The 111656-nt window shown below is 70.3% G+C and carries 101 protein-coding genes, 9 tRNA genes and 3 pseudogenes (2 of these 113 cut by a window edge); 43 read left to right on the forward strand and 70 right to left on the reverse strand.

Features of this window, described 5'->3' with window-relative positions:
• Positions 1–554, forward strand: the 3' end of a protein-coding gene (locus tag KIK09_RS01755) for an acyl-CoA synthetase (protein ID WP_214316824.1). The gene continues 955 nt to the left of window position 1, outside the view; only the last 554 of its 1509 coding nucleotides appear in the window; the start codon falls outside the window, past its left edge; it ends in the stop codon at positions 552–554.
• Here the strand turns inward: KIK09_RS01755 and KIK09_RS01760 are convergent.
• The gene (locus tag KIK09_RS01760) at positions 551–2065 is read right to left on the reverse strand and encodes a benzoate-CoA ligase family protein (RefSeq protein ID WP_214316825.1); all 1515 of its coding nucleotides are present in this window, start codon (positions 2063–2065) and stop codon (positions 551–553) included. The genes KIK09_RS01755 and KIK09_RS01760 overlap by 4 nt on opposite strands.
• 79 nt (positions 2066–2144) lie before the next feature.
• Between KIK09_RS01760 and KIK09_RS01765 the strand changes: the two genes are divergently transcribed.
• Positions 2145–2921: a PaaX family transcriptional regulator gene (locus tag KIK09_RS01765; protein WP_214316826.1), complete on the forward strand. Its 777-nt coding sequence runs from the start codon at positions 2145–2147 to the stop codon at positions 2919–2921.
• 10 nt (positions 2922–2931) lie between these two features.
• On the opposite strand, the gene KIK09_RS01770 is transcribed toward KIK09_RS01765, so the two are convergent.
• Positions 2932–3498 carry a mycothiol transferase gene (locus KIK09_RS01770; RefSeq protein WP_214316827.1) on the reverse strand — a complete coding sequence of 189 codons (567 nt, stop codon included), beginning with the start codon at positions 3496–3498 and terminating at the stop codon, positions 2932–2934.
• 139 nt (positions 3499–3637) lie between these two features.
• Here KIK09_RS01770 and KIK09_RS01775 point away from each other — a divergent pair, with 139 nt between their 5' ends.
• The gene (locus tag KIK09_RS01775) at positions 3638–4888 is read left to right on the forward strand and encodes a serine hydrolase domain-containing protein (RefSeq protein WP_214316828.1); all 1251 of its coding nucleotides are present in this window, start codon (positions 3638–3640) and stop codon (positions 4886–4888) included.
• On the opposite strand, the gene KIK09_RS01780 is transcribed toward KIK09_RS01775, so the two are convergent.
• The 14 genes from KIK09_RS01780 to KIK09_RS01845 form a co-directional block, all read right to left on the reverse strand.
• Positions 4881–8024, reverse strand: coding sequence for an ATP-binding protein (locus KIK09_RS01780; protein WP_214316829.1), 3144 nt, complete (start codon positions 8022–8024; stop codon positions 4881–4883). The two genes, KIK09_RS01775 and KIK09_RS01780, sit on opposite strands and share 8 nt — an antisense overlap.
• 72 nt (positions 8025–8096) lie before the next feature.
• Positions 8097–8165: transfer RNA gene (locus KIK09_RS01785), tRNA-OTHER, on the reverse strand.
• Between the two features lie 16 nt (positions 8166–8181).
• Positions 8182–8262 (reverse strand) — tRNA-Tyr (locus KIK09_RS01790).
• A gap of 56 nt (positions 8263–8318) precedes the next feature.
• Positions 8319–8390 (reverse strand) — tRNA-Asp (locus tag KIK09_RS01795).
• Positions 8391–8436: 46 nt separating this feature from the next.
• Positions 8437–8509 (reverse strand) — tRNA-Asn (locus tag KIK09_RS01800).
• Between the two features lie 34 nt (positions 8510–8543).
• Positions 8544–8617: transfer RNA gene (locus KIK09_RS01805), tRNA-Glu, on the reverse strand.
• Positions 8609–8698 (reverse strand) — tRNA-Gly (locus tag KIK09_RS01810). The genes KIK09_RS01805 and KIK09_RS01810 overlap by 9 nt, the downstream gene beginning before the upstream one ends.
• 10 nt (positions 8699–8708) lie before the next feature.
• A tRNA-Leu gene (locus KIK09_RS01815) sits at positions 8709–8782 on the reverse strand.
• 46 nt (positions 8783–8828) lie between these two features.
• Positions 8829–8900 (reverse strand) — tRNA-Gly (locus KIK09_RS01820).
• A 10-nt stretch (positions 8901–8910) separates the two neighbouring features.
• Positions 8911–8984: transfer RNA gene (locus KIK09_RS01825), tRNA-Leu, on the reverse strand.
• Positions 8985–9387: 403 nt separating this feature from the next.
• On the reverse strand, positions 9388–10788 hold the full coding sequence (boxB, locus tag KIK09_RS01830; protein ID WP_214316830.1) for a benzoyl-CoA 2,3-epoxidase subunit BoxB: 1401 nt from the start codon (positions 10786–10788) through the stop codon (positions 9388–9390).
• A gap of 4 nt (positions 10789–10792) precedes the next feature.
• Complete coding sequence (boxC, locus tag KIK09_RS01835) at positions 10793–12352, reverse strand: 2,3-epoxybenzoyl-CoA dihydrolase (protein ID WP_214316831.1); 1560 nt, start codon at positions 12350–12352, stop codon at positions 10793–10795.
• Between the two features lie 514 nt (positions 12353–12866).
• A complete protein-coding gene (locus KIK09_RS01840; RefSeq protein ID WP_214316832.1) occupies positions 12867–13610 on the reverse strand; it encodes an NUDIX hydrolase in 744 nt (247 codons plus the stop codon).
• Positions 13611–13987: 377 nt separating this feature from the next.
• Positions 13988–14914: a LysR family transcriptional regulator gene (locus KIK09_RS01845; protein ID WP_308163884.1), complete on the reverse strand. Its 927-nt coding sequence runs from the start codon at positions 14912–14914 to the stop codon at positions 13988–13990.
• Between the two features lie 99 nt (positions 14915–15013).
• Here KIK09_RS01845 and KIK09_RS59860 point away from each other — a divergent pair, with 99 nt between their 5' ends.
• Both KIK09_RS59860 and KIK09_RS01855 read left to right on the forward strand, forming a co-directional pair.
• The gene (locus tag KIK09_RS59860; protein WP_308163885.1) at positions 15014–16153 is read left to right on the forward strand and encodes an MFS transporter; all 1140 of its coding nucleotides are present in this window, start codon (positions 15014–15016) and stop codon (positions 16151–16153) included.
• A 137-nt stretch (positions 16154–16290) separates the two neighbouring features.
• A complete protein-coding gene (locus KIK09_RS01855; RefSeq protein WP_214316834.1) occupies positions 16291–17856 on the forward strand; it encodes a DUF6345 domain-containing protein in 1566 nt (521 codons plus the stop codon).
• 81 nt (positions 17857–17937) lie between these two features.
• On the opposite strand, the gene KIK09_RS01860 is transcribed toward KIK09_RS01855, so the two are convergent.
• The 8 genes and pseudogenes from KIK09_RS01860 to KIK09_RS01895 all read right to left on the reverse strand — a co-directional run bounded on the left by KIK09_RS01860 (position 17938) and on the right by KIK09_RS01895 (position 25935).
• On the reverse strand, positions 17938–18606 hold the full coding sequence (locus tag KIK09_RS01860) for a GntR family transcriptional regulator (RefSeq protein WP_214316835.1): 669 nt from the start codon (positions 18604–18606) through the stop codon (positions 17938–17940).
• Between the two features lie 159 nt (positions 18607–18765).
• Positions 18766–19638: a 3,4-dihydroxyphenylacetate 2,3-dioxygenase gene (gene hpaD, locus KIK09_RS01865; protein ID WP_214316836.1), complete on the reverse strand. Its 873-nt coding sequence runs from the start codon at positions 19636–19638 to the stop codon at positions 18766–18768.
• Positions 19638–19934, reverse strand: a pseudogene (locus tag KIK09_RS01870) (aldehyde dehydrogenase family protein); the annotation flags it as partial. The gene hpaD and the pseudogene KIK09_RS01870, both read right to left, overlap by 1 nt.
• Positions 19935–19973: 39 nt before the next feature.
• Positions 19974–21443 carry a GMC family oxidoreductase gene (locus KIK09_RS01875; RefSeq protein ID WP_214316837.1) on the reverse strand — a complete coding sequence of 490 codons (1470 nt, stop codon included), beginning with the start codon at positions 21441–21443 and terminating at the stop codon, positions 19974–19976.
• Entirely contained in the window at positions 21430–22119 is a 690-nt protein-coding gene (locus tag KIK09_RS01880) for an ABC transporter ATP-binding protein (RefSeq protein WP_214316838.1), read from the reverse strand. The genes KIK09_RS01875 and KIK09_RS01880 overlap by 14 nt, the downstream gene beginning before the upstream one ends.
• Positions 22116–22805, reverse strand: a complete 690-nt coding sequence (locus KIK09_RS01885) for an ABC transporter ATP-binding protein (RefSeq protein ID WP_214316839.1) — start codon at positions 22803–22805, stop codon at positions 22116–22118. The genes KIK09_RS01880 and KIK09_RS01885 overlap by 4 nt, the downstream gene beginning before the upstream one ends.
• Positions 22802–24694, reverse strand: a complete 1893-nt coding sequence (locus tag KIK09_RS01890) for an ABC transporter permease (protein ID WP_214316840.1) — start codon at positions 24692–24694, stop codon at positions 22802–22804. The genes KIK09_RS01885 and KIK09_RS01890 overlap by 4 nt, the downstream gene beginning before the upstream one ends.
• A complete protein-coding gene (locus KIK09_RS01895; protein WP_214316841.1) occupies positions 24694–25935 on the reverse strand; it encodes an ABC transporter substrate-binding protein in 1242 nt (413 codons plus the stop codon). The genes KIK09_RS01890 and KIK09_RS01895 overlap by 1 nt, the downstream gene beginning before the upstream one ends.
• A gap of 59 nt (positions 25936–25994) precedes the next feature.
• On the opposite strand from KIK09_RS01895, the gene KIK09_RS01900 reads away from it, so the two are divergent.
• The 3 genes from KIK09_RS01900 to hpaE are packed head-to-tail and all read left to right on the forward strand — an operon-like array spanning position 25995 to position 29716.
• Complete coding sequence (locus tag KIK09_RS01900; protein ID WP_214316842.1) at positions 25995–27341, forward strand: fumarylacetoacetate hydrolase family protein; 1347 nt, start codon at positions 25995–25997, stop codon at positions 27339–27341.
• Positions 27342–28256, forward strand: coding sequence for a 4-hydroxy-tetrahydrodipicolinate synthase (gene dapA, locus KIK09_RS01905; RefSeq protein ID WP_214316843.1), 915 nt, complete (start codon positions 27342–27344; stop codon positions 28254–28256). It begins immediately after the preceding gene.
• Entirely contained in the window at positions 28253–29716 is a 1464-nt protein-coding gene (gene hpaE, locus KIK09_RS01910) for a 5-carboxymethyl-2-hydroxymuconate semialdehyde dehydrogenase (protein WP_214316844.1), read from the forward strand. The genes dapA and hpaE overlap by 4 nt, the downstream gene beginning before the upstream one ends.
• A gap of 608 nt (positions 29717–30324) precedes the next feature.
• On the opposite strand, the gene KIK09_RS59865 is transcribed toward hpaE, so the two are convergent.
• Entirely contained in the window at positions 30325–30978 is a 654-nt protein-coding gene (locus tag KIK09_RS59865) for an SDR family NAD(P)-dependent oxidoreductase (protein ID WP_308163970.1), read from the reverse strand.
• Between the two features lie 333 nt (positions 30979–31311).
• Positions 31312–31452: pseudogene (locus KIK09_RS59870) on the reverse strand (SDR family NAD(P)-dependent oxidoreductase); the annotation flags it as partial.
• 67 nt (positions 31453–31519) lie between these two features.
• Between KIK09_RS59870 and KIK09_RS01920 the strand changes: the two are divergent.
• Together KIK09_RS01920 and KIK09_RS01925 are read left to right on the forward strand one after the other, a co-directional pair.
• The gene (locus KIK09_RS01920; protein WP_214316846.1) at positions 31520–32275 is read left to right on the forward strand and encodes a MoaF C-terminal domain-containing protein; all 756 of its coding nucleotides are present in this window, start codon (positions 31520–31522) and stop codon (positions 32273–32275) included.
• Positions 32272–32658 carry a nuclear transport factor 2 family protein gene (locus KIK09_RS01925; RefSeq protein ID WP_214316847.1) on the forward strand — a complete coding sequence of 129 codons (387 nt, stop codon included), beginning with the start codon at positions 32272–32274 and terminating at the stop codon, positions 32656–32658. Before KIK09_RS01920 ends, KIK09_RS01925 begins: the two co-directional genes overlap by 4 nt.
• Here the strand turns inward: KIK09_RS01925 and KIK09_RS01930 are convergent.
• Positions 32655–33560 carry a TIGR03619 family F420-dependent LLM class oxidoreductase gene (locus tag KIK09_RS01930; protein ID WP_214316848.1) on the reverse strand — a complete coding sequence of 302 codons (906 nt, stop codon included), beginning with the start codon at positions 33558–33560 and terminating at the stop codon, positions 32655–32657. The two genes, KIK09_RS01925 and KIK09_RS01930, sit on opposite strands and share 4 nt — an antisense overlap.
• 388 nt (positions 33561–33948) lie before the next feature.
• Between KIK09_RS01930 and KIK09_RS60480 the strand changes: the two are divergent.
• From KIK09_RS60480 to KIK09_RS57310, 3 genes and pseudogenes are all read left to right on the forward strand, one after another.
• Positions 33949–34146 (forward strand): annotated as a pseudogene (locus tag KIK09_RS60480) (metal-dependent hydrolase); the annotation flags it as partial.
• 145 nt (positions 34147–34291) lie between these two features.
• Complete coding sequence (locus KIK09_RS57305; RefSeq protein ID WP_308163886.1) at positions 34292–34576, forward strand: amidohydrolase family protein; 285 nt, start codon at positions 34292–34294, stop codon at positions 34574–34576.
• Between the two features lie 107 nt (positions 34577–34683).
• Positions 34684–35106, forward strand: a complete 423-nt coding sequence (locus KIK09_RS57310) for a MarR family winged helix-turn-helix transcriptional regulator (RefSeq protein WP_504740297.1) — start codon at positions 34684–34686, stop codon at positions 35104–35106.
• A 1-nt stretch (position 35107) separates the two neighbouring features.
• On the opposite strand, the gene KIK09_RS01940 is transcribed toward KIK09_RS57310, so the two are convergent.
• Complete coding sequence (locus KIK09_RS01940) at positions 35108–36334, reverse strand: cytochrome P450 (protein WP_308163888.1); 1227 nt, start codon at positions 36332–36334, stop codon at positions 35108–35110.
• A complete protein-coding gene (locus KIK09_RS01945; RefSeq protein WP_214316851.1) occupies positions 36312–37619 on the reverse strand; it encodes a glutamine synthetase family protein in 1308 nt (435 codons plus the stop codon). Before KIK09_RS01945 ends, KIK09_RS01940 begins: the two co-directional genes overlap by 23 nt.
• Positions 37620–37717: 98 nt before the next feature.
• On the opposite strand from KIK09_RS01945, the gene KIK09_RS01950 reads away from it, so the two are divergent.
• The 5 genes from KIK09_RS01950 to KIK09_RS01970 all read left to right on the forward strand — a co-directional run bounded on the left by KIK09_RS01950 (position 37718) and on the right by KIK09_RS01970 (position 43339).
• Entirely contained in the window at positions 37718–38524 is an 807-nt protein-coding gene (locus KIK09_RS01950) for an acetoacetate decarboxylase family protein (protein ID WP_214316852.1), read from the forward strand.
• Positions 38521–39945 (forward strand): aldehyde dehydrogenase, encoded by a 1425-nt coding sequence (locus KIK09_RS01955; RefSeq protein WP_214316853.1) that lies wholly within the window; start codon positions 38521–38523, stop codon positions 39943–39945. The genes KIK09_RS01950 and KIK09_RS01955 overlap by 4 nt, the downstream gene beginning before the upstream one ends.
• Complete coding sequence (locus KIK09_RS01960; protein WP_214316854.1) at positions 39933–40829, forward strand: 3,4-dihydroxyphenylacetate 2,3-dioxygenase; 897 nt, start codon at positions 39933–39935, stop codon at positions 40827–40829. Before KIK09_RS01955 ends, KIK09_RS01960 begins: the two co-directional genes overlap by 13 nt.
• Entirely contained in the window at positions 40822–41667 is an 846-nt protein-coding gene (locus KIK09_RS01965) for a fumarylacetoacetate hydrolase family protein (protein WP_214316855.1), read from the forward strand. Before KIK09_RS01960 ends, KIK09_RS01965 begins: the two co-directional genes overlap by 8 nt.
• A gap of 103 nt (positions 41668–41770) precedes the next feature.
• Positions 41771–43339 (forward strand): phage tail tip lysozyme, encoded by a 1569-nt coding sequence (locus KIK09_RS01970; RefSeq protein ID WP_214316856.1) that lies wholly within the window; start codon positions 41771–41773, stop codon positions 43337–43339.
• A 170-nt stretch (positions 43340–43509) separates the two neighbouring features.
• Here KIK09_RS01970 and KIK09_RS01975 read toward each other — a convergent pair whose 3' ends face one another.
• Positions 43510–44451 (reverse strand): alpha/beta hydrolase family protein, encoded by a 942-nt coding sequence (locus tag KIK09_RS01975; protein ID WP_214316857.1) that lies wholly within the window; start codon positions 44449–44451, stop codon positions 43510–43512.
• A 145-nt stretch (positions 44452–44596) separates the two neighbouring features.
• Here KIK09_RS01975 and KIK09_RS01980 point away from each other — a divergent pair, with 145 nt between their 5' ends.
• Positions 44597–45208: a TetR/AcrR family transcriptional regulator gene (locus tag KIK09_RS01980; protein WP_214316858.1), complete on the forward strand. Its 612-nt coding sequence runs from the start codon at positions 44597–44599 to the stop codon at positions 45206–45208.
• 396 nt (positions 45209–45604) lie between these two features.
• Here KIK09_RS01980 and KIK09_RS01985 read toward each other — a convergent pair whose 3' ends face one another.
• Together KIK09_RS01985 and KIK09_RS01990 are read right to left on the reverse strand one after the other, a co-directional pair.
• On the reverse strand, positions 45605–46378 hold the full coding sequence (locus tag KIK09_RS01985) for a TIGR03084 family metal-binding protein (RefSeq protein WP_308163889.1): 774 nt from the start codon (positions 46376–46378) through the stop codon (positions 45605–45607).
• A 397-nt stretch (positions 46379–46775) separates the two neighbouring features.
• Positions 46776–47375 carry a TetR/AcrR family transcriptional regulator gene (locus KIK09_RS01990; RefSeq protein ID WP_214316859.1) on the reverse strand — a complete coding sequence of 200 codons (600 nt, stop codon included), beginning with the start codon at positions 47373–47375 and terminating at the stop codon, positions 46776–46778.
• 126 nt (positions 47376–47501) lie between these two features.
• On the opposite strand from KIK09_RS01990, the gene KIK09_RS01995 reads away from it, so the two are divergent.
• Complete coding sequence (locus KIK09_RS01995; RefSeq protein WP_214316860.1) at positions 47502–48137, forward strand: biliverdin-producing heme oxygenase; 636 nt, start codon at positions 47502–47504, stop codon at positions 48135–48137.
• Positions 48138–48174: 37 nt separating this feature from the next.
• On the opposite strand, the gene KIK09_RS02000 is transcribed toward KIK09_RS01995, so the two are convergent.
• The 3 genes from KIK09_RS02000 to KIK09_RS02010 are packed head-to-tail and all read right to left on the reverse strand — an operon-like array spanning position 48175 to position 50188.
• Positions 48175–48363: a ferredoxin gene (locus KIK09_RS02000; RefSeq protein WP_214316861.1), complete on the reverse strand. Its 189-nt coding sequence runs from the start codon at positions 48361–48363 to the stop codon at positions 48175–48177.
• Entirely contained in the window at positions 48360–49541 is a 1182-nt protein-coding gene (locus KIK09_RS02005) for an NADH-ubiquinone oxidoreductase-F iron-sulfur binding region domain-containing protein (RefSeq protein ID WP_214316862.1), read from the reverse strand. The genes KIK09_RS02000 and KIK09_RS02005 overlap by 4 nt, the downstream gene beginning before the upstream one ends.
• Positions 49538–50188, reverse strand: a complete 651-nt coding sequence (locus KIK09_RS02010) for a biliverdin-producing heme oxygenase (RefSeq protein ID WP_214316863.1) — start codon at positions 50186–50188, stop codon at positions 49538–49540. The genes KIK09_RS02005 and KIK09_RS02010 overlap by 4 nt, the downstream gene beginning before the upstream one ends.
• A 111-nt stretch (positions 50189–50299) precedes the next feature.
• On the opposite strand from KIK09_RS02010, the gene KIK09_RS02015 reads away from it, so the two are divergent.
• From KIK09_RS02015 to KIK09_RS02040, 6 genes are read left to right on the forward strand one after another with little or no spacing between them, the layout of a single operon-like run.
• Positions 50300–50749, forward strand: coding sequence for a DUF1838 family protein (locus tag KIK09_RS02015; protein WP_214316864.1), 450 nt, complete (start codon positions 50300–50302; stop codon positions 50747–50749).
• Positions 50750–50807: 58 nt separating this feature from the next.
• Complete coding sequence (locus KIK09_RS02020; protein ID WP_214316865.1) at positions 50808–51764, forward strand: ABC transporter permease; 957 nt, start codon at positions 50808–50810, stop codon at positions 51762–51764.
• Positions 51761–52603, forward strand: a complete 843-nt coding sequence (locus KIK09_RS02025; protein WP_214316866.1) for an ABC transporter permease — start codon at positions 51761–51763, stop codon at positions 52601–52603. The genes KIK09_RS02020 and KIK09_RS02025 overlap by 4 nt, the downstream gene beginning before the upstream one ends.
• Positions 52600–54126 carry an ABC transporter substrate-binding protein gene (locus KIK09_RS02030; protein WP_214316867.1) on the forward strand — a complete coding sequence of 509 codons (1527 nt, stop codon included), beginning with the start codon at positions 52600–52602 and terminating at the stop codon, positions 54124–54126. The genes KIK09_RS02025 and KIK09_RS02030 overlap by 4 nt, the downstream gene beginning before the upstream one ends.
• Entirely contained in the window at positions 54123–55028 is a 906-nt protein-coding gene (locus tag KIK09_RS02035; protein WP_214316868.1) for an ABC transporter ATP-binding protein, read from the forward strand. The genes KIK09_RS02030 and KIK09_RS02035 overlap by 4 nt, the downstream gene beginning before the upstream one ends.
• Positions 55025–55993 (forward strand): oligopeptide/dipeptide ABC transporter ATP-binding protein, encoded by a 969-nt coding sequence (locus KIK09_RS02040; RefSeq protein WP_214316869.1) that lies wholly within the window; start codon positions 55025–55027, stop codon positions 55991–55993. The genes KIK09_RS02035 and KIK09_RS02040 overlap by 4 nt, the downstream gene beginning before the upstream one ends.
• Positions 55994–56034: 41 nt before the next feature.
• Here KIK09_RS02040 and KIK09_RS02045 read toward each other — a convergent pair whose 3' ends face one another.
• The 3 genes from KIK09_RS02045 to KIK09_RS02055 form a co-directional block, all read right to left on the reverse strand.
• On the reverse strand, positions 56035–56616 hold the full coding sequence (locus tag KIK09_RS02045; RefSeq protein ID WP_214316870.1) for a neocarzinostatin apoprotein domain-containing protein: 582 nt from the start codon (positions 56614–56616) through the stop codon (positions 56035–56037).
• 160 nt (positions 56617–56776) lie between these two features.
• On the reverse strand, positions 56777–57589 hold the full coding sequence (locus tag KIK09_RS02050) for an IclR family transcriptional regulator (RefSeq protein ID WP_214316871.1): 813 nt from the start codon (positions 57587–57589) through the stop codon (positions 56777–56779).
• Positions 57590–57770: 181 nt separating this feature from the next.
• Positions 57771–58460: a FadR/GntR family transcriptional regulator gene (locus KIK09_RS02055; RefSeq protein WP_214316872.1), complete on the reverse strand. Its 690-nt coding sequence runs from the start codon at positions 58458–58460 to the stop codon at positions 57771–57773.
• Between the two features lie 101 nt (positions 58461–58561).
• On the opposite strand from KIK09_RS02055, the gene KIK09_RS02060 reads away from it, so the two are divergent.
• A complete protein-coding gene (locus KIK09_RS02060) occupies positions 58562–60028 on the forward strand; it encodes a class I adenylate-forming enzyme family protein (RefSeq protein WP_214316873.1) in 1467 nt (488 codons plus the stop codon).
• Positions 60012–61205, forward strand: coding sequence for a DUF4437 domain-containing protein (locus KIK09_RS02065; protein ID WP_214316874.1), 1194 nt, complete (start codon positions 60012–60014; stop codon positions 61203–61205). Before KIK09_RS02060 ends, KIK09_RS02065 begins: the two co-directional genes overlap by 17 nt.
• 116 nt (positions 61206–61321) lie before the next feature.
• Here KIK09_RS02065 and KIK09_RS02070 read toward each other — a convergent pair whose 3' ends face one another.
• Both KIK09_RS02070 and KIK09_RS02075 read right to left on the reverse strand, forming a co-directional pair.
• Positions 61322–62728, reverse strand: coding sequence for a dihydroorotase (locus KIK09_RS02070; RefSeq protein WP_214316875.1), 1407 nt, complete (start codon positions 62726–62728; stop codon positions 61322–61324).
• 23 nt (positions 62729–62751) lie between these two features.
• Positions 62752–63096 carry a hypothetical protein gene (locus tag KIK09_RS02075; RefSeq protein WP_214316876.1) on the reverse strand — a complete coding sequence of 115 codons (345 nt, stop codon included), beginning with the start codon at positions 63094–63096 and terminating at the stop codon, positions 62752–62754.
• 82 nt (positions 63097–63178) lie between these two features.
• Between KIK09_RS02075 and KIK09_RS02080 the strand changes: the two genes are divergently transcribed.
• From KIK09_RS02080 to KIK09_RS02090, 3 genes are all read left to right on the forward strand, one after another.
• Positions 63179–63973 (forward strand): cyclase family protein, encoded by a 795-nt coding sequence (locus tag KIK09_RS02080; protein ID WP_214316877.1) that lies wholly within the window; start codon positions 63179–63181, stop codon positions 63971–63973.
• Positions 63970–65370, forward strand: coding sequence for an MmgE/PrpD family protein (locus KIK09_RS02085; RefSeq protein WP_214316878.1), 1401 nt, complete (start codon positions 63970–63972; stop codon positions 65368–65370). Before KIK09_RS02080 ends, KIK09_RS02085 begins: the two co-directional genes overlap by 4 nt.
• A 68-nt stretch (positions 65371–65438) precedes the next feature.
• On the forward strand, positions 65439–66416 hold the full coding sequence (locus tag KIK09_RS02090; RefSeq protein ID WP_214316879.1) for a DUF1838 family protein: 978 nt from the start codon (positions 65439–65441) through the stop codon (positions 66414–66416).
• 15 nt (positions 66417–66431) lie between these two features.
• Here KIK09_RS02090 and KIK09_RS02095 read toward each other — a convergent pair whose 3' ends face one another.
• The 12 genes from KIK09_RS02095 to KIK09_RS02150 are packed head-to-tail and all read right to left on the reverse strand — an operon-like array spanning position 66432 to position 76262.
• Entirely contained in the window at positions 66432–66998 is a 567-nt protein-coding gene (locus KIK09_RS02095) for a cupin domain-containing protein (protein WP_214316880.1), read from the reverse strand.
• Entirely contained in the window at positions 66995–67804 is an 810-nt protein-coding gene (locus KIK09_RS02100; RefSeq protein WP_308163890.1) for an HpcH/HpaI aldolase/citrate lyase family protein, read from the reverse strand. The genes KIK09_RS02095 and KIK09_RS02100 overlap by 4 nt, the downstream gene beginning before the upstream one ends.
• Complete coding sequence (locus tag KIK09_RS02105) at positions 67801–68967, reverse strand: acyl-CoA dehydrogenase family protein (protein ID WP_214316881.1); 1167 nt, start codon at positions 68965–68967, stop codon at positions 67801–67803. The genes KIK09_RS02100 and KIK09_RS02105 overlap by 4 nt, the downstream gene beginning before the upstream one ends.
• Complete coding sequence (locus KIK09_RS02110) at positions 68957–69313, reverse strand: Zn-ribbon domain-containing OB-fold protein (protein WP_214316882.1); 357 nt, start codon at positions 69311–69313, stop codon at positions 68957–68959. Before KIK09_RS02110 ends, KIK09_RS02105 begins: the two co-directional genes overlap by 11 nt.
• Complete coding sequence (locus KIK09_RS02115) at positions 69310–70428, reverse strand: acetyl-CoA acetyltransferase (RefSeq protein ID WP_214316883.1); 1119 nt, start codon at positions 70426–70428, stop codon at positions 69310–69312. Before KIK09_RS02115 ends, KIK09_RS02110 begins: the two co-directional genes overlap by 4 nt.
• A complete protein-coding gene (locus KIK09_RS02120; RefSeq protein WP_214316884.1) occupies positions 70425–70796 on the reverse strand; it encodes a MaoC/PaaZ C-terminal domain-containing protein in 372 nt (123 codons plus the stop codon). The genes KIK09_RS02115 and KIK09_RS02120 overlap by 4 nt, the downstream gene beginning before the upstream one ends.
• Positions 70784–71251 carry an FAS1-like dehydratase domain-containing protein gene (locus KIK09_RS02125; protein WP_214316885.1) on the reverse strand — a complete coding sequence of 156 codons (468 nt, stop codon included), beginning with the start codon at positions 71249–71251 and terminating at the stop codon, positions 70784–70786. Before KIK09_RS02125 ends, KIK09_RS02120 begins: the two co-directional genes overlap by 13 nt.
• Positions 71248–72252 carry a Rid family hydrolase gene (locus KIK09_RS02130; protein WP_308163891.1) on the reverse strand — a complete coding sequence of 335 codons (1005 nt, stop codon included), beginning with the start codon at positions 72250–72252 and terminating at the stop codon, positions 71248–71250. Before KIK09_RS02130 ends, KIK09_RS02125 begins: the two co-directional genes overlap by 4 nt.
• On the reverse strand, positions 72249–73568 hold the full coding sequence (locus KIK09_RS02135; RefSeq protein ID WP_214316886.1) for an MmgE/PrpD family protein: 1320 nt from the start codon (positions 73566–73568) through the stop codon (positions 72249–72251). Before KIK09_RS02135 ends, KIK09_RS02130 begins: the two co-directional genes overlap by 4 nt.
• Positions 73565–74791 carry a CaiB/BaiF CoA transferase family protein gene (locus KIK09_RS02140; protein ID WP_214316887.1) on the reverse strand — a complete coding sequence of 409 codons (1227 nt, stop codon included), beginning with the start codon at positions 74789–74791 and terminating at the stop codon, positions 73565–73567. The genes KIK09_RS02135 and KIK09_RS02140 overlap by 4 nt, the downstream gene beginning before the upstream one ends.
• Positions 74788–75771, reverse strand: coding sequence for an LLM class flavin-dependent oxidoreductase (locus KIK09_RS02145; protein ID WP_214316888.1), 984 nt, complete (start codon positions 75769–75771; stop codon positions 74788–74790). The genes KIK09_RS02140 and KIK09_RS02145 overlap by 4 nt, the downstream gene beginning before the upstream one ends.
• Positions 75768–76262, reverse strand: a complete 495-nt coding sequence (locus KIK09_RS02150; protein WP_214316889.1) for a MaoC family dehydratase — start codon at positions 76260–76262, stop codon at positions 75768–75770. Before KIK09_RS02150 ends, KIK09_RS02145 begins: the two co-directional genes overlap by 4 nt.
• A 115-nt stretch (positions 76263–76377) precedes the next feature.
• Between KIK09_RS02150 and KIK09_RS02155 the strand changes: the two genes are divergently transcribed.
• From KIK09_RS02155 to KIK09_RS02175, 5 genes are all read left to right on the forward strand, one after another.
• On the forward strand, positions 76378–77442 hold the full coding sequence (locus KIK09_RS02155; RefSeq protein ID WP_214316890.1) for a nitrilase-related carbon-nitrogen hydrolase: 1065 nt from the start codon (positions 76378–76380) through the stop codon (positions 77440–77442).
• Complete coding sequence (locus tag KIK09_RS02160; RefSeq protein ID WP_214316891.1) at positions 77414–78778, forward strand: aldehyde dehydrogenase family protein; 1365 nt, start codon at positions 77414–77416, stop codon at positions 78776–78778. The genes KIK09_RS02155 and KIK09_RS02160 overlap by 29 nt, the downstream gene beginning before the upstream one ends.
• Before the next feature lie 3 nt (positions 78779–78781).
• The gene (locus KIK09_RS02165) at positions 78782–79234 is read left to right on the forward strand and encodes a DUF3598 family protein (RefSeq protein ID WP_214316892.1); all 453 of its coding nucleotides are present in this window, start codon (positions 78782–78784) and stop codon (positions 79232–79234) included.
• 90 nt (positions 79235–79324) lie between these two features.
• Entirely contained in the window at positions 79325–80587 is a 1263-nt protein-coding gene (locus tag KIK09_RS02170; RefSeq protein WP_214316893.1) for an ArgE/DapE family deacylase, read from the forward strand.
• Positions 80584–81852: a M20/M25/M40 family metallo-hydrolase gene (locus KIK09_RS02175; protein WP_308163892.1), complete on the forward strand. Its 1269-nt coding sequence runs from the start codon at positions 80584–80586 to the stop codon at positions 81850–81852. Before KIK09_RS02170 ends, KIK09_RS02175 begins: the two co-directional genes overlap by 4 nt.
• Before the next feature lie 6 nt (positions 81853–81858).
• On the opposite strand, the gene KIK09_RS02180 is transcribed toward KIK09_RS02175, so the two are convergent.
• Positions 81859–82683 carry a dimethylarginine dimethylaminohydrolase family protein gene (locus tag KIK09_RS02180; protein WP_250572637.1) on the reverse strand — a complete coding sequence of 275 codons (825 nt, stop codon included), beginning with the start codon at positions 82681–82683 and terminating at the stop codon, positions 81859–81861.
• Positions 82684–82742: 59 nt separating this feature from the next.
• Positions 82743–83378: a TetR/AcrR family transcriptional regulator gene (locus KIK09_RS02185; protein ID WP_214316895.1), complete on the reverse strand. Its 636-nt coding sequence runs from the start codon at positions 83376–83378 to the stop codon at positions 82743–82745.
• Between the two features lie 111 nt (positions 83379–83489).
• On the opposite strand from KIK09_RS02185, the gene KIK09_RS02190 reads away from it, so the two are divergent.
• The 4 genes from KIK09_RS02190 to KIK09_RS02205 all read left to right on the forward strand — a co-directional run bounded on the left by KIK09_RS02190 (position 83490) and on the right by KIK09_RS02205 (position 86896).
• Positions 83490–84401: an ABC transporter substrate-binding protein gene (locus tag KIK09_RS02190; protein ID WP_214316896.1), complete on the forward strand. Its 912-nt coding sequence runs from the start codon at positions 83490–83492 to the stop codon at positions 84399–84401.
• Positions 84402–84403: 2 nt separating this feature from the next.
• Positions 84404–85273: an amino acid ABC transporter permease gene (locus tag KIK09_RS02195; RefSeq protein WP_214316897.1), complete on the forward strand. Its 870-nt coding sequence runs from the start codon at positions 84404–84406 to the stop codon at positions 85271–85273.
• Positions 85273–86037: an amino acid ABC transporter ATP-binding protein gene (locus tag KIK09_RS02200; RefSeq protein ID WP_214316898.1), complete on the forward strand. Its 765-nt coding sequence runs from the start codon at positions 85273–85275 to the stop codon at positions 86035–86037. The genes KIK09_RS02195 and KIK09_RS02200 overlap by 1 nt, the downstream gene beginning before the upstream one ends.
• A gap of 385 nt (positions 86038–86422) precedes the next feature.
• Positions 86423–86896 (forward strand): nuclear transport factor 2 family protein, encoded by a 474-nt coding sequence (locus KIK09_RS02205; protein ID WP_214316899.1) that lies wholly within the window; start codon positions 86423–86425, stop codon positions 86894–86896.
• Between the two features lie 406 nt (positions 86897–87302).
• Here the strand turns inward: KIK09_RS02205 and KIK09_RS02210 are convergent, their stop codons facing one another.
• The gene (locus tag KIK09_RS02210; RefSeq protein WP_214316900.1) at positions 87303–88070 is read right to left on the reverse strand and encodes a sensor histidine kinase; all 768 of its coding nucleotides are present in this window, start codon (positions 88068–88070) and stop codon (positions 87303–87305) included.
• 154 nt (positions 88071–88224) lie between these two features.
• On the opposite strand from KIK09_RS02210, the gene KIK09_RS02215 reads away from it, so the two are divergent.
• From KIK09_RS02215 to KIK09_RS02225, 3 genes are all read left to right on the forward strand, one after another.
• Positions 88225–88785, forward strand: a complete 561-nt coding sequence (locus KIK09_RS02215; protein WP_214316901.1) for a TetR/AcrR family transcriptional regulator — start codon at positions 88225–88227, stop codon at positions 88783–88785.
• Between the two features lie 108 nt (positions 88786–88893).
• Positions 88894–89133, forward strand: coding sequence for a phosphotransferase family protein (locus tag KIK09_RS02220; RefSeq protein WP_214316902.1), 240 nt, complete (start codon positions 88894–88896; stop codon positions 89131–89133).
• A gap of 199 nt (positions 89134–89332) precedes the next feature.
• Positions 89333–91648 (forward strand): immune inhibitor A domain-containing protein, encoded by a 2316-nt coding sequence (locus tag KIK09_RS02225; protein WP_308163893.1) that lies wholly within the window; start codon positions 89333–89335, stop codon positions 91646–91648.
• A gap of 49 nt (positions 91649–91697) precedes the next feature.
• Here the strand turns inward: KIK09_RS02225 and KIK09_RS02230 are convergent, their stop codons facing one another.
• From KIK09_RS02230 to KIK09_RS02300, 15 genes are all read right to left on the reverse strand, one after another.
• Positions 91698–92615 carry an ABC transporter ATP-binding protein gene (locus tag KIK09_RS02230; protein ID WP_214316903.1) on the reverse strand — a complete coding sequence of 306 codons (918 nt, stop codon included), beginning with the start codon at positions 92613–92615 and terminating at the stop codon, positions 91698–91700.
• Complete coding sequence (locus KIK09_RS02235) at positions 92615–93559, reverse strand: ABC transporter ATP-binding protein (RefSeq protein ID WP_214316904.1); 945 nt, start codon at positions 93557–93559, stop codon at positions 92615–92617. The genes KIK09_RS02230 and KIK09_RS02235 overlap by 1 nt, the downstream gene beginning before the upstream one ends.
• Positions 93549–94541: an ABC transporter permease gene (locus tag KIK09_RS02240; protein WP_214316905.1), complete on the reverse strand. Its 993-nt coding sequence runs from the start codon at positions 94539–94541 to the stop codon at positions 93549–93551. The genes KIK09_RS02235 and KIK09_RS02240 overlap by 11 nt, the downstream gene beginning before the upstream one ends.
• Positions 94538–95437, reverse strand: coding sequence for an ABC transporter permease (locus KIK09_RS02245; RefSeq protein WP_308163894.1), 900 nt, complete (start codon positions 95435–95437; stop codon positions 94538–94540). The genes KIK09_RS02240 and KIK09_RS02245 overlap by 4 nt, the downstream gene beginning before the upstream one ends.
• Complete coding sequence (locus tag KIK09_RS02250) at positions 95434–97116, reverse strand: ABC transporter substrate-binding protein (RefSeq protein WP_214316906.1); 1683 nt, start codon at positions 97114–97116, stop codon at positions 95434–95436. Before KIK09_RS02250 ends, KIK09_RS02245 begins: the two co-directional genes overlap by 4 nt.
• A gap of 105 nt (positions 97117–97221) precedes the next feature.
• Positions 97222–97698 (reverse strand): hypothetical protein, encoded by a 477-nt coding sequence (locus tag KIK09_RS02255; protein WP_214316907.1) that lies wholly within the window; start codon positions 97696–97698, stop codon positions 97222–97224.
• Positions 97699–98100: 402 nt separating this feature from the next.
• A complete protein-coding gene (locus tag KIK09_RS58945) occupies positions 98101–98283 on the reverse strand; it encodes an antitoxin (RefSeq protein WP_214316908.1) in 183 nt (60 codons plus the stop codon).
• A gap of 155 nt (positions 98284–98438) precedes the next feature.
• Complete coding sequence (gene xylB, locus KIK09_RS02265) at positions 98439–99839, reverse strand: xylulokinase (protein WP_214316909.1); 1401 nt, start codon at positions 99837–99839, stop codon at positions 98439–98441.
• A gap of 66 nt (positions 99840–99905) precedes the next feature.
• Positions 99906–100484, reverse strand: a complete 579-nt coding sequence (locus KIK09_RS02270) for a hypothetical protein (RefSeq protein WP_214316910.1) — start codon at positions 100482–100484, stop codon at positions 99906–99908.
• Positions 100481–101086, reverse strand: coding sequence for a hypothetical protein (locus KIK09_RS02275; protein ID WP_214316911.1), 606 nt, complete (start codon positions 101084–101086; stop codon positions 100481–100483). Before KIK09_RS02275 ends, KIK09_RS02270 begins: the two co-directional genes overlap by 4 nt.
• A 170-nt stretch (positions 101087–101256) precedes the next feature.
• A complete protein-coding gene (locus KIK09_RS02280; protein WP_214316912.1) occupies positions 101257–106983 on the reverse strand; it encodes a ThuA domain-containing protein in 5727 nt (1908 codons plus the stop codon).
• A gap of 199 nt (positions 106984–107182) precedes the next feature.
• Complete coding sequence (xylA, locus tag KIK09_RS02285) at positions 107183–108328, reverse strand: xylose isomerase (protein WP_214316913.1); 1146 nt, start codon at positions 108326–108328, stop codon at positions 107183–107185.
• A complete protein-coding gene (locus tag KIK09_RS02290) occupies positions 108309–109721 on the reverse strand; it encodes an alkaline phosphatase family protein (RefSeq protein ID WP_214316914.1) in 1413 nt (470 codons plus the stop codon). The genes xylA and KIK09_RS02290 overlap by 20 nt, the downstream gene beginning before the upstream one ends.
• A complete protein-coding gene (eboE, locus tag KIK09_RS02295) occupies positions 109718–110845 on the reverse strand; it encodes a metabolite traffic protein EboE (RefSeq protein ID WP_214318001.1) in 1128 nt (375 codons plus the stop codon). Before eboE ends, KIK09_RS02290 begins: the two co-directional genes overlap by 4 nt.
• On the reverse strand, positions 110845–111656 hold the 3' portion of the coding sequence (locus KIK09_RS02300; protein ID WP_214316915.1) for a TatD family hydrolase. 40 nt of this gene lie beyond the right edge of the window; only the last 812 of its 852 coding nucleotides appear in the window; its start codon lies beyond the right edge, outside the window; its stop codon occupies positions 110845–110847. The genes eboE and KIK09_RS02300 overlap by 1 nt, the downstream gene beginning before the upstream one ends.

Genomic DNA, 111656 nt, shown 5'->3' on the forward strand with positions numbered 1-111656 from the left:
CGGACGAGCAGCTGACCAGGCTCGGCTCGGCGGGCCGCCCGGCGCTCAACGTCGAGACGCGCATCGTCGACGACGAGGACAGGCCGGTCGGCCCGGGCGTCGTGGGCGAGATCGTGCACCGCAGCCCGCACGCCATGCTCGGCTACTGGAACGACCCGGACAAGACGGCCGAGGCCTTCCGCGGCGGCTGGTTCCACAGCGGCGACCTGGGCGTCATGGACGCCGACGGCTACCTGTCGGTCGTCGACAGGAAGAAGGACATGATCAAGACCGGCGGCGAGAACGTGGCGAGCCGCGAGGTCGAGGAGGCCATCTACCAGCACCCGGCGGTCGCCGAGGCGGCCGTCTTCGGCGTGCAGGATCCCCGGTGGATCGAGGCGGTCACGGCCGTGGTGGTCCTGCGCGACGGCGCTGCGCTGACCGCCGAGGAGCTGATCTCCTTCCTGCGCGTACGGCTGGCGCCGTTCAAGGTGCCCAAGTCCGTCCGCTTCGTCGGCGCGCTGCCCAAGAACGCCAGCGGCAAGGTGCTCAAGCGGGAGCTGCGCGGCGGTTAGTCCGGCTTGCCGAGCAGGTCGGCGGCCACCTCCCTGATCGCCACCCGGCGGATCTTGCCGGTGGCGGTCTTGGGCAGTTCCTCGACCACCAGCACCTCGCGAGGCCGCTTGAAGGCGGCCAGGCCCTCGCGGCAGAACGCGACCAGCTCGGCGGCGTCCACGGCGTGCCCGGCGGCCGGGACGACGCAGGCGACCGGCTTCTCCAGCCCGTCGGCGTCGGTGTAGGCCACGACCGCGCACTCGGCGACCGACGGATGCTCCAGGAGCCTGGCCTCGACCTCCATCGGCGACACCCAGATGCCGCCCGCCTTGATCATGTCGTTGGAGCGGCCGAGGCAGGTGTAGTAGCCGTCCTCCGAGCGCACGTAGGTGTCGCCGGTGCGCAGCCACTCGCCCTGGAACACCTGGCGGGTGGTGGCCGTGCGGCACCAGTAGCCGGTGGCGATCGACTCGCCGCGCACGTACAGGTGCCCGGGGTCGCCGTCCTTGACTGGCGCGCCGAGGTCGTCGAGGAGTTTGGCCTCGTATCCGGGCACGACGGTTCCCGTGCTGCCCGGCCGTACCTGGCCGGGGCGGTTGGAGATGAAGATGTGCAGCGCCTCGGTCGAGCCGAGGCCGTCGATGACGTCCACGCCGAAGCGGGTGGTGAAGCGGCGGTAGATCTCGGCAGGGAGCGCCTCGCCAGCCGACACGGCCAGCCGTACGGAAGAGAAGGCGTCGGCGGGGGCGGCGGTGGCCAGCAGCGCGGCGAAGAACGTCGGGCCCGCGTAGAACAGCGTGGGCGCTTCGGCGCGGACGCGGGCGAGCACGCCGTCGGGTGTGGGGCGGGCCGGGTCGAGGATCGCGGTGGCGCCGGCCGACAGCGGGAAGAACAGCGAGTTGCCCAGGCCGTAGGCGAAGAACAGGCGCGCGACGGAGAAGCAGCGGTCGTCCTGCCCGATGCCGAGCACCTGGCCGGCGTAGGTCTCGCAGACGTCGCGGATCGAGCCGTGCCGGTGCATGGCCGCCTTCGGCGCACCGGTCGTGCCGGAGGTGTAGAGCCACAGCGCCGGCGAGTCGGGCCAGGTGTCGTACGGCCCGGCCGTGCCGTGGGCCATCAGGTCCGGCCAGGAGGCGGCGGTGATCAGGGTCTCGGCCTCGGGGGCGTACGGCAGGGCGTCGCGGACGACCGGCTCGTACTCCTCCGTGGCGATCACCACCCTGGCCCTGGCGTCCCGGATGAGCGCGCCGAGCTCGGCGGCGTTGTACATGGTCGACACGGGCACCGCGACCGCGCCGATCCGCATCGCGGCCAGGATCGCGATCAGCGTCTCCGGGCGGTCGGACATGACCATGAGGACGCGTTCCTCGGGGCGCACGCCGATCGCCCGCAGCCCCGCGGCGTACGCGGAGACCCGCTCGGCGAGCTCGGCGTAGGTGAGGGATCCCGCGGGCCCTGTGACCGCGAGATGGTCGCCGCGGCCGGCGTCGAGCTGGCGATCGACGAGATAGACGCTGGCGTTGAACGACATCGCCGTCACCCCAATCCTCGGGTAGACAAATCTTCTACACAGAATTGATGGGCCGTCAATGACTTGTAGCATTGATTGCGTGAGTGCGAGATCGCTGCTGCTGACGGTCCTGGGTGAGTACGTGCTCCCGCAGGACGAGCCCGCGTGGACCTCGACGCTCCTGCGGGTGCTCGGCGGGCTGGGCGTGGAGGAGAAGGCGGCCCGCCAGGCCCTCTCACGCACGGCGGCGGACGACTGGCTGGCGGCCGAGCGGTCGGGGCGGCGGGTGCGCTGGGCGCTCACGCCGCGCGGGCGGGAGCTGCTGAGCGAGGGCGCGCAGCGCATCTACGCCTTCGGCCGTGACAGGGAGCCGTGGGACGGCCGCTGGGTCGTGCTGATCACCAGCGTGCCGGAGTCCCGCCGCGAGCTGCGCCACCAGCTGCGCACCCGGCTCACCTGGGCGGGCTTCGGCAGCCCCGCGCCCGGGGTGTGGGTGAGCCCGCACGCCTCCCGCGAGGCGGAGGCCAAGCAGGTCGTGGAGTCACTCGGCCTGGAGGCCTACTCCTTCAACGGCCCCTACGCGGGCATCGGCGCGGAGCGCACCCTGGTCGAGCAGGCCTGGCACCTCGGGGAGCTGGCGGGGCACTACCAGGACTTCATCCAGCGCTTCGCCGGCATGCGCCCGCCCCCGGGTGAGGGGATACTGCTCGCGCAGATCAGGCTCGTCCACGCCTGGCGCCACTTCCCCATGCTCGATCCCCGCCTGCCGCTCGAGCTGCTCCCGCCCGACTGGATCGGCGTCCGCGCCGCCAACGTCTTCCACGACCTCCACGAGTCCTGGCTCACCCCTGCCCGGACCCACTGGATGACCCTCTAGCGCGGCCCGGTCAGCCGGACTTCGGGTGCCAGCCCGCGGGTGGGTCTTCGCCGACCACGCCGTCGACGGCCTCGCGGAGCAGGTCGGCGTGTCCGGTGTGCCGGCCGTACTCCTCGATCAGGTCGCAGACCAGGCGGCGCAGGCTGACGTGCCGCCCGTCGGGGAAGGAGAGGTGGACGAGCTGGTCGAGCCCGCCGGTGGCCAGGGACGCGTCGAGCGTCGCGCGGGAACGTTCGATGGTGGTGTCCCAGAGGGCGTAGAGGTATTCGGGGGTGTCGTCGGCGGCCGAGTTGAAGTCCCAGTCGGGGTCGGCGGCCCAGTCCGCGCCGTCCCACGGCGGGCCGAGCGGCGTCCCGCTGAGTTTGGTGCTGAACATCTGGTCCTCGGCGCATGCGAGGTGCTTGAGCAGGGCGCCCAGCGTCAGCGAGGAGGCGCCGATGCGGGTCCGCAGCCCTGCCTCGTCGAGGTCGTCGGCCTTCCAGCGGAAGGTCGTGCGCAGGCGGTCGAGCGCGCCGACGAGGTGTTCGGCCTCGGTGCCCGCGGCGGGCGGTTCCCACCAGTAGTCGCTGTTGGTCATGGCCGCCACCGTAGACCCCATTCCGGACGTTCCACGTCCGGTATCGGTAGTGCGCTGCCAGCGTGCTGAGAGTGGTTTGTGAGCGGCCGGTTGGAGGGTGAGGGGCGTTCTCATCACCTATCAGCCGGAGGAACGGTCAATGTCCCAACGTGTTTCGTCGACTCCCGCGGTGCGGCTGCGTGTGGTCACGGCTTCGGTGCTGCTCGCGAGTGTGGCCGGGGTGTCCCCGGCTGTCGCGGCCGCGCCGTACGAGGGCGGCGCCGAGGCGCGGCGCGCTCAGATCCAGCAGTTGGCGCGGAAGCTGGTGGAGGCCGGGGCGCCCGGCGTGATCGTGCGGGTCGACGACGGCCGCGGACGGCCGGTCGAGGTCGCCGAGCAGGCCCCATGGACCAGACGGGATCACCTGCTCACGGCGGGGGACGAGTTCCGGATGGGGTCCAACACCAAGACCATGATGGCCACGCTCGTGTTGCAACTGGTCGCCGAGGGCAAGCTCGCCCTGACCGACCCGGTGGCGAAGTGGCTGCCCGGCAAGGTGCCCAACGGCGGGGCGATCACGGTGCGCATGCTGCTGAACCACACCAGCGGCCTGTTCGACTACACCAAGGATCCCGCGATCCGGCCGTCGATCCTCGGCAAGGATCGGCGGCGGTGGACCTCGGCGAAGCTGCTCGCCGTGGGGGTCAGGCACGATCCGCTGTTCGCGCCGGGCACGAAGTGGTCCTACAGCAACACCAACTACGCGGCGATCGGCGCCGTCCTGGAGCGGGTCACCGGGGCGAGCCTGGCCGACCTGGTCCGGGATCGGATCGCCCGGCCGCTCAACCTCGAACACACCTACTTCGCCACGGACCCGACCTGGCGCGGCTCCCATGCCCACGGCTACGAACGGGATGCCGCCCACATGCCTCCGGCTGTGCCGGTCGCGTTCAGGAGCTTCGCCGGGACGCGCCACCACGGACACGTGGACGTCTCCGGCAACGACCCCGGATGGGGCGGGGCGGCCGGGGCGATGGTGTCCACCGCGCGGGACTGGTCCCGGTTCACCACCGCGTTGATGTCCGGCAAGCTGCTGCCCGCCGCCCAGCTGGCACAGCTGCGCACGACCGTGCCGGTGGACCCGAAGCAGCCGGACGGACCCGGCTACGGGCTCGGCATCCAGACCGGTGCTCATCCGTGCGGCACGTTCTGGGGCCACGACGGCGGCATCCCCGGCTACCTCACCACCGGCATCACCGACCGCGCCGGCACCCGCTCGGCGACCGTCCTCATCTCGACCGAGGCCTGGTCCGAGTTCGAGGCCGACCCGAAGATCGCCAAAGCCGCCCAGGCGCTCCAAATGGCCGTGACCTGCACGATGTTCGGCAAGCCCGTGCCGCCCGCTAGCTGACCGGCGCGGCGATGGTCGCGGTGACCAGGGCTTCGGCCTCGGCCCTCGACATCGCCGCACCCGCGGAGTGCGCGGCGGCGAACCCGGCGGCCCCCAGGGCGCCCGTGGCCCGCTGGGTGATCGTTCGCACGTCGTGGTCGCCGCGGTCTTCCCTGCCCCGCAGCACTGAGGCGGCCCCGAGCAGCCGTCCCGCCCGCTCCGGCCGGTCGTGGCACAGCTCGATCGCGGCGGCCGCGAGCGCGATCGCGGCCGCGACCGGCGTGTGCCAGGTCAGCGTCAGGTGCACCGCCGGATGGTCGAGCCGGCGCACCGCCTCGTCGGGGAAACCCTCGGCGACGTCCACCTGGGCGAGCACGCCCAGCAGCAACGCGGTCAGGTGCGGAGTCGACCGGCCGGGTGACGCCTCGGCCAGCCCGGCCAGGGCGTGGTCGCGGGCCGGGCCCGGCCGCCCGGTTCGCCACTCCAGCCGCGCCAGACCGAGACACACCTGGGCTCGCGACTCCGCCGACCCTGCCTGGTCGAGCAGGGCCGTCAACTGCCGCCGCCCGCCGTTCACATCGCCTGCCTCCGCCCGGTTGAGTGCGGCCGCCACCTCGTTCTCCGTCGTGTGCTCGGGCATGCCAAGTTCCTGGAAGTACCGGGTCGCCCGCTCTGCCAACTCGGGCGCGCCGCTCGGTTCGCCAGAGCGCTGCAACGCCGCGTTCAGGGTGCTCAGCGTGATCGCCAGGCCCCACCGGTCGCCGAGTTCCTCGAAACCGGTCAGCGCGAGCGACAGCGGGTGCCTCGCCTCGGCGGCGTGCCCGGCGTTCATGGTCAGCACACCGTGAACCATCAGAGCCAGCGATCGGCTCCACGGATCCGTCCACTCCACGGGTGCGGTTCCTTCATGGCCTGAGCTCACGGCGAGCGCCAGCCGGGCCATCTCCAGAACGGGGTGGGCGCCGGGTTCGACGCACTCCAGCGCCTTCCTGATCTGGTCGAAGGCCGCTTCCGCCTCGTCCGGCCGGCCGATGGTCTCGGTGGTGGCGAGCGCGTGCGCGACGACCACCAGCGCGCGTGCCTGCGGCTGGGTCGAGCCGGGGACCTGGAGCACCCGGCCGAGCAGGTCCAGCGACTCCGGCGGGTGGTCCCGCAGCAGCCAGTACCAGCACAGCGCGGCGCCGAACCGGACCGCGAGGTCGGCGTCGCCGTACTCGACCGCCCAGCGGATCGCGGCCGACAGGTTGTCCCGTTCCGCGGACAGCCGCGCCAGCCAGCGCAGCTGGTCGGACGTGCGCAGGTACGGGTCCGCGGTCTCGGCCAGCTGAAGGAAGAACCTCGCGTGCCGCTCGCGTACGACGTCGACCTCGTCACGCCGGGCCAGCCGCGCGAGGCCGTACTCCCGGATGGTCTCGAGCAGGCGGTAGCGCGGCTCGACCGGGTCGGCAGGCTCCACCGGGTGCAGCAGAGACTTGTCGACCAGTGCCGTCAGCAGCTCCCGGACGTCACCCGACCGGCCGATCGCCTCGGCCGCGTCCTCGGTGAAGCTGCCGGGCACGACCGCCAGCCGTTCCAGCAGCGCTCGCTCGCCGGCGTCGAGCAGGTCCCAGCTCCAGGCCACCGCGGCGCTCAAGGTCCGGTGTCGCGGCAATGCCGTACGGCTGCCGCCGGTGAGCAGCCGGAAGCGGTCGTCGAGCCGTGCCGCGACCGCCTCGACCGGCAGGGCGCGCAACTGCGCCGCGGCCAGCTCGATCGCCAGCGGCAAGCCGTCCAGGCGGCGGCAGATCTCGACCGCCGCGGCCAGCGCGCCCCCTTCCGGAGCGAAGCCCGGACGGACGGCGGCGGCCCGGTCGTGGAAGAGCCGGACCGCCGCGCAGGCGCGGGCCCGATCGGCCGTCGCCCCCGGTTCTGGCAGTTCCAGCGGGAGCACCGGGTGCAGGGTCTCGCCGTCGATCCGCAGGGATTCCCGGCTGGTGGCCAGGACCCGCAGCCTCGGGCAGCGGCCGAGAAGGGTCTCGGCGAGCGTCGCGGCGGCCTCGATCACGTGCTCGCAGTTGTCCAGCACCAGCACCAGGTCGTCGTCGGCGAGGATCTCGACCAGGTGGTCCAGCACCCGGCCCTGGGTGACCGGCCGATCTTCGCGCGCCCGCACCAGGTCGAGCACCGCGCGGGGCACCTCGTCCGCGCTGACCGGGGCCAGCGGGACGAACCACACCCCGCCTGACGGCGTGAGCTGCCGGCCGACGGTGCCGGCCAGCCGGGTCTTGCCCGATCCTCCGGGACCGATCAGGGTGACCAGCCGAGCTCGGCCGAGCAGATCCACCACGCGGCGTACGTCGTCGTCGCGGCCCACGAAGCTGGTGAGCGGGACGTCCAGGTTGCCGTGCGATCGGCGGGACCTGGGGAGTTCACCGCGCAGCACCGCCAGGTGGGCCTCCTGCAGCTGCGGTCCTGGATCGCTGCCGAAACTGTCCGCCAGCAGGCCGCGGATCCGCTGGTAGGCGGCCAGCGCCTCGGCGCCTCGGCCGTTCAGCGCCAGGGCTCGGATCAGCTGGGCGTGCAGCCGCTCGCGCAACGGGTGCGCGGCGGTCAGCGACTCGAGCTCGGCGACCAGGTCGAGGTCGGCGCCCAGCGCGAGATCGGCTTCGACCCGGTCCTCCAGAGCGGCCAACCGGGCCCGCTCCAGCCGTTCGGCCTCGGCCGCGGCGAACGGCGCCTCGCGCACGTCCGCCAAGGCGGGGCCGCGCCACAGGCTCAGGGCCTCGCGCAGGGTGGCGGCGGCCTCGGCGGGCCGCGACTGCGCGTACGCGTGCCGGCCCGCGCGGACCAGCCGCTCGAACCGGACGGCGTCGACCGCGTCCGGCTCGACGGCCAGCCGGTATCCGGCCGGGCCCGAGGCGAGCAGGTCGGCGTCGCCCAGGACGCGCCGCAACCGGGACACCAGCGATTGCAGCGCGTGCACGTGGTCGTCCGGTGCCACCTCGCCCCACAGCGCCTCGACGAGGGTCGCCGGCCGTACGGCATGCCCGGCCTCCAGCACCAGCCGGGCCAGCAACGCCCGCAGCCGCGCGCCCCCGACCCGCGCCGGGCCGGCGGGGGTCTCCAGCGTCAGGGGACCGAGGACGCCGACGCGCACCTGTCCACTCGCATGTGCCATGGCCAGTACTTTGGCAGATATCGCCTCCTGGTCCGGCATCGCTCCACAGGGAAGACACCGTGAGCCGTCAAGAGACGCAGGCGAGAATCGAACTCGCTCCGGCGGCTTTGCAGGCCGCCTTCCGCACCAGCGAACTGCGCCAGGTTCCCTGGCGGTGTGCGCGAGGACGGGGTCGAACCGCCACAGCCGAGGCGTTCGGTTTACAGCCGGGTGGGCTCTCCACGTGCCCAGCTCGCGCATGAGGGTGACCTCCTGGGTTCCAGGGGCCCCGGCCTTCAAGGCTTGCTTCGCAGGCGCCCGCGACCGGATTCGAACCGGCATCCGCCGCCTTGACAAGGCGGAGCTCTCCCGTTGAGCTACACGAGCAGGCAGGGGACCGGCTCGAGGGCCGCTATCGTGGCCTGTCCCCTTGCTCCGGCGGCAGGATTCGAACCTGCGCCTGGCGGATTAACAATCCGCTGCCCTGCCGACTGGGCGACGCCGGAATGATCACTCCCGGGCGCCTGGGCGCGGGAGCCGTACCCCGTACCGGATTCGAACCGGTGATCTCCTGATTGAAAATCAGGCGTCCTTACCATCTAGACCAACGGGGCTGGGATTCGAACCCATGAGGACCGCACGCGGCCCCGCGACCCTTGGCAGGGGTGCCCGATCAGCCGCTCCGGCACCTCTCCGAGACATGCGTGCCGCCCCTGGGATTCGAACCCAGACTGTCCGCGTCCTGAGCACGGCGCCTCCTGCCGTTGGGCTAGAGCGGCAATGTCCTCCTCCGGCGGGCGAGTGCTCGCGTGCCGGTGAGGCAGGAGTGGGTGACGGGACTCGAACCCGTCCTACGAGCGTGGCATGCTCGCGTGCGACCGCTGACACTTCACCCACGAAACTCGCGTACGTCCGGCGGGAGTCGAACCCGCACCCTCCGGCTCCTCGGGCCGGCGCCTCTGCCAGTTGGGCCACGGACGCATCCGTTCTGGTGTCTTCCGCTGTGGAGTTGTCAATGGTGAGCAGACCCGTCCACTCGAAAGTGCGGGTTTCGCATCGAATCTGCATTTCCTCGGTTTTGGAAATGAAAGAAGCCGCCCCGGATATCGTGGACGGCTTCGCGGTGACCCTGGGTTGGGTTATCCGGAGGCCGGCCAGCATGTGAGGTCGCTACCGAGCAGCGCGAGATGCCTACACAGGCACCGCCGCAGCAACGGATTGGCTTCGCGCTTCACGGATATCCTTCCTCACTGACTCGGGCTTGCGTGTCCAATGCCATTGGACCAGACAGGCAGGGTCCGGCGCCAACACATTTTCTGTCTCTTATGACGCCCCACAGTAGCTGCGCTCCGGTGGAATTGCCACCGCATTAATGCGACGTTTCCTAGAAGTGGACGTACTCGTAGTCCAAGGGTCGGCCGTTGATACCGTTGCGCGGAGGCGCGAGCCAGGCGGCGATCTTGCCGGGTTCGTAGACGGGGCGCATCAGGGACCGGACGAAGGTCTTGTCGTCGGGGGTGGGGAGCCAGTCGCCGCGATGGGTTTCCCAGGTGGGCTGGTCGATGACGCGGCCCGATGGGGTGACGTGGTGGCCGGCGAAAGCGCCGACCTGGCGGTTGAAGGCGACGTGCGGCAGGTAGAGCGTGCCGAGGCCGCCGAGGATGCGGTTCCAGCGGTTCACGCCCGTGACGCAGTCGGTGACGTACTCCGCGCGGAGGTCGGCGTTGAGCGCCGTCAGGGCGGGGATCTCGACGTCCACGAGCCGGCCGTGCTCGATCTGCTGGATGGTGGCCGACGACGAGGTCAGGACGTGGTCGTCGGCGCGGCGGGACTCCTGCCAGCGGCCCTTGAGCCCGGCGGTGTAGTAGTTGGCCACGTTCGTGGAGGTCTCGCCGCCGAAGAGGTCCAGGCTCACGCTGTAGTGGAAGTTGATGTACTTCTGGATGACATTCAGCGGGATGGCGCCATATTTCTGGATGTCGTCGGTGTCGTGTTCGCGCATCACCTGCGCCGCCCGCTCCACCACCCGGTCGACCCCGGTGGTGCCCACGAACATGTGGTGGGCCTCCTCCTTCAGCATGAACTCGCAGGTACGGCTGAGCGGATCGAAGGCCGACTCCTTCAGCGTGCCGAGCTGGTACTTGCCGTCCCGGTCGGTGAAGTAGGTGAACATGAAGAACGACAGCCAGTCGGGCGTCTCCTCGTTGAAGGCGCCCAGGATGCGCGGCGAATCCTCGCTGCCCGAGTTGCGCAGCAGCAGCGCCTCCGCCTCGTCCCGGCCGCTGCGCCCGAAGTAGGCGTGCAGCAGGTAGACCATCGCCCACAGGTGCCGCCCCTCCTCGACGTTGACCTGGAAGAGGTTGCGCAGGTCGTACAGGCTGGGCGCGGTCAGGCCGAGCCTGCGCTGCTGCTCGACGCTGGCGGGCTCGGTGTCGCCCTGCACGACGATGAGCCGCTGCAGCTCGGCCCGGAACTCGCCGGGCACCTGCTGCCAGACGGGCTGCCCCTTGTTCTGGCCGAACCCGATGCGCCGGTCGGGGTCGCGCTCGGCCAGGAAGATGCCCCACCGGTATTCGGGCAGCGCCACGTGGTCGAAGTGCGCCCACCCCTCGCGGCCGACGGCCACGGCGGTGCGCAGGTAGACGTCCTGGGTGGGCAGCGCGGGCCCCATCTCGCCCCACCACTGCAGGAAGCGCGGCTGCCACGACTCGAGCGCCCGCTGCAGCCGGCGGTCGTCGGCGAGGTCGACGTTGTTCGGAATGCGCTCGCTGTAGTCGATCGACATGCCGTCACACCCTCGTTCGGTCGTAGTCGGGGCGCCGGCCGGTGCCGTAGCGGCGCAGGGCGCCGTCGGGGCCGGAGGCGTTGGGGCGGTTGAAGATCCAGTTCTGCCAGGCGGCGAGGCGGGCGAAGATCTTGGTCTCCATGGTCTCCGGCCCGGCGAAGCGCAGGTTGGCCTCCAGGCCGGTGAGCGCGTCGGGGCTGAGCGCGGCGCGCTCCTCCAGGGCGATGCGGATCTCGTCGTCCCAGTCGAGGTCGTCGGGGGCGAAGGTGACCAGCCCGAGCTCGAGCGCTTCCTGCGCACCGATGGGCCGCCCGGCCTCCGGTTCGAGCTTGTCCAGGTTGCGCGAGGCGAGCCTGGACAGGCCATTGCCCATCGGGTATTTGCCGAAATTGGCGTCGGTGAGGGTGATCGTGACGTCCGGGTCGTCGAGCATGTACTGCCGGTCGCAGGCCAGCGCCAGCTCCAGCAGCGGCCCGGCGAAGCAGCTGCCCGGCTCGACGAGCGCGATGAGGCTGCGGCTGGTCACGTCCAGCCGTTTGAGCGTCCGCTTGAAGAAGTGCCGCATCTCGCTGTACGGCAGGCGTCCGGAATCCGGGTCGTGCCGCGCGACCAGAGCGGGATCGCCCTGGGTCCTGATCACCCAGGTGCCCAGGGACGGCTCGTTGGTGCGCAGCCGGAGGATCAGGTCGTCCAGCTCACGCGTCATCCGCAGGAACCACGAGTCGGTGTCCACCGCAGGCGCCGGGTGGGGTTCGTCGCGCGGACCGTGCACGGTGATCGTGACGATCCCGTCGCCCGTGGACGCCTCGACGGTGGAGTAGGCGGTGATCGGCGTCAGCCGGATCGCCTCGCCTTCGGGGCGGGTGGAGCGGGAGGCGGCCTGCGTGGCGGCCTGCCGTACGGTCTCGGCGAAGCGGCTGCGCGGGACGGCCTCGTCGGCCAGCCCCCAGGCGACGGCGCGCTGCCCGCGCACGCCCTCGGGGCTGGTGGCGAATGCGTCGGCAAGGTCGCGGCGGACGCGGCGCTTGTCGGTGACGCGGGTGAGCCCGCCGGTGCCGGGCAGCACGCCGAGCAGCGGCACCTCGGGCAGCGACACCGCGGTGGAGCCGTCGTCGACCAGGATGATGCGGTCGCAGGCCAGCGCCAGCTCGTAGCCGCCGCCGGCCGCGGTGCCGTTGACGGCCGCCAGGTAGGTCTGGCCGGAGTGCAGGGTGGCGTCCTCGATGGCGCAGCGCGTCTCGTTGGTGAACTTGCAGAAGTTGACCTTCCAGGCGTGCGAGGACTGGGCCAGCATGCGGATGTTGGCGCCCGCGCAGAACACCCTGTCCAGCCCGCCGGTGAGGACGACCGCGCGCACCTCGGGGTGCTCGAAGCGCAGCCGCTGCACGGCGTCGTGCAGCTCGATGTCGACGCCCAGATCGTAGGAGTTGAGCTTGAGGTCGTAGCCGGGCGCGATCCCGCCGGACTCGTCGACCGCGAGCACGATCGTGGCGACCTCACCGTCGACCTCCAGCCGCAGGTGCCGGTAGCGACCGGGATCGGTATCAAAGGAAACCTCGGCCATGCCTCCAAGTTCAACAGCCCCGTTTCGCGCCGTCAAGCTTTAGTAGACAACCATCTCCCCGTACAGCAGCAGACAACCATCTCTCTGTACAGCAGCAGACAACCCCTTGCTCGTACGGCAAGGCCGCCGCCACCGGCCGCCCTCCGCACTCCGCCTGATGACCCGCGCCCGGCGCTGACGGCGAGTCGATGCCACTCACCCGCCGTCACGCCGCCAGCTAACCGGGCACCCCGGACCACCAGGCGCACCTTCAACCCGGGCCGAGCCCACCACCCAACTCGAGCACACAGCCCCGAACCAAGCACAGCCCCGACTCGAGCCCACAGCCCCAGGTCGAGCACAGCCCGGGCCGAGCACACAGCCTCGGGCCGAGCCCACTGCCCAGGCACGCCGCACTACCCAGGCACGCCGCACTACCCGGGCACGCCGCACCGCCCGGCTCAGCGCGCTCAGACGGGTTGAACGTGGACGGCCGGAGGGGCGTCCTGACTGTATACGAAGCCCTAGCGGGCCATCAGTGATCTGTAGACCATTCGTGCAGGGCGAACGGCTCGCTCATGGCGACCTTCCTGAGGGCCGCCGCGGGGTAGTCGATGGTGTCGGCGGGCAGTTGGTCGAGCGGCCACCAGCCCAGCTCCGCGCACTTGTCCGGCTCGGCGTTGTACGGCTCGCCGGTCCACTTCTCCGCGACGAAGAACAGGCCGACCCGCTCGGGCGCCCGGTGCATCACATGGGCGAAGGTCAGGTCGCCCGACTCGATGATGACGCCCACCTCCTCACGGGCCTCCCTGCAGGCCGCCTCGACCACGGACTCGCCCTCCTCCAGGTGCCCTGAGGGCAGGTGCCACATGCCGTCGCCGTAGCCGGTGCCGGCCCGCCTGCCGAGCAGGACCCGGCCGTCGCGGATGAACAGCACGTGAACGTCCACGATCACGCGGAAGCGCTGCTTGGCGGGGCGGCGGTCGAGCGCCTGGACCCACTTGACGGCCACCGCCGCCACCTGGATCAACTCGGCCCGCAGCCGCTCGGGATCGGCCTCGGCGAAGGCCTCGAGCACCTCCTCGTGCAGGACGTCGCGCCAGGTCAGGTGGCCGGCGTCGTACGCCGCGCCTACGAGTCGCTTGGCCGCGTCGGCGGCGGCCGCCGCGCCGTCGCCTCCCGTGCCGTCGGGGAACTCCTGCACACCCCAGCGCGCATCCTGCGCCGCCCGCTCGGCAGCCACGTCGCCGAGCACCCTCGCCAGTCCATGGTCGGTCATGACCCCCAAGTCTGCCCGCCCCCACCGACAGTCGATCACGCCACCGAAGCCCGCCACCGACAGTCGATCCCCTCACCCGAGCCGCCACTCACCCGCCAACAAAGCGGCTACATCACCCGACCCGCCACCCGCCGCAGGCCGCAGGCCGCCGCGGGGTGCCCGCCACAGGTCGCCCGTCTCTCGCCGCAGGCCGCAGGCCGCCCGCCGCCCGTCTCCCGTTGCCCGCCGCAAGCCGCCCGCCGCCAGCCGCAGGCCGCCCGCTACCCGCCGCGGGTCGCCTGTCTCTCGCCGTAGGCCGCAGGCCGCCCGTCGCCCGTTGCCCGTTGCCGAGAACCTGTCGCATCCCTGAGTCCGGGGCTCACCCGCCGACGCGTCGGTCACGTCACCCGAGGGTGACGGTCGCCGCCGACGGTGCGCAGGACGTGGTCGCGGAACGAGCGGACCACCGGGGTGAGCCGGTCCGCGGTGGGCCAGGTCAGGCCGATCGTGCGGTAGATCGGGGGTGCGAGCGGCACCTCGACCACCCCGGGCGATCGGACGGGGCCGACGTGGGGCAGCAGCGCCACCCCGAACCCGGCGGCCACCAGCCCGCGCACGGTCTCCGACTCCTGGCTCTCGAAGGCGATCCTGGGTTCGAACCCGGCCTCCGCGCACAGGTCGTCGATGATCTGCCGCAGGCCGTAGCCGTGTTCCAGCGTGACCAGGTCCTCGCCCTCCAGCTCGGCCAGCCGTACCCGATCGCGGCCGGCAAGCCGGTGGCCGCGCGGGACGGACAGGCGCAGCTCCTGCTCGGCCAGCGGCGCGGCGGCCAGCGCCGGGTCGCCGTCGGGCGGCGGCGCGACGAGCACCAGGTCGAGCTCGCCGTCGCGCAGCCGTTCGAGCATGTCCTGCCGCGAGCCCTGCACGAGCGTGAAGCGGACGCCGGGGTTGCGCTCGCGGAAGCCGCGGATCAGCGAGGGCACCAGCGCCCGCCCGAGCAGGTGCAGGAACCCCAGCACGACCCGCCCGCTGCCGGGGTCGATCTCCTCGCGCACCTCCCGCACGCCGCCCTCGACCACGGCGAGCGCTCGCGACGCGGACTCGGCCAGTACCTTGCCCGCCCTGGTCAGCCGGACGCCGCGCCCGTCGGGCAGCACCAGCGGCGCGCCGACGACCTCGGCCAGCGCCGCCAGCCTGCGGCTCGCGGTGGGCTGCGGGATGCCGAGCAGCTCGGCCGCGCGGGTGACGTGGCCGGTCTCGCCCACCGCGGCCAGCAGCGCCAGCGCGGGTGCCAGCTTGGCCGTGACCTCGTACTCATACGTCACAGCATGAATTATCGCATATGACCGTATTAGACGTATTTATTAGCTGAGCTTAGCTTTTGGAGAGTGGTTGCCCTAGAAGTCGGTACACGGCGAGTGAGTGTGGCGGTCGCCGCCGCCGGTGTGTCCACCTTTGCCCTGCTGTATGCGCCCCAGCCGGTCCTGCCCCAGCTCGCCGCCTCCTACGGCCTCGATCCCGGTCGTGCGTCACTGGCGGTGGGCGTGGCCACGACGGCGCTGGCGGCGGCCGTGCTGCCGTTGGCGGCGCTGTCGGAGCGGGTGGACCGGCGGCTGGTGATCGTCTGCTCGGTGCTCGGCTCGGCGTTGCTAGGGCTGCTGCTGCCGTTCGCGCCGTCGTATCCGGCGCTGCTGGTGCTGCGGGCGCTGCAGGGCGTGGCGATCGCCGGCTTCCCCGGCGTCGCGGCCGCCTACCTCGCCGACCAGCTCGGCCCGGTACGGCTGGCCTCCGCGGTAGGCGCGATGATCGCCGGGAACTCGGTGGGCGGCATGCTGGGCCGCCTCGGCGTCGGCTTCGCGGCCGGCCCGCTTGGCTGGCGCGGCGCGCTGGTCCTGGTCGCGGCCGTGGCGCTCGCCTTCGCCTCGTTCACCGCCGTCACGCTCCCCGCCACCCATCCCGTACGGCACGCCCAACCGGAACCCGAGCGGCGGGAGGCCGGCGCGCGTGCCTGGGCACGGCTGGCGGCGCCGTACACCGTGGGGGTGCTCTGCATGGGCGCGTTCGTGGCGATCTACAACGCGGCCGGGTTCCGGCTCACCGCCGCCCCGTTCGACCTGACGCCCGCCGCGGCGTCGCTGGTGTTCCTCGCCTACGCCACCGGCACCGCGTCCTCGGCGGCGGCCGGCCGCCTGGTGAGCCGTCTCGGCCGGGCCAGGGCGCTGGTCGCGGCGCTGCTGGTGACCGCGGCGGGCACCGCGCTGACGCTGTCGACCGCGTTGCCCGCGGTGGTGGCGGGCCTGGCCGTGCTGACCGCCGGGTTCTTCGCCGCGCACGCGGTGGCGAACGCGTGGGTCGCGGCCGAGGCTCCGCCGGGAGCACGCGGGCGCGCGGCGGGGCTGTACACGCTGCTGTACTACCTGGGCAGTGGCGCGGGCGGCACGATCGGCACCGCCGTCTACGGCGGTTTCGGCTGGTCCTGGCTGATCGCCCTGACCGCCTCCTGGCTGCTCGCGGGCGTGGTCGCGGTCCTGGCCACCGCCCGGCCATCCCGTCCAGCCAGATGAACGGTCGGTATGTGTACCTCCATACAGCGGCGTGGGGCATTGCCGGGGCCGTGGGGCGGGCATAGGGGTGACTCAGCGGCCGCGCACGTTCGCGGTCCCCTTTCCAGATCGAGTCGCCCCACAGAGAGGTGGATCCCATGGCGACACTTCCCATCTACCGGCTGCGTCAGCAGCCCGTCGACGAGCAGGCGGTCATCGAACTCGCCAAGCGCCTGTTCGGCATCAAGGAGTTCCAGCTGGCCAAGCGCGAACGCACGCTCGCGCTGCGCTCCGGCACGCACCTGGTGGAGGCCGACACGCGCGGCTTCGGGTACTTCGCCGCCGACGAGAGCCGGCTGTGGAACCCGCAGGCCCGCCCATCCCTGCCCAGCGACGAGCAGGCCGTCGAGCAGGCCTGGAAGATCGCGCGCGAGCATCGGCTGCTGCCGGAGTTCGACCAGGACCAGCCGTTCCGTCTGGGGCAGCCGACGGTGGGCGGCACCAGGCTGGCGCTGCAGACCTCGGGGCGCCGCGAGGATCACGCGCTGGACGTGCAGGTCAACTTCCCGATCGAGGTCGGGCTGCGGGGCGACACGCTGCCTCTCGTGGGCGGCGGTGGATCGTTCCATCTGACCTTCGGCGACGGCGGAGAGCTGATCGGCTACCGCGGCGTGTGGCGGCCGGTGGAGAAGCTGGTCGCCGAGTCGGAGATGATCCCGAGGGAGCGGGCGGACGCCGCCTTCCGTGAGCAGACCAAGGGCCTGCGGGTGGTCGACGTCGAGGCGTCGCTGGCCTACGCCAGCGCGGCCGCATTCACCGACCAGGAGTTCCTCTACCCGGTCTACGTCTACCGGGCGATGGCCGAGTTCGGCGACCGGCGGGTCCCGCTCCGCCAGATCACGATCGCGGCCACGGAGTTCGGACCCGCCCCGGCCAAGTTCGAGCCGCAACCGCCGCGCGCCGTACAGCGCATGACGCGCCCCTACGACCAGGTGACCAAGCGGCGCGGCTACGCCACGATGGCGGTCAACCCGTTCGAGTGCGGCACCTCGTGGATCGGCGGGTCGCTGGCCCAGCAGGACGCGCAGGGCTTCGTCGACGGGCTGGCGGCCGACGGCTGGCTGGTCAACTTCAACTGGGGCGAGGCCAACGCCTGGGAGTCCGACTGGCGGCGCAACGACGACATCTGGGTCGACGCGGCCGACTTCGTCTTCTACACCGGGCACGCCAACCAGGACGGCTGGGTGCTGAGCAAGCCGGACGACACGTTCCTCAGCTTCTCCGAGGTCGGCGGCGCGCCCGACCTGTGGGGGCAGCAGGACCTGGAGTGGGCGGTGATCGCCGCCTGCGGGCCGCTGCAGGACGACCTGCTCAGCGCGGGCGGCGGCGACGTGCTGACCCGGTGGCAGGGCGCCTTCGACGGGCTGCACATGCTGCTCGGCTACGGCGCCATCACCTTCTTCACCGCCGACGAGGGCACGAAGCTCACCACGTACGCCAAGCAGGGCACGTCGCTGCTGAGCGCGTGGCTGCGTACCGGGCAGGAGACGCAGCCGAGCACGAACGGAGCCGGGGCGCCCGACGGGCCGACCGTCTGGGTGGGCGCCATGTGGGTGGCGCGCAACGGCGCCGACCCGTCCGGCGACCACCTGTGGGGCCACGGCTCCGTGTCCGCCGACCCGACCTCGCCGACGACGCTCGCGGCGATGTGGACGACCTGTTAGGGCCCTTCGGGGTCGATGGGTCAGGCGATGCACAACCTGGCCGGCGTCGTGTCCAGCGAGGCAGCGACGTCGGCCAGCTGCTCACCTAGGACGGGCGTTGTGCAGGGCGGCGGCCGTGGCGATCTTGTGGGCGCGGGCCGCCTCCTCGATCACGCCGGCGTCGGCCTGCTCCTCGATCAGCTTGAGCAGGTGCTCGTGCTCCTCGACCGACTTGCGCGCCCGCCCGGGCACGTAGGTGAAGGTGGAGCGGCGCATGTGGTCAAGCCTGGCCCACTCCGACTCGAGCAGCGCATTGAGGTGCTCGTCGGGGCAGTGGCGGTAGAGCGAGAAGTGGAACTCCTTGTTCAGCGCGGTGAAGGCGGCCGGGTCGAACTCCTCCAGCGCCTCCTTCATCCGCTCGTTGATCTCGCGCGTCTCCTGGATCTGGGCCGCGTTCATGCGCGGGGCGCAGATCGCCGTGGCGTAGCCCTCCAGCCTGGCCAGCACGTTCAGTGTGTGCTCGACCTGCACCGCGTCGAAGACCGCGACGCGGGCGCCGATGTTGCGCACCACCTCGACCAGCCCGTCGGACTGCAGGCGGCGCACCGCCTCGCGCAGCGGGATCGTGCTCACGCCCGTCTCGCGGGCCAGCTGGTCCATCACGAGCCGGTAGCCGGGGCCGTAGGTGCCGTCGAGGATGCGCGAGCGCAGGAGGTCGTAGCTGATCTCCGCCTTCGAGCCCCCCTTGGCCCGCTTCTCCGTGGTGCTCACATCACCCTCACGATCACGTCGCGGAAACCCGCTCCCGCCGGCCCGACCAGCTCCGCCCCCTCGGCGGAATCGACGATACGCTCGATTCCCCGCGCCATCCCATCATCTTGCCGACCACGAACACGGGCGACACCTTCCCCGGCCACGCAACCCCCGATTTCAGATATGATTTTCTATCGTATCGGATGCCGGGATCGTGAAGTCCACGACCACCTGCCCGGTGCCCGTCGAGCCGAAGTACGGGCAGAGCTGCTCCCCCCGCCCGGTGTAGGAGCGCCAGCCGAGCAGGCCGAAGAGCATGGCCGTGTCGGCCATCGCGCCCTCGCCGGTGCACCGCCGGTTGTAGTCGGGCAGCAGGTCGAGGAACTCGGCGGTGCGGCCCTCGGTCCACATGTCCAGCACGGTCAGGTCGACCTTGCGGTTGAAGTCGCTGCTCACGTCGTTGAGCAGGGTCTCGGCGATCTCGTTGTCGGGGAAGGCGTGCGAGAGGGACCCGCTGGCCAGGAACGCCACCTTCCGCTCGCTGCGCGCGACGGCCCGCATCAGCGCCTCGCCGATGAGCCGGTTCTCCTCGATGGAGGAGTAGATGTTGCACCCGATCGGCAGGATCCGGATGTCGGACTCGGCGTTCATGAAGTACATCGGCACCAGGGTCGCGTACTCCAGGCCGAGGTCGCGGTAGTCGTGCACCATGGCCTTCTGCCCGCCGGCCACGATCTCCTGCCTGACCAGCTCGGCCAGGTCGGGGTCGCCCGGGTAGTCGTACTCCAGGTCGTGGATGAAGTGCGGCAGCTCGTGGCTGGCGAAGGAGCCGTAGTGGCGGCGCCTGCCGTTCAGGTGGAAGCCGATGCTGTTCATCCAGTGGGTGTCGGCGATGAGGAACGTGTCGGCTCCGCGCTCCCGCGCCCTGCTGCCGACCTCGGTGAGCGCCAGCTCGGCCGGCCTGCGGATGCCGAAGTGCCTGCCCGGCTGGATCGACAGCCAGATCGACGGCACGTGTGTGATCTTGGCGGCGAGGACGAGCTCACCCATCAGGCGCCTCCCAGGTGCGTCCAGACGCCCTTGACCTCGGTGTAGGCGTCTATGGCGTACGGTCCCATCTCGCGCCCCCAGCCGCTGGCCCGGTAGCCGCCCCAGGTGGTGGCCGCGTCGGGGACGTGGATCATGTTGATGAAGACGGCTCCGGCCCGGATGCGGGCGGCCAGCCGGTGCGCGGTGGACAGGTCGTCGGTCCAGATCGAGGCGGCCAGGCCGTACTCCAGCCCGTTGGCCCGTCCGGCGAGCTCCTCGGGGTCGTCGTAGGCGAGCACCGGAATGACCGGGCCGAAGACCTCCGGGCGACCAGGCGCCGCCGATGAACAGGTTCGTCATAGGTCCTCCAGGACGAGGTCGGCACACCGCTCGCCGATCATGATCGTGGGGGCGTTGGTGTTGCCCGAGGTGACGGCGGGCATCACGGAGGCGTCGGCCACGCGCAGCCCGTCGATCCCGAGCACCCGGAGCCGGTGGTCGACGACCGTGCCCATGGCGCAGGTCCCCGCCTGGTGGTGGTAGGTCACCAGGGTCCTTTCCACGTACGCGGGGAGGTCCTCGGCGGCCGGGTAGAGCTCCTTGTCCGCCCAGTCGCGCAGCGCGCCCGCCCTGGCGATCTGCCTGCACAGCTCGACCGCGGCCCGCATGCACGCCACGTCGACGGGCTCGCGCAGGTAGGCGGGGTCGATGCGGAGCGGCGCGTCCGGGTCGGCCGAGGTCAGCTCCAGCGCGCCGCGGCTCTCGGGTCTGACGATCCCGGCCATCAGCGTGAAGGCGTCCTGCGGTCCGCTCATCGTCTCGTCGTAGAGCGGGACGTGGAAGAACAGCGGCTGCACATCGGGCGCGGGCAGCCCCGCCCTGCTGCGCCAGAACAGCTGGCTGTGCATCTGCGGCAGTCCAGGTACGGCGGGCGGCACGGGCCGCCGGGCGGCCACGATCACCGGGACGAGCGCGTGGTCGTGCAGGTTGCGCCCCACCTCGGGCAGGTCCTCGGCCACGCCGATGCCGTGCCCGCGCAACCGCTGCGCGGGTCCGAGCCCGCTCAGCATCAGCAGCCGCGGCGACTCCAGCGTCCCCGCCGACACGACCACCTGCCCGGCCCCGACCTGGTACAACGCCCCGTCCCAGACGAACTCCACGCCGACGCACCGGCTGCCGCGCAGCAGCAGCCGCCGCGCCCGCGCTCCCGCCCTGATCTCGACCGGCGTGCCGGGCCCGAGGTAGGCGGCGGCGGTGCTGTGGCGCCTGCCCCGGTGGACGGTGAGCTGGCAGAAACCGGCGCCGTCCTGCCGCTCGCCGTTGCAGTCCTCGTTGTACGGCACGCCGCACTCCACCGCGGCCTCCACGATCGCCGCGTTGACCGGGTGCGGCTCGTAGTCGGCGACCACCCGGACCGGCCCGCCCGTGCCGTGGTAGGCCGACGCGCCGCGGCTGAAGTTCTCCAGCCGTCTGAAATACGGCAGGCACTCCGCGTACGACCATCCGGGCCCCCACCCGTCGAAGTCCGCCGGGGCACCCCTGACGAAGATCATCCCGTTGAGCGAGGACGAGCCGCCCAGCACCCGCCCGCGCGGCCAGCGCAGCCGCCGCCCGCCCAGGTGGGACTGGGGCGCGGTGAGGTAGTCGTAGTCCTCGGCCCCGCCCCACAGCCGGAACACCCCGCCGGGATCGTGGATGTCCGGGTTGGTGTCGGGACCGCCCGCCTCCAGCAGCAGCACCCGCAGGTCCGCGCGTTCGGCCAGCCGCCCGGCCGCCGCGGCGCCGGCCGAGCCCGCGCCGACCACGACGATGTCATAGCTCTCCATGGACGTCTCCCAGGTAGGCCGTGTGCAGCCGGTCGCGCACCTCGTCGGGTGTGCCGCGCAGCGCGACTCGGCCGCGGTCCAGGACGTGGACGTGCTCGGCCAGGTCCAGGGCGAGGCTGGTGAACTGCTCGATCAGCAGCACGCCCACGCCGTCGCGGGCCAGCCCGGCGAGCACCGGCACGAGCCTGGCCACCACGCCGGGCGCCAGCCCGAACGACAGCTCGTCCACCAGCAGGTAGCGGGGCCTGGCCAGCAGCGCCTGGGCCAGGGCCAGCATCTGCTGCTGCCCGCCCGACAGCGTCCCCGCAGGCCGCCCGGCCAGCTCCCGCAGCTCGGGGAACGCCGCGTAAGCGGCCTGGGAGTCCCGGCCGGCGGCGACCCTGAGGTTGTCGGCCACGGTCAGTGAGGCGAGCACCCGGTGGCCTTCCAGCACCGCGGCCACGCCGGACGCCCTGACGCGTTCGGGGCGGAGTCCCGTCAGGTCGTCGTCACCGGCCATGACGCTGCCCGCCGTACACCGGAGCAGGCCCGCGACGGCCAGGACCAGCGTGCTCTTGCCCGCGCCGTTGGCGCCGAGCAGCGCCGTGACCTGACCGGCGGGCACGTCCAGCGAGACGTCGTGCAGGACCTCGCGGCCGCCCCTGGCCACCCGGAGCCCGCGCACCGCCAGCGTCATGGCGCCTCCCCCAGGTAGGCGGCGCGCACGGCCGGGTCGGCGAGCACCTGGGCGGTGGGGCCGAGGGCGACCAGGCGGCCGAAGTCGAGGACGGCGGTCGACGCGCACACCTCGGCGACCAGGCCGACGTCGTGCTCGATGAGCACCACCAGCGCGTCGAACTTCTCGGGCACGGCCTGCAGCAGCGTGGCCAGTTCCCTGGACTCCGCCTCGGACAGGCCGGCGGCGGGCTCGTCGAGCAGGACGATGCGCGGGGTCCCGACCAGGGCGCGGGCGAGTTCGAGCCGCCGCCGTTCGAGCAGGGTGAGCTCCCCCGCTGGCCGTCCCGGATCCTCCAGCCCGCAGAAGCCGAGCAGCCCCTCCTCGCCGCCGCCCAGGTGGTCGGCGGCCAGGCGCAGGTTCGCCGCCGCGCTGAGCTCGGCGACGACCTGCTCCTGCTGGAAGGTACGGCGCAGCCCCCAGCGGGCCCGCCGGTGCGGGGCCAGGCGGAGCAGGTCGGTCCCGCCGGCGGTCACGGTGCCCGAGGCGGGCCGTACGAAGCCGGACAGCACGTTGAACAGCGTGGTCTTGCCCGCGCCGTTGGGCCCGATCAGCCCGCACAGGCCCGCGGAGAAGGTGAGGGTGACCCCGTCGAGCGGCCGGACGCCGCCGAAGCGCACCCGCAGGTCCTCGATCTCCAGCGTCATGGCGCCACCTTGGCGGCCAGGTCCTCCAGCTGTCCGCCGATGCCGCGCGGCGCGGTCACCAGGGCGTGCACGGTGCCCGCGCCGAACACGACCAGCATCAGGTTGCCGTTGACGCCCGCCGCGTCCAGCAGGGCGGGCACGACCTGCCCGACCACGCCCGAGAGCACGACGCCGGTCAGTCCGTAGGCGCCGCCGATGAGCACGACGGCGAACAGCAGCACCGAGTCGGAGGCCTTGAACGAGATCGGGTCGAGCCGCCCGGCGTTGGCGGCGAGCAGCGCTCCCGCGGTGCCGGTGATGAACGCCGCCAGCGCGAACGCCCACACCTTGTACCTGGTCAGCGCCACGCCGACGGCCAGCGCCCCGGCCTCGCCGCCGCGGATGGCGGCCCAGGCGCGTCCCGGCCGCCCCCGCTGGTGCAGCACGACCAGGATGAGCGCGAGCGCCGCGCACACCAGCACGACCCGGAAGAACCCGGCGTCGGAGGAGGCGAGCGAGGGCCGGGGCATGGCCTGCTGCATCCCGCTGCCGGCGATCCGGCCGAGGAAGCCGGGGCCGCCGTCGGGGAAGCCGGTCGCGGAGAACGCCACCTGGAACGCGCCGCCCGCCATCAGCGTGACCAGCGCCAGATCGACGCCGGACAGCCGCAGCGCGGGCAGCCCGTACACGATCCCCACCAGGCAGGTGGCCAGCCCGGCCACCAGCACCACGACGGGGAAGGGCCACCCGGTGGCGAACGCCAGCCGCAGCGCCACCCACCCGCCCACGCCCAGCAGGGCCACCTGGCCGAGGGAGACGAGCCCGAGCCTGCCGTACAGCAGGGCGATGCCCGCGGCGGGGATCACGAAGATCGCGGCGGTGGTGAGCACCCGCACCCAGTAGCCGTCGAGCACCAGCGGCACGACGACCGCCAGCAGGGCGGCGCCGAGCGCGAGCCCGAGCACGACCTTCAGCACCGAGCGCGGGTCGCCCGGCGGCAGCGGCCGCGCGGCGGCGGTCACCGGTCTGGCGGCCGTGCGCACCTCGACCGTGCCGCCGCGCCGCGCCCTGGCGCCCTTGCGCTGCAGCCAGAGGATGGCCGCGACGGCCACTGCGAACGGCGCGACCGAGCGGTAGGGCGCGGTGGCGGCCGACGCACCGCCCAGCGCCTCGACCAGGCCGATGGCCAGCCCGGCGGCGAGCGTGACGGGCAGCGAGCGGAAGCGGCCGACGACGCCCGCCGCCAGCGAGGCGATGACCAGGAACGTCAGCGTGCCCGCCTCCAGCCGGGTGAGCGAGCCGAGCACCAGCCCGGTCAGTCCGGCCGCCGCGCCGCCCGCCACCCAGGTGACGACCTCCACGCGGCGGATCGGCACGCCGAGCAGCGCGCTGATCTCCCTGTCGTCGGCCAGCGCCCGCATCGCCCGGCCGAACGCGGTCCAGCGCAGCAGCGCGCCCGTGCCGGCGGTGAGGGCCACCGCGAGCGCGAGCGCCAGCACCTGGGTGAGGGTGACGCGGGCCGTGCCGAGGTCGAACCCGGCCGTGTCGGTGGGCAGCGTGAGCGTGCGCGGGTCGTCGCTCCACGTCCAGAAGCAGACGCCGAGCAGCATCAGCGCGAACCCGAGCGTGCACACGGCCTTCACCAGGGGGTCGCGGTCGGCCACCAGGGGGCTGATCAGCCCGCCGTACAGGCCCGACAGGACGGCCGACAGCAGGGGCGCGGCGGCCAGGGCGAGCGCGGCGGGCAGGCCGTCCTGCAGCAGTTGCCACGACAGCAGCGCCCCGATCGCGCCGATCGCGCCGTAGGCCAGGTTGAGCACGCCGGTCGCGCGGTAGAGCACGACGAGCCCGACGCCCGACAGCGCGTAGACGGCGCCGAGGGCGAGCCCGCTGATCACGAACGGCAGCATCAGCCCGCCTCGGCCGCCAGGATCGGCTTCAGGTCGGGGTCCTGGGTGGGCGTGCAGTCCTTGGCGGCCTGCCAGCCGTCCCCGGTAATCTTGACGTAGCGGGTGACGTGGTTGGCGTTGTGCCGCTGGGCCTGGCCGAAGTACCAGGGCGCGCAGAGCAGGTCGCTCTTGAAATCCTTGATCCCGGCGATCGCCCTGCCGACGGAGGCCCGGTCGAGCGGGCCCTGCGCCTTGGACAGCGTGTCGACGAAGATCTTGGCGGCCAGGAAGCCGCCCTGCGCGAAGGAGTCCCTGGGCGCCCTGGCGTCGGCGTAGCCGTCCATGACCTGGCGCCACAGCTTGTTGTCCGCGGTGGTCGCGTCGAGCATGGTGAACTCCGAGTTCGACACGAACCCCTCCCAGTAGCCGCCGACCTGGCCGGGGAAGGTGGTGTCGTAGCAGGGCGTCAGGCAGGCGAACCTGACCTTGTCCTTCAGCCCCTGCGCCTGCGCCGCCTTGAGTATCGCGGCGTCGTCGGGCGCGGGGTCCTCCAGGATGATCGCGTCAGGGTTGCCGCGCATGGCCTCGAGCAGTACGGCTGTCGCGTCCTTGATCCCGGGGTCGTGCAGCACGTCGCCCGCCGAGGTCAGGCCCTTGGTGCCGAGGTAGGCGCGCACGCCTTCCTGGGTCCAGTCGCCCACGTTGGGCGTGCGGTTGCTGATCTGGGCCACCCGCTTGGCGCCGAGCACCTCGACCGCGTACTGGGTGGCGGCGATGGCGCTGATCCTGGGGCCCGCGTTGACCGGTGCGATGCGGGGCGACTCGAAGCAGGCGCGGGGCACGCCGACGGCCAGCACGTCGTACAGGCCGTTGTTCTCCCAGATCGGGCCCGACACGCCGCAGGCCACGAAGCTGGACCCGCCGACCAGCGCGACCACGTCCTGGTTCCCGGCCAGCTTGGTGGCCAGTTGCGAGGCCTTCTGCGGGTTGAGCCCGTCGTCCTCGACCAGGTACTTGATCGGCCTGCCGCCGATGCCGCCGCCGGCGTTCACGCAGTCGAAGTAGGCCTGCGCCGCCTTGGTGGCGGAGCTGAAGTCGATGCCGCCGCTGGCGGTCACGATGGCGCCCACCGTGATGGGCGTGCCGGTGGCGGGTTTGCCGGATCCGCAGATCGGTTTCGCCGCGCCCGTCCCTTGCTGTGTCTGGGAGCAGGCCGCGGTGAGCAGCAGGATCGCCACCGCGGGGATGACCAGGCGTCGCATAAGTCAAATCATGTATGATTTAAGATATGCTTGTCTATAGTTCTTAGCCGGAGTTGGTCATGGGTCATCCGCTAGGCCTCTCACCTGGGAAAATCATCGCCACCCACCTGAACTTCCGCGGTCGCGCGGCGGAGCGGGGGCGCGTTCCCGAGGTGCCGTCCTACTTCATGAAGCCCTCCTCGTCGCTGTCGTGGTCGGGGCGGCCCGTAGTACGCCCGGCGGGGTGCACCGCGCTGGGGTTCGAAGGGGAGATCGCGATCGTCATCGGGTCACGGGCCCGGCGCGTCTCCCGCGACGAGGCGCTGTCGTGCGTCGCCGGGTACGCGGCGGCCGACGACTTCGGGCTCGCCGACTTCCGCCACGCCGACCAGGGGTCCAACCTGCGGGCCAAGGGGCAGGACGGGTTCACCCCGATCGGTCCCACGCTGCTTTCCTGCGTGGATCCCTCCCGGATGCGGCTGCGCGCGTGGGTCAACGGCCGGCTGGTCCAGGAGGCGTGCACGGACGAGCTGCTGTTCCCCTTCGACCTGCTGATCGCCGACCTGTCGCGCCACCTGACCCTCGAACCCGGGGACGTCATCCTGTCCGGCACGCCCGCCGGGGCCGCGGTCGTCCAGCCGGGGGACGTGGTGGAGGTCGAGCTGGAGGACTCGGGGCGGCTGCGCAATGCGATCGTGGCCGGCACGGATCCGCCTCTCGAGTACGGCGTGCAGCCCGTGACGCCTGCCGTACCCGATCGTGAAGTGATCGCGAAGCTGATGGAGGCGTCGACGGCGACGCTGTCGTCCCAGCTGCGCAGGCGGGGCATCGACCACCACGTCATCGAGGGCGTGCGGCCCGCCGACCCGTGCCGGCGGATGGCCGGGATCGCGCGGACGCTGCGGTACCTGCCGCTGCGCGAGGACGTGTTCGCCAGGATCGGCGGCGGCATGAACGCGCAGAAGCGCACCGTGGAGGCGCTGCGCCCGGGCGAGGTGCTGGTGATCGAGGCGCGCGGCGACCTCGGCGCGGGCACGCTCGGCGACATCCTGGCGCTGCGCGCGCTGCGCCGCGGCGCGGCGGGCGTGGTGACCGACGGCGGGCTGCGCGACAGCACCCGGATGCCGCTGCCCGTCTACTACGGCGTGCCGCACCCGGCCGTGCTGGGGCGGCGGCACGTGCCGATGGACTCGCAGGTGCCCATCACCTGCGGCGGGGCCCTCGTGATGCCCGGCGACGTGATCGTGGGCGACGCGGAGGGCGTCGTGGTCGTGCCGCCGCACCTGGCCCCCGAGATCGCCGAGGCGGCGATCGAGCAGGAGCGCGAGGAGCGCTTCATCCACGACCGGGTGAGCGAGGGCGCGTCGATCGACGGCCTCTACCCGATGGGGCCGCACTGGCGGCGCCGCTACGAGCAGGAGGGCTGAATGAGGTTCCGTTCCGACCCGGCCACGATCAGGGGGTCCATCGCGCCGGTGGTGACCCCGTTCACCGAGGACGGCGACCTGGATCTGGCGTCGCTGCGCAACCTGGTGCGCTGGCAGCTGGAGCAGGGCTCGCACGGCATCTCGACCGGCGGCTCGACCGGCGAGCCCGGCGCGCAGAGCGTCGCGGAACGTATCGCCGCGATGGCGGCGGTGGCCGAGGAGAACGGCGACCGCGTGCCGTTCCTGCCGGGCACCGGCTCGGCGCGGCTGGAGGAGACGCTGGAGCTGACCGCCGCCGCGGAGCGCCTGGGCGCGGACGCGGCCCTGGTCATCACCCCCTACTACGCGCGGCCGTCGCAGGAGGCGCTGTTCCGCTGGTACGCGCGGGTGGCCACCGAGTTCCCTTCGCTGCCGATCGTGATCTACAACGTGCCCTCGCGCACCGCCGTGGACATCGACCCGGAGACGGTGTCCAGGCTGCGCCGCGCGCACGACAACATCGTCGGCATCAAGGAGACCACGCGGGACTTCGAACACTTCTCGCGGGTGATGTACGCCTGCGGGCGCGACTTCCTCATGTGGTCGGGCATCGAGCTGCTGTGCCTGCCGCTGCTGGCCATCGGCGGCGCGGGCTTCGTCAGCGCCGCGGCTAACCTGGCGCCCGCCGCGGTGGCCGCCATGTACATGGCCTTCGTCGACGGCGACCAGGAGACCGCGCTCGACCTGCACTACTCGCTGCACCCGGTGGCCGAGCTGCTGTTCGTGGAGACGAACCCGGCGCCGGCCAAGTGGGTGCTGCACCGGCACGGCCTGATCGCCTCCTCGCTGGTACGGCCGCCGCTCATCACGCCGACCGAGGCGGCGGTGGCGCGCATCGAGGACCTGCTGGCCCAGTGCAAGGAGATCGCCCGTTGAACCTGGAGCACTACATCGACGGCGCCCACGTCCCGAGCCTGTCGGGAGAGACGTTCGAGTCGCTGGAGCCCGCCACCAACCGGCCCGCGCTGACGGTCGCCTCCGGCGACGCCGAGGACGTCGACGCCGCGGTCCGCGCCGCGTCGAAGGCGTTCACCGACGGGCCGTGGCCGCGCATGACCGGCGAGGAGCGGGCCGCGATCCTGCGCGGCGTCGCGGCGGCCATCGAGACCCGCGACGAGCGCATCGCCGAACTGGAGTGCGCCGACACCGGCCTGCCCATTACGCAGGCCAGAGGCCAGGCGCACCGGGCCGCGCACAACTTCCGCTTCTTCGCCGACGTGATCAGCAACCTCGGCGAGGACGTCTATCGCGTCGGCACCTCGCAGCTCAACTACGTCATCCGCAAACCGATGGGCGTGGCGGGGCTCATCACCCCGTGGAACACCCCGTTCATGCTGGCCACCTGGAAGCTCGCGCCCGCGCTCGCCGCCGGGTGCCCCGTGGTGCTCAAGCCGGCCGAGTGGTCGCCGCTGTCGGCCAGCCTGCTCCCGGAGATCATGGAGGAGGGCGGGCTGCCCGCGGGCGTGTTCAACCTCGTCCACGGCATCGGCGAACGGGCCGGCGCCGCGCTGGTCGCCCACCCCGACGTTCCGGTCATCTCCTTCACCGGCGAGACGTCGACCGGCCAGACGATCATGCGTTCGGCCGCCGGCGGGCTCAAGTCGCTGTCGATGGAGCTGGGCGGCAAGTCGCCGCTGCTCGTCTTCGACGACGCCGACCTCGACAGGGCGCTCGACGCCGCGGTCTTCGGCGTCTTCTCGCTGAACGGCGAGCGGTGCACGGCCAGCTCCCGCATCCTCGTCCAGGACACCGTCTACGCCTCCTTCGTCGAACGCCTGGCGGCGCGCGCCTCGCGCATCCGCATCGGGCCACCGCACGACCCGGCCACGGAGCTCGGCGCGCTGATCCACCCTTCCCATCACGCCCGCGTCATGTCCTACGTGTCGTCGGGTCTGGAGGAGGGCGCCCGCCTCGTCGCCGGCGGCACCCGGCCCCCGCACCTGCCTGAGGGCAACTTCCTCTCGGCCACCGTCTTCGCCGACGTCACCCCGTCGATGCGCGTCTTCCAGGAGGAGATCTTCGGCCCCGTCGTCTGCGTCACGCCCTTCACCACGGAGAAGGAGGCACTGGAACTGGCCAACGCCACCCGCTACGGCCTGGCGGCCTACGTCTGGACCAACGACCTGCTCCGCGCCCACCGGCTCGCGCGGTCCATCGAGGCCGGGATGCTCTGGATCAACTCCCAGAACATCCGCGACCTCCGCACCCCCTTCGGCGGCGTCAAATCCAGCGGCCTCGGCCGAGAGGGCGGCCGCCACAGCATCGACGTCTACACCGAACCCCACGTCATCCACCTCGCCACCACCCCCCTCCCCATCCCCCGCTTCGGCACCTGACCCTCTCCCCCGCCACCACCCGGCAACCCCGGCCAGCGACAGCTCACTCCGCAGGGACACGTCCCTGGCGCACCGACGCGCTCCCCGGGCACGGGACACCCCCAGCGCAGGCCGCCTTCCCAGGCGCCGCGTCGGCGGGAGGGGGTACGGCGAACGTCGGCGCCCTCCTACGGCGGGCCCCACCGCTCCCCCGCCCAGCCGCTGCCCGGGCGCAGGGGCACATCCCCGGTCGCACGGACGCGTTCCCCGGGGCGCAGGACACGCCCAGCCCAGGGCCACCTTCCCGGGCGCCGGGTCGGCGGGAGAGGGTACGGCGAGCGCCGGCGCCCTCGTACGGCGAGCTCCACCGCTCCCCCGCCTGGCCACGGAACCCGCGATCCGCGTTTCCGCGCACCTCGGAACCGCCCACGTGCCCGCCGTACAAGGCGCCGACCTCCGCCGTACACCGTCCCGCCGACCCGGCGCCCGGGTGGTCCCCGCAGGGTGCGGGCGCTCGGATGCAGGGCCTCAGCGCGAAGCGTCGGGCGCGGCGCCTGGGGGTGGGGGCGTCCCGAAGTGTGGGGTCTTGGGGTGCGGGTCGGGTGGAGGAAGGCGACCTGCGGGTGGGGCTAGGCGAAGGGGAGCGTGGGGAGGTCTACGGCGGTGGCGCCGCCGTCGGCTACCAGTACTGAGCCGGTCATGATGGCGCTTTCGTCGGAGGCCAGGAAGAGGCAGATCGCGGCGATCTCCTCGGGGGTGGCGGGGCGGCGGAGGGGGACGTCCTTGGTGACCAGGCGGTAGGCGTCTTCCCGGGTGATGCCGTCGCGGTCGACGAGGAGGTCCATCTGGTCGTCGGCCATGGGGGTGACGACCCAGCCGGGGCACAGGCAGTTCGCTCGGACGCCTGCGGGGCCGTAGTCGCGGGCGATCGAGCGGGTGAGGCCGATGAGGGCGTGCTTGGTGGTGACATATCCGGATACGGCGGGGCCGGCGGCGAGACCGGCTATCGAGGAGACGATGACGATGCTTCCCCGGGCGTCGATCAGTGACGGGAGCGCTTCTCGACAGGTGACGAAGCAGGTGTTGAGGTTGGCGTGCAGGGCCTCCTGCCAGGACTCGTCGCCGGTGTCGGCGACGGCCTCCCCACCGTGACCGCCCGCGTTGGCGACCACGATGTCCAAACGTCCGAAGCGCTCCAGGCAAGCGGTGACCGCGGCCCGCGCCTGCTCGGTGTCAGCCATGTCCGCGGCGAACACCGCGACGCCCGGCTGCTCGGCTCCCACCAGCGAACCGGCACCGCCGGGAGACCGGGCGCCGTCAGGAAGCTCGGTACCCCCGGAAGCGACTGCACCAGGCAGAGGTCCGGATTCCGCAGGCGATCCCGCGCCCGGCAAGGGCTCGGACGCCGCCGACAAACCCTCGCCCGGCAAGGGCCCGGATGCCCCCGACGATGCCGCGCCCGGCGAAGGCCCGGATGCCGCTGACGATCCCCCGCCCGGCAAGAGCCCGGATGCCGCTGACGATCCCCCGCCCGGCAAGAGCCCGGATGCCGCTGACGATCCCGTGCCCGGTGACAGTGGGGGCGTCGGTGGAGGTGTGAGGGTCTTCTCGATTTCGAGGGCCACCTGTTCCAGGGGGCCGGGGCGGCGGCCGGTGAGGAAGACCTGGGCGCCCTCGGCGGCGAAGCGGTGGGCCGTGGCGGCGCCGATGCCCGTGCCCGCGCCGGTGATGAGCGCGACCTTGCCGTGGAGCCTCATCGGCACTCCTCCTTTAGAAATAGAAGATATATGATTTCATAGACGACTTCATGGAGGAAGGTGCACCATGAACGATCGCCCCGCGGGGTGGAAGAACATGGACGACTTCGCCAGGGGCATCGCCACCAACAGGCTGCCCGCCTCTGACGTGCTCGCCGGCACCGAGCTCAAGCTGCGCTTCGACGACGGCACGGCCACCACGCTCAGCTTCGCCACCGGCGCGCAGGTGCACGTCGACGGCGGCCCCGCCGGGTGGTACGAGGCGATAGCCGTACGGGATGACCTGATCTTCGTGGGGCTCGCGCCGCGCGGGCGCGAGCTGACCGTGGTCGTGCTGCACCAGGGGCGCGCGCTCAGGGTCGTGTCGGCGATCGCGCCCGAGCCCACGCCGGGCAGGCCGCGGGTGTCGCAGGAGTTCACGCCGGGAGTGATGGAGGGAGTCCCGGTGAGCGCCGAGCCGCCCGCGCCGACACGGGAGCTGATCGGGCGCAGGGCGCTGTACCGCTACAGCCCCGAGCACCTGTACGAGCACGTGTACCTGAGTTCCGAGCGCTACGCCTGGCAGTGCCTGGTGGGCGAGCAGCGCGGCCACGGCGACGTCGACCTGGCCACCGCGTGGAAGATCGCCGAGGACGTGTACGTGTTCACGTTCCGCGAGTTCCTGATCCCGGTGGCGGCCACGTGGCTCTACGACTGGGCGGCGCTGCGGACGGTCGGGACGTTCTTCGGCCTGACGGGCGACGGCGAGATCAGCGCGGACCCCGGCGGCGCGCACATCATCCCGCTGGGCAAGGTCAGCTACCCGAACGAGGAGCCCATATGAGCAAGAATCTCGACGCGGTCCGTGCCTCATACGCGGCCTCCGACTCCGGCGACGTCAAGGGCATCCTGGCACCGCTCGCCCCCGACGCGCAGTGGACGGAGATGGCCGGTTTCCCGTACGCGGGCACGTACACGGGACCGCAGGAGGTGCTGGACCACGTCTTCGCCCGGCTCGGCAGCGAGTGGGACGGCTACCGGGCCGACCCCGAGGAGTTCGTCGACGGCGGCGACGTGATCGTGGTCATCGGCACCTACAGCGGCACGTACCGGGCGACGGGCAGGCACATGCGCGCACGCTTTACCCACGTGTGGCACCTGGAGGACGGCCTCGCCCGCCGTTTTGAGCAGTTCACCGACACGGCCCTGGTGAGGGAGGCGCTCTAGCACGAGACCCGGCGCATCACCTCGCGGCAGAACGCGCCGACCTTCGCCGGGTCGTCGATGAACTGGGAGGGTTTGATGCAGAAGGTGGTGTATCCCTCGGCCATGCGCTGGGGGATGTGCTCCAGCGCGGCCTCCAGCGGCGCACACGAGTCGCTGTCCGGAAATATCGCGCGAGTTCCTCCGACGAGCTCGATTTCCGCTATCGACCGGCCGTGCGCGGCCAATCCGGACGCCAGGTCCCGGAGGTCCTCTGCGGGGGGATACCCGAGCGGATTGAAGCCGCTCCCCCACCGCGCCAGCCGCCGCAGCAGGTGCGAGCTCATGCCCGCGCCGCCGAACCACAGCACGGGCCCGGTCGGCCGATACGCCTTCGGCTCGAAGTAGACGTCCTCGAACGAATAGAACGCGCCGTCGTAGGAGACCGGCGACGGCCCCCACAGCAGGGACCAGATCTCCAGATGCTCGTCAAGCAGCCGCCCTCGATCGGCGAAGGGCACGCCGAGGGCGGCGTACTCGTCCCTGCTCCAGCTGACCGTGGGCAGCACGATCAGCCGCCCTTCGGAGAGCAGGTCCAGCGTCCCGAGCTCCCGGGCCAGCACCAGCGGATGCCGCAGCGGCGCCAGCACGCCGGTCGCCGCCAGTCGCAGCCGGGAGGTGACCGAGGCGATGGCCGCCAGCAGCGTGAGCGAGTGCGGCCACGGCGTGAACGGATCCTGGTTGCCGGGCAGCGCGTACTCGCGGGGATTGGCCATCCGCCCGGCGGCGCCCGCGTCGGGCCCCAGCACGACGTGCTCACTGATCATCACGGAGTCGAACCCAGCGTCCTCCGCCTCGCGCGCCCAGCGCACCAGCGCCGGGAGCTCGCCGGTCATCGTCCAGTTCTCGGACAGCACGAGCTGCATACGTGGTATCGACACAACAAATTCGTATCCAAACGACCATCGTATGTACAGACCTTGCCGGATGTCGTTTGGAACCGTACGATCGCACGAGAGGCTCGCGCCGTGATCGCTTCCAGGACATCAACCGTCCTGCTCCTCGCCGCGACGGTCACCGCCTGCGGCCGGGCAGCTCGCCATGGTGGTCTCCCGCAACTTCGACCCCGGCCAGTCGCTGGTCGCCTATGCGGTCGCGGTGTTCGCGGGGGCGCAGCACACCGAGGGCGCGCTCATCGGGGGCGCGCTCGGCGTGGCGGTCGCCGAGGTGCTGCGCCGCCTCGGCATCCCTCAGCAGTGGGCCAACGTCGTCTTCGCCGTGGGCGCCATCCAGGCCCTCACCCAGGGCTCCGGCATGAGCGACGCCGAGCGGGTCGCCGAGCTGGACGAGATCCTGCGCCTGGTGCACCTGGCCGGGCTGCAGGCGGGCGTGCACGTGGTCGGCAGCCGGGGCGTCGACGCCGTGGTCGAGGCGCTGACCGCCACCGCCCGCGACCATCCCAGGTCCGACGCCAGGCACTACGTGATCCACGGCCAGTTCGCCTCCGCGCAGGCGCTGGCCAGGCTGGGCGAGCTCGGCTACGGCATCAACCTGCAGCCGGTGCTGCAGCGCGTGGAGGCGGGCACCACCCGCGCCCTGTTCGGCGCCGAAGCCGCCGAGCACGAGTGGCCGGCCCGCTCCGCGGCTGGCGGCGAGGGTGCGTACGGCCTGCAGTTCCGACGCCCCGGTCACCAGCCCCGACTGGCGTCCCGGGGTGGCCGCGCTGCTGGCGCGGACCGGCGAGGGCGTCACGCTGGAGGAAGCGCTGCACACCTACACCACGGCGGGAGCCTGGCAGGACTTCGCCGAGACGTGGAAGGGCACGATCACGCCGGGCAGGGCCGCCGACCTGTTCGTCAGCGCGGCCACGGCTCCCGAGGAGCTCACGGACGCGCCCGTCGAGCTGACCGTGTTCGACGGCCGCGTGGTACACGCGGAGTGAACCGTTCGGTCCCATACGATATGTCCGTGACCGGACACCACACGCTCCAGCAGACCGAGGAGGCCGTCGGCCGGCGGCTCGGCGGGCTGAACATCGACTTCGAGGCCATGTGGGCGGTCTCGCACATCTACCGGGCCTCCTCGGCGATCCGCAACCACCTGGAGCAGACGGTGCTGCGCGACACCGGGCTGACCTGGACCGGGTTCGTGGTGATGTGGGTGGTGTGGGTCTGGGGGGAGAGCGAGACCAGGCACGTGGCCGCCGAGGCGGGCATCTCCAAGGGCACGCTGACCGGCGTGGTGAAGACCCTGGAGTCCTACCGCTACCTGCGCCGCTCCCCGCACCCGACCGACAGGCGGCGGGTCATGCTGTCGCTCACCGCGACCGGTGAGCGGCTGATGCGCGACCTGTTCCCCGACTTCAACCGGCAGGAGGCCTTCGTGGTCAAGGAGCTCGACGGCGAGCAGCGCCGCGAGCTGGCCGTCTCGCTGCGCCGCATCCTGGAGCACCTGGAGAGCGTCGACCGATGAGCTAGCCGGCGGGTGTCCTGCACGGGAGCTCTTTGATGCCGTTGACAAAGTTCGAGCGGACCCGGCTGACCTCGCCGGACAGCTCGATCCCCGGCACCCGCGGCAGCAGTTCCTCGAACAGGACCCGCAGCTCCAGCTTGGCCAGGGAGGCGCCGAGGCAGTAGTGCGGCCCGCCCTTGCCGAAGGCCAGGTGGTCGTTGCGCGGGCGCGTCACGTCGAACCGATAGGGGTCGGGGAAGACGCGCTCGTCCCTGTTGCCCGAGGCGAACCACATGACCACCTTGTCGCCACGCCTGATGGTCCTGCCGTGCATGGCGACGTCGCGGGTGGCGGTGCGGCGGAAGTGGTAGACGGGCGAGGCCCAGCGTAGGAACTCCTCCACCGCCGTCGGCATCAGTGACGGGTCCCTTCGCAGGAGGTCGGCCTGGTCGGGGTGGTCGATGAGGGCCAGCATGGCGTGCGATACGGCGTGCCTGGTCGTCTCGTTGCCCGCCACGACCAGGAGTAGGAAGTAGTTGTCGAAGTCGCGCTCCGCCAGCGGGATCCCGTCGAGCGGGGTCTGGTTGACCAGCTTGCTGACCAGGTCGGTGCCGTCGCCGCCGCGCCGCTGCTTCGCCAGCCGCCTGCCGTACTCGAAGACCTCGAGCGAGGCGGGGCTGCGGAAGGGCAGATCCCGGAATATCTCCGACTCGGCGAGCCGCGAGGGGTCGGTGTTCTCGATGATCTGGTTGCCCCAGTCGATCAGTTGCTGGGTGTCGGGGGCGTCGAGCATCCGGGCCAGCACGTTGATCGGGAAGTCGGCCGCGACCTCGCGCACGAAGTCGAATTTGTCCTTATTTTTCAGCTTATCGACGGTGAGGGCGGCCAGGCCGCGGAGGAAGATCTCGTAACCGGCCACGGCCTTGGGGGTGAAGTCGCGCTGCAGCAGGCGGCGCAGCGCGAGGTGGCGCCGGCCGTCAGTCTCCAGCATCGAGCGCCGGATCTCCGCCTGCCGCGCGTCCACCTCCTCCAGGTTCGTGAACTGCTCCGAGGTGAACGTCTCCGGGTCGCTCGCCACGGCCACGATGTCGGCGTGCCGGGTGACCGACCAGAAGCCGCTGCCGTGATCGCCCTCGTCCTGCCAGTGCAGCGGGTGCTCGGCGCGCAGCGCGTCGAAGGTCCGCCACGGCGTGACGCCGTCCAGGAAGTTCGCGGGGTCGGACAGGTCACAGATGGTAGGCGTACTCACGGAACTCCCAATCGGTGACGTACCTGGAGAAGCGCTGCACCTCATCCCGCTTGTAGGCCACGAACGCCGCGGTGAACTCCTTGCCCAGCACCTCGGTCAGCTCGGTGTCGGCCTCGAAGGCGTCGAGCGCGGCGGGCAGCGACATCGGCAGCACCGCCGCCCTGGCCGGGTCGTAGCCATAGCCGTCGAGAGGCTCCGGCGGCTCGTTCTTGTCCCTGATGCCCAGGTAGACGGCCGCGAGCAGGCCCGCGATGCCGAGGTAGGGATTGGCCGAGGCGTCGCCGAGCCGTACCTCGAGCCGGGTCGCCTCTCCTCGCTCGGGCGGGATGCGCAGCATCGCGCTGCGGTTGTCCAGCCCCCAGTCGTTCAGCCAGGGGGCAAGGCTGTCGGGGCCGAACCGCTTGTAGGAGTTGATCGTGGGGTTGAGCAGCGCAGCCAGCGCGGGCGCGTGCGCGATCACCCCGCCGATGGCGTGCATGGCCTGCTCCGACAGCTGGTACGGCGCGGCCGCGTCGGCGAACGCGTTGGCCCCGTCGGAGCCGGCGCACGACAGGTGGACGTGGAAACCGGAGCCGCCCTCGTCGTTGAAGGGCCTGGCCATGAACGTGGCGTTCAGCCCGTCGGCCCTGGCCAGCTCCTTGACGGCGGTCTTGAGCCGGAACGCGCGGTCGGCGGCGTCCAGCGGCTCGCCGTGGCGCAGGTTGATCTCGAACTGGCCGGGGCTGAACTCGTGGTTGCCCATCGTGACGCCGAGCCATTTCAGCGCCCGCATGGTCCGCAGCAGGTGCCCGGACCTGTCACCCTTGTTGCCGACGATGTAGGCGTTGCCCGGCCCGCCGTCGTAACGGGTGCCGTCGGGCTCCAGCAGGAAGTACTCCAGCTCGGGCCCGACCACCCCGGCCAGCCCCAGCTCGGCCAGCCGGGCGATGGCGGCCTTGAGCACGGCCCTGGGCTCCTCCAGGAACGGCCGCCCGTCGGGCAGGTAGGCCTCGCCCAGGCAGTGCGCGACACCCGGCTCCCACGGAAGCACCTTCACGGTGGCCAGGTCCGGTTTTATCGTGATGTCCGGAAGCCCGCGGTCGAGGCCGCCGGGCACCGGGACCACGTCCGCCTGGGGTGAGGTGTAGTAGGCCGCCTGGCAGAACGACAGCCCGTGCTCGGCCACCTCGGGAAGGGAGTCGAGCAGCACGTCCTTGCCGCGTTCGACGCCGATGAGGTCGGGGTAGCAGATCCTCACGACGTCCACACCCGCCTGCCGCAGGCGCTCGACCGTGTCCGCGCTCACCGGCATCTCCTCTCATTTGGCCACAAACATTACGCAGGCATATAGCCGCGGACAACCCCCTCCGCATATCGTAAGGATCCAAACGAATTGGAGAGGTTGTGCACGGTTTCTTCACCCCGAAGTCGGCGACGGGCCGCGCGTCGCTGATCCCCCCGCCACCGTGGCATTACTCGGGCGACCTGCTCACCGTCGAGTACAGGACCGATCCCGCCAGGGTCGCCGAGCTGCTGCCGCCGCCACTCGGTTTGGCCCCTGACGATCCCGGCGCGGTCGCGATCATCTGGGCCGACTGGCAGTCCTGCTCCGACTCGCGCGAGGAGCTCCTGGACCCGGTGCGGGCGCAGTACAAGGAGTGCTTCGTCGTGGTCCGCTGCTCCTACCGGGACCGCGTGTACTCCAGGTGCGTCTACATCTGGGTGGACAAGGACTTCGCGCTGGTGCGCGGCCTGCACCAGGGCTATCCGAAGAAGCTCGGCTCGATCCACCTGACCCGCCCGCACCCCTACGGCCAGGCCGCGCCCCGCCTGGCCGCGGGCGGCGCGCTGGGCGCCACGCTGGCCGCCGCCGACCGGCGCCTGGCCCAGGCGGTCGTACGGCTGAGCGGCCCGAGCCCGCACAACGGGTTCGTCAACGCCCACCCGATGGCCCACCACCGCTGGCTGCCGTCGATCGTCACCGGCGGGGGGCTGGCGCTGGACGAGCTGATCTCCAGCGGCGCGGAGTCGTTCGAGGGCGGGCAGGCCTGGACGGGCGAGGCCACGCTCGAGCTGTTCGAGGCGCCCACGGAGGAGCTGGCGGCGCTGGCCGTCGAGGAGGTCATCGGCGGCTACTACCGGCAGGTCGGCGTGACGTGGAACGGCGGCGCGCTGCTCGAGTCGGGCACCAGCGGAGCGGAGGGATCATGAACGTCGACCACTGGATAGGCGGCGAGCGCGTGCCCTCCGCCGAACGCTTCGAGGACCACTCCCCCATCGACGGCAGCGTGCTCGCCCACGTGGCCAGGGGCGGCCAGGACGAGGCGGCGCTGGCGGTCAGGGCCGCGGCCGGGGCGTTCCCCGCCTGGGCGCGGACCTCGCGCGATGAACGGGCCCGGCTGCTGCACGCCATCTCCGACGGGGTCGAGCGCCGCACCGAGGAACTGGCCATGGTGGAGACCACCGACAACGGCGCGCTGCTGCGCTCGCACCTGCGCGGCGTCATGCCGAGGGTGGCGCACAACTTCCGCTTCTTCGCCGACTGGCTGCTCGGGCTGGGCCGCGACGACTTCGACACCCGGGGGCACGCCAACCACGTCAGCTGGGATCCGGCCGGCGTCGCCGTACTGGTCACTCCGTGGAACGCGCCGCTGATGCTGGCGACGTGGAAGATCGCGCCGGCCCTGGCGGCGGGGAACACGGTCGTGCTCAAGCCCGCCGAGTGGAGCCCGCTGACCGCCTCGCTGCTGGCGGACATCACGGCCGAGGCGGGACTGCCGGACGGGGTCTTCAACGTCGTCCAGGGCTACGGCGCCGAGGTCGGCCCGCCGCTGACCGGGCATCCGGAGGTGCGCAGGATCAGCTTCACCGGCTCGGTCGCCACGGCCAGGACCATCGCCGCCTCGGCCGCGCCCAACCTGACGCCGCTGTCGCTCGAGCTGGGCGGCAAGTCGCCGCTGCTGGTGTTCGCCGACAGCGACCTGGACCTGGCCGCCGACCTGGCCGTGGAGCAGTACGACAACGCCGGGCAGGTGTGCCTGGCCGCCGTCCGCCTCCTGGTCGAGGAGTCCGTCGCCGCCGACTTCCTGGAGCGCTTCCTGGCCAGGGCGTCCGCGCTGCGCCAGGGCGACCCGCGCGACCTGGACACCGACCTCGGCCCGCAGATCCATCCCCGCCAGTTCGGCAAGATCGACGGCTTCGTACGGCGTGCCGTCGCGGAAGGCGCCTCCCCCGTGCTCGGCGGCGGCCCCAACCGGGACCTCGGCGGCCTCTACTACCAACCGACGCTGCTGACCGGCGCCAAGCCGGGCAGCGAGATCCTCACCGAGGAGGTCTTCGGTCCTGTGCTGACCCTGCAGACGTTCGCCGACGAGGAGGAGGCGGTCGCGATGGCCAACTCCACCGACTACGGCCTGGCCGCCACCCTGGTCACCGGCTCCCCCGCGCGAGCCCGGCGCGTCTCCGCCCGCCTGGTGGCGGGCACGGTCTGGGTGAACTGCTTCTTCGTCCGCGACCTGCGGGCGCCCTTCGGCGGCGCCCGCAGGTCGGGGGTCGGCCGCGAGGGCGGCGACTGGAGCTTCGACTTCTACTGCGACGTCAAGAACACCGTGAGCGCGCCATGGGCGAGGTAGCCGGGGCGGGCCTGCTGGCCCATGTGCCCACGATCGTGCTGCCCGAGCAGACCCGGCGGGAGCTGAACGAGGGCCGGGAGATCAGCCTGGTCACCGGGCTGCGGCAGCTGCGGGCCGAGGTGTTCGACGACGGCTCCTATGACACGGTGGTCGTGCTGGACTCGCACTGGGCCACGACGGTCGAGTTCGTGGTGGCCGCGCAGCCGCGCAGGGCCGGGCTGTTCACCTCCGACGAGTTGCCGCGCGGGATGTGCCGCATGCCGTACGACTTTCCCGGCGATCCCGGGCTGGCGCGGATGATCGAGGCGCGGGCCGAGCGGCACGGGACCTGGATCACCGCGATCGACGATCCCTACCTGCCGGTCCACTACGCGACGGTCAACCTGTGGACCTACCTGGGCGTGCCGGAACGGCCGTGGCTGTCGATCGGGGTGTGCCAGACGGGCGACGCGGAGGACCACCTGCGGCTGGGGCGGGCGCTCGGGGAGGCGATCCGCGACAGCGACCGGCGGGTGCTGCTGATCGCCTCGGGGGCGATGTCGCACACGTTCTGGCCGCTGCGTCAGCTGCGCGCGCACGAGTCCTCCGACCCCGCGCACGTCCGCACGCCGGAGGCCCGCGCGGCCGACCTGGAGCGGATCGCCTGGCTGGAGGCCGGGGACCACGCCAGGGTGCTGGCCACCATGCCGGAGTTCATGAAATACCGCCCGGAGGCGGGTTTCGGGCACTACCTCATGATGCTGGGGGCGCTGGGCGAGGAGTCGTGCACGGCGCGCGGGCGACTGTTCGGGTCCTACGAGAACTCCGTCGGGACCGGGCAGGCCCACCTGTGGTTCGACCGCCCTGGCGGCGGCTTCCCCGCGCCGAAGGAGACCCATGCCTGAGTACCGCAGGATCCTGCTCGACGGCGCCGTCACCCGGGTGCGGCGCGACGGGGACGTGCTCGTCAGCGGCGACGGACGTACGGTGGCCGCGGACGAGGCCGTGCACCTGCCGCCCTGCGAACCCACCAAGATCATCGCAGTGCACCTGAACCACCGCAGCCGGGTTGCGGAGTTCCAGGCCCGGCTGCCAGCCGCGCCCACGTACTTCCACAAACCCACGTCCTCGCTGAACACCCACGGGGGCGCGGTGGTGCGCCCGGCAGGGTGCTCCTACCTCAACTACGAGGGCGAGGTGGCGATCGTCGTCGGCCGTACGGCCCGCGGCATCACGCCCACGCAGGCGGGCGCGTACATCGCCGGGTACACGATCGCCAACGACTTCGGCCTGCACGACTTCCGCGACACGGACGCCGGGTCGATGCTGCGGGTCAAGGGCTCCGACACGCTGTGCCCGCTGGGCCCCGGCCTGGTCGACGACTGGGACTTCCACGGCAAACGCATCAGGACGTACGTCAACGGGACCGTGGCCCAGGACGGCTCGACGGACGAGATGACCTGGGACATGCACTACCTGGTCGCCGACATCGCCCGCACCATCACTCTCCATCCGGGCGACGTCCTGCTGTCGGGCACCCTCGCCAACTCCCGCCCCGTCCAGCCGGGCGACCTGGTGCAGGTGGAAGTCGAAGGCCTCGGCACCCTCACCAACCACATCGTCGAAGGCCCCACCCCCGTCCCCCCGGACTACGGCGCCCAGCCGACCGCCTCGGAGGAGGTCCTCTCCACCGCCCTCGGCGGCGCCTGGGAACACCGCGGCATCCGCCCACCGCGCCGCTAGGCGATGTCTTTGCGCGCCACGGGGAGGAAGTCCGTCCTTTCCTTACCGGTCATCAACGGAGACTGAAGGTTGTTCATCGGTAATCACATGCGGGAGTGACCCCATGACGCAACCGGCAGCGGAATCGATTCTCGGCTTCTGGAGGTACAGCGGCGGAGGAGTCGTGGGGGTGAGCCGTGGAGCTGACGGCCTCGTCGGGACCATCCACCAGGCGATCACACTTCAGCAGTGCCCGCACAATGTCGGGGAGGTGATGTGGAACATCGACAAGGGAACCCACCTCGGCTGGAAGGTCGCGGGCGACTGCTCCAGCGAGCGCCAACCGCAGAAGGCTCAATGGCAGGTTTCCGGAGAAACGCTTACAGTGCATGTCGAGCACGGCAGCGACAACGTCGGCGACTACGCTTTTCAGCGTCAGCCTTCCCTCCCCATGAATGGGCGGGTCTACTTTTTTCGCGGCAGCGATTACGTCGGGTACGACCTGGAATCGGATGCCGCGGGTCAACTGAAGATCATACCGATCTCGTCCGGCTGGAAGCGGCTTCCTTCCGGCTTCCAGAACGACCTGGACGCGGTGGTCAACTGGGGCAACGGCATCGCCTACTTCTTCAAGGACGACCAATACGTCCGCTACGACATCCGCACAGACACCACCGTCGGACCCCAAAAAACAGCAGACCACTGGACCGCCCTGCCCAACGGCTTCCACAACGACCTGGACGCCGTCGTCAACTGGGGCAACGGCTACGCCTACTTCTTCAAGAACGACCAATATGTCCGCTACGACATCGGTGCGGACTCCGCCGTCGGACCTCAGAAGATATCGGACCACTGGACCGCTCTGCCCAACGGCTTCCACAACGACCTGGACGCCGTCGTCAACTGGGGCAACGGCATCGCCTACTTCTTCAAGAACGACCAATACGTCCGCTACGACATCGGTGCGGACTCCGCCGTCGGACCTCAGAAGATATCGGACCACTGGACCGCTCTGCCCGGCGGTTTTCGAGACGGTCACTTCGATGACGTCGTCAACTGGAACCTGGTCGTTCAGTGGGAGGACATCCCTCGATACCAGCGCATGCTTTATGTGATGGAGAAGTTGGTGCGCCATTACGGGTACCCGGTGAATGGAGCGGCTGGACTCGTCGGAAACTTCGTGATCGAATCTTACGTGATCCCGTCAAACATCGAGGGCGCCAAAGAGCAGTCTCCGATGCGGGCGGCGAACTGGAGTGGCGAAGTAGTCGAACACACGGCTGACGCCATCATGAACCGCAACGAGGCGGCAGGTGTCGGACCGAAGCTTTCAGGAGTCGGCCTTGCGCATTGGTCCGAGCGCGACCGACGCAGGGGACTGTTCACTCACAAGCTCTCGGATACCGCACTGGGCGCCTCCGTGCTCTTCAATATGGACGCGCAGATCGACTACGCCGTACGAGAGCTCGGCAAAAGCTACAAGCCCGTCAATGATTTCCTGAGAAGACCGAATGTTACGGCGAGCGACGCCTGCGACGAAGCCCTGTACGAGTACGAGATACCCGGGGCGATCATCGGTACGGATCACAGGCGGCTGCCTCGCAAAGATCCCCGCGTTCAGGCCGCTTTCAAGAAACGTCGTCCGGAAGCGGAGCGCGCAGCCACTCTTTACCGCACCGCCCATCCCGGCTGACTCGCCGCCAGATGGCCTGGCCTGGGCAGGGCGGCGCGCCTCGCAGCACTGCCGCAGGGGCCTTGGCTGTGCTGCGCCTCGCAGCACAGGCGCAGGGGTTCCGGGTGCGCTTGGCTGTGCCGTACACCGTCACCGCCCGCACCGCGCGGCGGGGCCTGGTGAGCCCCGCCCTACTTGCTGTGCAGGCTGCCCAGCGGGTTGGGGTCTTCCTCCAGCGCGGTGACCGCCGCCTTCCAGCTGGTGTCGTCGGGGTGGAGGGCGCTGCGCAGGAAGGCGGAGGTGAGGTGCTGGATCAGCGCGACGCGTGCGGGACTCTCGTCGGTCGTCTCGGCGACCTCGTAGCCGGGGATGCCGCCGAGCGAGTGCTCGGCCCCGAACAGCGTGAGCAGGCTCTTGTTCGCGGGGCTGTGGGTGTAGGGGTCGGTGAACCAGTCCGGTCCGCGGGTGGACAGGTGGGACAGGTCGTTGTCCCCGGCGACGATGAGAGCCGGGGTGGTCATGGTGTCGAAGGACGGCCGCATGAACGGGAAGTGCTCGGCGGCGAACGGGGTCAGGTCGTCGCCCAGGCCGGTCAGGGCAAGCAGCACACCCGCCTTGACGCGGGGGTCGGACAGGTCCTCGCCGGGATTGCCGTCGGAGTCCAGGACGCGCGCGCCCAGCAGGGTGCTCGCCGTCTGGGCTCCCCAGGAGTGGCCTGCCACCGCGACGCGACCGCGGTCCAGGCGCCCGGCCAGGCCGGGCACGGCGGCTTCCAGGACGTCGAGTCCGTCCAGCACGCGTGTGAGGTCCTCGATACGGATGCGCCAGATCCGCGGCGTCCTGGGGTCGTCGGCAGGCAGGCCGAGCGTACGTGAGTCGAGGTGGGTGGGCTGCAGGACCGCGAAGCCGTGGGCGGCCCAGTAGTCGGCCAGCGGGGCGTAGCCGTTCATCGACCAGCCGAAGCCGTGCGAGAAGACGATGATGGGCAGGTTGTCGCCGGTGGCGGGCGCGGACACCCGGACCTGCAGATCCTGCCCGCGGTCCGGGGCGGACAGCACGACCGGTTGCGCGGATACCACCGTCGCGGGCGAGTCGGCGGACTTCGGCGGGCCGGCAAGGCTCGAGGGGGACATGGATGCACCTTCGTTCGATTCGGTGGGGTGGAACGGCATGGCGACATGGCGCGGCCTGGTGGTCGGGCAGTTGATCTGGCACCATGAACAAGCGGGACGCTGTCCCGTTTGACGATACGGGACATTGTCCCGTTTATCAATGTCGATGGTGGAGGTAAACGTCGCCGTGAACGACAGCGAACCGGGCGCCGGGCGCGCGGGCAGGCCCAGGCGAGCCGACGCCCGGCGCAATGAGGAGACTCTGCTCGACGCGGCCGCCGCGGTCTTCGTCGCGTCGGGCATGGAAGCGCCGATACGCGACATCGCGGCCAAGGCCGGCGTGGGGACCGCCACGATCTACCGTCACTTCCCGACGCGAGCGGACCTCATCATCGCCGTGTACCGGCACCAGGTCGAAGCCTGCGCCGAGGCCGGTCCTGCCCTGCTGGCGACCAGCGCGACCCCGCACGCGGCACTGGAGCGATGGACCAACCTCTTCGTGGACTTCCTGGTCACCAAGCACGGGCTCGCCGCCGCGCTGAGGTCGGACAACGCCCAGTTCGACGCCCTGCACACCTACTTCGTGGACCGTCTCGTGCCTGTATGCGCCCAACTGCTCCAGGCCGCGGCGGCCGCCGGCGAGATCCACGCCGACCTGGAGGCCTACGAGCTCATGCGCGGCATCGGGAATCTCTGCATCGGCGCGGACAGCGACCCCGGCTACGACGCGCGCCGGCTGGTCGCGCTCCTGCTCGCAGGACTGCGCCAACCGCGCTGACCGTGGCGCTCACGACAGAGCCCTCTCAGGCCGCCTCCGCGCCGCGCCTTACGGGCGCGGTCGGCACCCAGGTGGTGACGATCCAGGGTCGCGGGAACCGCCAGCGGGAGACGCGGGGCGAGGACGGTAGCCAGGCGTGCTCCTCGCGCAGCGGCGCGTCCGCCGACGGCGTGCCTCCACTGCCCCGGCCCGTTAGAGGCGGAGCCGGGGCGATGGCGCAGCGGAGCGTCCGCGGACTGCGTCGCCCAGGGCGTCCGGACGGCGGCCCGCCCGCGCTTCAAGGCTTTTCCGACCAGGAGACCCAGGGGTCGCCGGCACGACGTGACTCGGCTCGACGCCCTCCAGCGGGATCGAGGTGAGGTCCGGACAGCGGCCGGCGGATCGCTATATGCCTCTTCAGAGGAAGACGCGAGCGATGTCAAGCCACTTGTCCGCGTCCTCGCCGACTGCCGTGAGGTCGGTCTCGGCTCGGGACCTGCGTTGAGTGACTCGAAGGCAGAAGTCGAGGGCACTGCCCTGAACCCGTTGCATGGCATCTTCTGGGCCCCATGCCCAGGATTGGCCGTCGGGACCAGTCAGCTCGACACGGAACGGCTCTGCCGGAGTAGGCAATTGGGCGGCGTAGAACGACAGCGCTCGTCCTATCACTCCCAACGAGGCCACCTGCTGGAGCCGACCCGTCGGACGGTGTGAGACGCCCACCGCATCGAAAACGTCCTGCCCGTGAGCCCACGTTTCCATCAGTCGAAGCGGCACCATGAGCGCCGCGGTCAACTGCGAGCCGTACCACGGAAACCCCTGGTCCAGCGGAAGGTCACGTAGCTCCGCCGCCACCTCGGCGCGACCGGCGCGCCATTGTTCCAGCAGCACCGATCGCGGTTTGGCTGCCCCCGCGGCGGCGTCGAGATCAGCGTATTGGCTGCCTGCGGCTTCCGCCTGCTTCAGCACAGCGTCGAACGCCTCCGGAGTCCGTATGGCGATGAGAACGTTCGCATCAGCTGCAGCAAGATGAGCGATCTGGTGGGCGATCGTCCACCCCGCTGCAGGCGTAGGCTTCGACCAGTCGGCCTGCGCTGATACCAGCGCGTCGAGCTCATCCCCTTCAGCCACCAAGTCGGGCAGAGCAAGGTCGCGCTCCACACCGGACAGGTCAAGGCCGTAGTCCAACACCGGTGTCACCTCCACACATCGACGGCAACGGGCTTGCCCCGTTTTGGACGGGTAAAGTTGATCTAGTGTGGTCAGGCTACCCGAGGTTGATCTCGGCAAGCCGTACTGGTTCTGGCGTCGCCGACAGGTGGGGAACCGCGGGCAGCCGCCCCATTTCGTCTTACGCACTGGTCGAACTACAGGTCAGCGGCTCGAGCGGCCACCGTTCGATCGGGCCGGCATCGGTTGACAGGGCGACTTAAGCGCCCTCCCTCGTGCATGGTGCGGCCGATGCCGTGGCCACCGAGCTCGGTGTTGGGCTACCGCCCAGATGAACGGCGGGCGGAGCATGTCCCCGGGCGACGCGCTGTACAAGCCGGGCGCTCGCGCCCGGGGGCTCCCCCGCCGGGCCTCGCAATCACCTGTTCTTGCGCAAGGCGTTCTGGACGAAGGCCGTGACGGTCTCGCGGGCCTGCTCCGCCGTCACCTCACCGCGAATGAGAGGGATGCGCTCGGCGCCGATGACCGCCATGATGCTGCGCGCCGCGGCTTCGGACTCGACTGTCCGGAACTCCCCGGAGCTCACGCCGTCGGTGATGATCTCGGCGAGTATCCGCTGCATCGGCGCGACATGGCCGGCGAGCGCGTGATAGGCATCCGGCCCCAGGGCGGCGGTCATCTCGGCGGCGCCCGGGTGCGGATGCGCCAGGAGGCCTTCGAGCTGGAGCCTGATGAAGGCGACGAGCCGCTCCGACGCGCTCGCCTGCGCGGGCAGCTCACGCTCGAACAGGTCGGCGAAGTACTCCGTCACCCGCTCGCTGAAGGCCAGCAGCAGCGCCGCCTTGTCCGGGAAGTAGTTGTACAGGACAGTGCGCGCCACCCCCGCCGCCGCGGCGACGTCGGTCATGGAGATGTCGTCGATGGGCCGGTCGCGCGACAGCTGGGAGATCGCCTCGAAGATGCGTTCCAGCGTCTGGGCACGGTGCTCACTGAGGTTCGCGGCGGAGATTCGGGGCACCTCAGCATCTTCGCACCTGGGCGATCCGGCAGCACCAAGCGAGCCCTGCGGAATGCCGTTCCATTGTTTTTGCGACATCATGTCACTATCTTTATGGCATATCGTCATAAAAGTCGAGGAGGACGCATGGAAGCCCTGTCCAAGCTGCTGTACCAGGGAACGACGGAGGCTCATCGCGCCGCCGAGAACACGCCGTACATGCTCGCTCTCTTCCAAGGCAAGCTGTCCCAGGAGGCCTACCGTCTCTGGCTGGTGCGCTTCCACGCCGTCTACACGGCGCTTGAGAAGGCCACCGAAGCCCTGCGGGACGACCCCAGGGTGGGCGTGCTCCACCTGCCGCAGCTCCACCGGACCGAGGCGATCGAACGAGACCTCGCCCACTTCTACGGCCGCGACTGGCGTCAGGCCTTGGAGACCTCACCGGCCACCGACGCCTACGTCGCACGGCTGAACAGGGTGCGCGACGAGTGGCCGTTGGGCCTGGTCCCCCACCATTGGATCCGCTACGCCGGTTACCTGCACGGCGGCGCCACTCTGGGCAAGATGCTCGCGACCACGTACGGCCTGAGCGAAAGCGAGGGCACCGCGTTCTACGACTTCGCGCAGATCGACGACACCCACGCGTTCGTCGGTGAATACCACGCCAGGATGAACGCGATCCCGGTCGCCGAGGACGACATCCCCACGCTGGTAGCCGAAGGCAACCAGGCTTTCAACGGCAATGCCGCCATCACCGTCGAACTGGGCGAGACTTTCGGCTGAGCGCTCCGGGGGCTGCCCCGACCAGGGCAGCCCTCGTTCACACCGTCCTGATGGCCTGGAGCGGGCAGGCTTCGACGGCCGCCTGGGCGTTGGCCTCCTGCTCCGGCGGGACCTCCTCGACGAGGACCTTGCCGTAGCCCCACTCGTCCATGGCGAACACCTCGGGGGCGAAACGCTTGCAGTAGCCCTTGCCATCGCAGACCGCGGCGTCGATCGCCACTTTCATGGATTCTCCTCAAGTCGAATGCGGAAGTCATGAGGAGCGCACGCGAGGCATCCGGAGTTCACGTGCGTCCACACCCGTTCCCTGTGGTGCCGGAAGAGCGAGCCGACGAGGGCGGAGACCGCGTCGGGCGTGGCGCAGTTGCCCCGCCCCGCCAGGCCTTCTCCCCAACGCTCCAGCCGCTCGACGTCCTCGCCGGCGGCCGCCCCTTCCGTGAGCCGGATCAGGACATCGGCGACACCCGCGCTGCCCTTGACGCATGACCCGCACTGGCCGGCGTTCTCCTCATCGAGGAAACGTGCGATGCCGGCGGCCACCCCGACCGGGCACTCTCCGGCCAGGAGCACGAAGGCGCCACACCCCAGCACGCTTCCCGCATCGGCGAAGGCCGCGTGCGTCAGTGGCAGCGCGAGCGCGGACGCGGGAAGCAGGCCACCGGCGAGCCCGCCCGCCACGACGCCGGTCACCCCTGTCGTGGAGCCCAGATGGAACGCGGCCAGATCGCCGAACGGCGTGCCGTACGGGATCTCGTAGAGGACCGGACCGCGGCCGGCGCCGGAGAGCGTCACCAGGAAGGTGCCCGGTGAGTCCTCGGTCCCGGCCGCGCGATATTCCTCCGGACCGAGATGTACGGCGAGCGCCAGCTGCGCCAGCGTCTCAACGTTGCTGACCAGCGTGGGCCTGCCGTCGAGGCCCGATTCCCACGGGCGGGGCGGCTTGGCCGCCGGGAGCGCAGGACCTCCGCCGACGGCACGGACGACGGCTGTCTCCTCCCCGGCCACGTAGGCGGCCGGCACCCGCACCACGTCGACGGCCTCGGGTGCGAGCTCGCGCAGGCGCGAAACCGCGACCGGATCGCTGAGACAGAGGAACGCGCGCTCGGCCTGGACCGCGCGAGCAGCCAGTTCCAGACCCCTGATCACCAGTTCGGGACGTTCGCGAAGAAGGTACCGGTCCTTGACCGAGGCGGGCTCGCCCTCCTCGCCGTTGCCGATCACGAACCCCGACGTCACCGAGCGGAGCTTCACCGCCAGGGGGAAGCCCGCCCCGCCCCGGCCTCGGATACCCGCCGCCGCCGCGATCTCCACGACCTGCTCACCGGTCGGCTCGGGCCCGCCGGCGAGGGGACCGGCCAGCAGGCGCGGCCGCCCGAGGGATCGCACCGGAACGGGAAAGCTCATGCGACCAGGTACTCGGGCAGCCGCTTGCCGATCTCGACGAGGACCTCGGTGTTGAGCTGGTAGGCCAGCAGGGTCTCGCCGATGATGCGCCTGCGCTGCACCTCGTCCAGGTTCAGGGCGTTGAGCTGCTCCCGGTACTCGATCTTGAACGCCTTGAGGTCAGGGATGCCGGGAAACAGATAGAAGCTGACGCCGCCCTCGTCCTCGAAGCCGTACGCACGCTCGGCGATCTTGCGGATGACCTGGCCGCCGGACAGGTCGCCCAGGTAGCGGGTGTAGTGGTGGGCGATGAACCCTCCCGGCCAGTCGGCGATCTGGTTGATCCGGGCGACATAGGTGAGGGTCGGCCTGGACGGCGCGATCTCCTCGCGCCAGTTCTCGCCGTACAGGGCCTCCAGGTCGCGCTCCAGCGCGGATACCCGCTCCAGCTCAGGACGGATGAACGGCTTGGCCACGGGGTCGTCGGCGAGCGCCCGACCGGCCTCTTCCAGGGCGACATAGGCGTAGTAGTGCTGGGCCACCATCTCGGCGTAACCGGCCCTGGAGACCTGCCCCTTCATCAATGCCTCCAGGTAGGCCGTGTGTTCGGCCCCCTCGTGGTCACTCCAGGTGACCGTCCGCAGCTCGTCGGCGAAGGTCTCTGCCATGTTCCACCCTCCCGGGCATTGCATCGGAATCGAGTTTCACGACACAGTGTCATCAAGCAGCGTACCGTCGTCAACGATTTAACGACACATTGTCACAAAAAGGAGGACGCTGTGGATCTAGTCCGGACCTTCTACCTGGACCCCGTCTCCCGGGAGATCCTGAGCGGCTGGGACAACCGGTACTCGAGCGAGCACGTGGAGGTCCTGCACGTGTGGAACGACCCGGTCAATCAGCGCTGGCCCGCCAAGCTGACGGCTCCCACGACCCGCATCGGGGATGACGTGGTCATCAACACCGACGTCCTGCTCGCCTACCCCTCTCCCCTGCCGCCCTCGGAGTTCCCGGCCAGCTCGGGCGATGCCACCTACCGGGCGATGGAGCTCTTCCAGTTCTTCGCCCGCGCAGCGGACCTCGACGATCCCGCCGTCGGCAACGTGCCGTGCACGCTGTACGCGTACGCCCCCGAGAAGTGGTCAGCCCCCAACGAGACCAGCTGGACCTCCTTCAAGAGGCACGCAATACATCGTTCGGACGATGGCGGCCCACGGTCCGACACCTAGGATTCCATCTCTATATACGGCATTCCGAGTATAGGAACAGCCTTGGAGAGTGGTCCATTTGACCTCCTACCTCCTCCGGCGCCTGATCGCCCTGCTGACCACGGTCTTCGTGGTGGTCTCGCTGGTCTTCATCCTCCTGCGGTTGTCCCCGGGCAGCCCGCTCTACACCCTGCTCGGTTACAGCTACAGCGAGGAGGGACGTGCCGCGGTGGCGGCACGGCTCGGGCTGGACGCCTCCATCCCTGAGCAGTACGTCCGCTACCTGGGCAGGCTGTTCACCGGCGACCTGGGGAACTCGATCTTCTCCGACCAGCCGGTCGGCGCCCTGGTCGGGGAGCGGTTGCCGGTCTCCCTGGAGCTGGGCCTGCTCGCGGCGGGAGTGTGGATGCTGCTGGGAATCCTCGCGGGGGCGATGGCCGCATTACGCCATGGCTCGTTGATCGACGGCTTCGTCCGGGTCATCAGCGTGGTCGCGATGTCCGTGCCCAGCTTCTGGCTCGGGCTGGTCTGTGTGCTGGTGTTCGGGGTCTACGTCGTGGGCGTGTTCCCTGCCGACGGCTATGTCCCGCTCAGCGAGGGGCTGGTCGCCCACCTCAGCAGCCTGGTGCTGCCCGCGTTCGTCCTCGGCCTGCCCGCGTTCGCCGTCGTCGCCCGGACATCGCGGGCCTCGCTGCTGGAGGTGCTCGAGCGCGACTACGTCTCGTTCGCCAGGGCCATCGGCCAGCCCCGGGGCGAGCTCGTCAGGAGGATCGCCCTGCGCAACGCGGCCGTGCCGGTCGTCACGGTCATGGGGCTGATGCTCGGGATGCTGGTCAGCGGGGCCGTCCTGGTGGAGAACGTGTTCGGCGTGCCGGGCATCGGGCAGCTCATGGTCGACTCCTTCCGCCGCCAGGACTATCCCGTCGCCGTCGGCTGCTGCCTGGCTGTGGCCCTGCTGTACCTGGTGACGAACCTGCTGGTGGACCTGGCCCAGCTCGCCATCGACCCCAGAGTGCGTGAGGGGGTCCTGCGGTGAGGCTGACCTGGTTCGGTGCCGGCTGCGCCGCGCTGTTCTGCCTGCTGGCCATCCTTGGGCCGTTGCTGGCCGGCAACCCGAACGCGACCGGAGCAGAGGTGCTGGCCGGCCCTAGCCTGGCCCACCCGTTCGGCACCGATCAGCTCGGCAGAGATCTCCTGGCCCGCACCGTGGACGGGACGCAAGTCTCGCTACTGGTGAGCCTGGCCGCGGTGGCGCTGGGCCTGCTTCTGGCCCTGCCGCTGGGCATCCTGGCCGGGTATCTGCGCGGCTCGTTTCTCGACGACCTGATCATGCGCGGCCTGGAGATCATCCAGGCGCTACCGATGTTCGTCCTGGCCATGTTCGTCATCGGCCTGAGCGGCACCGGCACCGTCCACCTGGGTCAGATCCCCATCACCATGACCACCAAGGTCGTGTTGCTGTTGGGCGTCGCCTTCATTCCCTATTTCGCACGCGTCGCCAGAGCGGCCACGCTCGTCGAAATGGGCCAGGACTACGTGCCCGCGCTCCAGGTCATCGGTGTCCGCCGCACCCGGGTGATCCTGGGCGAGCTGCTCCCCAACATCGCCCCGGCCATGGCCGTCCAGGCCTTCCTGGCCATGGCGCTGGCCATCTTCGCCGAAGGCGGGCTCGGCTTCCTGGGGCTCGGCATCCAGCTCCCCCAGGCCACTCTGGGCAACCTCACCGGCGGCGGTACCGGCTACCTGCCGGCCGGCATCTGGTGGTACTCCGTCCTGCCCGGCGCGGTCATGCTCGCCGGGATCCTCGGCTTCAACCTGATCGGCGACACCCTCTCCGATCGCCTCGGCGGACGCGCACCGAAGGAGACTCGATGACCTCAACCGCCTGGTCCAGGCGTCGCCTGCTGGCCACGCTGGGCGCGCTCCCGCTGGCCGCGTGCTCCTCCACGAACTCAGGCGCGGCCGACGGCAGGCTGCGCATCGGCATCCCCGCCGGCCCCGGCAACCTCAACCCGCTCGACTCCGGCAGCGAGGTCACCCGGTGGATCGCCGAGCCGGTGATGGAGACCCTCTACGACTACGGCGCCGACCTGCGCCCGGTGCCGCTGCTGGCCGCCGAGGCACCCGCGATCGCGCCGGACGGGCTCACCTGGACCATCCGGCTGAAGCCCGGAGTGACCTTCCACAACGGAGATCCCTTCACCGCCCAGCACGTCGTCGCCTCGCTCAACCACGTCGCCGCCTTCGCCAGCGGCAGCGAGTGGGTCGTCTACTTCCTCGGCTACTTCGCCGGCGCGCGCGCCGTCGACCCGAGCACGGTGGAGATCAAGCTCAACAAGCCGTACGGCCTGCTCCGCTCCCACCTGACCAACCTGCCGATCACCCACAGGGACTACGCCGACCGCAAGGACGCGATGATGGGCACCGGCCCCTACCGGCTCGACAAGGTGACGGCCGGGCTCGGCTACGCCATGAGCGCCTACCCCGCCTACCACGGCCCCAAGCCCGCCTACCCGCGGCTGGACTTCCAGATCATCCCCGACGGCTCCACCCGCGCGGTCAACCTGCGCGCCGGCAGCATCGACCTGGCCACCGAACTTCCGGTCGCCTCCCTGCCCCTGCTCCAAGGCCAGTCCCAGGTCATCGTGCATCGTGTGGACGCCCCCATCGACCTTCTCTCCTACGTCAAGGTCGGCGATCCCCCGTTCGACAACGAGAACTTCCGGCACGCGGTGGCCCTGGCCACCGACCGGAAGGCCGTCAACGACAAGGTGTACGGCGGAGCCGCCACCATCGGTCAAGGCCCCATCGGGCCCGCCGAACGCGGTTACGACCCCGGCCTGCGGGTCTTTCGCGCCGCTCCGGACCTGGCGGAGGCCCGCGAACTGCTGAAAGGCGTGGACGACCCCTCCTTCACCCTCACCATCAGCGCCGGGCAGACCATGGAGGACATCGCCCAGATCCTCGTACAGGGCTGGCAGCGCGCCGGTATCGCCGTCAAGCTCGAGGTGCTGCAGGGCGGCCCCTGGGCGCAGCGCTGGATCTCCGGCAAATACCAGATGATCATGAACCGTTACTCCAGCGGGTTCACCAGCGGCGACGCCAACTACCTGACGCTCTCCCCGGCCCTGTCCACGAGCGTCCTGGCCTGCGGTTACCACAACGAGGCCGTGGACGCCGCCATCGAACGCATCTGGGCCACCGACGACCAGGCCGAACGCGATCGGCTCCTCACCAAGGTCAACGCCCGGCTGGCCCAGGACGCGGTGATGTTCCCGCCGGTCTACCCCAAGATGATCGTCGGCCAGCGAACGAGCGTCACCCCGCTCAGCCCGGCCCGGATGCGCATCAGCCGCCTGGGTACCACGTCCCTCCGGCCCCTGCGGGGAACGGGATGAGCGACCTGCTCACCGTCACCGGCCTGCACGTGGACTATCCAGGCGTGCGGGCCGTGCACGATGTCTCCTTCACACTGCGCCGTGGCGAGATCCTCGGCCTGGTGGGCGAGTCGGGCAGCGGCAAGAGCAGCGTGTGCGCGGCTCTCACCCGCGTCCTGCCCGCGGGGGCCCGGATGGCGGCGCGAGCCGTACGGCTCGGCGACCAGGAGTTGACGGGTCTCACCGACCAGGAGATGCGCCGGCTGCGGGCCACCCGCATCGGTGTCATCCCGCAACGACCCATGACCTCGCTCAGCCCGGTCACCCCCGTGCTCCGTCAGCTGCGCTGGCACGCCTCGGACGCCGACCTGCCCGACCTGCTGGCCCGGACAGGGCTGCGCGCCGTACTGGACCGGCCCCGCGACTACCCCCATCGCTTCTCGGGGGGCCAGCTCCAGCGCCTGCTCATCCTCATCGCCGCGCTGGCCAGGCAGCCCGATCTGCTCATCGCCGACGAGCCGACCACCACCCTGGACCCCACCGTCCAGGCCCAGGTGCTCCGGCTGATACTCGATCTGCGCGACCGGCTCGGCCTGGGCATCCTCTACGTCACCCACGACCTGGCCGTGGTGGCGCAGGTCTGCGACCGCGTTGGGGTGATGTACGGCGGGCGCCTGGTGGAAACGGGCAGCGTCGAGCAGATCTTCGCCTCCCCGCGCCATCCCTACACCCAGGCGTTGCTCTCCGCGCTTCCGGGACGCGCGCCCACCGGATCGCGCCTGGGCAGGCTCACCCCCGGCCCCGTCGCCCGGCAAGGCTGCCCGTTCGCGCCGCGCTGTCCCGTCGCGATGGACGTGTGCGCCGAACAGGATCCGCAGCCCGTCCTCGACGTCCGGTGCCACCACACGGAGGACTCGCCATGACGCCGCTCATCGAGCTCGACCACGTCACCCACCGCTACCCCCTGGCCCGGCGCCGGGTCGTGCACGCGGTCGAAGACGTCTCACTCCGGCTGGACGCGGGCCAGACCCTGGCCGTGGTGGGCGAGTCCGGGTGCGGCAAATCGACCCTTGCCCGCCTTGCCGTCGGGCTGCTCACGCCGACCACGGGAAGCGTGCGGATTTCCGGCGAACCGTCCACCCCTGCCCTGAGCCGTACCGCACGCCGCGCGGTGCAGTTCGTGTCCCAGAACCCCTGGTCGGCACTGAACCCGCGCAAGACGATCGGCCATTCGGTCGGCCTGCCGCTCCTCGCTCACAAGCTCTGCGCGACCAAGGGTGAACGTTCCCGACGGGTGGCTGAGCTCCTGGAGCAGGTCGGACTGCCCGCGGACTACGCGCGCCGCCGTCCCGCGGGGATCAGCGGCGGTGAGCTTCAGCGCGTCACCATCGCCCGCGCGCTCGCCGCCCGGCCTCGCGCCATCGTGCTGGACGAACCGACTGCCAGCCTGGACGTCGGCGTGACGGCGACCGTCGTCAATCTGCTCCTCGACCTGCGCGAATCCCTGGATGTGGGCTACCTGCTCATCACTCACGAGCTCGACATCGCCCGCCACCTCGCCACCCGCGTCGCCGTGATGTATCTGGGCAGGATCGTCGAGCACGGCCCGGCGGCGGAGGTCTTCGGCTCTCCGCGTCACCCCTACACCCGCACGCTGCTGGCCGCGGTCCCCGTCCCCGATCCCACACGGAGGCAGCTCATCGCCGTTCCCGGTGAGGTTCCCTCCTCCGTCCATCCCCCGCCCGGCTGTGCCTTCCATCCGCGCTGCCCGCATGCGACCGCCGCCTGCCGGGATGAGGTGCCTGCGCTGGTCGAGCTCGCCGGTCACGCGGGCAGGCACAGCGCCTGCCTGCGTGACCAGGAGATATCCCATGCGGCCGACGTCTGATGGCGGGCCGGTCGTCCCGGCCCGCCCTCGCCGGTCACCGATCAGGCGGTACGGCGGCGCCGGACCAGGACGATCGCCACCACGACCAGCAGCACGACCACGATCCCCACCCCGATGAGCGGCAGCGTGTTCGAGCCGCCGTCATCGGCGGCAGCCGGAGCCACCACAGGCGAGGCGGCGGGCTGCTGGGCAGCCGGAGAGCCCGGCGAGGCCGGGGCCGCCGCGAAGGTGATGGCGAGCTGGGCGAAGTTGTGCGTGTCGCGCGGGTTGGCGGGGTCGTTGGTCATCAACGCGCACGTGGTGGCCGTGCAGTCGGTGGCGCCGAAGGTCGCGACCGGCTTGATCTTGACCTCCAGCTTGCCGTCCCCGTCGGTTGTCGCCCTGGCGAAGTTGCCGGTGTCGCACGCCTTGCCGGGCGGCTGCTTCGTGTCGCAGACCGCCAGGAAGAGCGCGGTCTTGGGGGTGAACCCGGTCCCGGTCACCGTGATCTCGGTTCCGGCGGTCAGGTCGCTGCTCTGACTCGCGGTCAGCTCGGGCTTGGCGTTCGCGGCGGCGGCCGGACCCGCCACCACGGCCAGAGCGGTGACGAGAGCGACGGTCCATCTGCGAAGTGTGCGGGGCATCGATGGCCTCCCTGGGCGAGCCGGTCCCCCGAATCGTTCGGAACACTGTTTCACGACACAGTGTCACAAAACAAGGCGATGCCAAAGGACGCACATGTTCGGGATCCTGATGACCCGCCCTCGTTCGCCGTCTTCGCGGCAGGAGTGGCGCCGTTCGTGGCTAGCTCGGGACGTGTCCCATCTGGGCCGAGAGCTGGGCCGTCGCTTCCACGAGGACCTCTGCCGCCTGCTTCTCCTCACCGCGGAAACGCTCCAGCGGGCCACAGACGCTGATGACCGCGGCAGGCCTCCCATGATGGTCGAAGACGGGCGCGGCGACCGAGGCGGAGCCGGGCTGGCGCTCGGCGCTGGACTTCGCGTAGCCGCGGCGGCGGATCGCCGCCAGATCCTTGCGCAGGACGTCCTCGTGAACGAGGGTGCGTTCAGTCAGGCGTGTGAGCGGGACGGTCCGGAAGTAGTCATCGATCTCCTCGTCGGTGAGATACGCGAGGAACGCCTTGGAGGAGGCGCCGGCGTGCAGCGGGTAGGGCACGCCGAGCGTGACCGACATGATCACCTCGCGGCTGGGGGTCACCTGGTCCACGTACACCCGCATGTAGCCGGTGCGGATCGACAGCGTGGCGGTCTCGGACAAGGTCCGGGACAGCGTGACCAGCGTCGGCGCCGCCAGGCGGCGAACGTCGAGCCGGTCGAGGTAGGCCAGCCCCAGCCGCATCGCCGTCAGGCCGAGCGAGTAACGCCGGGTCTCCTCGTCCAGCTCGACGAGGCCGCGCAGCCGCAGCGAGGCCAGGATGCGATGAACGGCCGCCTTGGACATCTCCAGCTTCTCGGAGATCTCGGTGACACCGAGAGTCCTGGAGTCAGGCTCGGCGAACAGCACGAGCACGTCGGCGGCCCGCTCTACCGTCGCGACCGTCTGACTGGCGCCCTCGGAGGCCCGGCGGCGCAGCGGCTTGGAGGTGTCTATCGGCATGTGCTGTTCCTACTCATCGGCAAACCCCCTGGTACGGGTGTCAGGCAAATCCCACCACGTTTCCCGGGGCGCGCGTTCGATTTACGCTCCGCACCCCTCTCTCTGCAGGGGCGGTATACCGTACAGTCTGGAACATCTTTCCCGAAAATGGAACGACCAGCAACCGAGGCACGATCAGGGTTCAGCGAGCCATCGCGATGTACGCCGAGCGGAGATGCGTCAGGTGGGCGTGCGCGGCCTCGCGCGCCCCGTCCTGATCACGAGCGGACACGTGGCCGAAGATCTCGCGATGGTCCCGGTCGACCTGCGTCCAGAAGTCCGCGGGCGCCTTCTCCCTCAAGAGCCCCTCCTCCAGCACCTGGAAGACGGGCCGGGCGACGATCTCGAGCAACGGATTGCCCGAGGCGCGCAGCAGGACCTGGTGGAAGCCGCGGTTCGGCTCGTACATCTCCTCGACCGCCAGCTCCGCAGGATCGAAGAGGGTGGTCCGCAGCTCTTCCAGGTCCTGTTCCGTACGGCGGAGCGCGGCCAGCCCGGCGGCGGGCACCTCCAGCAGGTCGCGCACCTCGAGGAGGCCGTCGACGGCCTCCTCGGCGTCCACGGCGAGCAGACCGAGGCTGGTCTTGAGATAGGCGCTGATCTGGTCGGGGCTGGGAACGGCGACGAAGCTGCCACCGGACACGCCCCGGGTGGTGACGATCAGGTTCTGGCTGGCCAGGAGACGCAGCGCTTCCCTGACCGTGCTGCGGCTCACCCCGTAACGGGCCGACAGCTCGGGCTCGACGGGGAGACGATCACCGGGGCGGAACTCCCCCGCGATGATGCGACCGCGCAGGTCCGCGGCCAGATGCTGGTAGGCGGGAACGCTCACGCAGCGATCCTATGCGAAAACGTCAGACTTTCCGTTGACGACAGAGGACCTTGCGCGCCATGATTTTGAAATAGCGTTTCTTTATGCGGAACGGAGGCTCGATGCAGCTCTCCATCGCGGGCGGCATCCGCGAGTTCGCGAGGGCGACTCCCGAGGCGATCGCGGTGATCGACGGAGACCGCCGGCTGTCCTACCGTGGCCTGGACGATCGCTCGAGCCGCCTGGCCAACGCCTTGCTGGCCGCGGGGTTACGCCGGGGTGATCGCGTCGCCGTGCTGCTCGGCAACCGGATGGAGTATCCCGAGATCGCGGCGGGCGTGTCCAAGGCCGGACTGGTCATGGTGCCGCTCAACCCGCGCATGACACCGGCCGAGTCGGTCTACGTGCTCGGACACTCCCGGAGCCGGGCCCTGATCATGGATGCCGCGCTCGCGGCCACCGTCGAGGGCGTCGACCTGCCGGACTTCGTCCTGGCAGTCGGGGGCGCGCCATCGTACGAAGCAGCGCTGGCGGCGGCAGGCTCCGCCGATCCGCGGGTGGCGGTCGACGAGCGTGATCCGTTCTGCGTGGCCTACACGGCCGGGACCACCGGCAACCCCAAGGGTGTGATGATCAGCCACCGTTCCCGCGTGCTCACGTTCTACGGTGCGGCGCTGGAGTGGGGCCTCGGCCCTGGGCGCAGGTCGATCGCGGTCGCGCCGATGTACCACGGCGCCGGATTCGCCTTCGGCTACGCGCCGGTGTTCACCGGCGGCACCGTTGCCATGCTGCGTTCCTGGGATCCCGAGCGGTTGCTGGCGATGATCGAGCGCGAGCGGGCCCAGTCGGTCTTCCTCGTCCCCACGCACGCCCACATGCTGCGCGCGGCGGGGCTCGGGACACGCGACCTGTCATCGCTGGACACGCTCTACTTCAACGCCGCCGCGCTGCCCGGCCCGCTGAAGGAATGGGTGATGGAGAGCTTCCCCCAGGCCGGCGTGCATGAGCTGTACGGTTCGACCGAGGCGGGGATCGTGGCGAACTGCCGCCCCGCCGACGCCCGCCGCAAACTCGGCTCGGTCGGCACCCCCTGGTTCATGACGGAGATCAGGATCGTCGGCGGCGAGCTCTTCAGCCGCTCGCCGTACCTGATGAACGGCTATCTCGACGATCCGGCGGCCACCGCGGCCTGCACCACCCCGGACGGCTTCCTCACCAGCGGCGACATCGTCCGGCAGGACGAGGACGGCTACCTCTACATCGTCGACCGCAAGAAGGACATGATCATATCGGGCGGCGTCAACATCGCTCCCCGCGAGGTCGAAGAGGTCATCGCCAGGTTCCCAGGCGTCGCCGAGGCCGCCGTCGTCGGCCTCCCCGACGACCGGTGGGGCGAGACGGTCGCCGCCTTCGTCGTCGCGCTGCCGGGGGCCGCGGTGGACACCGAGGCTCTGGTCAGGCACTGCCGCGCGGCTCTGGCCGGCCCCAAGCTCCCCCGGCACGTCGAGATCGTCCCGACGCTGCCACGCAACGCCGCAGGCAAGATCCTCAAACGCTCGTTGAAGGAGGGGCATGCGTCCCCACGTTGAAGTGATCCACGAGGACGACTACATCTGGCACGCGGCCGAGTTGGCCGGCGGGGAGGGCAGGGCCGGCGAGCGCCGGCTCTCCGTGGACGAGGAGGACGGGTCGTCGTCCCTTCGCATCGACTTCCACACCGACTGGGGCCGAGGACCCGGGGTGCACCATGCGACCACCGAGTTCTACGTGCTCGACGGCACGATGACGTACGGCGGGCGGACCATCGGCAAGGGCGGCTACCTCTACCTGCCGAAAGGCGTCCCGGCGGACTGGGTGAAGTTCAGCGCCGGCACCAGGGTGCTGCACTATCGCGAGTACGGCGACGCGGGGTTCGATCCCGGCGCCCGGCGCTGGGCAGACGCCCGCGAGGACGTCATCGTGATCGACTCCGACGCCATGCCGTGGGACGCCGTCCCGAACCCGGGTCCGATGCCGGGGCTGTACATCAAGTACCTGCACGTCGACCCGGAGACCGGCTTCTACACCAGGCTCGTGCACGCTCAACAGGGCTGGGCCGATCACCGCCTGGCGCACCATCCGTGCTACGAGGAGGCCTACACGGTTCAGGGACTGATGGAGTACAACTTCGGGACCCTGGACCTGGGCACGTACTTCTTCCGCCCGGCCCGGGTCAAGCACGGCCACTTCACCTCGATGGAAGGCGGCGCGACCTGGCTGCTGCGTTCCGACGGGGAGCTGTTCAACTGGTACACCGAGAACGAGTGGGTGCGCTGGGGCGGCGAGGCGATCAACTACGGGCCTGAGGGCGGGCGGATGCGCTGGTCGCAGTCCACCCACGACCTGGGCCGCGGCTCCGCCCGGCGTACCGAGGAGCACCTGGAGATGCTCCAGGCGTCCCTGGACTTCACCCGGTCGCAGGGCGCCACCGACCACGACTACTTCCCGCCGGGCCGGGGCACGGACAAGAGCTTGATCGCCATCGCCAAGGCGCTGGACGCCGCGCGCCTGGGGGGAGGCCACGACGACCACGGCCACTCCCACGACCTCCCGGACCTCGACTGGGGCGCCGATCCGGCCTCCGTGGAGCATCGGGACGAGCGTGACTCGCACAACTGGGGCAAGGGACGCTCCTGGAAGCCCGGCGATCCGATCCCGGCACCGATCGTCTCCAGCCTCCCTGTCCGCAGCCGCTCCCGCGGCCGCTGGGACGGCGACGGCATGTAGACCGCAAGACTTCCCGCGCGGCTCACCCAGCGGTGGAGAGGGCCGGTCCGACGGCCGACATCTGTGCCCCGCCCAGCTGGAGGTTCTCCAACTGGGCGCGGGCCTTGGGTTCTGGCTTACCGGAGATAGGCTCCGCCAGGCTCGCCCACCACCTCGCCGTCGCGGAAGGCGACCCGGCCGCCGACCACCGTGCCGACCGGCCATCCGGTCACTTCCACCCCTTCGAAGGGGCAGTGGTCCTGCCCGGAGAGCAGCAGGTCCGCGGTGACCGTCCGGGTCAGCCCGGGGTCGACCACGGTGAGGTCGGCGTCGAACCCCACCGCCAGGCTCCCCTTGCGGCCCCACAGGTTGTACGCCTTGGCCGGATTGGCCGACGCCACCTCGGCGATCCTGGTGAGGCTGAGCCCCCGCCTCAGATGTCCCTCCGAGAACAGGACCGGATACAGCAGTGCCGTCCCGCCGAACCCCGGCCGGGCGGGCCAGAGGGCATCGCCCTTGTGCTCCTCCAGGCAGCAGGCGTGGTCGGAGGCCACCCAGTCCACCCGGCCGTCCGCGACGCCGGCCCACAGCGCCTCGTTGTGCTCCCGGGTGCGGATCGGAGGGTTGACCTTGCCCCCCAGCCCGCCGCGGGCGTCGAGGTCGTCGCAGTCCAGGCACAGGTGATGCAGGGTGGTCTCGCGCCTGGCGACCGTACGGCAGGCGGCGTCGAGAGCCTGGGCGCTGGACAGGTGAAGGAGGTTGATGTTCACACCGGTGTGCGCGGCGATCGCGGCGGCCTCGGCGATCGCCACCTCCTCCGTCAGCGGGGGCCGCGCCTCGTGGTAGGCCCGCAGGTTCTGCGGTGCGCCACCGCGCTGCACGCGGTCGATGAACACGCGCATCAGCTCCGACTGCTCGCAGTGCAGGCTGAGCGAGATCCGCTCGTCCGGACGCATGCGCTGGACCTCGGCCAGCTTCTCCATGATCAGGAAGAGGTGGCCCAGGTCGTACTCGTCGCCCATGGTGAAGCCGCGCGCGTCCCTGCTGTTGGCCGCCAGGTCGAAGCCCTTGTAGAACATGTAGTACTTGTAGGAGGTGATCCCGTGGTCGGTCACCAGCTGCGGGATCTCCTCGATCTGCTCGACGGTCATGGGCGCCAGATGGAAGCCGTAGTCGGTCCAGGCCCTCCCTTCCACCGCCTCCAGCACCTCGGGGAAGATGGTCTTGTAGGGGCCGGTCCTGTCCAGGTAGTGCTGCCCGGTCCGGAAGTACGACAGCACGCTCGTGGCGCCGCCGACCAGCGAGGAGCGCGTCTCCTCGAAGGCGTCGAGCCCCAGGTCCCGGTAGATGCCGATGTGGAAGTGGGCGTCCACCGCGCCGGGGAGCACCACCTTGCCGGTCGCGTCGAGGATCTCCTCGGCGCCGGCCAGGTCCTGGCCGATCGCCACGATCCTGCCGTCGGAGACGGCCAGGTCGGCGCGGATCTCACCGTGATAGGGGAGCACCAGCACCCCGCCCTTGACGAGCAGGTCGTAACGTGCCATCGGAGGTTCCTTCCTGTCGTGGGTCACCTGCGGCTGAACCCGGTGGCGACGGGCGGGTCCGTCATGATCCGGGTGTCGAGGAAGTCCCACCACTCCTCCTGCGACACCCGCTCCGACTCCCACGCGTCGTCGGCCTTGAGACCGCTCAGGGCCTTGCGGTAGGCGCCCCAGGCGGCCTCGTCATCGAAGGCCGCCCAGTTCTCCAGCGTGTACACGTCGCCGACCACGCTGTAGTACCAGCGCACCTCGTTGACCATGGGCAGGTCGCGGTAGAACCAGCGCTCCCTGTCCTCCAGCCAGGCCCAGAACTCCTTCATGTTCCGGCGCGCCCGCTCGCTGAGCCGCATGCGGTAGACGAGATAGATCATGTGGTTCCCTTCGCGTAACGGTCCCCGCGTGACGTACAGTTTGAAACATCATTCCGCATATGGGAACAGTTTCGGAGTTGTCATGTGGCAATCCATCGCCCGGGCCCGCATGTTCGACCTGGCCCAGCCCATGCGCACGGGCATGCCGCAGTCACCCAACCACCCGCCCTTCCGCATGACCCTGGAGCGCAGACACGGCGACCGGGTCAGGCCTGACGGCGGTTCGGCCGCCAACGAGCTCATCGTCACCGGTGGTCATGTCGGCACGCACGTCGACGCCCTGGCCCACGTCTCCCAGGAGGGACTGCTGTACGGCGGGCGGCCCGCGTCCTCCGTGATGTCGCACGAGGGGTTCAGCGACCTGGGGATCGACGCGTTCGCGCCCTACGCCGGGCGCTGCGTGCTGCTCGACGTGGCCGCCGTGCACGGCGTGGACACCCTGCCCGCCGGCTACGAGATCACCGTCGGGGACCTGGAGCGGGCGGCCGAGGGACTCGAGGTCGGCGAGGGAGACGCGGTGCTGATCGGCACCGGGTGGTCCCGGTTGTGGGAGGACCGGGACGTGTTCGTGGGCCTGCGTGACGGGGTTCCCGGCCCTGGTGAGGCCGCAGGACGGTGGCTGGCCGAGCGGCGACCGCGGGTGGTCGGCGGGGAGAGCATCGCCTTCGAGCACATCGCCGCCGGCCGCGGCCACGCCACGCTGCCGGTTCACCGCATCCTCCTGGTGGACTCGGGGATCAACATCGTCGAGACGATGCGGCTGGCGGAGCTGCTCGACGCCGGGATCCGGGAGTTCCTGCTGGTGCTGAACCCGCTGCCGATCGCGGGCGCCACGGGCGCGCCCGTCCGGCCCCTGGCTTTCGCGGAGGCGTCGTGACCACCCATGTGCAGGAGCTGGCGGCATTCGCGGCGAGCTGCCGCGACGCGGGCATTCCGGGTGCCGTGGCCGAGGACGCGACCAACCGGATCCTCGACGCGATCGGCAACTGCCTGGCCGCCTACGCCGAGCGGGACGGCGACGCCGCTCCGGCCGTCCTGCGCGCCGCGCGTCGCTGGGGCGGGGCGCAGGACGCCACGGCGATCGGCAGCGGCGACCGGCTGCCCGCGCCCTCGGCCGCCCTCGTCAACGGCACGCTCGCGCACTGCCTCGACTTCGACGACACCCATCTGCCGTCCGTCCTGCACCCCAGTGCGTCGGTGGTGCCCGCCGCCCTGGCCGTCGCCGAGTCCGCCGGCTCGACCGGAGCCGCACTCGTCGCGGCGGTGGCGGCGGGGATCGAGGTGACCAACCGCCTGGGCATGGCCTCCTACCTGCCGCAGGCCCGCAACTCCCTCTTCTTCGACAGGGGCCAGCACGCCACGTCGATCTGCGGCACCCTCGGCGCTTCCGTCGCCGCCGCCCTCCTGTACCGCCTGCCGGCAGAGGGCATCGCCGACGCGATGGGCGTCGCGGCCAGCATGGGCGCCGGCCTGCTCGAGGCCAACCGCACCGGGGGCACCGTCAAGCGGGCGCACTGCGGCTGGGCGGCCCACGCGGGAGTGGCCGCCGCCGTACTGGCGGCGGAGGGGCTGACCGGGCCGCCGACCGTGCTGGAGGGCAGGTTCGGCTTCTTCCGGGCGTGGATCGACGGCCGCTACGACGCCGGCGCGCTGCTGTCGGGGCTCGGCGAGCGCTGGGAGCTGCTGCGGACGGTCTACAAGCCCTATCCGGCCAACCATTTCACGCATCCCGCCGTCGACTGCGCTCTGGCGCTGCGCGCCGGGGGGCTCGATCCCGGCGAGGTCTCCGCGATCGAGCTCGGCGTGGCGGCGCCGGTCCTGCGCACGATCGCGGAGCCCGCGGAGGAGAAGGCGCGGCCCCGCTCGCCGTACCACGCGAAGTTCTCGGGTCCTTACGTGCTCGCCTCCGCTCTGCTGGGCGGCGGCGGTCTGGGGCTGTCCCCGGACGACTTCACCGAGCTCGATCCGGTACGGCTGGCTCTGGCCGAGCGGGTGCGATGCGTGGCCGACGAGCGGGCCTCGGAGCTGTTCCCTCGGGCGTTCGCTGCCGTGGTGCGCGTCCGGCTGCGCGGCGGCGGGTTCGCGGAGCATCGGGTGGACTCCTCCCGCGGCGGGCCGGAGCATCCGCTGTCGCGTGAGGAACTGGAGGTCAAGTTCCGCCTCAACGCGCAGCGGGCTCTTCCCGATGAGCGGGTGGACGAGCTGGTGTCCGCGGTACGAGAGCTGGCGGAGGCGGCCACGGTTGCCCGGCTACTCGAAGCATGTTCCGCGTAACGGAACACTATTGACTTTATCGGAACAAAGTTGATCTTATAGGCGCACATCACTCCGAGGAGGTTCGCATGCGCTTACTCCGTTGCGCAGCCGTCGCGCTGGCGGGCACGCTCCTGCTCAGCGTCTCCCCCGCGGCCGCGACGGCCGACGGGCCTGCCCCCACCGATCCAGGCCCGCTCTACGCGCAGGTCAAGGACCCGCAGGCCAGAGTGTACCTGCAGTCCCTGGGCCGCCCCGACGGCAAGGACATGCTCTACCGCATCTCGGGCGCGGTCTACGCGCACGTCCCGGCGGACGCGCTCGCGCCCAGGCTCAGGCACGGCCAGAAACTCTTCGGCTTCGAGGGCTACAACATCAGGCGGCTCTACCGGGAGCCGGGGACGGACAAGGTCTACCTGCTCACCCGTGAGCTCGTCTTCTATACCGACCCGGCCGATCCCACGAGGATCCTGCACGAGTGGACCAGCCCGATCGACGGCAAGACGTATCCGGTCGTGCCTGTCAACAACGACGCCGTCAACCAGGGCCCCTTCCCCATCACACCCGACTTCCGGGTGGCCCCGTTCCAGTCCCTGCACGACGAGTGGCAATGGAGCAGCGACATCCCGCCCCGCACCGACCTGCGCGGGCGCGTGGGTGAGGACTTCGGGCTGCAGAACGGGATCTACGCCTCGTGGGAGATGTTCGACTTCTACGTCGACAAGCGCGAGGCTCGGCGGCGCAGCGCGGGATACGGCATCCCCCGCGGCGCGATGGAGGTCAAGAACAGCTGGACGAGGACGGGGCCGTGGGTACCTTTCATGTGCCTGCCGGAGAAGGACACTCTGGGCGGCCACCTGGTGTACCACGCGCGCAGCTGGACCCTGGACTCCTACGACGAGCTCGAGCCGTGGATCAGGGCGGAGGTCGACAAGAGCTTCCCCCTCTACACCGCGAGCCCGCAGGCGCCCGGACCGAACGAGACCTCGTGGACCTCGTTCTGGAACAAGCAGCTGGGCAAGGGCGCGACCACGTGGTCCCAGTGGTGCGCGGCGAACGGACGATGAACCTCTGGACGTGACTCAGCGGTAAGCCGCGCCCAGGCCCCACAGCAGGACGCGGCCCTGGGGCAGGGGCTCACCCTTCCTGATCAGGTTCCAGCCCCGGTCGCCCGTCGTCAGAGCCTCGCACGGCGCGAAGGGCGTGCCGGCGCCGGTCGTCAGCACCGTGCCGGGGCGGATCGTCAGGCCGCCGTCGGGGATGGTCATCGTCTGGAGGGATGCGCGGACGGCGGCGCCCCGCACGGCGTCACCGTCTGATCCCACCCACGCCGGCGGACCGTCGAACAGAGCCACGGCGAGAGCTCCCGCGGGGGATTCGGAGTCGAACCGGAGCGAGCCCGCGGGGATCCAACCGTAGTCACCACCGCGGTACGTGATGCCCGAGACGTGCAGGGTCCCGTCGAGGACCACGAACTCCTCCCCCGCGAGGTAGTGACCTCGAGCAGGCCGTGTCCAGCCGGGGGGAAAGAGCACGAGGGAGGTCGACCCACCGTCAGGGCGCACGTGCAGCCGGGCCAGCCGCACGGGCGAGGTGGATCCCGGCATGAGGTAGTCGCGGTCCGGCAGGTCGGGGGTGAGGCGGATCACGGCTGGGCCTCCAGCAGCCGCCGGGCCTGCCTGACCACCGCCTCGTCGAGCATGCGTCCCGACTCGTCGAGCACCACACCGGCGTCCGCCGCCTCGAAGCGCTCGACGATCGCCCTGGCTCGGGCGAGCTCGTCGGCGGCCGGTGTGAACACGTCGTTGACCACGGCGACCTGGGCGGGGTGGATGCAGGCCCGGCCGCGGAACCCGAGCCGCTTCAGCGCGAGGGTGCTCGCCCTGAGCCGATCGAGGTCGCGGAAGTCCGTGCTCACGGGACCCAGGGGCGCTTCGATCCACGCGGCCGCACTGGCCAGGACCACCTGAGATCGGGCCCACAGCAGCTCGCGTTCGTCCGGGCCCGGCTCGACGCCCAGGTCGGCGCACAGGTCGGCCTCGCCGAGCTGGAGGCGCACGACCCGGGGTGCCCTGGCGATCTCCGCGGCGGCCAGCACCGCGGCGCCGCTCTCCAGCAGTGGGCACACCTTGATCCACGGCGCCTCCGCGAGCTCCCGGTCCACGAAGGCCAGGTCGGCGGCCCTCTCGGTCTTGGCCACGCACACGCCGGCGACGCCGGGCAACGCCACCGCGCGGAGGTCCGCCCGATTCCCCGGGTTGACCCGCACCCAGATCTCCGGACCGGCGGGAGCCTGCAGGGTTCGCAACCAGTCGGCGACCACCGCGCGGGCGGCGTCCTTGCCGGGGACGGGCACGGCGTCCTCCAGATCCACGATCAGCGCATCGGCGCCGCGCGACAAGGCCTTGGCCAGCTTGCCCGGCTGGTCGCCCGGGACGTAGAGCGCGGACCTCACCAGCCCACCCTGCCCTTGCCGGAGACCAGAGCCCTGGCGATGACCAGGCGCTGTACGTCGTTGGTGCCCTCGCCGATGGCCATCAGCGGCGCGTCGCGGTAGAGCCGCTCCACCGTGAACTCCTGCGAGTAGCCGTACCCGCCGTGGATGCGCATGGCCTCCAGCGACGCCTTGAGCGCGACCTCCGAGGCGAAGTACTTGGCCATGCCCGCTTCCATGTCCACCCGTTTGCCCTTGTTGGCCGACAGGTCGGCCTGCGAGGCGGCCCAGTACGTGAGCAGCCGCGCGGCCTGGATCTCGGTGGCCATGTCCGCGAGCTTGAGCTGGATCGCCTGGAAGTCGGCGATCGGCTGCCCGAAAGCCGTCCGCTCACGCGCGTACCCGAGAGCGGCGTCGTACGCCGCCTGCGCGATGCCCACGGCCCGCGCCGCGACGTTGATCCGCCCGATCTCCAGCCCCGACAGGACCTGCTGCATGCCGCGCCCTTCCACGCCGCCGAGCAGGTTCCCCACCGGAACCCGCACGTGGTCGAGGACGACCTCGCAGGATTCGGTGCCCTTGTAGCCGAGCTTGGGCAGGTCGCGACCGACCGTGAACCCCTCCTCGACCAGCAGCACCGACATGCCCTTGTGCGCGGGCTCGGTGATGGAGGTCTTGACCAGCACGGGCAGCGGCGAGGCGTGCCTGGCGTTGGTGATCCACGTCTTGGTGCCGTTGACCACGTAGTGGTCGCCGTCCCGTACGGCGCGCGTCTGGATCCCCTGCAGGTCCGTGCCCGCGCCGGGCTCGGTCAACGCCAGCCCGGTACGGCGGGCCCCGGTGGCCAGGTCGGGCAGGTAGCGCCGCTTCTGCTCCTCGGTGCCGTGGCGGGCGATCATCCAGGTGGACAGCGAGTGCGAGCCGATCGTGCCCGCCACGCCCATCCAGCCCCTGGCGATCTCCTCGAAGACCAGCGCGAAGGAGACCATGTCCGCGCCCAGCCCGCCGTACTCCTCCGGCACGGTCAGCCCGAACAGGCCCATCTCCTTCATCTTGGCCACGATCTCCGTGGGATACCGGCCCGAGTGCTCCCACTCGGTCGCCACGGGCACGATCTCCTTGTCCACGAACGCGCGCAGCGTCTCGCGGAAGGCCCTCTGCTCCTCGTTCAGCTCAAAGTCCATCTCGTTCCTTCGCGAAGACGGGTAGGCCGTCGCGCCAGGCCAGCCGTACGGGCTCGTCGCAGCTCCAGGTGAGGCCGCCGACCAGGTTGGTGAGCAGCACGGGCCCCTCGGCGAGCCGGACGCGGGCGACGACGTAGGGCGCCTCGTGGTCGGGGAAGGGCGAGCGGTGCACGACGGTGTAGGAGTCCACGATCCCGCGCCCGGAGGCCTCCACCCACGACAGCTCCGTGGATCCGCAGCGGGTGCACAGGGCGCGCGGGTAGTGCTGCGGGTGGCCGCACGCCGTGCAGGACTGCAGCAGCAGGCGCTGCCGGCGCGCGGCCTCCCACCAGGGCTCTTCGATCATCGGTCCGCTCCGAGCAGGACGGTGGCGTGGGTGGAGAAGATGCCGCCCGTTCCGTGCGCGAGCGCGATCTCCGCACCGGCGACCTGGCGCAGGCCGCACTCCCCGCGCAGCTGGCGAACCGCCTCGACCAGCAGGAGCAGGCCGTACATGCCGGGATGGCAGTAGGACAGGCCACCGCCGTTGGTGTTGTACGGCAACGCCCTGGTGCGCACGAACTCGCCCGCCTCGCCGGCGCCGCAGAAACCCAGGCCCTCCAGGGTGAGCAGGACCGTGATGGTGAAGGAGTCGTACAGCTGGGCCACGTCGACGTCGCCCGGTGTCAGCCCGGCCATGGCGAAGGCCCGCCTTCCTGAGGCGATCGAGCCAGGTTTGAGCAGGTCGTCGGCGGCGGCCATGCCGTCGTGGGTGGTGGCCTCGCCGTATCCGAGGACCACCACGGGATCCCGGCGCAGGTCGCGCGCGCGTTCCAGGCCCGTCAGGATCACGGCGCCGCCGCCGTCGGTGACCAGGCAGCAGTCGGCCGCGGTCAGCGGACTGGAGATCATCGGCGCCGCGAGCACGTCCGCGACCGTGAGCGGGTCCCGCCTGAACGCCTTGGGGTTGAGCCGCGCCCACTCGCGAGCGGCCACGGCCACCTCGGCCAGGTCCTCCCGCGTCGCCTTGTACTCGTGCAGGTAGCGCTGGGCGACCATCGCGTAGTACGAGATCGGGTACAGCGGGCCGTACGGGGTCTCGAACCTGGCCTGCGGCGTGTGCTCCTCGATCATCCCGGCGAGTGAGCGGGATCTGGCGCTGCGCTGGTTGGAACCGTAGGAGATGAGCACGGTCCGGCACTGGCCCGCCTCGATCGCCTGCGCGGCCCGCGCGACGTACATCTCGAAGGCCGATCCCCCGGCGAAGGTGGAGTCGGTCCAGGCCGGCTGGATACCGAGATACTCGGCGACCTGGGCGGTCGAGAAGCGGGAGGCGCCCGCGGTGGCCAGGCCGTCCACGTCCTTCAGCGACAGCCCGGCATCCGCCAGGGCGCCGGCGACGGCCTGGGCCTGCAGGTGCAGGATGGACTTGCCCGTGATGCCGAGGTCGGACTCCGCCACCCCGACGATCGCGACGCTCACGGCCGCCTCGTGACGGTCGCCCCGGCCGGGGTGGCGGCGACGCGGCCGTCGTCCACCACCTCCACCTGCTGCTCCACGACCAGGACGCCGTCGTGCTCCTCGACGACCCGGCCGGTGCAGCGCACGGTCTCGCCGGCGAACACCGTGCTCCGGAGGCGGAAGTGCAGCCGTCTGATCCTGGCCGCCGGTCCCAGCCAGTCCTGCAGCTGCTCAGCGAGCAGGGCCCCGAGTACCTGGCCGTCCACGACTGGCCTGGGCAGGCCTTCGGGCGCGTAGTGGAGCCGGTGCCAGTCCCACGTCGCCCCGGCGTACGCGATCATGTCGGGGAGTTCGATGCGCCGTTCCAACGGCGGGATCATCGCACCCATATGAGCGTCTCCTCGTTGACGGCCAGCAGATCGCCGTGCTGGTTGACGTACGTGGCGCGGGAGACGACGAACAGCTTGCCCGCCTTCTCCTCGGCGCTGTCGATGCGCCAGGTCGCCGTGACGACGTCGCCCGGCCGTACCGGCTGGTGGAACTCGTAGGAGTTGCCGCCGCGCACCAGCCGGGCGCCCGGCACCTCGATGGGCCAGCTGTGCCCAGCGTAGCCGTCGGCGTCTCTGGGCAGGCCCGCGTACTGGTTGGTCTCGCAGATCAGCGTGGGAGGGGCGACGATCCCGTCGTAGCCGTGCTCGCGGGCGTAGGCGTCGTCGGTGTAGAGCGGGTTGTCGTCCCCGACCGCGAGCGCGAAGTAGCGGATGGCGGCACGTCCCAGTTCTTCGGGCGCGGTGTAGACGACCTCCCGGCCGATCATCGCCTTGATCTCGTCGGTCAGCATCATGGGAGCACCGCCGTCGGCACCACCTCGATGAGGAACTCGGGACGCAGCAGGGCCGAGCAGACGACCGAGGTGAGGGCGGGCTCGCCGGGGAAGTACTTCCGCCTCAGTTCCGCGGTCTCCGGATACGCCGCCACACCGGCGGGTGTGACGTACTCGACCAGCCGTACCACGTCCTGCCCGGTCAGACCCGCCTCCCTGAGCACGGAGGCGATGGCGGCATAGGTGAACTCCGCCTGCGCGAGCAGGTCACCGTCGAAGATCGCGCGCTGTGTCGCCGGCTCCAGTGCGCCGAAACCGGACATGAACAGTGTGTTCCCGGCCGCCACGCCCGGTGCGTAGGTGAGCGTCTCGTAGCGTCGCCAGCCCGGATTGACGGTCCTGAGCGGCCGGCGGGAGGCGACGGCGTCGAGCGTGACCATGGCGCCCTCGGCCACCGGGTGGTCGACCAGGATGCCGGCGGCTCCCGGATGCACCCCCGCTCCTCCGAGCAGTTCCCTGCGCGGGCGCGCGCAGCGCGGATACTCCGCACGCGTGGCGGTGGCCGTGTAGTCGATCGTCTGCACAAGCGCGTCCAGGCCGATGCCCGCCGCCTTGGCCAGCTCCGCGGCGATCTCCAGGCAGGAGCGGTACTGCTCGCGGAAGCCCGCGCCCAGGTCGGCGGCCACGATGCCGGGCAGGTAGACGATCTCGTCGGCCACAGTGACGACGCCGTGCGGCGTCCGGATGCGCCGGCCGCCCCCCGGGTACGCGGTCAGCTCGACCGCCGCGTGGGCCCCTTGATCAGGCAGGCCGGCAACGGCCACGGCCGAGAACGTGGCGTCCTCGGGCCACGCTCCCGCGGCCTCGGCCCCCGGCGCCACGTACTCCACCGCCTGGACCACGTCGCCGGGCGACAGTCCGAACCCGGCGAGCGTCTCCAGCGCCAGGGCGCGCGCCTCGGACCGCGTGGCTCCTGTCACTGCGGACAGCCGGGTCGTGCCGTGCGCGACAGTAGCGCTCACGCCTGCGTCACCTCCTCCAGGTGGGCGACCAGCGGTCGCAACGTCGGCAGGTCGGGCAGGCGCGAGACGAGGTCGACCACCTGCTCCGTCACTCCGTTCGCCAGGGCCTTCTCCCGGACGAGCCGGTCGAGACCGGGATCGCCAGGGCCGCCCGCGCTGCGCGGCACCTCGGCCGTGCCCAGCCGCCCATCCGCGTAGCGCGCTTTCAGACGCCCAGGCTGGTCGGCGGCCACACCGGGGAACGGCGTCTCCACGTGCCTGATCCGTTCGGCGAGCGCCACCACCTCGGGCCGGTCCACGTCCTGGTAGGTGCGAACGGTGACATCGCCGTCCAGCAGCATCGCCGCGACGCTCCACGGCAGGCTGAACTTCGCCTCGTACGGCGTGCGGGGCCGCGCCTTCCCTTGCCCGCACACGATCGCGGCCGCGTCGGGATGCACCTCGGCGACGATCTCCTCGAACGGCCCGCTGGGAAGCGTCCGCGCGGCGTCGAGCGCGGCGTGCAGGAGCTGGCAGGCCGGGTAGGGCTTGATCGTGATGTGCTCCACTTCCCAGCGATCGCCCAGGCCGGTCACCGGATCGACGCCCGGCCTGCCGAGCAGCGCACCGTAGAGCCCGTACCGGCCTTCGAGCACGGTCGCGGGTCCGGTCGCTCCCGCCCTGGCCAGGCGGGCGGCCAGGATCGCCGCATGCGCTGCCAGCCCCGGATGCAACTGCTTGGTGGAGGCCCCGGTGTTGAGGAACTCCAGCAGGCCACCCGCCTGGCTGCCCGCGATGCCGAGCGCGTGTACGGCCTGGCCGGGCGGCATGCCGTACAGCCTGGTGGCCACGAGCGCGCCGGCGAGCACTCCGCAGGCCGACGTGGCGTGCAGGCCGCGCGCGTGGAACCCGTGCGGCACGGCGGCGCCCAGGCGGCAGATCGCCTCGTAGCCGGCGATCGCGGCGGCCAGCACCTCGGCACCGGACGCGCCGGTCTCCTCGCCCACCGCGAGCGCCACGGGAAGGACTGGCGAGGTCGCGTGCACGAGCCCGCCCGCGTGCGTGTCGTCGAAGTCCAGCGCGTGCATGAGTGCCCCGTTGGCCAGGGCGGCCGCGGCGGCGCCCACCCGCTGGGAGCAGCCGACGACCGTCGCCTCCTCCGGCCCGCCGAGCCCCAGCGCCACCTCCACCGCCGGCCGGCGGCCCGCCAGGCGTGCCGCCGCCGCGCAGCCGAGCCCGTCGAGCACGTGACGCAGGGCGGCGGCCCGCGCTCGCTCAGGAACCTGATCGAGCGTCAGCGCCATCCCCCACTCGGCCAGGCGCGTGGCGGCCGTCATGCGGTCGCCCCGAACGCGCCGGCCGCGGCCAGCTCCGCGACGCGGTCCCGCGAGTAGCCGAGCAGGCCTCGAAGGATCTCCTCACCGTGTTCGCCCCGCTGCGGCGCCCGGCGGTGGGAGGCGGCCCGGGTGCCCACGCGGACCGGGGAGGCGAGCTGGCGGACGGTCCCGTACCGGGGGTGGGAGGTCTCCACCACGAGGCCGCGTGCCGCGGTGTGCTCCTCCGCCAACGCCTGCCGTACGTCGTTGACGGGGCCGCACGGGATCCCGGCGGGATGGAGCTCGGCCAGCCACTCGGCCACCGTGCACCGGCGGAAGAGCTCCACGAGCCGCGGCAGCAGGGTGCCCGCGTGACGGCGGCGATCGGCGAAGCCGGCGTAGCGCGGATCGTCGGCGAACCCGCCCTCGAGCCCGGCGGCATCGGCGTGGCGGTCGAGGATGGCCGCCAGCCGCCGCCAGAACTTCTCCTTCGCGCACCCCACCACCAGCCAGCCGTCGGCCGCCTCGAAGTTCTGGAAGGGCACCAGCGAGGGATGCGCCGAGCCTGCCGTCCGCGCGGGGGTGTAGCCGGTATTGAGCGCCCAGGTCCCCACGTAGGTGAGCATCCCGATCGCGGTGTCGTAGAGAGACAGGTCGCAGTCCATGCCCAATCCGTCGCGGCGGGCGGCGTGCACGCCCGCGAGCAGCGCCAGCGCGGCGACCAGGCCGCCGGAGTAGTCGACCAGCGACAGGCCCGACTTGGCCGGCGGCCCGGACGGCTCGCCGGTCAGCTCCATCCATCCGGCCAGTCCCTGCAGGATGTAGTCGTAGCCGGGCTCGGAGGCCCGCGGCCCGTTCATGCCGAAGCCGGTCAGCGAGCAGCACACCACGCGCGGGTTGACGTGCTTGAGGTCGTCGTAGAGGAGCCGAATCCTGGCCGGCACATCGCCGCGCAGGTTGGAGTAGACCGCGTCGCCGTGCCGTACGAGGTCCTCGAACACCTGCCGGCCGGCGGGGACGGACAGGTCGAGGGAGACGGACTTCTTGTTCCGGTTGAACGTCTCGAAGAACAGCGAGTCCTCGTCCTCGGCATACGGCGGCACGTACCTGCCCACGTCTCCCCCGACCCGCGGATCCTCGATCTTGATGATCTCGGCCCCCAGGTCGGCGAGGTGGACGCTGCCGAACGGGCCGGCTCCGTACTGCTCCAGGCTGATGACGCGGACGTCCTGCAGCGGTCTCATGTCAGCGTCCCGATGAGGTCGATGATGCGGGCCTGGTTGGCCCGGATGTCCTCCGGCGCGTTGCCGTACACCGCGGGGGTGAGCTTGACGGTGGTGGCCAGCCCTCGATAGGCGGCCACACGCTCGGCCACCTGGTCGGGCGTTCCGGTCAGCACGAGCGGCTCGATCATGTGATCGGGTACGGCGGGCCGCTCCCCCGCCCGGAAGGCCGCCACGGCGCTCGCGTGCTCCTCGGCCAGGCCGTGGAAGGCGAAGAAGTCCTTGTAGGTGGCGACGGAGGCGTAGAACGCCAGCGTCCCGGCCGCGCGGCGGCGGGCGGAGACCGGGTCGTCGTCGATCGAGCAGCAGGCGGAGACCACCACGTCGAAGCCGTCGGGCCGGGCGTCCAGGTTGGGCATGACGTGATCGCGCAGGTAGGCGGGCGAGCAGAGCTCGTGCGAGATCCACCCGTCCGCCAGCCGCCCGGCCATCCGGGTGAGCTGGGGGCCGACGGCCGCCAGGTAGATGGGGATCCGGGTGCGCATCGGCCGGTAGGGCCTGCGGAAGCCCCTGATCCGCAGGCGCTGCCAGTCGCCCGAGTACTCCAGCGGCTCGCCCGTGTGCGCCTTGGCGATGATCGTCCTGATCACCTCGACCGCCTCGCGGAGCTGCGCGAGGGGCTTCTCCCAGACAGCGTTGTGCCAGTTCTCGTTGAGCCTGCGCGCGCCCGACCCCAGCCCGAGGATGAATCTGCCGCCGGTGAGCTCATCCAGGTCGAGCGCCTCGAGAGCGGTCACCATCGGGCTTCGGGTGAAGGCCAGGGCGATGGCCGTCCCGACCGCCGCTCCCGGCACCCCCGTGGCCACTGCGGCGGCGGCGACGGTGGCGCTGCGGTGCAGTTCGGGGACCCAGATGACCTCCGCACCCGCATCCCGCGCCGCGCGGGCGGCCGCGGTCAGCTCGGCGAGCGTCTCTCCCCACGGCCCGTAGGTGATCCTCACAGAGGGCCGCCCTTCGCCTGGGGGAAGTAGCCCTTGTCATGCGGTGCGTCCCGCTTGTACACCATGACGGTCCGGCGCCAGGACATGATCTCGTCGCCCTCCTGGTTGAGCCCCCGGGTGCGGCAGCTCACGATGCCCGCGTACGGGCGCGACCGGGATTCGCGCTTGTCCGTGACCACGGATTCCGCGTAGACCGTGTCACCTGCGAAGACGGGGTGGCTGAGCTTGATCTCTTCCCAGCCCAGGTTCATGATCGCGGTCTGGCTCATGTCGATCACCGACAGGCCCAGCACGATCGCCACGGTCAGCCCGGAGTTCACGACGGGCTGGCCGCTCGGGGACGTGGCGGCGAAGTGGGCGTTGAAGTGGTTCTGGTTGGTGTTCATGGTCAGCAACGTGAACCAGGTGTTGTCGGCCTCGCTGATCGTGCGGCCCAGGGGGTGCTGGTAGACCTCGCCGACGGTGAAGTCCTCGTAGTAACGGCCGATCAAGGCGGCTCCTCGCTCTCAGCGTCAGACGCCACCGTAATAGTCTGACGTTTTGCGGTCAACGCTTGCACGGCCGCCTTCGACGCTCTATGTTCCGAAGATCGGAACGTTGTTTCGCATGAGGAGGCGTCGTGACGAGGTCGGCCGAGCAGGCCACCTGCATCGGCGGGGACTGGCTCGCGTGACCGCCTACCGCGCCCTCGCCCTGCAGTTGGCCACCCGGGCCATCACCGCACGCGAGCAGATCGACGACGCGATCGCGCGGGCCGAGAAGCAGGTGCGCGGTGCGCGCGCGTGGCTCGGGCCGGATCTGCGACTGGTGGTGCTGCCCGAATACGTGCTGACCGGCTTCCCGATGGGACACGGCGTGGCCCGGTGGCGTGAGCTGGCCTGCCTGGCACCCGGCGGGCCGGAGTACGCCGCGCTCGGAAGGGTGGCCGCAGAGCATGAGGTCTTCCTGTCGGGCAACGCCTACGAGAGCGACCCGCACTTCCCCGACCTGTACTTCCAGGCCTCCTTCATCATCGACCCGTCCGGCGAGGTGATCCTCCGCTACCGGCGGCTGCACTCCATGTACTCCCCCACCCCCTACGACGTGTGGGGCCGCTACCTGGAGGTGTACGGCATCGACGCGGTCTTCCCGGTGGCCCGCACCGAGCTGGGCAACCTGGCGTGCATCGCCTCGGAGGAGATCCTCTACCCCGAGTTGGCGCGGGCGCTGGCGTTGCGCGGCGCGGAGGTCTTCTGCCACTCCACCTCCGAGGCCTCGGCTCCCGAGCTGACCCCCAAGGCGGTCGGGCGGCGGGCCCGCGCCCTGGAGAACCTCGCCTACGTGGTCAGCGCCAACTCCGGCGGCCTGGACGGGATACCGATCCCGCGCGACTCCACGAACGGCGGCTCGGAGCTGATCGACTTCCAGGGCCGCGTGATGGCGGTCGCGGGGCCCGGGGAGTCGCTGGTGGCCGCCGCCGAGCTGGATCTTGCCGCCCTGCGCAGGGCGCGGTCCCGGCCCGGCATGGCCAACCTGCCCGCGCGCGTCAAGACCATGCTCTGGGCCGAGGAGTACGGCCGGCACGACGGAGAGCGACCCAACGGGCTGGCGGACCGGATCCCCGATCGGGCATGGTTCACCCGGCGGCAACAGGAGGTCATCGATGCGCGTACGCAACCCGCTGACCGGTGAGACCGAGCGGGACCTGCGCCCGCCCGCGGATCTGCCGTCGGTGGCCCGTGAGCTCCGTGCCGGGCAACCCGCGTGGGCGGCGGCGGACCGCACCGAGGGCCTCACGGCGTTCGCCCGTGCCCTCGCCCAGGATTCCGGAGTGGTCGAGGCGTTGGTCGCCGACACGGGCCGGCGCATCGAGTCGGAGCTGGAACACCGGCTGGTGGTGGCCATGATCGAGCGGTGGGCCGCCCAGTCTCCGGGGCTTCTGACGATGCCGCCGGAGCGGGCTTCCGCCGCTGTGCCGTACGTGACTCTGGGCGGGGGCTGGCGACCGTACGAGCTGGTGGGGGTCATCAGCCCGTGGAACTTCCCTCTGCTGCTCTGCCTCATCGACGCCATCCCGGCGCTCGCGGCCGGCTGCGCCGTGCTCGTGAAACCGAGCGAGGTGACACCCCGCTTCATCGAGCCGCTCATGCGGCTGGTTCCCGAGGGCGTGCCGCTCCGGGTGATCGAGGGCGACGGCGAGACGGGCGCGGAGCTGGTCGGGCTGGTCGACGCGGTGGCCTTCACCGGCTCCGTGCCGACCGGGCGAGCGGTCGCCGAGGCCGCGGCCAGAGCGTTCATCCCGGCCTTCCTGGAGCTGGGCGGGAAGGATCCCGCGATCGTGCTGCCCGGAGCGGATCTGGATCGGGCCACGTCGGCGATCTTGTGGGGCGGCACCGCGAACGCGGGCCAGTCGTGCCTGTCGATCGAACGCGTCTACGTGGCGCGCGAACTCCACGACGACTTCGTGACCATGCTCGCCGCCAAGGCCGCCACGACCGGCCTGGTGTGCGAGGGAGGCCCCATCGGCCCGCTGATCGATCCGGCCCAGGCGACGGTGATCGAGCGCCATCTGGACGACGCCGTCGCCAAGGGTGCCACCGTCCACACCGGCGGAGCGATCGAACGGCACGGCGGCGGCCGTTGGTGCCGCCCCACCGTCGTCAGCGGTGTCGACCACGGCATGCTCGTCATGACCGAGGAGACCTTCGGCCCGATCCTGCCCATCATGCCGTTCGATACGGTCGAGGAGGCGATCACCCTGGCCAACGACACCGACTACGGGCTGTCGGCCTCCGTCTTCGGCCCCACGGAGCAGGCGGCCAGATCCGTGGCAGAGCATCTCGACGCCGGAGCGATCAGCGTCAACGACGCCGCCCTCACCGCTGTCATCCAGGAGGGCGAGAAGAACTCTTTCAAGCTCTCCGGGATGGGCGGATCCCGCATGGGCCCCGCCGCCCTGCGCCGCTTCCTGCGGCGCACCTCATACCTCGTCAACCGGTCAGCCGACCCGAACCCCTGGTGGTATTGAAATATGGGCATCAAAGAGGACATGCCGCTGCTGGCCCGCCACGAGGGCGAGTGGTCCGGCACCTACACCGTCGTCTCCCCCGACGGCACCGTCATCGACCACCACGCCTCGCACCTGACGTGCTCCTTCCCTGATGACGGCGGCCACGACTACTACCAGGTCAACCGCTACACCTGGCCCGACGGCCGCACCGAGGAACACCGCTTTCCCGGCACCTACCTCGGCAACGGCCGGATGGGCTTCGACACCGAGCGCATCAAGGGCGAGACCTGGGAGCTGGACGAGCGCGCGATCTACCTGCACTGGTACTACAAGGCGGAGGGGGTCGACGTGCAGCTGTTCGAGCTCATCGTGCTGAGCGACGACGGCAGGCACCGCAACCGTGTCTGGCAGTGGATCAGGGACGGCGTCTGCTTCCAGCGCACCCTCATCAACGAGACCCGAGACGGAGCATGACCGTGATCTCGCGTCCGTAGCGGTATCTCGGTTCGACCCGTCTTCGCCCAGATATGTGCCGCGAAGGCCGTTCGTCTACAATATCCGCTTATGGCAACTGCGGTTGAGACTCGGGCACTGGCGGCCGTCGACGACGCACGGACCGTACGCCTCCTCGAAGAACTGGTCCGCGTCCCCAGTGTGACAGGCACCGACGCCGAATCCGACCTCCAGCACCGATGCGCCGCGTTGCTCACGGAAGCGGACATGGACGTCGACACCTGGCGGCTCGACCTCGACGAACTCCGCGCCGACCCGCGCTTCCCCGGCACCGAGGCGCCGCGGGTGGAGGGTTACGGCGTCGTCGCCACCACGGGCGACGGCGTGCCCGCTCTGGTCCTGCAGGGGCACGTCGACGTCGTCCCCACCGGTGACCTGGCCAAATGGGAGGGCGGCGATCCGTTCGGCGCCAGAATCGTCGGCGACGTGATGCACGGGCGAGGCACCTGCGACATGAAGGCAGGGGTGGCCGCCAACCTCGCGGTGGTCCACGCCCTGCGCGCCGCGGGCATCAGGCTGGCCAGGCCGCTCGCCGTACACACCGTGGTCTCGGAGGAGGACGGCGGGCTCGGCGCGTTCGCCACCATGCTTCGCGGGCACACCGGCGAGGCCGCGGTGATCACCGAACCCACCAGCGGCACGGTCATCACGGCGAACGCGGGCGCGCTCACCTTCCGCCTGGAAGTGGCGGGCCGCGCGGCGCACGGCAGCACCGCGTACGAGGGAGTCAACGCGTTCGAGGTGTTCTGGCCCGTCTACCAGGCCCTTCGCGAGCTGGAAGAGCGCAGGAACCGTGATCGCGACCCGCTGTTCGACGACTACCCGGTCCCCTATCCCATCTCGGTGGGCACGCTGCGGGCCGGTGACTGGGCCAGCAGCGTCCCCGACCTCCTCGTCGCCGAGGGCCGGATGGGCGTACGGCTCGGCGAGGACCCGGACGTGGCGCGCGCCGCGCTGGAGGTAGCGATCGCCCAGGTCGACGACCCCTGGCTCCGCGATCACCCGGTCCGCGTGACCTGGCCGGGAGGGCAGTTCGCCAGCGGCAGCCTGCCGGAAGGCCACGCGCTGATCGGTGAGATCGGCGCCGCGGTGGCCGAGATCACCGGCCGTGGGACTCCCCGGCGCACGGCCGCGCCGTACGGAAGTGATCTGCGGCTGTACTCCGGCATCGGCGGCATACCCACCCTGCACTACGGTCCTGGCGACGTGCGGTTCGCGCACGCGCCGCGCGAGCAGGTCTCGCTGGCCGAGCTGCGTGAGGTCACCCGCGCCCTCGTCCTGCTCGCGGTACGGCGCTGCGGCGTGATCGCGTGAACGTCGTCGAACTGTGCCGCGACCTGATCAGGATCGACACCGCGAACACCGGCGGCGAGGACGGAGCCAACGAGCGGCCGGCCGCGGAGTACGTCGCCGAGCGGCTCACCGATCTGGGCCACATTCCCGAGCTGATCGAATCGGCGCCCGGTAGGGCCAGCGTCGTCGCCAGGGTTCCCGGACGGGACACGACCAGGCCCCCGCTGCTGGTGCACGCCCACCTCGACACCGTTCCCGCCGACCCGGCCGGATGGTCGGTTCATCCGCTGTCCGGCGAGGTGGCGGACGGATTCCTGTGGGGCAGGGGCGCCGTCGACATGAAGCACATGGCGGCGATGACGCTGGCCGCGCTCGACGGCCTGGCGCCGGAGCGCGACCTGGTGCTTGCCTTCGTCGCCGACGAGGAGACGAACGGCACGTATGGTGCCGGCCACCTGGTCACGCGGCGGCCCGACCTGTTCGAAGGCTGCGCGGAGGCCCTCGGCGAGGTCGGCGGGTTCGGCCAGGCCGTGCCCGGCGGCAGCCGCATCTATCCGGTGCAGACCGGGCAGAAGGGAGTCGTCTGGCTCAGGCTGACCGCCTCGGGGCGCGGCGGCCACGGTTCCCTGCTGCACGACGACAATGCCGTCGTACGGCTCGCCACTGCGCTCGCCGCCGTGCGGGCCATCCCACTGCCGGCGTCGGTGACGCCGGTGGTCGCCGAGTTCACGAAGACGGTCGCGGGCCTCGCCGGCGTTGACGCCGCAGTGGACGACGTGCTCGCCGCGCTCGGCCCGCTCGCCCGCATGATCGAACCCGGCCTCCGGCACACGATCAACCCGACCATGCTCACCGGCGCCGACAAGGAGAACACCGTCCCGCCGGTGGCCACCGCCGTCCTCGACTGCCGTAGCCTGCCCGGCCGGGCGCACGAGGTGATCGACCTGGTCAAGGACGCGGTGGCCGGACTGCCCGGCATCACGGTCGACGTGCTCGACCATGACGACGGGATCACCGGGGTGCCCGGCGGGCCGCTGCTCACCGCCATCCAGGAGGCGCTGGCCGCGCATGATCCGTGCGGAGTCGCCGTGCCGTACCTCAATCCGGCCGCCACCGATGCCTACTGGTTCGACCGGCTCGGCATCCGCTCCTACGGGTTCACCCCGCTGCTCGCTCCGGACGGGTTCGATCTGCCCGCGATGTTCCACGGGATCGACGAACGGGTCCCGACTTCGGGCCTGGAGTTCGGCACCCGGGTCCTGGCCACCCTCCTGGGATCGGCGTGACGCCCGTCAGTCCCTGGCCAGCGGCCGCGTGAGGCAGGTGGGACCGCCGTCGCCGAGCGCGATTTCCGAGGCGTCGACGACGACGACCTCGACGCCCTCGGCGCGCAGGGCCTTGACCGTGCGCGGAGCACCGTCGAACATGATCACCTTGCCCGGGGCGACGGCCAGGATGTTGGTACCCAGCTTGTCGTATTCCTCGGCGTCCACCGGGATCCACCGGATGCCGCGCTCCACGAGCGCCTGCAGCAGCGCCACCGGCGCGATCGGCTCGTAGACCACGGCCAGGTCCTCGCGAACCGGGGAGATCACCGACATCAGGTGGAGCACGTGTGCGGGTCCCTTGTCATGCGGGAGGTCAAAGGAGACCAGCTCGGCGCCCTCCTCGGCGAGGATCGCGCGGAGCTGGTCGTGCGCGGCCTGGTTGGTGCGGTAGCCGCGGCCGGCCGCGAGCGTGGTGCGGTCGAGCCAGAACAGGTCGCCGCCGTCGGCGCGCGCGTCGCCGGTCAGTCTGCCCGCGATGGGGAAGCCGAGCTCGATGAGCTCACGCTCCATCAGCTCGGACTCACCGGCCCTGGCGGGTTTGGCCTGCTGGAGAATGACCGCGCCGCGACCGACGACGAAGACGGGGTCGTAGGCGAAGCAGGCGTCCACCAGGCCCTCGGCCGCGGGCAGGACGGTGACCTCGGCTCCAAGGTCGCGCAGCGCGGCGACGAACGCCTCGTGCTGGGCGCGCAGCCGATCGGGGTCGGGGGTGGATCGCCACTCGGCCGCTGCGAAGTCACCGGTGTGCGTAGGGGTTCGTACGGCGACGCGGCGCAGGGGAGCGACCATGGAGTTCACGCCATGCACATTTACCATAAGAGCATATTGTTAGTCGCCGGACGGTCGCGTCAACCCCTGAGCTCGCTCTCGTCGATGCCCAGCTCCACGGCGACCGTACGGATGAGGGCCGCCTCCATGTTGTGCTCCGACATGCCGTACAAGCCGAGCAGCGCCTGTATGGCCAGGCCGTCCACGGTGGCGAGTATCCGTGGCAGGCAGATCTCGATCGGGTCGCGTGGGTGCAGCCGCTTCGCCTGGACACCTGCCGCGATCGTCTCGGCGAACAGCGCGTACCAGATGTTCATCACCGAGTGGACATGCAGCCGCAATCCGGGGTCGCGGGCGCTGGCCGCGTAGAACTCCAGCCACAGACCCCACGCCTGGGAGAACGGCGTCTTGCCGGTGACGCAGAAGGTCAGCAGCTCGCGCAAGCGCGCGACCGGGTCGGACGCGTTGGCCACGTAGCTGCGCCACTCGGCCCTCGCCTGCTCGATCGCCGACTGGAACGTCTCGACGATCAGGCGCTCGCGGTTGCGGAAGTAGTGCTGGATCAGGCCGATCGACACGCCGGCCTCCTCCGCCACGTCGGCGAGCCGGGTTCCCTCGACGCTCTTGCGCGCCACCACGCGGGCCGTGGCAGCGAGGATCTCCGCGCGGCGCGCTTCGACCTCGTCGGCGGTCGCCCGCGACCTGGTCCGGCTCATCGAGATAGGCCTCCTTCTCCGATTTCACCGCGAAGTTACACGAGAGTCTTGACGTCAGATCCTCAATCTCTACAGTAAGCACAACTTGTTGCATACCGGTCAGGAATGTTCATGGGACTTAGACGCGGAGCCCTCGGCGCGGGAATGCTGCTCGCGGCACTCGCCGGATGCGGAATCCAGACCAACCAGTCGGCCGCCCCCTCCGGCCCGGCCGCTGACTCAGCCTCCACCACAGCAGCCGACCCGCAGGTGACCAAGCTCGTCCCCGCTGAGCTCAAGGCCAAGGGCAAGGTGGTCATCGCGACCGACCCCACCTACGCGCCCATGATCTTCAAGGACGACGCGGGAGCCATCGTGGGCCTCGACGCCGAGATCGCCCAGGCCGTGGTCAGCAAGATGGGACTCAAGGTCGAATGGGTCAACGTGCCCTTCGACGGGATCATCGCGGGTGTGAAGGCCAAGAAGTTCGACGTCTCCTGGGCCGCCTTCTCGGTCACGAAGGAGCGGATGAAGGAGGTCGACTTCGTCAGCTACCTGAAGGCCGGCACCCAGATCCTCGTCAAGGCCGACAACCCCAAGGGCATCAAGAGCGAGCAGGACCTGTGCGGGAAGACCGTCTCCGCGCAGAAGGGCACCACCCAGGCGATCCAGATCCTGCCCGACCTCAGCAAGCAGTGCGCGGCCAAGGGCCAGCCGGCCATCGGGCAGCTCATCCTGCCGCAGCAGGACAACGTGAACCAGGCGGTCGCGGTCGGCCGTGCCGACGCGGAACTCGCCGACGGAGCGCTCGTCGCCTACCAGGTCAAGCAGCTCCCCGACAAGTTCGCCACCATGGATGCGCTGATCGACCCGGTGCTCGTGGGCGCGGCGGTGCCGAAGGACGCGGGCACGTTGCGCGACGCGGTCAAGGCGGGACTCGACGCGATCGTCGCCGACGGTTCCTACGGCAAGATCCTCGCCAAGTGGAACCTCACGCCGAGCGCCGTGGACAAGCCGCAGATCAACCCGGAGGACGCCGGTTGATCATGGACACCAACAGCGGGCCCATCGACAGCGCCCTGGCACCCGTACGGCGTAGGCAGCACCCCGCCCAGTGGGCGCTGGTCGCGGCCCTGGTCGTACTGCTGGCCATGCTGGTCAACGCGCTGTTCACCAATCCGAACTTCGCCTGGGGCACGGTCGCCGAGTATCTCTTCGCACCCCGCGTCCTGGCCGGAATCTGGACCACGGTCCAGCTCACGTTCACCTCGATGCTGCTCGGCCTGGTGCTGGGCACCGTGCTCGCCGTACTGCGCCTGTCGTCGAACCGCGTGCTCTCCGGGGTCGCGTGGCTCTTCGTGTGGTTCTTCCGCGGCACCCCGCTGCTGGTCCAGCTCCTGTTCTGGGGGTTCGCCGCGGCGCTGTTCCCCACACTCGGGCTGGGCATACCGTTCGGGCCGGAGTTCATCACCTGGGACACCAACGCGCTGATTCCGTTCTCCGTCGCGGCCATCCTCGGACTCGGGCTCAACTCCGCGGCATATCTCGCCGAGATCGTCCGCGCCGGAATCATCAGCGTCCCGTACGGCCAGTCCGACGCCGCCGCCGCGCTCGGGTTCGGCCGCCTCCGCACCCTGCGCCATGTCGTGCTGCCGCAGGCCATGCGCGTGATCATCCCCCCGCTGGGCAACGAGACGATCAGCATGCTGAAGGTGACCTCGCTGGTGCTGGTCATCGGCGTGCAAGACCTGCTCGGCTCGGTCACCGAGATCTACGCGAAGAACTTCAAGCAGATCCCGCTGCTGATCGTCGCCTGTGTCTGGTATCTCGTCATGACGTCCGTGCTGAGTGTCGGCCAGTACTACATCGAGCGGAAGTACGGGCGCGGCTTCAACGGAAACGACAGGAGCCGATGATGACCGATCCGATTCTCGTCGCGGCCAACGTGCACAAGCGGTTCGGCCACGTGGAGGTGCTCAAGGGCATCGACATGACCGTCATGCCCGGCGAGGTGCGTTGCCTGATCGGCCCCTCGGGCTCCGGCAAGTCGACCTTCCTGCGCTGCGTCAACCACCTGGAAACCCTCGACCTCGGCTACATCGCCGTCGACGGCCGCCCCGTGGGCTACGACGTACGGCAGGGCCGACTGCACGAAGCCGCGCCCCACGTAGTGGCCAGGCGCCGTGCCGAGATCGGCATGGTCTTCCAGCAGTTCAATTTGTTCGGCCACCTCACCGTGCTGGAGAACATCGCACTCGCCCCCATCAAGATCAAGAAAGAGAGTGGGCGGGCGGCTCACGACCACGGCAGGGAGCTCCTGGACCGGGTGGGGCTCGGCGATCGCGCGAACGCCTTCCCCGCCCAGCTCTCCGGCGGACAGCAACAGCGCGTGGCGATCGCCAGAGCCCTGGCCATGCGGCCCAAGCTCATGCTCTTCGACGAGCCCACCTCCGCGCTCGACCCCGAACTCGTCGGCGAGGTGCTCGACGTGATGACGGACCTGGCCAGATCGGGAATGACCATGATCGTGGTGACGCACGAGATCGGGTTCGCCCGCAAGGTCGGTGACGTGCTGACCTTCATGGACGACGGGCATGTCATTGAGGAGGGAGATCCCCATGAGGTCATCTCCGCTCCCACCCACGAGCGCACTCGGTCGTTCCTCTCCAAGGTCCTATAGGTAGCGGGCACCTCCGCGGAGTGAGATCGATATCTCTGGAATGCGTGGCGTGCGGTTCGTCCAGACCCGGGGTGGTCCGGCGAGGATCTTCGCCGGCCAATGGACGTATGTCTCGAGACCTCGGCCCTCGTGATCGTGCGCGAGGTCGAGGACGCGCATCGTCCGGTGCTCGCCCCGCGGGGTGAGCCGGTAGACCTCGGAGTCGGGGCGTCCATCGTTGCGCTCAACGTCGAAGACCACCCACTCCTCCCCTGACAGCCGGAGATCACGTACGTCAGGCGAAGCCATGACCTGGGCGGATGGCATTACCGGCGGGCGCCTTGCAAGAGAACGCTCGTTCTCGTAGGCTGATGGAAAACGAGCGTTCTCCATTGAAGGAGCCATCATGAACAGCAATCCACGTCCACCACTCCCCCCGTTCACCCGGGAGACCGCCATCGAGAAGGTCCGGCTGGCCGAAGACGGCTGGAACTCACGCGACCCCGAGAAGGTCGCTCTCGCCTACACCGTCGACTCCCGCTGGCGAAACCGCGCCGAATTCGCCAACGGCCGCGAAGAGATCGTCGCGTTCCTCACCCGCAAGTGGAAGCGGGAACTGGAATACCGGCTCATCAAGGAGCTCTGGGCCTTCGACGGCAACCGGATCGCCGTGCGTTTCGCCTACGAATGGCACGACGATTCCGGCAACTGGTTCCGCTCCTATGGGAACGAGAACTGGGAGTTCGACCCCGACGGGCTGATGCGCCGGCGCTACGCCTGCATCAACGACCTGCCCATCGACGAGTCGGAGCGCAAGTACCACTGGCCGCTCGGCCGCCGCCCCGACGACCATCCAGGCCTGAGCGATCTCGACCTGTGACCGATCGCGGCATCCGCGCTCGCGCAGCCATGGCCGGGCCACGGCTGCGCAAGCGCCGCAGAGGACGGCCTGCAGCGGCGTGAGGCGCGTGCCGTCGGACAGACCCTCGACGGTACGTCCACACGCTTGTATCGCGAGAAGCAGGCATACGCGTACGCTCTTGCCGTCCAGCAGGCCGCTGCAGGCCCCCGCGCACCGTGTTCGCAACCGAGGTGTGCCGGTCAGGCCCATCTCGTCGCGCAGGAGGTCAGCCGGCGACATGCGCTGGAGCACGGTCCACCAGCAGAGTGTTTCATTGACGAACACCTCGACCGGGGACACCGGCGTCCGGTATGCCCTGCAATGGTGGCCTTGAGACCCTCGTGGCGCTCATCGCGCTGACGCCACGCCTCCGACGGCAGGAGGGTCAGCTGGAGGTGGCGGGGGCGAGTGGTAGCCGAAGGACGAAGCGCGCACCAAGAGGCGAGTCCTCCACGCTGAGAGTTCCGCGGTGAGCCCAGGCGAGGCCGCGGGCGATCGCAAGCCCGAGCCCCGGACCTCCGTAGCGACGGCAGCGGGAGGGCTCCAGCCGGGCGAACACTTCGAAGATGCGTTCCCGGTCGGTCCCGTTGATCCCGTCACCGTCGTCGGCGACGACTAGCTCGGCGGTGTCCCCCTTGCGGCGTACCTCGACATGGACGGTGGTGGTGGCGTGCCGTACGGCGTTGTCCAGCAGGTTGCCGAGCAGACGGCTGATATCGCATCGAACGACGTTCACGATCACTCCGGGGTCGAGCCGGAAAGTCAGCGCACGCCGATCCGGCCGCCGGGAGAGGGCGCCCTCGACCAATTCGGCCAGGTCCATGCGCTCCCATCGCCCGGTATGCGCCTCCGGTCTGGCGAGCACGAGCAGGTCGGCGGTAATCGCCTGCAGCCGCGCGACGTCGTTCAGCGCGCCGTCGAGCAGGCTTTCCAGGTCGGTGTCGTCAGGGTGCAGCCGTGCCTCTTCCAGCCGTGCTCTCAGTCCCGCGATCGGCGTGCACAGTTCGTGTGCGGCGTCGGAGACGAACCGTCGTTGCCAGCCGAGTGCCCCATGAGGCTGGGCTCGCATGATGGCCGCGATGTCCTGCATGACATCCCGCTCGCAACCGCAGTCACGGGCCGGAGCTGCGGGCTGGACGGCGTCGTCGGCCACCGGCTCCGAAGAATGATCCTTGGTCATGGTCCCCCCAGACCGGAGAACGCACGTTCCCGAGCGATCGCGAGAACGTGCGTTCTCGCCAGCTGTGCAGTAGCTTAGAGAACGATGGTTCTCGAAGCAAGTGGGTCAGCCCCGTGAGAGGTCGGCGATGGATACGCAAACAGCCCAGGCGCGCCTGTTGGACGCCGCGGAGGAGCTGTTCTACGGCCGGGGCATCCAGGCGGTCGGCATGGACGACATCCGCTCCGCCTCCGGGGTCTCGCTCAAGCGGCTCTACCAGCTCTACCCCTCCAAGGAGTCGCTGGTGGACGCCTATCTGCGACGTCGTGACGTGCGGTGGCGGCAATCACTGGAAAGCCACGCCGACGCCCAGGCGGCACCACTGGAGCGGATACTGGCGGTGTTCGACTGGCTGTCCGGCTGGTTCGGCGAGGCCGACTTCCGCGGATGCGGCTTCATCAACGCCTATGGGGAACTGGGAGCGACCTCTCCGGCCGTCGCCGAGGTGGCCCGCGCGCACAAGGACGCGTTCCGCCGATATCTCGGCCGGCTGGTGGCGGCCGCGGGCGGTGAGGCCTGGCTGGCCGACCAGCTCACCCTCCTCGCCGAAGGGGCCATGACCACCGCCGCCATCTGCGGATCGTCCGAGCCTGCCCGGCAGGCCAGGGACGCCGCCCGTACCCTGCTGGAGGCGGCCGGCCTCAAGTAACGGCCGTCTCGCCACAGCGGCCGACCCGATGACAGGCCGAAGCTGCAGCCTTCCTTTCTTGGGAGGGCAAGGAAGCTTCTGTCCCTCCGGTGGGGGTGAAGCAAGCGCATGACGGCTGACCGGTTCAGTACGCACCACCTCGAGCTCGGCGACGACGCGGTGACCAAGCGCTACACGGCGTGGGATCGAGGGGAACCCCACCGAGAATGGGCCGCGCTGACCCTCCTCGCCGAACACATGCCCGGCCTCGCTCCCACGCCCGTCCGAGCCGAGCTCGATGCCAGTCCTCCCACGATCGTGATGACCAGGCTGCCCGGCCGTGTCATGCGCGGTGAGCCCTATATATGAACGATCAAAGTTGGCGGGTCCGTGGGCTTGGAAGGGTTCTTGCATTCGGTGGACCTGCGCGCGCCTTCGTTGACGACGTCGAGTTCATTCAGGTGGCGACAGAAACCGCATTACGGGCATCGGGTCGCGTAGAAATCTTGGTTGGAGATTGCGATATGTGACATATTACGCGCGAATCCCCCAACTCCAGGAGGAGCGCGTGCGAAAGTTCTCCGCCCTGCTCGCGGGCGTGGCGTTAGCGCTGGTCTCGCTTCAATGCGCGGCCCACGCCGACCCCGCCACCGGTTCGCCGCCGGCCAAGTCCGGTACGGCGAAGCCGGGCGACGGTCACCACCCGGACGAACCGTACGACCCCATCGCCATCGAGGAACGGGCGGACAGGACCTCCGCGATGCAGGAGGTCCTGGCTGCCCCGAGCCTTGCCAAGGTCAAGGTGGGCAAGCGGTATGTTGAACGTTCACTGGAACGCAAGGACCGTGCCTTCGCGATCCTCGCCGAATTCGGCGACAGGATCGACAACGAAACCCTGCACAACGGTCAGATCCGCTACGGCGGCACCCCCGGCCCGCAGCACAACACGATTCCGCGTCCCAACGCGAACTACGACAACCACACGCTGTGGCGCCGCGACTTCAACCAGGCCTACTACCAGCGGAGCCTCTTCGACGGTGCCGCCGGCGCGAACTCGCTGCGCAACTTCTACCGCCTGCAATCCTCCGGCCGATACGACCTGAACGGCTCGGTCTCCGACTGGGTACGCCTGCCGTACAACGAAGCCCGGTACGGCACGCCGCGCTGTGATCCAGGCCTGGACTGCGACCTACCGCTGTTCGACTTCGCCAAGGATGCGGGCAATGCCTGGTATCAGGCCGAGCTGGCCAAGGGCCGCAGCAGGCAGCAGATCATCGCGGAGCTGAAGTCCTTCGACGTCTGGGACCGCAACGACTACGACAACGACGGGGTCTTCAACGAGCCGGACGGCTATCTCGACCGCGTCCAGATCGTCCACGCGGGCGTGGACGAGACCTGGGGCGGCGGCGCGCAGGGTGCCGACGCGCTGTGGGGGGTCAACCACGACGCCTACTGGAACCTGCGCGGGACCGATGGGCCGGACTTCAACAAGCAGGGCGGCACCCAGATCGGTGACACCGGGATCTGGATCGGCAAGTTCCTGACAGTCGGCGAGAACAGCGGCGTCGGGCTGCTCGCCCACGAGTTCGGCCATGACCTGGGCCTGCCCGACCTGTACGACACGGCGGGCGGCGACAACGGCGTGAAGTTCTGGTCGCTGATGTCGGACGCCTCCTACCTGGCCGAGCGCAACGGGCAGCTCGGCGAGTACCCCGGGGACCTGGACGCCTGGAGCAAGCTGCGGCTGGGCTGGCTGTCCTACGACCGCGCACAGGCGGCCACGGCTTCCACGCACACGTTGGGCGTCAGCTCGTACAACACCAAAGATCCGCAGGCGCTGCTCGTCTCGCTGCCACCCCACATCGAGCGCACCGAGCTGACCGATCCACCGCAAGGGCAATGGCAGTGGTGGAGCGGGCGGGGCAATTACCTCAACAACACCCTCACCCGCGAGATCGACCTGGCCGCCGCCACCTCGACAACGCTGACCGCGAAGACGTGGTTCCGTATCGAGCAGGACTTCGACTACCTGTACGCCGAGGTCTCCACCGACGGCAAAGTGTGGAAGGGCGTCGGTGGCACCCTGGCCGGTCGGCCCATCCCCAGCGTCAACGGCGTGCCGGGGCTGACAGGGCACAGCGACTGGGCCGACCTGACCTATGACCTCAGCCCGTGGGCGGGTCAGAAGGTGCTGTTCCGGCTGCGCTACTTCACCGACACCAACACCGTCGAGAACGGCTTCGTCATCGACTCCATCGCTTTACCGGGGGTCTTCTCCGACGACGCCGAGCAGGGTGACAACGGCTGGTCGGCCGGCGGCTTCAGCCGTACAGGCAAGATCGGCGTCAAGGAACACCCGCGTGCTTACCTGGTGGAGAACCGCCGCTACGTGGGCTATGGGAAGTACCTCGAGACCGGTCCCTACAGCGCCGGGTTCCTCAATGATCCGAGGCGGGCCCAGATCTACGAGCGCTACCCGTACCAGGACGGCGTGCTCGTGTGGCTCTGGGACAGCTACTACTCCGACAACAACACCGGCCAGCACCCCGGCGAGGGCATGACGCTTCCGATCGACGCGCGGGCGATCCCCCTGCTGTGGCGCGACAATGCCAAGGCGAACGGCCGGCTCCAGGTGTTCGACGCCACCTTCGGCCTGGGCAGGACCGACCAGCTCCGCCTGCACAAGGACGGCGCGCTGACGGTCTTCCCCGCCCAGCCGGGCGTGCCCTACTTCGACGACCACACCGGCGTCTACTGGTACAGCACCAACCCGCTGCTGGGCGTCCGGCCGCCGGACACCAACACCCGGATCGAGGTCGTCTCGGAGGCTGAGCGCGGCCTGCGGACCACGGTGCGGGTCGGCCCGTCCACTCCGCTGGCTTAGCTCGTTCGATCGATGGCCGGGCGGCCACGCCCGGCCATCGGTCGTACTGCTACAGCGGAAAGTGGCAGGCCACCTCTCGACCACGATGGACCTGGAGCAAGGGACGCTCCACCGAGCAGATCTCCTGGGCCTGCGGGCACCGGGGATGGAAGAGGCAGCCCGGCGGCGGCGCGGCCGGGGAGGGAGGGTCGCCCTGGAGCACGATCCGTTCCCGTTTCCGCTCGACCTTCGGATCCGGCACCGGTACGGCCGACAGCAGTGCGCGGGTGTAGGGGTGGGCGGGGCTGTCGTAGAGCGCCTGCCGGTCGCCGATCTCGACGATCCGGCCCAGGTACATCACCGCGACCCGATCGCTGACGCGGCGCACCACTGACAGGTCGTGCGCGATGAAGATGTAGGTCAGGCCCAGCTCGCGCTGCAGTTCCTCCAGCAGGTTGACGATCTGCGCCTGGACGGAGACGTCCAACGCCGAGACCGGCTCGTCGGCGATGACCAGCTTGGGCCGGGTGGCCAGGGCACGGGCGATGCCGATCCGCTGGGCCTGGCCCCCGGAGAACTCGTGCGGGTACCGGTCGACGTGCTCGGGAATCAGGCCGACCATGTCGAGCAGCTCGCCCACTTTGGCCCTGACGCCGGAGATCCCCTGGACGACCAGCGGATTGGCGATGATCTGGCCGACGGTCTGGCGGGGGTTCAGCGAAGAGTACGGATCCTGGAAGATCATCTGCAGGTCGCGTCGCAGCGGCCGCAGCTCCCGCTGCCGGGCGTGGGTGATGTCCCGGCCCTGGAAGTGGATCGACCCGCCGGTGGGCTCGAGCAGCCGCACGATCGCGCGCGCGGTGGTGGACTTGCCGCAGCCGGACTCGCCGACGAGGCCGAGTGTCTCGCCTTGCCGTACCGAGAAGGAGACGCCGCTCACCGCTCGCACACTCTTGAAACGCATCTGCAGGTCGCTGACCTCGAGCATCAGGAACTCCCCAGGTGACAGGCGACGAGGTGGGCAGGCGAGGACTCCGCCAAGACAGGCAGGCCGGTCTCGCAGACCGCCATCCGGTGTGGACACCGGGGGTGGAAGGGGCAACCAGGTGGCGGGTCGAGCAAGGAGGGCGGGGACCCGGGAATGGTCCGCATCGGTGTGTCCTGCGAGTCGTCCAGTCTCGGCAGGGAGTCGAGCAGGCCGTGGGTGTAGGGGTGGCACGGCGCGTCGAACAGGGAGTCGGCTGTGGCCTGCTCCACGACTCGCCCGCCGTACATGACCAGGACCTGGTCCGCGACCCTGGCGATCACGCCGAGGTCGTGGGTGACCATGATGACGGCCAGGCCCCTTTCCAGCTGGATCCTCTTGATCAGCTCCAGGATCTGGGCCTGCACGGTCACGTCCAGGGCGGTGGTCGGTTCGTCGGCCACCAGCAGGTCGGGTTCGCAGGCGAGCGCCATCGCGATCATCACACGCTGGCGCATGCCGCCGGAGAACTGGTGCGGGTGATCTCCGGCACGCTCGCGCGGCGCGGGGATTCCGACCTCGCCCAGCGTCTCCACCGCACGACGCTTGGCGACCCGTCGCGAGGCGCCGAAGTGCAGCCGATAGGCCTCGGCGATCTGTTCGCCCACGGTGTAGTACGGGTGCAGCGACGACAGGGGATCCTGGAAGATCATCGCCATCCGATGGCCGCGGAGCCGGCGCAGCGTCTCCTCCGGCGCACCGACCAGCTCCTGCCCGTCGAACCGCACCGATCCCGTCACGGAGGCGCCCAGATGCAGACCCAGCAGCGCCAGGCTGGTCACGGATTTGCCCGAACCGGACTCACCGACGATGCCGAGCGTGTGGCCCCGGTCGAGGCCGAAGCTCACATCCTGGACCGCGCGCAGGTCGCCGAAGGAGACGCCCAGCCCATCGACGTCAAGAAGCATGGCGCACCCTCGGATCCACGACGCCGTAGAGCAGGTCCACGACGAGGTTGGTGAAGACGATGAAGAACGCGGCCAGCAGCGTGGTGCCCATGATCACCGGATAGTCCTGCCCGGTGATGCTGTCCGCGGTGATCTTCCCGATACCCGGCAGCCCGAAGATGGACTCGGTGATGATCGCGCCGCCCATGAGCCCGCCCAGGTCCATGCCGAAGAGGGTGACGATCGGAGTCAGCGCGGCGCGCAGCCCGTGTTTGACCACGACCGTCCGGCGGCGCAGCCCCTTGGCGCGGGCGGTGCGGATGTACGGCTCCGCCATCGTCTCGATCATCGAGGAGCGGCTCTGCCTGGCGTACATCGCGGCCGACAACATCGCCAGCGCGGCCCAGGCCAGCAGCAGGTTCCGCGCCCACGACAGGGGATCTTCAGTGAAGGGGACATAGCTGGGGTACGGCAGGAGCCCCAGCCATCGAACGGATACGAACAGCAGCATCGGGCCGACGAAGTAGATCGGGAGGGCCGCGGTGACCACGGTCGAGCCGACCAGCAGTCGATCGGTGACCGTGTCCTTGCGCAGCGCCGATGTCACGCCCACGGCGAGCCCGCCGACGAGCCAGAGCACGCTCGCGCCGATCGCCAGGGAGAACGTGATCGGCAGGCCCTCCATCAAGACGTCCCAGACCAACTGCCCGGTCTGCCAGGAATAGCCCAGGCAGGGAAAATGGCAGGCGATGGCGTACTGGCCGGTGCCCAGGGAGCGGCCGGCGAAGATGCCGGTCACGTAGTCGGTGAACTGGGTCATCAGCGGCCTGTTCAGCCCCATCTGGCTGCTGATCTCGGCCAGCCGTTCCGCTGTGCAGCTCTTGCCGCAGGCGATGAGCGCGGGGTTGCTGGGCAGGAGAGTGAAGATGACGAAGGTGGTCAGGCAGATCGCCAGCAGCACGGCCGCCGCGGCTGCCAGTCGGCGCAGCAGGTAGAGGATCATGACCGTGCCCCTTTGGGGTCAATGGCGTCACGCAGCCCGTCACCGAGCAGGCTGAACCCCAGGATGACGAGGAAGAGGCAGAGGCTGGGGATCGCGAAGTAGGTGGGGGCCACGTCGTAGTAGGTCACCGCGTCGGCGAGGATCTGACCCCACGAGGGGGTGGGCGGGCGGATGCCGATGCCGAGGTAGGACAGCGCCGCCTCGGCGCTGATCATGCCGGGCACCAGCAGCGTCGCGTAGGCGATGATCGGCCCGGCCACGTTGGGCAGGATCTCGCGGCGCAGGATCCGGCCGACGCCGGAACCGCTGATCCTGGCGGCCTCCACGAACTCGCGCTCCCTGACCGACAGCGTCTGCCCCCGCACGATCCGGGCGATACCGGGCCAGCTGAACAGCCCGATCACCGAGATCAGCATGGCCAGCCGATTGATGTGCGGCGTTACCGACATGATCGCGATCATGAAGATGAGGCCGGGGAACGACATGAGCAGATCCATCAGGCGGCTGATCACCGTGTCCACCCAGCCGCCGAAGAACCCGGCGGTGACGCCGAACAACGCGCCGAGCGTGAGGACCACGGCGGCCCCGGCGAATGCGACCAGCATCGAGACCTGGGTGCCCATCACGACCCGGGAGAACAGATCCCGGCCGCTCACCGGCTCGACGCCGAACCAGTGCTCGGCGCTGAAGGCCTGGCGGGGCAATCCCGCCAGGTTGGGGTCGATCGCGGTGGGGTCAGGTTGGGTGGGGTCCCAGCCGCCGAGCCGTACCAGCAGCGGTGCCGTCAGGGCCAGCAGCACGAAGAAGCAGACGATGCCGAGCCCGGTCATGGCGGATCTGCTGCGGCGCAGCCGGTCGAAGGCCAGCCGCCAGGGCCCCTTGGATGCTGTGATCACTTCGAGAGGTTCGGGTCCTTGAGCCCGATCTCAGCGAAGTCGGGGTTGCCCTCCCAGATCGGGTTGCCCTTGACGCCCGCCACGTTCGAGCCGTACAGGTTGTTCTGTTTCACCAGCGTGATGGGGATGTAGGCGCCGGTGGCCATGACCTGTTCCTCCAATCCCAGCCAGGCCTTGTTGGCGGCGTTCGCGTCGGTCATCGAGTCGATCTCGTCGATCTTCTTGTCGATCGCCGGATCCTTGAGCAGGGCGGCGTTACCGCCGTGGTAGCCCTCGCTGATGAGACGGCTGTCGGTGATCATCGGCAGGAAGGTGGAGCCGGAGGGGTAGTCCGGGCACCAGCCACCGAACTGCAGCTCGGGCATCTTCGCGGGAGTGCCGTTGATGCCGCCCACCGCCGAGACGTCCACGAGGTCGATCTGCAGGTCGAATCCGGCGCGCTTGAGCCCTGCCTGCAGCGCCTCGGCCTTCGCCTTGCCTCCGGTACTCGTGGCCATGCGGATCTTCACCGGGGGCTGCACCCCCGCCTCGGCCAGCAGCGCCTTGGCCTTCTCCACGTCGCCAGTCGGCGGTATGCGCAGGATGTCGCGCTGCACGCCCCCGGTGAGCCCCGGCGGCAGGATGGCGCCGACGACCGTGGCCACCTGCGGGCCACCGTCCGCGGTCTGCAGCGCGGTCTTGTCCACTGCGTACTGCGCGGCCATGCGGACCTTCTGGTTGTCGAAGGGCGGCTTCGAGGTGTTGAGGTAGATCAGGCCGGTGCAGCCGTCGACCATGCTGCTCATCCGCTGCTGCGCCCGCGGGTTGGTCAAGATCTTGGGCAGCACGGACAGGGCCACGTCGGTATAGCCGATCGCCGAGCGGTCCGGCCCCTGGTCGGCGATGAGCCGGGTGTCACGGGCCGCGCCGCCCACGGACATGTTGACCACGATCCGGTCGGGGAGGGCTTTGCGCACGGGGTCCGTGGCGGGGTCCCAGTGCTCGTTGCGCACGAGGACAAGCTCCACCTTCCGCTGGTACTTCTCGATCTTGTATGGACCGGAGGAGAACGGGCGGTCGTCGTACTTGACTCCGGCCTCCTTGGGCTGCGGCACAGGGGCGAACGTGGGCAGGGTGACGGTCTCGGAGAATTCGGCGACCGGACGCTTGAGGTGGAAGATGATCGTCTTGTCGTCGGGCGTCTCGATCGAGTCGAGGTGCTTGCCGGCGAGCGGGCCCTCGTACTTGTCGCTGACCAGGTACTTGCGCGCGTAGTCGGGGCCCCCGGTGAGTTCCGGGGCGAAGGAGCGCTCGACGTTGTACTTGATGTCCTGCGCCTTGACCGGAGTGCCGTCCTCGTACTTCACGCCGTCCTTGAGGGTGAAGGTCCAGATCTTGCCGCCCTCGGACGGCCTGCCCAGGTCGGTGGCGAGGTCGGGGACGACCTCGGAGGTGCCCGCCTTGAAGGTCGTGAGCGTGCGGTAGAGCAGGCGTATCCCGAAGCCCATGTCCCGCATGGTCCAGTTGCGCGCAGGGTCGAGATGGGTGAAGTCGGTGTTGTTGAAGACGGTGAGAGTGCCGCCCTTGACGGGCCCGTCTCCCGTACCGGCCGGGCGGGGCTTTTCGTTGCCGCCGCCGCACGCGGACAGGCTCAGCACCAGGACTGTGGCCAGCGCGAGCAGGCCCTTGTTCCTTGTCACACGTCGCTCCCGAGGTTTGAACCGATGTTGAGCGAACCAAACGAGATCGACAGTAAATGTGTGACATTGCACAGACAAGCAGCGTGACCAAACCGTGTTGAACGTTCATATCGCCAGTACGGTCGCCAGGCGGTCGTAGTCGTCGGTCCGGTTGTAGATGTGCGCCGACAGGCGGAGCAGCCCACCCGGGTCAATCTTGATCTGGCACCCGAGGCGATCGAGGACCTCCTCACAGAGCGCGTCGGCCTGGGCCTTGGTCCCGCCAAGGCCGGCCGCCAGCCGTACCACCCGCATCGGCACATCAGGGTGGCCGGTACGAGCCTGAGAGCACGAGCTTGCGGTCTGCGGAGACCGCGAGCGGGAGGAGTCCGCGGCCTGGGCGGATCCGGGCGAGGCGTCCGCGCACAGGCCCGCCGCGTGCAGGGCCTCGGCCACGACTCGCTGCCCGCAGGCCGCCAGTGCGGCGTTGTGTCCCCGCACTCGTTCGAGCCCGAGCCGCTCCAGCACGTCGAGCCCGTACGGCGCGGCCAGCAAGGCGCGCTGACCTCGGGCGGGCCTCGCCCGGATGACATCGAGAGCCACCTGAACAGGATCATCGGCAGTGCGGAAGCTCAAGCGGCGTGCCCACTCGCGGTCGGCTCGCTCGCGGTGGTGGTGACCCCTGCTCATGTCGTTCGCGGCAGGGACGACCGGCTACCTGAACACGGCGGGCAACTCATTCATCACCGCGTGTATCGGAGATATAACTAAGAGCGAGCGCGCTGCGCCAGGCTCTCGAGATACCGTCGACGCAACCCCTACTCCGCGGAGCCCGTCTCCCCCCGAGCGGGCAAGCCCCGCCCCTCCTGGTCGAGGGGCGGGGCTTCTTCGCTGTATGCGGTTGGCGCCGCTACTCTATTTAACGTTTGAAAGACCCAACAATTTCCGTGCCAATGCTTTGGTTGGCGACTCCTGGATGGAGACGAGTAGGCGGACGGACAGCGCTCAGCCCTTCTCCTCCGTGGACTTGTCGATGAACTCATTGGCCTTTTCCTGGGCCTTGTCGACCTTGTCGGCGTACTTACCTCCGGTTTGTTTGTCGATCATGTCACCGGCCTTGTCGACGGCCTGTTTGACCTGGTCCGGGTGCTTGCCGAGCATATCTTTGATCTTGTCGACGATGGACACGAAATCCCCCGATCGCGGAACTGCGGCACCTCCGGCAAGCGGGGGTACCCACTTAATCCATCTATACCCACACCCTCGCAGTGCTTGCTACCTTGCCGCCGAGGCCGTACCTGCGAACGCGGGGCGCGCGTGCGACAGCCCCCGCATGATCCCGCTCAGCGCGCGTATCGGGTGTACTGCTCGCGGATGACGGGCCGGTAGTCGGGTACCGGTTCGGCCGCGATGGAGAGCGGCCAGCGTGGCCGCGTCCCCGTCAGCGCCCATGCCGCCTGCGTGGCGGCGCCGTCCGCGACGTACTCGCCGGGCAGCGGGACGATCACCGGGGGCTCGAACGTCTGGGCGGCGATCTCCTGCACGGCGGCGTTCTGGGCCGCGCCGCCGATCAGCAGCACGCGGCCGGCCTCGACGCCCTGAAGGCGGAGGGCCTCCAGACCGTCGGCGAGACCGCACAGCATGCCCTCGATCGCCGCGCGTGCCAGCGCCGGCCGGGTCGTCGATCTCAGCGTCAGCCCGAACATGGTGGCCGTGGCATCGGGCAGGTTGGGGGTGCGCTCTCCTTCGAAGTACGGCTGGAGCACGAGCCCGTGCGAGCCCGCAGGAGCTTCGAGCGCGAGCTTGCCGAGCCGGTCGTGATCGACGTCGAGGAGGCCCGCCACGGCATCGAGGACACGGGCCGCGTTCAACGTCGCGACCAGCGGCAGGAACAGGCCGCTCGCGTCCGCGAAGCCAGCGACGACGCCGGTGTCGTCGCAGGTGGGACGGTCGGTCACGGCGAACACGGTGCCACTCGTCCCGATCGACACGACGACGTCGCCGCGGGTGGCGCCGAGGCCGAGCGCCGCTCCGGCGTTGTCGCCCGCGCCGGCGCCGACGACGATCGCGGTTCCGGCGACCGTACCGGCGCGTTCTGACGGCCCGAGGATCCGCGGCACGATCGCCGCGTGCCCGAGCGCCCGCGAGAAGAGTTCCTGGTCGTACTGGCCGGTGGCCGGGTTCCAGTACGCCGTGCCGCTGGCATCTGAGCGGTCGGTGACGAGCTCGCCGAGGTCCGGCCCGAGCTCGCTCGACCCGGCGGGACCGTATCCGCGCAACCGCCAGGTCAGCCAGTCGTGCGGCAGCGCGACGGCGGCGACCTGGGCGGCGTTGCCCGGTTCGTGATCGCGCAACCAGCGCAGCTTGGCGGCGGTGAAGGAGGCCACGGGCACGGTTCCCGTCCTGCGGGCATAGGACTTCGCGCCTACTTCGGTGACGAGGTCACGCGCGGCGGCTGCCGACCTGGTGTCGTTCCAGAGCAGTGCCGGCCGGATGACGTGGCCGCCGGCGTCCAAGGCGATGAGGCCGTGCTGCTGGCCCGCGATGGCGATCGCCGCGACGTCGTCGAGGCCGCCGGCTCGGGCGATGGCCTCCCGCAGCGCTTCCCACCAGTGCGCGGGGTCCACCTCGGTGCCCTGCGGGTGGCCTGACCTGCCGGAGCGGACGAGCTGTCCTGTCGCGGTGTCTCTGATCACGATTTTGCAGTTCTGAGTGGACGAATCGACGCCTGCGACGAGTGTCATTGCCGCGGGTTCCCCAATCGGTGACGGCGCCCCACTCGGGTGAGGCGAACTGGAGCGAGCCGGAGCCTAGAGCCGGAGGTCCGGCTGCTTGCGACGGAGCAGTTGCCTCCCGGCCACCACACCGGCCACCGCCGCCGCGGCGATGCCCAACGCGATGACGAAAACCGTGGTGAGCGACAAGCCGCCCGAGTCCGTCGCGGCGACGGCCCGCACCGGTGCCCCGGCGAGCTGTTGCGGCGCCTCGGCGGCCTGCGACTGCTCAGGTGCGGCGATGTCTCGTGCGATCACGTCCACCGTCTCCTTCGCCTCGGACGGTTCTGCCGCAGTGACCGTGACATGCCACTCGCCGGTCGGCAGCGGCTGGGCGGAGCGGTAGAGATTCTGGCCCTCGGGCGCCGAGACGAGCTTGACCGGTCCGAAGGAACGGCCGTCGCTGGAGGTCGCGGACACCGTCCCGATGACGGTGTCCCTGACAGGATGACGATCCTTCTTCCAGGTGACCACCACGTTGACGCCGTGGCCGCCGTCTCCGGACACCTCCAGGACGATCGGCCCACCGTGCGCGGAAGCCGCAGGCGCGCCAAGCAGCAGACCGAGTACGGCGAGCAGGACAGCCGCTGCGGTGTTCCTCAGAGTCAGTTTCACGAATTGCTCCCCTGGTGTTCGGGATCGGCGGTGAGTGCCCCGCTGCCGGGCGAGACCGGCAGGAACACGTGCTGGTGTCCGTAACCTGCGTCGACGTTCACCGCGTCGAGAGCGGTGGCGCCGACGGACCAGGTGAAGATCGCGTCAGCGCGTTGCCGGATGGCAAGGGCCAATACGGTCTCGCGGGTCGGCCCCGCGAGTGCCTGCGAGCTTGCGTACGTGTCGACGGTGGTGGCGAGCTGCCGTACGGCGGAGGCGAGGCTCGAGCGTGCCACGTTGGTGGCGGTCTCGCCGGAAGGCGGGTCGGCGAAGTCCTTGACGGCCGCGGCGGCCGCCTGCCGCCACTTCGCGACATCGGCCGGGGGGGCCGCGGCAGGCCCGGTGGGCATGGCCCGGTCCAGTCCGTCGAGCACCGGAGTGAGCCGGTCGCGGGTGGTGCGGGCCAGCTCGGTGAGCGCCTTGATCTGTTCCTTGTCCCGCAGGGCGGCCTCCGACCGGAGCCGCTCGACCGTCCGCTCGGTGGAGTCCGGGCGGGTCACCGCGAACACCGAGCCGCCCGCGACGAGGGCGCCGAGCGTGAACGCGGTCGCGAGCGCGAACACCCGTCGCCGGGTCTGCGGCACCACCCGGTTTCGCGCCGGGGATGTCTTGTGTCGGCTGATGGCCGCCACCTCCCGATGGACGTGCGTACTGATCAGAGTGGGGTGGGGCGGGTGCCCCGCGACGTACGTCGCGGGGCACCCGCGAGGGATTCAGCGAGGTGCCAGGTCGCTCATCGTGCGGCCTTCGAGCTGCCGCCGTACTGGGCGATCAGCGCGTCGACGTCACGGATGAGCGCGGCTCGGACCTGGTCGTCCGTGACGAGCGAGGTGTCGCCCGCGACTTCCCTGAACTTCTCCAGTTCCTTGGCGATCTTGGCGTTGTTCTTCTCCTTGACCTCCGCGTCGCGGACGCTCGCGAGCCTGCTGCGGAGCGTGTGCGCGGTCTTGTCGGTGAGCTTCCCTGCTGCCTCGAAGCGGTCGATCAGGTTGCCGACGTCACCCGTCGACGTGACGACGGAGAACGTCACCACCTGCTCGGTCTGGTTGTCGGCCTTGTTGGTGGCGGTGACGGTGAGCGTGTGCTCGCCCAGCGGGAGCGCGTACAGCGCCAGTGCCGTGCCCGGCTCGAACGGCTTGCCGTCCAGCGTGCCGTTCACCGACTTGACGCCGGAGCCCGAGTCGAGGGCTTGCCAGCTGATGCCGAGGTCCTGGCCGTCGCCGTACTTCTCGCCGGCCGCCACGCCGGAGATCAGGACGGTCGGGGCCTTGGTGTCGATCTTGGCGGTTACGGCCTTGACGTCCTCGACGTTGCCCGCCTTGTCGGTCGAGCGGTAGCGCAGCTCGTGCTGCCCCTCGCCCGAGACGGTGACCACGTCCGTGTACGGCGTCCAGGGGCCGCCGTCCAGGGAATACTCGATACCCGCCGCGCCGGACGTCTCGTCCTTCGCGGTGAGGCTCACCGGCACCGCCTGGTTGTGCCATCCCTCGTCGTTCCCCGCGGCGTACTCCGCGGTGGTCGCCGGCGCCGTCGCGTCCACCTTGACCGCGAGGGTCTTGGCGTTCTCGACGTTGCCCGCCTTGTCCGCCGAACGGTAGGCCAGCGTGTGCGAACCGTCGCCGGAGACGACGATCGGGGTGGTGTAGCCGGTCCAGGCGCCGCCGTCGAGCTGGTACTCGGTACGGTCGACCCCGCTGCCGTTCGCCTCGTCGGCGGCCGTCAGCGTGACCGTGGCCGGACCGGTGAACCAGCCGCTCCCCGGCTGCGCCGGGTCCGTCGCGGCGCTCGTCGACGGCGCGGTCTTGTCGCCGGTTCCGGTGCCGCCCTGGGAGAGGTGGAAGTAGGCGAACTTGGCCGTCTTCGACTCCGTCTGGTTGACGCCGAAGGCGAACACGCCGGCCTTCGCACCACTGGCTACCTTGCTGTTCTTCACCGGTGCGGCCATCTCGGTCCACGTGGCGCCGTTGGAGGAGTAGAACCCGTGGAAGGTGTCCGCCTCCTTCTTCAGCCGCAGCCACCACATGCCGCCGGAGAGCGAGGTGACCTGCGGTGTCGGCTGCTGCACGGCCCCGCCGACCTCGCTGCGCAGTTCGAGCCTGCGCTGCACCGCCGAGCCCGGTGCGTTGTCGGTGACGAAGTCGAACTTCACGTAGTCGTCGTCACCGGCGTACACCATGAGCCCGCCCTGCTGATAGGCCTGGTTGAACGCCGACGCGTCGATCTTGGTCTCCAGCGTCCAGTCACCCTCCGGTGCCTTCTGCAGGATGAAGTTCTCCGGCGCGGTGTTGCTCGTCCCGTAGATGTCGCCCTTCGAGGTGTCGATCTCCAGGTTGCCGCCGGTCACCCGTACGGCCGAGGGGCCGGGCCGCACGATGGCGTTCCAGCGGCAGCCGTCGAGCGCCGTGCCGTCGAACTCGTCGTCCGCCCCCGGCGTGGTCGCCTTGTCGTCGGGGGTGATCTGGAACCAGTCGAAGGACGCGTCGATCACCGGGTGGCTGCCGGTGCTGGACAGGGAGAGCAGTCCGATCTTCGGGTTCTGGATCCCGGCGAGCGGCTTCGACTGCGGCATCGCGGTGAACGTGATGCCGTCGGCCGAGTAGGCAGCGGTCAGGTTGGTGCCGTCGCTGACGAACCGGACGTACACGGTGTCGGGATAGGCGTCCCCGAGCGCGGCGGTGTTGCTCTGCGCCACCTCGTTCGGCTGGCCGTTCTCCTCGCGGATGAACTGGAAGATGCGGTTGGCGTGGTCGTTGGTGCCGCGCGCCTCCAGCACCATCTTGGCGTAGTTGTCGTCGTCGCCGTAGAGGACCAGGCCCGCCTGCTGGTACTGGTCACGCGCGTTGAGGGTGACCTTGGCCGTGGCCGTCCAGGCTCCCGACGGCGCCGGCTGCACGACGATGTTCGAGGTGTTGCCGCCTGCTCCGTAGATGTCGGTGTTCGACGTCGGGATCACGAGCTTGCCGTCCGCGACCTTGAGGGTCTGGCTCTCCCTGATGACCGACCAGCGGCCGCGGTCGAGCTCCGTCCCGAGGAAGTCGTCGGAACGGCCGGACAGGCACACCGTGTTCGGCGCGTCCACCTTGACGGGGATCTGCCCCTTGGCCGTCGCGCCCTTGGCGTCGGTCACGGTCACCGTGGCGGTGTAGGTTCCCGGCGCGGCGTAGGTGTAGCTCGCGTTCGCGGTCGTCGGCTCCGGGGCTCCGTTCACCCCGAAGTTCCACTTGTAGGTGAGCGGCGTGTCGCCGTCGGGGTCGGTGGCCGAGGCCGTGAAGTCGACCTTCAACGGAGCGACGCCCGATGTCGGGTTCGCCGAAACGGTCACCTTCGGGCGCTGGTTCGCCGTGACTCCGGTGCCGATGAAATCGACCCAGTTGACGTTGACCAGGTAGGAGTTGTCGGCCGCGTTCGCCGGCTTGCGCACGACGAAGTACAACGGTCCGCTGTCGGTCGGCGGGTTCGTCAGGTTCAGCGTGACGTCCTGGTAGGTCTGCCAGCCGCCGGTGCCCGGCACGTTGACCGAGCCGAGCAGGGTCCCGTTCTCGGGGTTGCCCAGCCGGACCTGCACGGTGCCGCCGGAGGCGCCGGATGCGGCCCGCAGCCGGATGCCGGTGATGCCCGTCAGGTTGACCGGGGCGAACGACCACCAGTCGCCGTCCTGAGTCCACCCGATGTTCAGGTTGCCGCCCGCCGAGTCCTCGGTGGGCTCTGTCTGCACGCCCGCGGCATCCGTACCCTTACCGTCCGCCACCCGGCCGGTCTCGGCGAAGTGCTCGGCCTGCTTGCGCTTGGTCTCCAAGATGACCTGACCACGCCCGGTCAGCGCCTGGGCACCGCCGGAGCCGCCGTTGTCGGTGTAGCTGGCTTCGATGACGTAGAACAGGTTGTCGTCGGTGCCGTGACCGCTGTCCGTGAGCGTCTGCAAGACGCCTTCACAGCCCTTGTGCTGGTCGAGGGGGTGGCCGTGGCTGTCATGGCCGAGGATCGCCTGGATCTGGACCTTGTCGCAGTCGATCGTGCCGTCCTCGGGGTCGGTGACCGTGACCTTGTACTTGACCTGGTCGCCGAACTCGAAGAAGCCGCCGTTCGGCGGCAGGTCGAAGGTGATCTTCGGCCGGGTGTTGCCCGCCACGACCGCCACGCTCGCCGTCGCGGTCTTCTTGTCGGCGTTGGTCACCTTCAGGACCGCGCTGTACTGACCCGCCTTGGTGTAGGTGTACGTGGGGTTGGGGTCGGTCGAGTCGACGGTGCCGTCGTTGTTGAAGTCCCACGCGTAGGTGAGCGCCTTGCCGTCCGGGTCCCGCGTTCCCTCGCTGGAGAACTTCACCTCCAGGGGCACCGGTCCGTCGGTCTTGTCCGCCGAGGCATGGGCGATGGGCGGCCGGCTGCCCTTGACGTACTCGATGCGGTAGATGCCTGAGTCGGCGTTGTCGCCGCCGAACCCGGATCCCCACTCGATCAGGTACAGCGCGCCGTCCGGGCCGAACCTGAAGTGCATGGGCTTCTTGAAGCCCATGGTCTTGAAGACCTGATTGATCTTGACGAGCTTGGTGGTGTCCTCGTTGAGCTGGAAGGAGTACATCTTGCTGCTGTTCCACTCGGCGAAGATCGCCTTGCCGTCCCAGTACGCCGGCCATTTGACGTCGGACTGCAGGTCAGGGTCGTAGCGGTAGACCGGGCCTGCCATCGGCGCGCCGCCGCTGAGCTCGGGGAAGTTCTGCGCGTCGGTCGCGTAGTGATACCAGACCGTCGCCGGGATCGCCGCCGGCAGGTTGGTCAGGCCCGTGTTGTTGGGCGAGTTGTTGACCGGCGCGGCGCAGTTGAACGCCGACCCGGACGTCTTGGTGGCGAAGTCGTAGTCGATGTACGCGCTGTTGTTGCCGATGCAGTACGGCCAGCCGTAGTTGCCCGGCTTGGTGATCAGGTTCCACTCGACCGTGTTCTGCGGGCCCCGCGTCGCGCTCGCGGACCCGGCGTCGGGGCCGTAATCGGCCACCAGGGGGTATCCGGTCTTCGGGTCGAGGCCGATGCGGAAGGGGTTGCGGAATCCCATGCCGTAGATCTCCGGCCTGGTCTTCGCCGTACCCGGCGCGAACAGGTTGCCCTGCGGCACCGTGTAGGTGCCGTTCGCCTCGGGGTGGATCCGCAGCAGCTTGCCACTCAGGTCATTGGTGTCGCCCGCGGTGCGCTGCGCGTCCCAGAACGCGCGGCCGGACTGCTCGTCGATCGGCGCGTAGCCGTCGGAGGCGAACGGGTTGGTGTTGTCGCCCAAGGCCATCCACAGGTCACCGGTCTTGTGATCTATCAGCATGCCGCCACCGTGGTGGCAGCACTCGGCCCGCTGCACCGGCACGTCGAGGATCTTCTTCTCGCTCGACATGTCGAGGGTGTCCCCCGTGACGGTGAACCGGCTCAGCCGGTCGACGTTCTCGCTCGCAGGCGAGTAGAGGAGGTACACCCAGTTCGTGGTGGCGAAGTCGCGGTCCAGCGCCAGCCCGAGCAGCCCGCTCTCGTTGGCGGTGAACACGCTCAGCTTGCCGGCCGACACCGTGCCGCCGGCGGGCTTGATGATCTTTATTTCGCCCATCCGGTCGATGTAGAAGACCCGGCCGTCCTGAGCGACGTCCAGCATCATCGGGTTCGAGGTGTTGTCGTCGAGGGTGACCTTCTCGAAGCTGCCGGTCTGCGAAGCCGAGCAGTCGGCCTTCACCGCGCCCGCGGCGGACTTGATGCCGCCGAGGAGCAGGCTCAGGAACTGCGGCTCGGTGAAGCTCTCCTTGGTGTGGCCGAGGCCCGTGTACCACGAACGGCCGCCGTCGTAGTCCTGGCACCACGTGTTCGGGTGGTCGATCCCCATGGTGCCGCCGGAGTAGGACTTCTCGTTCAGCGACGTCAGCACGTGCACGGTGTCGCGGGGGTCGGCCTGGTAGTCGTACCACTCGTCGGTACGGCTCCACGACGTGGGCAGGTTCGCGGTGGACGGGTGTGCCGGGTCCTCGACCGTGACGGTGGCCTGCTGGATCGCCGGGTGCGACTTGAAGTACGCGCCGACGAGCTTGCCGTACCACGACCAGCTGTACCCGCTGTCGGCGGCCGCGTGGATGCCCACGAAACCGCCGCCTTTCTGGATGTATCGCTGGAAAGCGTCCTTCTGCTCCTGGGCGCCCAGCGGGTCTCCGGTGGTGGACAAGAAGATGACGGCCTGGTATTGCGCCAGGTTCTCGTCGGTGAACTTCGCGGCGTCCTCGGTGGTGTCGACCGCGAAGCCGTTGTCCTGGCCGAGCTTCTGGATGGCGGCGATGCCGTCGGGGATCGAGTCGTGCCGGAATCCGGTGGTCTTGGAGAAGACGAGCACCTTGAAGGAATCGGCAGCAGCGGTGGTGCGCGTCGTCACCGCCTGTGCCGGCGACGATAACAGCGACAGCAACGGCAGGACGAGGCCGAGAGCCATCGTCGCGGCCACGCGTCGTAAGGCGCGAAATCGGTGAACTGCAGGTAATGACATCGAAGTCCTTCCTAACTTGAGGGAGTTAGGCAAGGCGCGCGCCGCCGCGCTGATGCCGGGTGCTGCGGATCGGTGATGCTCCAGGTCCAGGTCGGAAGGTGCCGCCCTCCGACCTACCTGACGTGACACAACTCCTTTCGTCTCCCGGGGCCGTCGCTCACCCGCGTACGCCCATCAGGTGCTCGAGGGCGAGCTGGTTGAGGTGGGTGAAGTGGTAGCCGCGGCGCGCGGCCTCCTCCACGTCGAAGTCGTCGCTCAGCAGGTCGGCCGGCGTCTCGCCGGGCGCGAGCGTGGGCTGTGCCAGGTCGTCCACCCGGGAGGCCCGCAGCGCCTCCTGCACCTCCGGGTCGGCGCGGAAGGCGCGCGCCTTCTCCTTGAGGATCAGGTACGTGCGCATGTTCGCCGCGGCGGAGTCCCAGACGTCCTGCGCGTCCTCGGTGCGCAGAGGTTTGTAGTCGAAGTGGCGCGGGCCGTCGTAGCCACCGTGCTCCAGCAGATCCACCAGGAAGAAGGCGCTCTTCAGATCCCCGTGGCCGAAGATCAGGTCCTGGTCGTATCTCGGACCGTGCTGACCGTTCAGGTCGAGGTGGAACAGCTTGCCGTGCCACAGCGCCTGCGCGGCACCGTGCACATAGTTGAGCCCGGCCATCTGCTCGTGGCCGACCTCGGGATTGAGGCCGACCATCTCGGGGTGCTCCAGCTCGTAGATGAAGGCGAGCGCGTGGCCGATCGTCGGGAGCAGGATGTCGCCTCGGGGCTCGTTCGGCTTGGGCTCGATGGCGAAGCGGATGTCGTAGCCCTGGTCGAGGACGTACCCGCAGAGGATGTCCATGGCCTCCTTGTAGCGGGCCAGGGCCGACCTGATGTCCTTGGCGGCGTCGGACTCGGCGCCCTCGCGGCCGCCCCAGCACACGTACGTCTTCGCGCCGAGCGAGACCGCGAGGTCGAGGTTGCGCAAGACCTTGCGGATGGCGTGACGGCGGATGTCGCGGTCGTTGCTGGTGAACGCGCCGTCCTTGAACACCGGGTGGGTGAACAGGTTCGTCGTGGCCATCGGCACCTTCATGCCGGTCTCGTCGAGCGCCTTGCGGAAGCCCGCGATGGCCTTGTCCCTGTCAGGCTCGACGGCGAGCAGGTCGTCGTCGTGGAAGGTGACGCCGTACGCGCCCAGCTCGGCCAGCCGGTGCACGGTCTCGACGGGGTCGAGCGGAGCACGGGTGGCGTCGCCGAACGGGTCGCGGGCCTCCCAGCCGACCGTCCAGAGGCCGAAGGCGAAGCGGTCGTCAGGGGTGGGTTCGTACATACTGGTCTCCCTCGTGTGCGGATAGGGCGAGTCGCAGGAGCAGGTCCTTGATCTCCACGGCCTCGAAGCGTTCGCGGGCCGCGGATGGGTCGGAGCAGAGCAGGACGGGGGCGTCGCCGGGGTCGGCGGCGAGCAGCCCGTGGGAGCCGCGCACGGCGCGGGCGCCGGCGTCCAGGCCGACGACGCTCATGAGGTAGCGCATGCCGAGTTTCTTGCGCAGGAGCGCCACCCCGGCCCGGCGCTTGGCCGCGGCGGGGGCGGCGGGGTCGAAGAAGAGCTCGGCGGGGTCGTAGCCGGGCTTGCGGTGGATCTCGACGATGCGCGCGAAGTCGGGCGCGCGGGCGTCGTCGAGCCAGTAGTAGTAGGTGAACCAGGCGTCGCGCTCGGCCAGGAGGACCAGCTCGCCGGAGCGGGAGTGGTCGAGACCGTGCGCTGCCTTGCCTGCCGCGTCGAGCACGTCGGCGACGCCCGGCAGGGATGCGCAGAGCGCGGCGACGGCCGGCACGTCGGCGGGGTCACGGACGTAGACGTGCGCCGTCTGATGGTCGGCCACGGCGAACGCGCGCGACGTCCACGGATCCAGGTACTCCATGCCGTCCTGCGTGTGGACCCGCAGGAACCCCTCGGCACGCAGCGTCCGGTTGACGTCGACCGGACGGGACACGTCGGTGATGCCGTATTCCGACAGGACCACCACGGTCCTGCCCTGCTCCGCGGCGGCGTCCAGCAGGGGCGCGAGGACGGTGTCGAGCTCGGCTGCCGCCGCGGCGGAGCGCGGGTCCGACGGGCCGTACCGCTGCAGGTCGTAGTCGAGGTGGGGGACGTAGGCCAGGGTGAGGTCCGGATCGCGGGTGGCCATGACGTGCTCGGTGGCCCGGCAGATCCAGGCCGACGAGGCGATGCCCGCGCCGGGCCCCCAGTAGCTGAACAGGGGGAACGTCCCCAGAGCGGCGGTGAGCTCGTCGTGCAGCTCCGGCGGGTCGGTGTAGCAGTCGGGATCCTTGCGGCCGTCCGCGTGGTAGATCGGCCGGGGCGTGACCGTCCAGTCGACGTCGGCGCCCATGGCGTACCACCAGCACACGTTGGCCACGGTGTAGCCCGGCCGGGCGCGCCGGGCGGCCTGCCACAGCTTCTCGCCGCCGACGAGCGCGTTGTGCTGGCGCCAGAGCAGGACCTCGCCGAGATCGCGGAAGTACCAGCCGTTGCCGACGACGCCGTGCCCGGACGGCGGTAGGCCGGTGAGGAAGGTCGACTGCACCGGGCAGGTGACGGCGGGCAGGACGGTGCCGAGTTCCGCCTGGAAGCCCGCTGAGGCGACGGCACGCAGCCGCGGCATGTGCGCCAGCAGCCTCGGGGTCAGCCCCACCACGTCCAGGACCAGTAGCGATGTCATGCCTTCACTCCCAGATCGCGTAGCTCGGCACGGGCGAAGTCCAGCTCGTCGGCGATGCCGGCGGCGAGTTGTCCGGGGGTGTGCGGGCGCAGTGCGGGCGGCAGCACCTCCCACGTGTAGGTCTCCACGTCGAAGTGGTCGCACAGCGGCCGCGGCCCGCCGACCAGTTCCTTGAGCGCCTCGCGGAGCACGGGGATGGTGGTGGCCAGCGGCGCGACCGGCTCGACGTGCAGCGGCACGTGGTAGTGGACGCGCAACGGCCCGGGGAGGTCCCGGTCGAGCGCCTCGTCGAGGTCGTCGGCGGCCTGCCCACCGGAGGTGCGGGTCTGGTGCAGGAAGCGCGGCTCGACGTACTCGCGCAGTGCGTTCGGGCTGGTGCTCTCCAGGGCGGCCGAGAGCTGGACCTTCACGATCGGCAGGCCGGCCGCGCTGAAGGCGGCCAGGGCGTCGGCGGGGTGTTCCCAGGCGCAGGCCAGGTGGGCGAGATCCAGGCAGACGCCGAGCCGATCGGTGTCGGCGTCGGCCAGCCGGGCGATCGCCTGCTCGGTGGTCTCCACGACGCAGCCTGGTTCGGGCTCGAAGCCCACCCGCACGGTCCGGCCGGTGACCGACTCGACGGCGGCCAGGCCGGCCGCCAGCTCGTCGATCCGGCGCGCGGCCATATCCGCCATGGCGGCGTTCCATGGCTCGCGCCAGCCGAAGGGCAGGGTGGAGACCGACCCCCGTGCCGCGTCGTCGGGCAGCAGGTCTGCCAGGACGCGCGCCAGGTCGAGCGTGTACGACAGCCGGGCGCGGGTCGTCCAGTCGGGATGGTAGACCGCGTGCTTGACCACCGGGTCGTGGAAGGAGCGGTAGGGGAAGCCGTTGAGCGTCACCACCTCCAGACCTCGCGCGGTCAGCTCCCGGCGGAGCCTGCCCCGGAGCGCGGCGTCGGCGGCGAGGGCGGCGGCGACGGGAGCGGCGAGCCAGAGCCCGAGCCCCAGGACGTCCGTGCCGAGCCGGGCGCGGATCGGCGTCGCGTACGTGTCGAACTGGGCGATGACGCCGTCGAGGTCCTCGGCGGGGTGCACGTTGGTGCAGTAGCTGAGGTGGAGCGGCGTTCCCGAGGGGTGGTGCAGCCGCATCATGAGCCTCCGCGTCTGATGGAGCTGCCGGCGAAGGTCGGCTCGGCGGCGCCGGTGACGGCCAGATCGAGGCGGCCGGACTGGCCGTAGAACTCGACCGGGTTGCGCCACAGCACGCGGTCGACGTCGTCCTCGGTGAAACCGGCGGCCAGCATCGCCATGCCGGTCTCCAGCGTGAGGAGCGGGTCGGAGACGCCCCAGTCGGCGGCCGAGTTGATCAGCATCCTGTCCAGGCCGTACCGGCGCAGGATCTCCACCATGCGCGGTGGCGACATCTTGGTCTCCGGGTAGATGGAGAAGCCCATCCAGCAGCCGGAGCCGTGCACGAGGCCGACGGTGACCTCGTTGAGGTGGTCGATGGCGACTCGTCCGGACGCGATGCCGGAGGCCGCTACGACGTCGAGACTGCGCCGGGTTCCGCGGGCCTTGTCACGGTGGGGGGTATGCACGAGGGCCGGCAGGTCGTGCTCGACGGCCAGGGCGAGTTGCCGTTCGAAGGCGTCGTCCTCCTCGGGTGTGATCGAGTCGTAGCCGATCTCGCCGACCGCGACGACGCGGTCCTTGTCCAGGTAGCGCGGGAGCAGGTCCAGGACAGGGCGGCATCGTGGGTCGTTGGCCTCCTTCGGGTTCAGCGCGATGGCGGCGTGGTGGACGACGCCGAACTGCGCGGCCCGGTACGGTTCCCAGCCGACGAGCGAGTCGAAGTAGTCGGTGAACGATCCCGCGTTGGTGCGGGGCTGGCCCGTCCAGAACGCCGGCTCCACGACGGCCTGGACTCCGGCGTCGGCCATGCGGGCGTAGTCGTCGGTGG

Origin of the sequence: Nonomuraea sediminis, assembly GCF_018531495.1 — a bacterium.
Classification (GTDB): Bacteria; Actinomycetota; Actinomycetes; order Streptosporangiales; family Streptosporangiaceae; genus Nonomuraea; species Nonomuraea sediminis.

Excerpts from the sequence above, each read along its gene's own strand:
- KIK09_RS01760 (WP_214316825.1), bottom strand. The coding sequence starts at position 2,065 with ATGTCGTTCAACGCCAGCGTCTATCTCGTCGATCGCCAGCTCGACGCC.
- KIK09_RS01770 (WP_214316827.1), bottom strand. The coding sequence starts at position 3,498 with ATGACCAACAGCGACTACTGGTGGGAACCGCCCGCCGCGGGCACCGAG.
- KIK09_RS01775 (WP_214316828.1), top strand. The coding sequence starts at position 3,638 with ATGTCCCAACGTGTTTCGTCGACTCCCGCGGTGCGGCTGCGTGTGGTC.
- KIK09_RS01780 (WP_214316829.1), bottom strand. The coding sequence starts at position 8,024 with ATGGCACATGCGAGTGGACAGGTGCGCGTCGGCGTCCTCGGTCCCCTG.
- boxB (WP_214316830.1), bottom strand. The coding sequence starts at position 10,788 with ATGTCGATCGACTACAGCGAGCGCATTCCGAACAACGTCGACCTCGCC.
- boxC (WP_214316831.1), bottom strand. The coding sequence starts at position 12,352 with ATGGCCGAGGTTTCCTTTGATACCGATCCCGGTCGCTACCGGCACCTG.
- KIK09_RS01840 (WP_214316832.1), bottom strand. The coding sequence starts at position 13,610 with ATGACCGACCATGGACTGGCGAGGGTGCTCGGCGACGTGGCTGCCGAG.
- KIK09_RS01855 (WP_214316834.1), top strand. The coding sequence starts at position 16,291 with ATGGCGACACTTCCCATCTACCGGCTGCGTCAGCAGCCCGTCGACGAG.
- hpaD (WP_214316836.1), bottom strand. The coding sequence starts at position 19,638 with ATGGGTGAGCTCGTCCTCGCCGCCAAGATCACACACGTGCCGTCGATC.
- KIK09_RS01875 (WP_214316837.1), bottom strand. The coding sequence starts at position 21,443 with ATGGAGAGCTATGACATCGTCGTGGTCGGCGCGGGCTCGGCCGGCGCC.
- KIK09_RS01880 (WP_214316838.1), bottom strand. The coding sequence starts at position 22,119 with ATGACGCTGGCGGTGCGCGGGCTCCGGGTGGCCAGGGGCGGCCGCGAG.
- KIK09_RS01885 (WP_214316839.1), bottom strand. The coding sequence starts at position 22,805 with ATGACGCTGGAGATCGAGGACCTGCGGGTGCGCTTCGGCGGCGTCCGG.
- KIK09_RS01890 (WP_214316840.1), bottom strand. The coding sequence starts at position 24,694 with ATGCTGCCGTTCGTGATCAGCGGGCTCGCCCTCGGCGCCGTCTACGCG.
- KIK09_RS01895 (WP_214316841.1), bottom strand. The coding sequence starts at position 25,935 with ATGCGACGCCTGGTCATCCCCGCGGTGGCGATCCTGCTGCTCACCGCG.
- KIK09_RS01900 (WP_214316842.1), top strand. The coding sequence starts at position 25,995 with ATGGGTCATCCGCTAGGCCTCTCACCTGGGAAAATCATCGCCACCCAC.
- dapA (WP_214316843.1), top strand. The coding sequence starts at position 27,342 with ATGAGGTTCCGTTCCGACCCGGCCACGATCAGGGGGTCCATCGCGCCG.
- KIK09_RS01920 (WP_214316846.1), top strand. The coding sequence starts at position 31,520 with ATGAACGATCGCCCCGCGGGGTGGAAGAACATGGACGACTTCGCCAGG.
- KIK09_RS01925 (WP_214316847.1), top strand. The coding sequence starts at position 32,272 with ATGAGCAAGAATCTCGACGCGGTCCGTGCCTCATACGCGGCCTCCGAC.
- KIK09_RS01930 (WP_214316848.1), bottom strand. The coding sequence starts at position 33,560 with ATGCAGCTCGTGCTGTCCGAGAACTGGACGATGACCGGCGAGCTCCCG.
- KIK09_RS57310 (WP_504740297.1), top strand. The coding sequence starts at position 34,684 with ATGTGGGCGGTCTCGCACATCTACCGGGCCTCCTCGGCGATCCGCAAC.
- KIK09_RS01955 (WP_214316853.1), top strand. The coding sequence starts at position 38,521 with ATGAACGTCGACCACTGGATAGGCGGCGAGCGCGTGCCCTCCGCCGAA.
- KIK09_RS01960 (WP_214316854.1), top strand. The coding sequence starts at position 39,933 with ATGGGCGAGGTAGCCGGGGCGGGCCTGCTGGCCCATGTGCCCACGATC.
- KIK09_RS01965 (WP_214316855.1), top strand. The coding sequence starts at position 40,822 with ATGCCTGAGTACCGCAGGATCCTGCTCGACGGCGCCGTCACCCGGGTG.
- KIK09_RS01970 (WP_214316856.1), top strand. The coding sequence starts at position 41,771 with ATGACGCAACCGGCAGCGGAATCGATTCTCGGCTTCTGGAGGTACAGC.
- KIK09_RS01975 (WP_214316857.1), bottom strand. The coding sequence starts at position 44,451 with ATGTCCCCCTCGAGCCTTGCCGGCCCGCCGAAGTCCGCCGACTCGCCC.
- KIK09_RS01980 (WP_214316858.1), top strand. The coding sequence starts at position 44,597 with ATGGTGGAGGTAAACGTCGCCGTGAACGACAGCGAACCGGGCGCCGGG.
- KIK09_RS01995 (WP_214316860.1), top strand. The coding sequence starts at position 47,502 with ATGGAAGCCCTGTCCAAGCTGCTGTACCAGGGAACGACGGAGGCTCAT.
- KIK09_RS02000 (WP_214316861.1), bottom strand. The coding sequence starts at position 48,363 with ATGAAAGTGGCGATCGACGCCGCGGTCTGCGATGGCAAGGGCTACTGC.
- KIK09_RS02005 (WP_214316862.1), bottom strand. The coding sequence starts at position 49,541 with ATGAGCTTTCCCGTTCCGGTGCGATCCCTCGGGCGGCCGCGCCTGCTG.
- KIK09_RS02010 (WP_214316863.1), bottom strand. The coding sequence starts at position 50,188 with ATGGCAGAGACCTTCGCCGACGAGCTGCGGACGGTCACCTGGAGTGAC.
- KIK09_RS02030 (WP_214316867.1), top strand. The coding sequence starts at position 52,600 with ATGACCTCAACCGCCTGGTCCAGGCGTCGCCTGCTGGCCACGCTGGGC.
- KIK09_RS02035 (WP_214316868.1), top strand. The coding sequence starts at position 54,123 with ATGAGCGACCTGCTCACCGTCACCGGCCTGCACGTGGACTATCCAGGC.
- KIK09_RS02040 (WP_214316869.1), top strand. The coding sequence starts at position 55,025 with ATGACGCCGCTCATCGAGCTCGACCACGTCACCCACCGCTACCCCCTG.
- KIK09_RS02045 (WP_214316870.1), bottom strand. The coding sequence starts at position 56,616 with ATGCCCCGCACACTTCGCAGATGGACCGTCGCTCTCGTCACCGCTCTG.
- KIK09_RS02050 (WP_214316871.1), bottom strand. The coding sequence starts at position 57,589 with ATGCCGATAGACACCTCCAAGCCGCTGCGCCGCCGGGCCTCCGAGGGC.
- KIK09_RS02060 (WP_214316873.1), top strand. The coding sequence starts at position 58,562 with ATGCAGCTCTCCATCGCGGGCGGCATCCGCGAGTTCGCGAGGGCGACT.
- KIK09_RS02065 (WP_214316874.1), top strand. The coding sequence starts at position 60,012 with ATGCGTCCCCACGTTGAAGTGATCCACGAGGACGACTACATCTGGCAC.
- KIK09_RS02070 (WP_214316875.1), bottom strand. The coding sequence starts at position 62,728 with ATGGCACGTTACGACCTGCTCGTCAAGGGCGGGGTGCTGGTGCTCCCC.
- KIK09_RS02075 (WP_214316876.1), bottom strand. The coding sequence starts at position 63,096 with ATGATCTATCTCGTCTACCGCATGCGGCTCAGCGAGCGGGCGCGCCGG.
- KIK09_RS02080 (WP_214316877.1), top strand. The coding sequence starts at position 63,179 with ATGTGGCAATCCATCGCCCGGGCCCGCATGTTCGACCTGGCCCAGCCC.
- KIK09_RS02090 (WP_214316879.1), top strand. The coding sequence starts at position 65,439 with ATGCGCTTACTCCGTTGCGCAGCCGTCGCGCTGGCGGGCACGCTCCTG.
- KIK09_RS02105 (WP_214316881.1), bottom strand. The coding sequence starts at position 68,967 with ATGGACTTTGAGCTGAACGAGGAGCAGAGGGCCTTCCGCGAGACGCTG.
- KIK09_RS02110 (WP_214316882.1), bottom strand. The coding sequence starts at position 69,313 with ATGATCGAAGAGCCCTGGTGGGAGGCCGCGCGCCGGCAGCGCCTGCTG.
- KIK09_RS02120 (WP_214316884.1), bottom strand. The coding sequence starts at position 70,796 with ATGGGTGCGATGATCCCGCCGTTGGAACGGCGCATCGAACTCCCCGAC.
- KIK09_RS02125 (WP_214316885.1), bottom strand. The coding sequence starts at position 71,251 with ATGATGCTGACCGACGAGATCAAGGCGATGATCGGCCGGGAGGTCGTC.
- KIK09_RS02135 (WP_214316886.1), bottom strand. The coding sequence starts at position 73,568 with ATGACGGCCGCCACGCGCCTGGCCGAGTGGGGGATGGCGCTGACGCTC.
- KIK09_RS02140 (WP_214316887.1), bottom strand. The coding sequence starts at position 74,791 with ATGAGACCGCTGCAGGACGTCCGCGTCATCAGCCTGGAGCAGTACGGA.
- KIK09_RS02155 (WP_214316890.1), top strand. The coding sequence starts at position 76,378 with ATGAGGAGGCGTCGTGACGAGGTCGGCCGAGCAGGCCACCTGCATCGG.
- KIK09_RS02160 (WP_214316891.1), top strand. The coding sequence starts at position 77,414 with ATGCGCGTACGCAACCCGCTGACCGGTGAGACCGAGCGGGACCTGCGC.
- KIK09_RS02165 (WP_214316892.1), top strand. The coding sequence starts at position 78,782 with ATGGGCATCAAAGAGGACATGCCGCTGCTGGCCCGCCACGAGGGCGAG.
- KIK09_RS02170 (WP_214316893.1), top strand. The coding sequence starts at position 79,325 with ATGGCAACTGCGGTTGAGACTCGGGCACTGGCGGCCGTCGACGACGCA.
- KIK09_RS02180 (WP_250572637.1), bottom strand. The coding sequence starts at position 82,683 with ATGGTCGCTCCCCTGCGCCGCGTCGCCGTACGAACCCCTACGCACACC.
- KIK09_RS02185 (WP_214316895.1), bottom strand. The coding sequence starts at position 83,378 with ATGAGCCGGACCAGGTCGCGGGCGACCGCCGACGAGGTCGAAGCGCGC.
- KIK09_RS02190 (WP_214316896.1), top strand. The coding sequence starts at position 83,490 with ATGGGACTTAGACGCGGAGCCCTCGGCGCGGGAATGCTGCTCGCGGCA.
- KIK09_RS02195 (WP_214316897.1), top strand. The coding sequence starts at position 84,404 with ATGGACACCAACAGCGGGCCCATCGACAGCGCCCTGGCACCCGTACGG.
- KIK09_RS02200 (WP_214316898.1), top strand. The coding sequence starts at position 85,273 with ATGACCGATCCGATTCTCGTCGCGGCCAACGTGCACAAGCGGTTCGGC.
- KIK09_RS02205 (WP_214316899.1), top strand. The coding sequence starts at position 86,423 with ATGAACAGCAATCCACGTCCACCACTCCCCCCGTTCACCCGGGAGACC.
- KIK09_RS02215 (WP_214316901.1), top strand. The coding sequence starts at position 88,225 with ATGGATACGCAAACAGCCCAGGCGCGCCTGTTGGACGCCGCGGAGGAG.
- KIK09_RS02220 (WP_214316902.1), top strand. The coding sequence starts at position 88,894 with ATGACGGCTGACCGGTTCAGTACGCACCACCTCGAGCTCGGCGACGAC.
- KIK09_RS02230 (WP_214316903.1), bottom strand. The coding sequence starts at position 92,615 with ATGCTCGAGGTCAGCGACCTGCAGATGCGTTTCAAGAGTGTGCGAGCG.
- KIK09_RS02235 (WP_214316904.1), bottom strand. The coding sequence starts at position 93,559 with ATGCTTCTTGACGTCGATGGGCTGGGCGTCTCCTTCGGCGACCTGCGC.
- KIK09_RS02240 (WP_214316905.1), bottom strand. The coding sequence starts at position 94,541 with ATGATCCTCTACCTGCTGCGCCGACTGGCAGCCGCGGCGGCCGTGCTG.
- xylB (WP_214316909.1), bottom strand. The coding sequence starts at position 99,839 with ATGACACTCGTCGCAGGCGTCGATTCGTCCACTCAGAACTGCAAAATC.
- xylA (WP_214316913.1), bottom strand. The coding sequence starts at position 108,328 with ATGTACGAACCCACCCCTGACGACCGCTTCGCCTTCGGCCTCTGGACG.
- KIK09_RS02290 (WP_214316914.1), bottom strand. The coding sequence starts at position 109,721 with ATGACATCGCTACTGGTCCTGGACGTGGTGGGGCTGACCCCGAGGCTG.
- eboE (WP_214318001.1), bottom strand. The coding sequence starts at position 110,845 with ATGCGGCTGCACCACCCCTCGGGAACGCCGCTCCACCTCAGCTACTGC.